This is a genomic window from Ferrovibrio sp. GW821-FHT12B10 (assembly GCF_058807515.1).
In genome coordinates this window covers 1,777,818-1,884,592 of sequence record NZ_JBXAQT010000001.1, presented here as the reverse complement: position 1 = coordinate 1,884,592, position 106,775 = coordinate 1,777,818, and the positions used below count along the sequence as shown (strand labels likewise).

The 106,775-nt window shown below is 64.7% G+C and carries 108 protein-coding genes and 2 tRNA genes; 35 read left to right on the top strand and 75 right to left on the bottom strand.

What is annotated here, in order from left to right; translation table 11 throughout:
• Positions 1-104: 104 nt before the first annotated feature.
• Both AC1RRT_RS09555 and AC1RRT_RS09550 read right to left on the bottom strand, forming a co-directional pair.
• Entirely contained in the window at positions 105-431 is a 327-nt protein-coding gene (locus tag AC1RRT_RS09555) for a c-type cytochrome (RefSeq protein WP_493013559.1), read from the bottom strand.
• Positions 428-1,345: an N-formylglutamate amidohydrolase gene (locus AC1RRT_RS09550; protein WP_493013558.1), complete on the bottom strand. Its 918-nt coding sequence runs from the start codon at positions 1,343-1,345 to the stop codon at positions 428-430. Before AC1RRT_RS09550 ends, AC1RRT_RS09555 begins: the two co-directional genes overlap by 4 nt.
• Before the next feature lie 179 nt (positions 1,346-1,524).
• Between AC1RRT_RS09550 and AC1RRT_RS09545 the strand changes: the two genes are divergently transcribed.
• A tRNA-Val gene (locus AC1RRT_RS09545) sits at positions 1,525-1,599 on the top strand.
• A 13-nt stretch (positions 1,600-1,612) separates the two neighbouring features.
• Here the strand turns inward: AC1RRT_RS09545 and AC1RRT_RS09540 are convergent.
• Positions 1,613-2,515: an alpha/beta hydrolase family protein gene (locus tag AC1RRT_RS09540; protein WP_493013557.1), complete on the bottom strand. Its 903-nt coding sequence runs from the start codon at positions 2,513-2,515 to the stop codon at positions 1,613-1,615.
• Positions 2,516-2,739: 224 nt separating this feature from the next.
• Here AC1RRT_RS09540 and AC1RRT_RS09535 point away from each other — a divergent pair, with 224 nt between their 5' ends.
• The 5 genes from AC1RRT_RS09535 to AC1RRT_RS09515 all read left to right on the top strand — a co-directional run bounded on the left by AC1RRT_RS09535 (position 2,740) and on the right by AC1RRT_RS09515 (position 13,437).
• Positions 2,740-2,961, top strand: coding sequence for a hypothetical protein (locus AC1RRT_RS09535; RefSeq protein WP_493013556.1), 222 nt, complete (start codon positions 2,740-2,742; stop codon positions 2,959-2,961).
• Positions 2,962-3,099: 138 nt separating this feature from the next.
• On the top strand, positions 3,100-5,391 hold the full coding sequence (locus AC1RRT_RS09530; RefSeq protein WP_493013555.1) for a methyl-accepting chemotaxis protein: 2,292 nt from the start codon (positions 3,100-3,102) through the stop codon (positions 5,389-5,391).
• 221 nt (positions 5,392-5,612) lie between these two features.
• Entirely contained in the window at positions 5,613-8,063 is a 2,451-nt protein-coding gene (locus AC1RRT_RS09525) for a methyl-accepting chemotaxis protein (RefSeq protein WP_493013554.1), read from the top strand.
• Positions 8,064-8,221: 158 nt separating this feature from the next.
• Positions 8,222-10,762: a methyl-accepting chemotaxis protein gene (locus tag AC1RRT_RS09520; protein ID WP_493013553.1), complete on the top strand. Its 2,541-nt coding sequence runs from the start codon at positions 8,222-8,224 to the stop codon at positions 10,760-10,762.
• A 278-nt stretch (positions 10,763-11,040) separates the two neighbouring features.
• The gene (locus AC1RRT_RS09515) at positions 11,041-13,437 is read left to right on the top strand and encodes a methyl-accepting chemotaxis protein (protein WP_493013552.1); all 2,397 of its coding nucleotides are present in this window, start codon (positions 11,041-11,043) and stop codon (positions 13,435-13,437) included.
• A gap of 48 nt (positions 13,438-13,485) precedes the next feature.
• On the opposite strand, the gene AC1RRT_RS09510 is transcribed toward AC1RRT_RS09515, so the two are convergent.
• Positions 13,486-14,130 (bottom strand): FMN-binding negative transcriptional regulator, encoded by a 645-nt coding sequence (locus AC1RRT_RS09510; RefSeq protein ID WP_493013551.1) that lies wholly within the window; start codon positions 14,128-14,130, stop codon positions 13,486-13,488.
• 245 nt (positions 14,131-14,375) lie between these two features.
• Between AC1RRT_RS09510 and AC1RRT_RS09505 the strand changes: the two genes are divergently transcribed.
• On the top strand, positions 14,376-14,819 hold the full coding sequence (locus tag AC1RRT_RS09505) for a hypothetical protein (protein ID WP_493013550.1): 444 nt from the start codon (positions 14,376-14,378) through the stop codon (positions 14,817-14,819).
• A 38-nt stretch (positions 14,820-14,857) separates the two neighbouring features.
• Here the strand turns inward: AC1RRT_RS09505 and AC1RRT_RS09500 are convergent, their stop codons facing one another.
• The 5 genes from AC1RRT_RS09500 to AC1RRT_RS09480 form a co-directional block, all read right to left on the bottom strand.
• Positions 14,858-16,081, bottom strand: a complete 1,224-nt coding sequence (locus AC1RRT_RS09500; RefSeq protein ID WP_493013549.1) for a methyl-accepting chemotaxis protein — start codon at positions 16,079-16,081, stop codon at positions 14,858-14,860.
• A gap of 17 nt (positions 16,082-16,098) precedes the next feature.
• Complete coding sequence (locus AC1RRT_RS09495) at positions 16,099-16,623, bottom strand: PAS domain-containing protein (RefSeq protein ID WP_493013548.1); 525 nt, start codon at positions 16,621-16,623, stop codon at positions 16,099-16,101.
• 120 nt (positions 16,624-16,743) lie between these two features.
• The gene (locus tag AC1RRT_RS09490) at positions 16,744-17,706 is read right to left on the bottom strand and encodes a hypothetical protein (protein ID WP_493013547.1); all 963 of its coding nucleotides are present in this window, start codon (positions 17,704-17,706) and stop codon (positions 16,744-16,746) included.
• Complete coding sequence (locus AC1RRT_RS09485; RefSeq protein WP_493013546.1) at positions 17,696-19,162, bottom strand: MBOAT family O-acyltransferase; 1,467 nt, start codon at positions 19,160-19,162, stop codon at positions 17,696-17,698. Before AC1RRT_RS09485 ends, AC1RRT_RS09490 begins: the two co-directional genes overlap by 11 nt.
• Positions 19,163-19,217: 55 nt before the next feature.
• Positions 19,218-19,292: transfer RNA gene (locus AC1RRT_RS09480), tRNA-Thr, on the bottom strand.
• A 176-nt stretch (positions 19,293-19,468) separates the two neighbouring features.
• On the opposite strand from AC1RRT_RS09480, the gene AC1RRT_RS09475 reads away from it, so the two are divergent.
• The gene (locus AC1RRT_RS09475) at positions 19,469-20,101 is read left to right on the top strand and encodes a glutathione S-transferase family protein (protein ID WP_493013545.1); all 633 of its coding nucleotides are present in this window, start codon (positions 19,469-19,471) and stop codon (positions 20,099-20,101) included.
• Between the two features lie 12 nt (positions 20,102-20,113).
• Here the strand turns inward: AC1RRT_RS09475 and AC1RRT_RS09470 are convergent, their stop codons facing one another.
• The 5 genes from AC1RRT_RS09470 to hemC form a co-directional block, all read right to left on the bottom strand.
• Complete coding sequence (locus AC1RRT_RS09470) at positions 20,114-22,021, bottom strand: methyl-accepting chemotaxis protein (protein WP_493013544.1); 1,908 nt, start codon at positions 22,019-22,021, stop codon at positions 20,114-20,116.
• 136 nt (positions 22,022-22,157) lie between these two features.
• Positions 22,158-23,504: a heme biosynthesis HemY N-terminal domain-containing protein gene (locus AC1RRT_RS09465; RefSeq protein WP_493013543.1), complete on the bottom strand. Its 1,347-nt coding sequence runs from the start codon at positions 23,502-23,504 to the stop codon at positions 22,158-22,160.
• A gap of 1 nt (position 23,505) precedes the next feature.
• Positions 23,506-24,585, bottom strand: a complete 1,080-nt coding sequence (locus AC1RRT_RS09460) for a COG4223 family protein (protein WP_493013542.1) — start codon at positions 24,583-24,585, stop codon at positions 23,506-23,508.
• A gap of 30 nt (positions 24,586-24,615) precedes the next feature.
• A complete protein-coding gene (locus tag AC1RRT_RS09455) occupies positions 24,616-25,314 on the bottom strand; it encodes a uroporphyrinogen-III synthase (protein WP_493013541.1) in 699 nt (232 codons plus the stop codon).
• Between the two features lie 13 nt (positions 25,315-25,327).
• Entirely contained in the window at positions 25,328-26,260 is a 933-nt protein-coding gene (hemC, locus tag AC1RRT_RS09450) for a hydroxymethylbilane synthase (RefSeq protein ID WP_493013540.1), read from the bottom strand.
• 71 nt (positions 26,261-26,331) lie between these two features.
• On the opposite strand from hemC, the gene tsaD reads away from it, so the two are divergent.
• From tsaD to AC1RRT_RS09425, 5 genes are read left to right on the top strand one after another with little or no spacing between them, the layout of a single operon-like run.
• Complete coding sequence (tsaD, locus tag AC1RRT_RS09445; RefSeq protein WP_493013539.1) at positions 26,332-27,402, top strand: tRNA (adenosine(37)-N6)-threonylcarbamoyltransferase complex transferase subunit TsaD; 1,071 nt, start codon at positions 26,332-26,334, stop codon at positions 27,400-27,402.
• Positions 27,399-28,385, top strand: coding sequence for an NAD(P)H-dependent glycerol-3-phosphate dehydrogenase (locus tag AC1RRT_RS09440; protein ID WP_493013538.1), 987 nt, complete (start codon positions 27,399-27,401; stop codon positions 28,383-28,385). The genes tsaD and AC1RRT_RS09440 overlap by 4 nt, the downstream gene beginning before the upstream one ends.
• A gap of 4 nt (positions 28,386-28,389) precedes the next feature.
• Positions 28,390-29,040 (top strand): hypothetical protein, encoded by a 651-nt coding sequence (locus AC1RRT_RS09435; RefSeq protein WP_493013537.1) that lies wholly within the window; start codon positions 28,390-28,392, stop codon positions 29,038-29,040.
• Between the two features lie 17 nt (positions 29,041-29,057).
• A complete protein-coding gene (locus AC1RRT_RS09430; protein ID WP_493013536.1) occupies positions 29,058-29,471 on the top strand; it encodes an EVE domain-containing protein in 414 nt (137 codons plus the stop codon).
• Positions 29,472-29,478: 7 nt separating this feature from the next.
• A complete protein-coding gene (locus AC1RRT_RS09425) occupies positions 29,479-29,850 on the top strand; it encodes a Rieske (2Fe-2S) protein (protein WP_493013535.1) in 372 nt (123 codons plus the stop codon).
• Positions 29,851-30,128: 278 nt separating this feature from the next.
• On the opposite strand, the gene hemP is transcribed toward AC1RRT_RS09425, so the two are convergent.
• A complete protein-coding gene (gene hemP, locus AC1RRT_RS09420) occupies positions 30,129-30,350 on the bottom strand; it encodes a hemin uptake protein HemP (RefSeq protein WP_493013534.1) in 222 nt (73 codons plus the stop codon).
• 227 nt (positions 30,351-30,577) lie between these two features.
• A complete protein-coding gene (locus AC1RRT_RS09415) occupies positions 30,578-30,793 on the bottom strand; it encodes a hypothetical protein (protein ID WP_493013533.1) in 216 nt (71 codons plus the stop codon).
• 291 nt (positions 30,794-31,084) lie between these two features.
• On the opposite strand from AC1RRT_RS09415, the gene AC1RRT_RS09410 reads away from it, so the two are divergent.
• Positions 31,085-32,485, top strand: coding sequence for an adenylate/guanylate cyclase domain-containing protein (locus AC1RRT_RS09410; protein ID WP_493013532.1), 1,401 nt, complete (start codon positions 31,085-31,087; stop codon positions 32,483-32,485).
• Here AC1RRT_RS09410 and AC1RRT_RS09405 read toward each other — a convergent pair.
• The 3 genes from AC1RRT_RS09405 to AC1RRT_RS09395 are packed head-to-tail and all read right to left on the bottom strand — an operon-like array spanning position 32,482 to position 34,379.
• Positions 32,482-33,183, bottom strand: coding sequence for a 2OG-Fe(II) oxygenase (locus AC1RRT_RS09405; protein ID WP_493013531.1), 702 nt, complete (start codon positions 33,181-33,183; stop codon positions 32,482-32,484). The two genes, AC1RRT_RS09410 and AC1RRT_RS09405, sit on opposite strands and share 4 nt — an antisense overlap.
• Positions 33,184-33,231: 48 nt before the next feature.
• The gene (locus AC1RRT_RS09400; RefSeq protein ID WP_493013530.1) at positions 33,232-33,621 is read right to left on the bottom strand and encodes a nuclear transport factor 2 family protein; all 390 of its coding nucleotides are present in this window, start codon (positions 33,619-33,621) and stop codon (positions 33,232-33,234) included.
• Complete coding sequence (locus tag AC1RRT_RS09395) at positions 33,618-34,379, bottom strand: creatininase family protein (RefSeq protein ID WP_493013529.1); 762 nt, start codon at positions 34,377-34,379, stop codon at positions 33,618-33,620. Before AC1RRT_RS09395 ends, AC1RRT_RS09400 begins: the two co-directional genes overlap by 4 nt.
• Positions 34,380-34,838: 459 nt before the next feature.
• On the opposite strand from AC1RRT_RS09395, the gene rpsD reads away from it, so the two are divergent.
• Both rpsD and AC1RRT_RS09385 read left to right on the top strand, forming a co-directional pair.
• On the top strand, positions 34,839-35,453 hold the full coding sequence (gene rpsD, locus AC1RRT_RS09390; protein ID WP_493013528.1) for a 30S ribosomal protein S4: 615 nt from the start codon (positions 34,839-34,841) through the stop codon (positions 35,451-35,453).
• Positions 35,454-35,568: 115 nt separating this feature from the next.
• Positions 35,569-36,459 carry a DUF2971 domain-containing protein gene (locus tag AC1RRT_RS09385; RefSeq protein WP_493013527.1) on the top strand — a complete coding sequence of 297 codons (891 nt, stop codon included), beginning with the start codon at positions 35,569-35,571 and terminating at the stop codon, positions 36,457-36,459.
• 16 nt (positions 36,460-36,475) lie between these two features.
• On the opposite strand, the gene AC1RRT_RS09380 is transcribed toward AC1RRT_RS09385, so the two are convergent.
• Positions 36,476-38,431 carry a methyl-accepting chemotaxis protein gene (locus tag AC1RRT_RS09380; protein ID WP_493013526.1) on the bottom strand — a complete coding sequence of 652 codons (1,956 nt, stop codon included), beginning with the start codon at positions 38,429-38,431 and terminating at the stop codon, positions 36,476-36,478.
• A 154-nt stretch (positions 38,432-38,585) separates the two neighbouring features.
• Entirely contained in the window at positions 38,586-38,960 is a 375-nt protein-coding gene (locus tag AC1RRT_RS09375; protein WP_493013525.1) for a winged helix-turn-helix transcriptional regulator, read from the bottom strand.
• A gap of 188 nt (positions 38,961-39,148) precedes the next feature.
• Between AC1RRT_RS09375 and AC1RRT_RS09370 the strand changes: the two genes are divergently transcribed.
• Entirely contained in the window at positions 39,149-39,739 is a 591-nt protein-coding gene (locus AC1RRT_RS09370) for an NAD(P)H-dependent oxidoreductase (protein WP_493013524.1), read from the top strand.
• An 85-nt stretch (positions 39,740-39,824) separates the two neighbouring features.
• Here AC1RRT_RS09370 and AC1RRT_RS09365 read toward each other — a convergent pair whose 3' ends face one another.
• From AC1RRT_RS09365 to purC, 9 genes are all read right to left on the bottom strand, one after another.
• The gene (locus AC1RRT_RS09365) at positions 39,825-40,736 is read right to left on the bottom strand and encodes a carbon-nitrogen hydrolase family protein (RefSeq protein WP_493013523.1); all 912 of its coding nucleotides are present in this window, start codon (positions 40,734-40,736) and stop codon (positions 39,825-39,827) included.
• 9 nt (positions 40,737-40,745) lie between these two features.
• A complete protein-coding gene (locus AC1RRT_RS09360; protein WP_493013522.1) occupies positions 40,746-41,363 on the bottom strand; it encodes a GNAT family N-acetyltransferase in 618 nt (205 codons plus the stop codon).
• A 13-nt stretch (positions 41,364-41,376) separates the two neighbouring features.
• Positions 41,377-41,787 carry a ketosteroid isomerase-related protein gene (locus AC1RRT_RS09355; RefSeq protein ID WP_493013521.1) on the bottom strand — a complete coding sequence of 137 codons (411 nt, stop codon included), beginning with the start codon at positions 41,785-41,787 and terminating at the stop codon, positions 41,377-41,379.
• 73 nt (positions 41,788-41,860) lie between these two features.
• Positions 41,861-42,202, bottom strand: a complete 342-nt coding sequence (grxD, locus tag AC1RRT_RS09350) for a Grx4 family monothiol glutaredoxin (protein WP_493013520.1) — start codon at positions 42,200-42,202, stop codon at positions 41,861-41,863.
• Positions 42,203-42,226: 24 nt separating this feature from the next.
• Positions 42,227-42,457: a BolA family protein gene (locus AC1RRT_RS09345; RefSeq protein WP_493013519.1), complete on the bottom strand. Its 231-nt coding sequence runs from the start codon at positions 42,455-42,457 to the stop codon at positions 42,227-42,229.
• A 39-nt stretch (positions 42,458-42,496) separates the two neighbouring features.
• Positions 42,497-44,653 (bottom strand): phosphoribosylformylglycinamidine synthase subunit PurL, encoded by a 2,157-nt coding sequence (gene purL / locus AC1RRT_RS09340; protein WP_493015162.1) that lies wholly within the window; start codon positions 44,651-44,653, stop codon positions 42,497-42,499.
• Positions 44,654-44,691: 38 nt separating this feature from the next.
• A complete protein-coding gene (purQ, locus tag AC1RRT_RS09335; RefSeq protein WP_493013518.1) occupies positions 44,692-45,387 on the bottom strand; it encodes a phosphoribosylformylglycinamidine synthase subunit PurQ in 696 nt (231 codons plus the stop codon).
• A 4-nt stretch (positions 45,388-45,391) separates the two neighbouring features.
• Complete coding sequence (gene purS / locus AC1RRT_RS09330; protein WP_493013517.1) at positions 45,392-45,646, bottom strand: phosphoribosylformylglycinamidine synthase subunit PurS; 255 nt, start codon at positions 45,644-45,646, stop codon at positions 45,392-45,394.
• 113 nt (positions 45,647-45,759) lie between these two features.
• Positions 45,760-46,524: a phosphoribosylaminoimidazolesuccinocarboxamide synthase gene (purC, locus tag AC1RRT_RS09325; protein ID WP_493013516.1), complete on the bottom strand. Its 765-nt coding sequence runs from the start codon at positions 46,522-46,524 to the stop codon at positions 45,760-45,762.
• Between the two features lie 235 nt (positions 46,525-46,759).
• Between purC and AC1RRT_RS09320 the strand changes: the two genes are divergently transcribed.
• The gene (locus tag AC1RRT_RS09320) at positions 46,760-47,077 is read left to right on the top strand and encodes a DUF1476 domain-containing protein (protein ID WP_493013515.1); all 318 of its coding nucleotides are present in this window, start codon (positions 46,760-46,762) and stop codon (positions 47,075-47,077) included.
• Positions 47,078-47,122: 45 nt separating this feature from the next.
• Here the strand turns inward: AC1RRT_RS09320 and AC1RRT_RS09315 are convergent, their stop codons facing one another.
• From AC1RRT_RS09315 to AC1RRT_RS09275, 9 genes are all read right to left on the bottom strand, one after another.
• On the bottom strand, positions 47,123-48,544 hold the full coding sequence (locus AC1RRT_RS09315; protein WP_493013514.1) for a multicopper oxidase family protein: 1,422 nt from the start codon (positions 48,542-48,544) through the stop codon (positions 47,123-47,125).
• Positions 48,545-48,596: 52 nt separating this feature from the next.
• Complete coding sequence (locus AC1RRT_RS09310; protein ID WP_493013513.1) at positions 48,597-49,475, bottom strand: DMT family transporter; 879 nt, start codon at positions 49,473-49,475, stop codon at positions 48,597-48,599.
• Complete coding sequence (locus tag AC1RRT_RS09305) at positions 49,472-50,449, bottom strand: bifunctional helix-turn-helix transcriptional regulator/GNAT family N-acetyltransferase (RefSeq protein ID WP_493013512.1); 978 nt, start codon at positions 50,447-50,449, stop codon at positions 49,472-49,474. Before AC1RRT_RS09305 ends, AC1RRT_RS09310 begins: the two co-directional genes overlap by 4 nt.
• A 54-nt stretch (positions 50,450-50,503) precedes the next feature.
• Positions 50,504-51,889 carry an alpha,alpha-trehalose-phosphate synthase (UDP-forming) gene (gene otsA, locus AC1RRT_RS09300; RefSeq protein ID WP_493013511.1) on the bottom strand — a complete coding sequence of 462 codons (1,386 nt, stop codon included), beginning with the start codon at positions 51,887-51,889 and terminating at the stop codon, positions 50,504-50,506.
• Complete coding sequence (locus AC1RRT_RS09295; protein ID WP_493013510.1) at positions 51,874-53,745, bottom strand: glycoside hydrolase family 15 protein; 1,872 nt, start codon at positions 53,743-53,745, stop codon at positions 51,874-51,876. The genes otsA and AC1RRT_RS09295 overlap by 16 nt, the downstream gene beginning before the upstream one ends.
• The gene (otsB, locus tag AC1RRT_RS09290; RefSeq protein WP_493013509.1) at positions 53,742-54,542 is read right to left on the bottom strand and encodes a trehalose-phosphatase; all 801 of its coding nucleotides are present in this window, start codon (positions 54,540-54,542) and stop codon (positions 53,742-53,744) included. The genes AC1RRT_RS09295 and otsB overlap by 4 nt, the downstream gene beginning before the upstream one ends.
• A 112-nt stretch (positions 54,543-54,654) precedes the next feature.
• On the bottom strand, positions 54,655-55,524 hold the full coding sequence (locus tag AC1RRT_RS09285) for an alpha/beta fold hydrolase (RefSeq protein ID WP_493013508.1): 870 nt from the start codon (positions 55,522-55,524) through the stop codon (positions 54,655-54,657).
• A gap of 8 nt (positions 55,525-55,532) precedes the next feature.
• The gene (locus tag AC1RRT_RS09280; RefSeq protein ID WP_493013507.1) at positions 55,533-56,273 is read right to left on the bottom strand and encodes a methyltransferase family protein; all 741 of its coding nucleotides are present in this window, start codon (positions 56,271-56,273) and stop codon (positions 55,533-55,535) included.
• 13 nt (positions 56,274-56,286) lie between these two features.
• Positions 56,287-57,246, bottom strand: coding sequence for an alpha/beta fold hydrolase (locus AC1RRT_RS09275; protein WP_493013506.1), 960 nt, complete (start codon positions 57,244-57,246; stop codon positions 56,287-56,289).
• A 171-nt stretch (positions 57,247-57,417) separates the two neighbouring features.
• On the opposite strand from AC1RRT_RS09275, the gene AC1RRT_RS09270 reads away from it, so the two are divergent.
• Entirely contained in the window at positions 57,418-57,903 is a 486-nt protein-coding gene (locus tag AC1RRT_RS09270) for a MarR family winged helix-turn-helix transcriptional regulator (RefSeq protein WP_493013505.1), read from the top strand.
• 33 nt (positions 57,904-57,936) lie between these two features.
• Here AC1RRT_RS09270 and AC1RRT_RS09265 read toward each other — a convergent pair whose 3' ends face one another.
• Entirely contained in the window at positions 57,937-59,283 is a 1,347-nt protein-coding gene (locus AC1RRT_RS09265; protein WP_493013504.1) for a tetratricopeptide repeat protein, read from the bottom strand.
• 220 nt (positions 59,284-59,503) lie between these two features.
• Here AC1RRT_RS09265 and AC1RRT_RS09260 point away from each other — a divergent pair, with 220 nt between their 5' ends.
• From AC1RRT_RS09260 to AC1RRT_RS09250, 3 genes are all read left to right on the top strand, one after another.
• Entirely contained in the window at positions 59,504-60,196 is a 693-nt protein-coding gene (locus AC1RRT_RS09260; RefSeq protein ID WP_493013503.1) for a TetR/AcrR family transcriptional regulator, read from the top strand.
• An 11-nt stretch (positions 60,197-60,207) separates the two neighbouring features.
• The gene (locus AC1RRT_RS09255; protein ID WP_493013502.1) at positions 60,208-61,926 is read left to right on the top strand and encodes an adenylate/guanylate cyclase domain-containing protein; all 1,719 of its coding nucleotides are present in this window, start codon (positions 60,208-60,210) and stop codon (positions 61,924-61,926) included.
• 64 nt (positions 61,927-61,990) lie between these two features.
• A complete protein-coding gene (locus tag AC1RRT_RS09250; protein WP_493013501.1) occupies positions 61,991-62,512 on the top strand; it encodes a DUF1003 domain-containing protein in 522 nt (173 codons plus the stop codon).
• On the opposite strand, the gene AC1RRT_RS09245 is transcribed toward AC1RRT_RS09250, so the two are convergent.
• The 14 genes from AC1RRT_RS09245 to AC1RRT_RS09180 form a co-directional block, all read right to left on the bottom strand.
• A complete protein-coding gene (locus tag AC1RRT_RS09245) occupies positions 62,509-64,476 on the bottom strand; it encodes a TonB-dependent receptor (protein ID WP_493013500.1) in 1,968 nt (655 codons plus the stop codon). The two genes, AC1RRT_RS09250 and AC1RRT_RS09245, sit on opposite strands and share 4 nt — an antisense overlap.
• A gap of 95 nt (positions 64,477-64,571) precedes the next feature.
• Positions 64,572-64,946: a histidine triad nucleotide-binding protein gene (locus tag AC1RRT_RS09240; RefSeq protein WP_493013499.1), complete on the bottom strand. Its 375-nt coding sequence runs from the start codon at positions 64,944-64,946 to the stop codon at positions 64,572-64,574.
• A 17-nt stretch (positions 64,947-64,963) separates the two neighbouring features.
• The gene (locus tag AC1RRT_RS09235; protein ID WP_493013498.1) at positions 64,964-65,293 is read right to left on the bottom strand and encodes a phosphoribosyl-ATP diphosphatase; all 330 of its coding nucleotides are present in this window, start codon (positions 65,291-65,293) and stop codon (positions 64,964-64,966) included.
• A gap of 20 nt (positions 65,294-65,313) precedes the next feature.
• Positions 65,314-66,078 carry an imidazole glycerol phosphate synthase subunit HisF gene (hisF, locus tag AC1RRT_RS09230; protein WP_493013497.1) on the bottom strand — a complete coding sequence of 255 codons (765 nt, stop codon included), beginning with the start codon at positions 66,076-66,078 and terminating at the stop codon, positions 65,314-65,316.
• 12 nt (positions 66,079-66,090) lie between these two features.
• Positions 66,091-66,441 (bottom strand): hypothetical protein, encoded by a 351-nt coding sequence (locus AC1RRT_RS09225; protein WP_493013496.1) that lies wholly within the window; start codon positions 66,439-66,441, stop codon positions 66,091-66,093.
• Between the two features lie 24 nt (positions 66,442-66,465).
• A complete protein-coding gene (gene hisA / locus AC1RRT_RS09220) occupies positions 66,466-67,203 on the bottom strand; it encodes a 1-(5-phosphoribosyl)-5-[(5-phosphoribosylamino)methylideneamino]imidazole-4-carboxamide isomerase (protein WP_493013495.1) in 738 nt (245 codons plus the stop codon).
• A 5-nt stretch (positions 67,204-67,208) separates the two neighbouring features.
• Positions 67,209-67,757 (bottom strand): GNAT family N-acetyltransferase, encoded by a 549-nt coding sequence (locus tag AC1RRT_RS09215; protein WP_493013494.1) that lies wholly within the window; start codon positions 67,755-67,757, stop codon positions 67,209-67,211.
• 25 nt (positions 67,758-67,782) lie between these two features.
• Positions 67,783-68,430: an imidazole glycerol phosphate synthase subunit HisH gene (gene hisH / locus AC1RRT_RS09210; RefSeq protein WP_493013493.1), complete on the bottom strand. Its 648-nt coding sequence runs from the start codon at positions 68,428-68,430 to the stop codon at positions 67,783-67,785.
• Positions 68,427-68,897, bottom strand: a complete 471-nt coding sequence (locus AC1RRT_RS09205; RefSeq protein ID WP_493013492.1) for a DUF2628 domain-containing protein — start codon at positions 68,895-68,897, stop codon at positions 68,427-68,429. Before AC1RRT_RS09205 ends, hisH begins: the two co-directional genes overlap by 4 nt.
• Positions 68,898-68,906: 9 nt before the next feature.
• Positions 68,907-69,497, bottom strand: coding sequence for an imidazoleglycerol-phosphate dehydratase HisB (gene hisB / locus AC1RRT_RS09200; protein ID WP_493013491.1), 591 nt, complete (start codon positions 69,495-69,497; stop codon positions 68,907-68,909).
• An 89-nt stretch (positions 69,498-69,586) separates the two neighbouring features.
• The gene (locus AC1RRT_RS09195) at positions 69,587-70,081 is read right to left on the bottom strand and encodes a hypothetical protein (RefSeq protein ID WP_493013490.1); all 495 of its coding nucleotides are present in this window, start codon (positions 70,079-70,081) and stop codon (positions 69,587-69,589) included.
• Between the two features lie 223 nt (positions 70,082-70,304).
• On the bottom strand, positions 70,305-71,264 hold the full coding sequence (locus tag AC1RRT_RS09190; RefSeq protein ID WP_493013489.1) for a VOC family protein: 960 nt from the start codon (positions 71,262-71,264) through the stop codon (positions 70,305-70,307).
• A 15-nt stretch (positions 71,265-71,279) separates the two neighbouring features.
• Positions 71,280-72,275, bottom strand: a complete 996-nt coding sequence (locus tag AC1RRT_RS09185; protein WP_493013488.1) for a zinc-dependent alcohol dehydrogenase family protein — start codon at positions 72,273-72,275, stop codon at positions 71,280-71,282.
• Between the two features lie 34 nt (positions 72,276-72,309).
• Positions 72,310-73,284, bottom strand: coding sequence for a Bug family tripartite tricarboxylate transporter substrate binding protein (locus AC1RRT_RS09180; protein WP_493013487.1), 975 nt, complete (start codon positions 73,282-73,284; stop codon positions 72,310-72,312).
• A 161-nt stretch (positions 73,285-73,445) separates the two neighbouring features.
• Here AC1RRT_RS09180 and AC1RRT_RS09175 point away from each other — a divergent pair, with 161 nt between their 5' ends.
• The 3 genes from AC1RRT_RS09175 (at position 73,446) to AC1RRT_RS09165 (ending at position 75,694) form a co-directional block, all read left to right on the top strand.
• Positions 73,446-74,162: an FCD domain-containing protein gene (locus tag AC1RRT_RS09175; RefSeq protein WP_493013486.1), complete on the top strand. Its 717-nt coding sequence runs from the start codon at positions 73,446-73,448 to the stop codon at positions 74,160-74,162.
• Positions 74,163-74,237: 75 nt separating this feature from the next.
• Positions 74,238-75,104 carry a fumarylacetoacetate hydrolase family protein gene (locus tag AC1RRT_RS09170; protein WP_493013485.1) on the top strand — a complete coding sequence of 289 codons (867 nt, stop codon included), beginning with the start codon at positions 74,238-74,240 and terminating at the stop codon, positions 75,102-75,104.
• A gap of 11 nt (positions 75,105-75,115) precedes the next feature.
• Positions 75,116-75,694 (top strand): amino acid synthesis family protein, encoded by a 579-nt coding sequence (locus tag AC1RRT_RS09165; protein ID WP_493013484.1) that lies wholly within the window; start codon positions 75,116-75,118, stop codon positions 75,692-75,694.
• A 10-nt stretch (positions 75,695-75,704) separates the two neighbouring features.
• Here the strand turns inward: AC1RRT_RS09165 and AC1RRT_RS09160 are convergent, their stop codons facing one another.
• The gene (locus AC1RRT_RS09160; protein ID WP_493013483.1) at positions 75,705-78,008 is read right to left on the bottom strand and encodes a methyl-accepting chemotaxis protein; all 2,304 of its coding nucleotides are present in this window, start codon (positions 78,006-78,008) and stop codon (positions 75,705-75,707) included.
• 442 nt (positions 78,009-78,450) lie between these two features.
• Between AC1RRT_RS09160 and AC1RRT_RS09155 the strand changes: the two genes are divergently transcribed.
• Positions 78,451-78,987, top strand: a complete 537-nt coding sequence (locus AC1RRT_RS09155; RefSeq protein ID WP_493013482.1) for a helix-turn-helix domain-containing protein — start codon at positions 78,451-78,453, stop codon at positions 78,985-78,987.
• A 189-nt stretch (positions 78,988-79,176) separates the two neighbouring features.
• Entirely contained in the window at positions 79,177-80,019 is an 843-nt protein-coding gene (locus AC1RRT_RS09150) for a hypothetical protein (RefSeq protein WP_493013481.1), read from the top strand.
• A gap of 3 nt (positions 80,020-80,022) precedes the next feature.
• On the opposite strand, the gene AC1RRT_RS09145 is transcribed toward AC1RRT_RS09150, so the two are convergent.
• The gene (locus AC1RRT_RS09145) at positions 80,023-80,898 is read right to left on the bottom strand and encodes a hypothetical protein (protein WP_493013480.1); all 876 of its coding nucleotides are present in this window, start codon (positions 80,896-80,898) and stop codon (positions 80,023-80,025) included.
• Between the two features lie 279 nt (positions 80,899-81,177).
• Between AC1RRT_RS09145 and hslV the strand changes: the two genes are divergently transcribed.
• Together hslV and hslU are read left to right on the top strand one after the other, a co-directional pair.
• Positions 81,178-81,732 (top strand): ATP-dependent protease subunit HslV, encoded by a 555-nt coding sequence (hslV, locus tag AC1RRT_RS09140; RefSeq protein WP_493013479.1) that lies wholly within the window; start codon positions 81,178-81,180, stop codon positions 81,730-81,732.
• Positions 81,729-83,045 carry an ATP-dependent protease ATPase subunit HslU gene (gene hslU, locus AC1RRT_RS09135; protein WP_493013478.1) on the top strand — a complete coding sequence of 439 codons (1,317 nt, stop codon included), beginning with the start codon at positions 81,729-81,731 and terminating at the stop codon, positions 83,043-83,045. The genes hslV and hslU overlap by 4 nt, the downstream gene beginning before the upstream one ends.
• Before the next feature lie 10 nt (positions 83,046-83,055).
• Here the strand turns inward: hslU and AC1RRT_RS09130 are convergent, their stop codons facing one another.
• From AC1RRT_RS09130 to AC1RRT_RS09120, 3 genes are read right to left on the bottom strand one after another with little or no spacing between them, the layout of a single operon-like run.
• Complete coding sequence (locus AC1RRT_RS09130; RefSeq protein WP_493013477.1) at positions 83,056-84,225, bottom strand: PepSY-associated TM helix domain-containing protein; 1,170 nt, start codon at positions 84,223-84,225, stop codon at positions 83,056-83,058.
• On the bottom strand, positions 84,216-84,926 hold the full coding sequence (locus tag AC1RRT_RS09125) for a hypothetical protein (RefSeq protein ID WP_493013476.1): 711 nt from the start codon (positions 84,924-84,926) through the stop codon (positions 84,216-84,218). The genes AC1RRT_RS09130 and AC1RRT_RS09125 overlap by 10 nt, the downstream gene beginning before the upstream one ends.
• 2 nt (positions 84,927-84,928) lie before the next feature.
• On the bottom strand, positions 84,929-87,034 hold the full coding sequence (locus AC1RRT_RS09120; RefSeq protein WP_493013475.1) for a TonB-dependent siderophore receptor: 2,106 nt from the start codon (positions 87,032-87,034) through the stop codon (positions 84,929-84,931).
• Positions 87,035-87,278: 244 nt separating this feature from the next.
• On the opposite strand from AC1RRT_RS09120, the gene AC1RRT_RS09115 reads away from it, so the two are divergent.
• The gene (locus tag AC1RRT_RS09115) at positions 87,279-88,067 is read left to right on the top strand and encodes an SDR family NAD(P)-dependent oxidoreductase (RefSeq protein ID WP_493013474.1); all 789 of its coding nucleotides are present in this window, start codon (positions 87,279-87,281) and stop codon (positions 88,065-88,067) included.
• A 6-nt stretch (positions 88,068-88,073) separates the two neighbouring features.
• Here AC1RRT_RS09115 and AC1RRT_RS09110 read toward each other — a convergent pair whose 3' ends face one another.
• From AC1RRT_RS09110 to AC1RRT_RS09100, 3 genes are all read right to left on the bottom strand, one after another.
• The gene (locus AC1RRT_RS09110; protein ID WP_493013473.1) at positions 88,074-88,919 is read right to left on the bottom strand and encodes an endonuclease/exonuclease/phosphatase family protein; all 846 of its coding nucleotides are present in this window, start codon (positions 88,917-88,919) and stop codon (positions 88,074-88,076) included.
• A 4-nt stretch (positions 88,920-88,923) separates the two neighbouring features.
• Complete coding sequence (locus tag AC1RRT_RS09105; protein ID WP_493013472.1) at positions 88,924-91,167, bottom strand: VTT domain-containing protein; 2,244 nt, start codon at positions 91,165-91,167, stop codon at positions 88,924-88,926.
• Positions 91,168-91,311: 144 nt separating this feature from the next.
• Entirely contained in the window at positions 91,312-91,662 is a 351-nt protein-coding gene (locus AC1RRT_RS09100) for a helix-turn-helix domain-containing protein (RefSeq protein WP_493013471.1), read from the bottom strand.
• A 151-nt stretch (positions 91,663-91,813) separates the two neighbouring features.
• On the opposite strand from AC1RRT_RS09100, the gene AC1RRT_RS09095 reads away from it, so the two are divergent.
• Positions 91,814-92,575, top strand: a complete 762-nt coding sequence (locus tag AC1RRT_RS09095; RefSeq protein ID WP_493013470.1) for a type 2 periplasmic-binding domain-containing protein — start codon at positions 91,814-91,816, stop codon at positions 92,573-92,575.
• Here AC1RRT_RS09095 and AC1RRT_RS09090 read toward each other — a convergent pair.
• Positions 92,572-93,660, bottom strand: coding sequence for a M14 family metallopeptidase (locus AC1RRT_RS09090; RefSeq protein ID WP_493013469.1), 1,089 nt, complete (start codon positions 93,658-93,660; stop codon positions 92,572-92,574). The genes AC1RRT_RS09095 and AC1RRT_RS09090 overlap by 4 nt on opposite strands.
• Positions 93,661-93,866: 206 nt before the next feature.
• Between AC1RRT_RS09090 and AC1RRT_RS09085 the strand changes: the two genes are divergently transcribed.
• Positions 93,867-94,505 carry a CmcI family methyltransferase gene (locus tag AC1RRT_RS09085; RefSeq protein WP_493013468.1) on the top strand — a complete coding sequence of 213 codons (639 nt, stop codon included), beginning with the start codon at positions 93,867-93,869 and terminating at the stop codon, positions 94,503-94,505.
• On the opposite strand, the gene AC1RRT_RS09080 is transcribed toward AC1RRT_RS09085, so the two are convergent.
• From AC1RRT_RS09080 to AC1RRT_RS09060, 5 genes are all read right to left on the bottom strand, one after another.
• Positions 94,487-95,104: a Smr/MutS family protein gene (locus tag AC1RRT_RS09080; RefSeq protein WP_493013467.1), complete on the bottom strand. Its 618-nt coding sequence runs from the start codon at positions 95,102-95,104 to the stop codon at positions 94,487-94,489. The two genes, AC1RRT_RS09085 and AC1RRT_RS09080, sit on opposite strands and share 19 nt — an antisense overlap.
• Positions 95,091-95,801 carry a LutC/YkgG family protein gene (locus AC1RRT_RS09075; protein ID WP_493013466.1) on the bottom strand — a complete coding sequence of 237 codons (711 nt, stop codon included), beginning with the start codon at positions 95,799-95,801 and terminating at the stop codon, positions 95,091-95,093. The genes AC1RRT_RS09080 and AC1RRT_RS09075 overlap by 14 nt, the downstream gene beginning before the upstream one ends.
• A gap of 1 nt (position 95,802) precedes the next feature.
• Complete coding sequence (locus tag AC1RRT_RS09070; RefSeq protein WP_493013465.1) at positions 95,803-97,251, bottom strand: LutB/LldF family L-lactate oxidation iron-sulfur protein; 1,449 nt, start codon at positions 97,249-97,251, stop codon at positions 95,803-95,805.
• Positions 97,252-97,261: 10 nt separating this feature from the next.
• A complete protein-coding gene (locus AC1RRT_RS09065) occupies positions 97,262-98,035 on the bottom strand; it encodes a (Fe-S)-binding protein (RefSeq protein ID WP_493013464.1) in 774 nt (257 codons plus the stop codon).
• A 63-nt stretch (positions 98,036-98,098) separates the two neighbouring features.
• A complete protein-coding gene (locus AC1RRT_RS09060; protein ID WP_493013463.1) occupies positions 98,099-98,650 on the bottom strand; it encodes a GNAT family N-acetyltransferase in 552 nt (183 codons plus the stop codon).
• A 159-nt stretch (positions 98,651-98,809) separates the two neighbouring features.
• Here AC1RRT_RS09060 and AC1RRT_RS09055 point away from each other — a divergent pair, with 159 nt between their 5' ends.
• Positions 98,810-99,316, top strand: coding sequence for a PAS domain-containing protein (locus AC1RRT_RS09055; RefSeq protein WP_493013462.1), 507 nt, complete (start codon positions 98,810-98,812; stop codon positions 99,314-99,316).
• Between the two features lies 1 nt (position 99,317).
• On the opposite strand, the gene mltA is transcribed toward AC1RRT_RS09055, so the two are convergent.
• A complete protein-coding gene (gene mltA, locus AC1RRT_RS09050; protein ID WP_493013461.1) occupies positions 99,318-100,523 on the bottom strand; it encodes a murein transglycosylase A in 1,206 nt (401 codons plus the stop codon).
• Positions 100,524-100,527: 4 nt separating this feature from the next.
• Positions 100,528-101,217: a Tim44/TimA family putative adaptor protein gene (locus AC1RRT_RS09045; RefSeq protein ID WP_493013460.1), complete on the bottom strand. Its 690-nt coding sequence runs from the start codon at positions 101,215-101,217 to the stop codon at positions 100,528-100,530.
• A gap of 262 nt (positions 101,218-101,479) precedes the next feature.
• Between AC1RRT_RS09045 and secB the strand changes: the two genes are divergently transcribed.
• Together secB and AC1RRT_RS09035 are read left to right on the top strand one after the other, a co-directional pair.
• Positions 101,480-101,956: a protein-export chaperone SecB gene (gene secB / locus AC1RRT_RS09040; RefSeq protein ID WP_493013459.1), complete on the top strand. Its 477-nt coding sequence runs from the start codon at positions 101,480-101,482 to the stop codon at positions 101,954-101,956.
• A gap of 128 nt (positions 101,957-102,084) precedes the next feature.
• Positions 102,085-102,624, top strand: a complete 540-nt coding sequence (locus AC1RRT_RS09035) for a PAS domain-containing protein (RefSeq protein WP_493013458.1) — start codon at positions 102,085-102,087, stop codon at positions 102,622-102,624.
• Here the strand turns inward: AC1RRT_RS09035 and AC1RRT_RS09030 are convergent.
• The 5 genes from AC1RRT_RS09030 to AC1RRT_RS09010 all read right to left on the bottom strand — a co-directional run bounded on the left by AC1RRT_RS09030 (position 102,621) and on the right by AC1RRT_RS09010 (position 106,773).
• Positions 102,621-104,732, bottom strand: coding sequence for a hybrid sensor histidine kinase/response regulator (locus tag AC1RRT_RS09030; RefSeq protein ID WP_493013457.1), 2,112 nt, complete (start codon positions 104,730-104,732; stop codon positions 102,621-102,623). The two genes, AC1RRT_RS09035 and AC1RRT_RS09030, sit on opposite strands and share 4 nt — an antisense overlap.
• 98 nt (positions 104,733-104,830) lie before the next feature.
• Positions 104,831-105,523, bottom strand: coding sequence for a DNA polymerase III subunit epsilon (dnaQ, locus tag AC1RRT_RS09025; RefSeq protein WP_493013456.1), 693 nt, complete (start codon positions 105,521-105,523; stop codon positions 104,831-104,833).
• A 13-nt stretch (positions 105,524-105,536) separates the two neighbouring features.
• On the bottom strand, positions 105,537-106,139 hold the full coding sequence (coaE, locus tag AC1RRT_RS09020) for a dephospho-CoA kinase (RefSeq protein WP_493013455.1): 603 nt from the start codon (positions 106,137-106,139) through the stop codon (positions 105,537-105,539).
• On the bottom strand, positions 106,136-106,507 hold the full coding sequence (locus AC1RRT_RS09015; RefSeq protein ID WP_493013454.1) for a type II toxin-antitoxin system VapC family toxin: 372 nt from the start codon (positions 106,505-106,507) through the stop codon (positions 106,136-106,138). The genes coaE and AC1RRT_RS09015 overlap by 4 nt, the downstream gene beginning before the upstream one ends.
• Positions 106,504-106,773, bottom strand: a complete 270-nt coding sequence (locus AC1RRT_RS09010; protein WP_493013453.1) for a type II toxin-antitoxin system Phd/YefM family antitoxin — start codon at positions 106,771-106,773, stop codon at positions 106,504-106,506. Before AC1RRT_RS09010 ends, AC1RRT_RS09015 begins: the two co-directional genes overlap by 4 nt.
• Positions 106,774-106,775: the final 2 nt, after the last annotated feature.

Here is a 106,775-nt window from a genome sequence, read left to right as displayed (position 1 = left end):
ACAGGCCTGCCGCTGTAAGCGGCGAAGACAGGCCTGCCGCTGTAAGCGGCGAAGACAGGCCTGCCGCTGTAAGCGGCGAAGACAGGCCTGCCGCTGTAAGCGGCTTACTCGCGCGCCAAGCGGCGCAGATAGGCGATCACATCCTCGGTCTGCTGGGTGCTCAGGCTGAGGCCCTGCATCGGCGGATGCGGCGCGGCGAGCCAAGTGCGCAGGCGGGTTTCATCCGCGCCTTTGCCGCGCAACATCTGCGCCAATGGCGGCGCCGCATCGCTACCGCGCGTCGCCGAGCCATGACAGGATGTGCACCAGCGATCCGCCAGCGTCGCACCGAGCGCGGCATCGCCGGTGCCGTCGGCGGCACAGGCTGAACCGGCGATCAACAGCGACAGCGCAACGGCAAGACCATGGCGGCGTGCTGTCATGCTGGTCATTTGTTCAGGAAGTCCGGCGTCGCCGAGGCAATGAGAAGTTCGGTCAGGCCGGTCATCGCCTTCTGCACGCGATCGAAGCCGACCGATTTCACGATCTGGGTTTCATCCATGTAGAGATCGCGGTTGATCTCGAGCTGCAGCGTGTGGATGCCTTTTTCGCGGCGTGCGTAATGCTGGGTGATATAGCCGCCGGCATAGGGCTTGTTGCGCGCGACGCTGAAACCGCGCGATTTCAGATAGTCTTCCACGCGATCGACCAGCCTTGTGGGGCAGGACACGCCGTGGAAATCGCCCAGCACCATGTCGGCGCGGCGCATGCCGGCATCGGGCATGTTGTTGCCGCCGACCGACGGCATCGAATGGCAGTCGAGCAGCAGGGCGACGCCATGATGCTTGCGCGCCTCGGTCAACAGCGCATCGAGCGCATCGTGATACGGACGCCAGCAGGTCTCGACCCGGCGCTCGGCCTCGGTGAAGGGAATCTTGCTCTTGTAGATTTCCATGCCGCCGGCAACGACGCGCGCAATCGTACCGAGCCCGGCGCCGATCTTGCTGCTGTCGGTGACGCAATGCGCCGGCAGCGGCGCATCGAACATGCCGGGGTCGAGTTCATAGGCGGCGCGGTTCGGATCGCAGTAGGCGCGCGGGAACAGCGCTTCCAGGAGCGGCGCGCCCAGCGTGGGGCCAGCCTTGTAGAGTTCGTGGATGAAGGCGTCTTCGGAGCGGCGCAGGGTGAGCGCGTCGAGCTGGCTGAAGGCCTTGAAGCTGGCGGGGTAGATATCGCCTGAATGGGGCGAGGACAGCACCAGTGCGGAACGGCCGGCAGCCGGCAGCGTGACCCGGATCGGCGGGTCATTGGGGAATTCCGGATCGGGCTGGAACCGGCGGGTTTTGAGCGTGGCGCTGCTTGTCATGGAAACCTGGAAAGCTGGCCGGACGGGGGCGGAACCCCGGCGGCCTGGAACTGGGGCAACTGGTAAGAGAATATGGGGCATCCGGGCGGGGCTTGCCAACCGGCGTCGCAGCCATTAAAAGCCAGCCGTCCGGTCGACCCCCGGACATCCGGCCCCTCCCGGGGCGGATTTGTGCGAATGGGCGGTTAGCTCAGCGGTAGAGCACTACCTTGACATGGTAGGGGTCACAAGTTCGATCCTTGTACCGCCCACCACGCACTCCCCCACTTACTGTTTAGACAGTCCGGCCAGGAACGGTGCCACCACCGGTCCCCATGTCTTCGCGCCATCGCGCCCGAAGAAGAGGCCATGGCCATCCTTGCCCCAGGGGCCGAGCAGGTGGAACTCGGCCTTGCCGCCGGCCGCCGTGAAAGCGGCATGCATACCGCGCGACATCTCGGGCGCGAAGAAGGTGTCGTTCTCGGTGTAGATCCACAGCATCGGCAGGCGCGCGCCGGCGCCGAATTTTCCCGCCGCCTCGATCAGCGCCGGCGGCGAGCAGTTGGTGTTGGGCTTGTCTTCGGCCCAGCCGCCGCGGCCGCCGGCAAAATTGATCAGTCCGACCACACCGGCGGGATTGCGACTGGCATAGGCGATGGTGCCCCAGCCACCGGCGGACTGACCGACAATCAGCGTGCGGCCTTGCAGCACATAGGGCTGCGCGCTCATGTAGCGCACGGCCGCATCGATATCGTCAGCGGTCGCAAGGCCGCCACGCGCGAAATTCGGACGCGTGCAGCTGCCGTAGTTTTCCGCCCAGTCACCACCGCTCTCGCCATAGCCGCGCCGCTGCGGGAAGGCGACGACATAGCCCTGCTGCAGGAACCAGCGCGCCGCCTCACCATCGCAGGCACTCGGTTTCATCGTCGGACGTTGCGCTGCATTGGAGGGCGAGCCGTGATTGATCACCGCAAGCGGCGCCGGCGCATCGCCGGTTGGACGACAGCTGCGCAGCAACAACACAGCTTCGCGTTTTGCACCGTCGACATAGGACCAGATCCAGTGGAGCTGCATGCGCGCTGGACCTTCAGGCGCGGCTTGCGGACCGATGGTGAGGCTCTGGGCCGGCAGGTCTGGACTGACAGCCAGCAGCAGCGCCGCCAGGATGATCCGGGATGCAACAGGCCGCATGCATTCCATCCTTGTATCCCCCCGATCCCCGCGCGATCAGCGATAGTAAATCTAGCAGACATCGACCGTGGCGCGTATTGCCTGACCGCGTATTCGCTGAAAAAGCCAGAAAACCCTGCTTTTTCATTTAGATAAAATTAAGCATACTGCTCCGAGATTAGGGGCAGGCAACAGGCCGGTTCCAAGAGAACCGGTCGGGCCCATTGGTGGGGAAGGTGCGGATCATGACGGTGGAAATTGCAACCGTTCCAGTCGGCAGCGTGTTCATCGAGCACTCGCGGTTTCTACCCGAACCGGCACGGACACGCTGGCGCGTCGAGCGCATCGTCGCCCTGCCCAATCTTCCCGAGCATGCCGCCATCCGGAAACTGGAATCCGGCGGCGAGGAACGCCTGATCACCCTGCAGGCCCTGATGCAAAGCGGCAAATACACCCGCGAGAACTGACCGCTCCACCGGGCCGACTGGGCCCGGGAATACCCGGCATTATCAAGAATTTAGATTCTCGCCCGCCGGAACAAGAATAGCATACAGACCAATTCTCAGAGCACGGGTCTGCCCACGGCAGATCTACGGGGGGTCTGCATGTTCCGTCACTCGCTCAATCGCCTGCTGCTGGCGATCATCCTGCTGCTCAGCGTGGTTGGCCTCGCGGTCACCCTGGTGCAGATGCGCACGGCCTACATTGCCGTCGCCGAGAAGGGCAAGATTCTCGCACTGGCCCGCGCCGACCGCCTGCTGTTCGACGGCGTTGCCAATTTCCGCGTGCAGCGCGGCCAGGCCCAGGCCGACATCCTGTCGCTGGATAACGGCCGCGCCGCGATGGAAGCCATCAAGGTGGATTACGACAAGCGCTACGCCAATGTGCAGCTCGCCTTCAAAGGCCTCGACCTTCCCGACCAGGCCAAGCTGAAGGCTGCCATCGAAGAGCAATGGGGCAACGTCGGCGGCAAATTTCCCGGCCTGATCGCCGAGGGCGACAAGCCCAAGGCCAACCGCCAGATCGCCAATACCAATGACTGGTACAACTCCACCACCGGGCTGATCAACGCCGTGAACGCCACCTCCGCCGTGGTGAGCAACGAGGTTCGCATTCTCGATCCGATGATCGCCGAGCTGGTGCAGGTGCGCCGCTTCGCCTGGCAGATCCGCGACCGCTACGGCATCCAGTGCTCAATCCAGCGCCAGAACATCAACACCAACAAGCCGCTGGACGACAGCCAGCGCGCCACGCTGACACGCAACCGCGGCATCACCATCGCCGGCTGGGAAGGCCTGGAGGAACTGGTCACGCGCAATGGCGTCTCCCCCACGGTGCTGAAGGCCGTGCGCGACGCCAAGGCGGCGCATGACAAGGCGCAGGCCGGCATCGATGCCGTGATCCCGAAGCTGGACGGCAGCGGCAATCCGGCGATGAGCCCGGCCGAGTGGAATGCGCTCTGCCAGGGCCCGTTCGACCTGATCGTCGGCCTGGCCTATGTCGCGCTGGATGAAGTGATTGCCTATGCCGACCGCGAGCAGGATGCGGCCGAATACCGCCTGATGATCGCCGGTGGCGCCGTTGCCGTGGCGCTGTTGCTGGCACTGATCGGCATCGTGGTGCTGCGCCGCCGCTTTGCCGGACCCGTGCATCGTCTGCTGGTCGCCGTGGACAGCCTGCGCCAGCGCGATTACACCACGCCGGTGCCGGCGGCGGAGAATCCCGACGAACTGGGCCGCATCACCGCCGCACTGGAAGGCCTGCGCGAAAGCGCCGGCCAGGCCCAACGCATGGAGGCTGAAGAGCGCGACCGCACCGCCGCACAGCAGCGTGCCCAGGAAGACGAGATCGCACGCAACAATGCCATCAGTCGCGAAATAGCCGCCTTCTGCACGGCGATTGCGGCGGGCAAAATCGACAGCCGCATCGACGAGCAGGGCAAGAGCGGTGTCTTCCTCGACCTGTCGAAGCAGATGAACGGCCTGGCCGGCACGCTGGACGGCGTGGTGGGCGAATTCACCGCGGTGATGAGCGGCATGGCGGACGGCGATGTGACCCGTCAGGTCAGCGGCGCCTATGATGGTGCTTTCGGCCGTCTGAAAGACGCCGCCAACAGCATGGCGCAGCGCCTGCGCGAGATCGCCGCCCAGTTGGGCGAGAGCACCAATGCGGTGCACAGCGCTTCGTCCGAACTGATGGCCGGCAACCAGGACCTGGCGCAGCGCACGGAAAGCCAGGCGGCCTCGATCGAAGAGACGGCGGCCTCGATGCACGAGATCACGGTGACCGTGAAGCAGAATGCCGACAACGCCCAGGCGGCAAGCCAGCTCGCCGTGATGGCGCGCGACACCGCCTCCAAGGGCGGCGGCGTGGTGGCCGAGGCGGTGACCGCCGTGACGCAGATCGAAAGCAGCGCGCAGAAAATCGCCGACATCGTCTCGCTGATCGACGAGATCGCCTTCCAGACCAACCTGCTGGCCCTGAATGCCTCGGTGGAAGCCGCGCGCGCTGGCGAAGCTGGCAAGGGCTTCGCCGTCGTGGCGCAGGAAGTGCGCGCGCTGGCGCAACGCTCGGCCAACGCCAGCAAGGACATCAAAACTCTGATCAGCGAATCAAATGCACAGGTGAAGACCGGCGCGGCGCTGGTGAACCAGGCCGGCGGCTCGCTGACCGATATCGTCAATGCGGTAAAGAAGGTGACCGACATCGTGGCCGAGATCGCCGCCGCCTCGCGTGAGCAGGCCACCGGCCTCGACCAGATCAATACCGCGGTCAGCCAGATGGATGAGATGACCCAGCGCAACGCGGCCCTAGTGGAGGAAAATACCGCCGTGACGCAGTCGATGGCGAACCAGGCCTCCCGCCTGGCCGAGCTGGTGCGCTTCTTCCGCACCTGACTCTAATACTTCTGTGCTATGGCCGCGTGCGCGCGGCTGTCCGCGACTCGGCGTGGGGAAATCCTCCGCGTGCGGACCAGCACGATAGGGTGATGGATTCACCCTATCGCTTTGAAAAAAATCCATATCAACGAATTTGATTTGCTGTTTTGATAATCAATGCTCGTCCAGCGGGCATGCATGGCTATGCAAAACACAAGCTCGTTGCCCTGGGGGGAAACATGCTAATCGGCCGCCTGCCGCTCGTCACCAAGATCACACTGATCGTTGCGACACTTATCGTCCTGACCGCCGTATCGCTTGGCGGCGCCGCACTCTGGCGTATCCGCATCGAGATCGCGCAGCAGGTGATCCAGCAACAGAACAACAGCCTGCGTACGCTTGCCGTGCTGGTACGCAAGAGTTTTCCCGATACCAAATTCGAGATCGATGCCAATGGCACGGTCGGCCGTGTCACCATGGCCGCGATCCCCGACTTCACCAGCCATGAAATGATCGACGAGGTCGGCAAGGTGACCGGCGAGACCGCCACGCTGTTTCGCTGGCAGGAAGCCGAGCAGGACTTCTTCCGCAAGACCACCAACATCATCCGCGACGACGGCCAGCGCGCCGTTGGCACGCCGCTGGGCAAGGGCAGCGCGGCCTATGGCCCGGTCACGCAGGGTCGCACCTATCTGGGCGAGGCCGTGATCTTGGGCAAGCCCTACTACACCATCTATCACCCGGTCCATGACCCGGCGGGCAAGGTCATCGGCATTCTGTATGCCGGTGTTCTGAAGCTGCATATCGAGGCCTTTGCCGACCGCATCGCGACGAACATGCTGGTAGTCGGTATCATCGCCGTGCTGATCGGCGGCATCATTGCCGTGATCATGACGCGGCTGCTGCTGCGGCCGCTGCCCAAAATCGCCGGCTGGACCGAGCAACTGGCCAACAGCAACCTGCGCGTCGATATCGGCTATCGCGACCGCGGCGATGAGGTAGGCGTCCTGGCGCGCGCCGTGGAGGCTCTGAAGCAGACATCCATCGGCGCCGCCCGCGCCAGCAGCGGCCTGGATAATGTCAGCGCCAATGTGATGGTAGCCGATGAGGACAATGTCATCATCTATTGCAACAAAGCCGTTCGGACGACCCTGAAGGCAGCAGAGGCGGACCTGCAGCGCGATCTGCCGCATTTCAACGCCGATGACCTGATCGGCAAGAAGATCGATGTCTTCCACAAGGACCCTGCCCATCAGACCGCCTTGCTGGCCAAGCTGAAGGATACCTATCGCGCGCGCATCGTGATTGGTGGCCGCACCTTCGACCTGATCGCCAATCCCGCCCTCAATCCGCGCGGCGAACGTGTCGGCACCGTGGTGGAATGGGCCGACCGCACCGAGGAGATTCGGCTCGGAAACGACGTGGTCGCCCTGATCGAAGGCGCCACTGAAAAGGGCTTCTCCGAACGCGTTGATGTGGCCGACAAGACCGGCTTCATCAAGGCGCTGGGCGAGGCCATCAACACGATGTCCGACAAGTGCCAGGCAATGACCGGCGAGATCGCCACCACGATCAGCGCCATGGCGCAGGGTGACCTGACGCAGAATCTGACCAGGGACTATCCGGGCATCTTCGGACAGCTCAAGATCGGCGCCAACGCGCTGGTGGAACGCCTGCGCGATTTCGCCAGCCGGCTGAACGATACCGCGCGCACGGTGCGCGATGCCTCGGGCGAGATCTCGTCCGGCAGCCAGGATCTGGCGAGCCGCACGGAATCGCAGGCCGCCTCGATCGAAGAGACGGCCGCTTCGATGCACGAGATCACCACCACCGTGCGCCAGAATGCCGATAACGCGCAGGCGGCCAATCAGCTCGCCACGGCAGCCCGCGACACCGCTGAAAAGGGCGGCAGCGTGGTGGCCGATGCCGTCACCGCCGTGACGCAGATCGAAGCCAGCGCGCAGAAGATCAGCGACATTGTTGGCCTGATCGATGAAATCGCCTTCCAGACCAACCTGCTGGCGCTGAATGCCTCGGTGGAAGCCGCCCGCGCCGGCGAGGCCGGCAAGGGCTTTGCCGTGGTGGCCCAGGAAGTGCGGGCGCTGGCCCAGCGCTCGGCCAATGCCAGCAAGGACATCAAGGCATTGATTGCGGAATCGAATGCGCAGGTGAAGACCGGCGCGGCCCTGGTGAACCAGACCGGATCGTCGCTCACCGACATCGTCGGCGCGATCAAGAAGGTGTCGGACATTGTGGCCGAGATCGCCGCCGCGAGCCGTGAACAGGCCACCGGGCTTGAACAGGTCAACACCGCCGTCGGTTCGATGGATGAGATGACCCAGCGCAACGGCGCGCTGGTGGAGGAAACCTCGGCCTCGGCGCAGGCGCTCGCCAACCAGGGCCGCGAGCTCGCCGAACTGGTCGGCTTCTTCAAGCTCGGCGGCATGGCTGCGCCGCCGGCCGTGAAACCAGCACCCGCCGCGCCTGCGCATCCTGTAGCTGTACAGGCGCCGTCGACAAAACCGGCGGCAGCAAAACCTGCAGCCGCATCGCCGCCGAAACCTGCCCCGGCTGCCCCTGCAAAGCCCACAGCCGCCGCACCGAAGCCTGCGCCGGCTGCACCAAAGCCGGCTCCCGCGCCGGCGCCCGCACCAAAGGCGGCGGCCGACGACGACTGGCAGGAATTCTGATCCGTCATCATTCCGTCTGACGCAACGCCCAGTTTCAACGCCCTGTCTGCATACAACAGACAGGGCGTTTTTTATGGGCGCGTTATGGCGGACTTAATGGCTGTGAAAGACTTTCGTCGTATACAGAGTACGACATGCATTCCCCGGGATAAAAAATCATGCGTATTAAAAGCAGCTTCTTGCTATTTGTCGTTGCCATCGCCGTGGTGGTACTCGGTCTGGCCGGCGCCCTGATCCGCGATGCCTATGAGGACCGCGACAGTGCCGTGGTCGCCCGCAGCCTGGCCGCCGTGCAGGGCGAGATCATGCGCCTGAACGAGATCATCGGCATTGAACGCGGCGTCGACAATGGCGCGCTGCTCGACAACAAGACCTACGATCCCAAGAGCGACGGCATCGCCAAGCCGCGTGCCAATACCGATGCCGCCTTCGACCGCGTGCTGGTGCTGGCGCGACAGAGCCGTCATCCGGCCGTCGATGTCGGCCAGATCGAAAAGACACGCAGCAGCGTGACCGACTGGCGCCGCCGCGTCGACGAAGCATTGCCCCGGCCGCTGGCCGACCGGCCGCGCGATGTGCTGCAGGGCTATTCGCCGGCCCTGGTCGCGCTGATCACCGGCATGACGCCGTTGTTGAACGCGATTGATGCCGGCATTGCGCGCGCTGACAGCGATGTCGCCGCGCCGATGACCATTGCGCGTCTGGCCGCCGACATGCGCGCCGATGCCGGCGCACGCGGCACTGTGATGGTGAATGTGATCGTCTCTGGCAAGCCGATCACGCCCGAGACCGAGGCGCGCTATGCCGATTATACCGGCCGCATGAATGCGCTCTGGGCCCGCATCGGCATGACGCTGGGTATGATTGATGCCTCGCAGGATTTAAAGGCCGTGGTGGCCAAGACCGAGACCGGCTACTTCACCCCAGGCAGCGGCCTGCCCGCACTTTATGCCGAAATCCGCGCCGGCAGCGACAAGGGCGGCCAATGGCCCTTCACCGCGCCGGAATTCCGCACCCGCCATAACCCGGCGCTTTATGTGGCCGGCGAATTGCGCGACGCCGCCATCACCGAAGCCCTGCGCGTCGCCGACAAGCTGATCGCCGAGCGCAGCCAGACCCTGTGGATGGTGAGCGCCATCACCGTCGTCGTCGTGCTGCTGCTGCTGGCCGGTGCTGTCTTCTTCCTGCGTCGCGTGATCAGCCCGCTGGGCGGCATGACGGTGACGATGACGCGGATCGCGGAGGGCCAGTCCGCCGAGATCGGCCATGGCGAGCGCCAGGACGAGGTCGGCGACATGGCGCGCGCGCTGGGCATCTTCCAACGCAACGCCGAAGAAAAAACCCGCATGGAGGCCGAGGAGCGCAGTCGCGCCGAAGCCGAACGCAACCGCATGGCCGAGCAACGCTCGACCGAGGAAGCCGTCAGCCGCGAGATCGCGCAGTTCTGCGCCGCCGTCGGCAATGGCGACTTCTCGCGTCGCATCGATCTGGCCAACAAGGATGGCGTCTTCCGCGAACTGTCGCAGCAGATGAACGGCCTGGCCGACACCATGCAGAGCGTGCTCGACGATCTGGGCCGGGTGCTGAAAGGCCTGTCGCAGGGCGATCTCACCACCAATACTGCCGGCAGCTACCAGGGCGCCTTCGGCACGCTCGCCGATGCCGCCCGCGAGACGGTGACGCGCCTGCGCGATGTTGCCAGCCGTCTGGCCGAAAGCGCCAGTGCCGTGCGCGATGCCTCGGGCGAAATCTCCACCGGCAGCCAGGATCTGGCGAGCCGCACGGAATCGCAGGCCGCCTCGATCGAAGAGACGGCCGCTTCGATGCACGAGATTACCACCACCGTGCGCCAGAATGCCGATAACGCGCAGGCGGCCAATCAGCTCGCCACGGCCGCCCGCGACACCGCTGAAAAGGGCGGCAGCGTGGTGGCCGATGCCGTCACCGCCGTGACGCAGATCGAGGCGAGCGCGCAGAAGATCAGCGACATTGTTGGCCTGATCGACGAGATCGCCTTCCAGACCAACCTGCTGGCACTCAATGCCTCGGTGGAAGCCGCCCGTGCCGGCGAGGCCGGCAAGGGCTTTGCCGTGGTGGCGCAGGAAGTCCGCGCACTGGCCCAGCGCTCGGCCAATGCCAGCAAGGACATCAAGGCGCTGATCAGCGAGTCCAACGCCCAGGTGAAGACCGGCGCGGCCCTGGTGAACCAGACCGGATCGTCGCTGGCGGAAATCGTCAGCGCGGTGAAGAAGGTGACAGACATCGTGGCCGAGATTGCGGCGGCCTCGCGCGAGCAGGCCACCGGCCTCGACCAGATCAATACCGCGGTCGGCAGCATGGATGAAACCACCCAGCGCAATGGCGCGTTGGTGGAGGAAACCTCGGCCTCGGCGCAGGCGCTCGCCAACCAGGGCCGCGAGATCGCCGAACTGGTCGGCTTCTTCAAACTTGGCAATATGGCGGCGGCCAAGGCCGCGCCACCTGCCATGGTAGCGAAACCAGCCGTGACTGCAGAGACCAAGGCGCCAGCCAGCAAGCCGCCCGTCATCAAAGCGCCTGTCGTCAAACTGTCCGTCGACAAGCCGCAGGCCACAGCGAAGCCGGCACCGAAGCCCGCCCCCGCCGCCGCGCCGGCAGCACCGAAGCCCGCGCCAAAGCCGGCCGCGCCGGTCGTTGACGACGACTGGCAGGAATTCTGACATGACGCATGCGACGGGTGCCGGCCGGAAAGAATTCGGAAGATTCCGGCAAGCCCTGTCGCATCGTATAACCTCTTGGAGTTATCCGCCGCACGCTGCCGCATCGATGTGATGCGATGAAACCCCTGGCTGTGCCCGAAACATAGGCGCGGTCCATACCCCGCGCGGCTTTAACCATGTTTTGAGGAAGCTGCGACACTCTGGCTGTAATGGAGGGTTGCATGCGCAATTATCCAGGCGCAGTCTGTAGTCTGGGGTAAGTTAGGGGGAGCGCAAGAATGCGTTTCGGCATCCGTCAGAAGTTGTTCCTGGCCGTCGGTATCATCGCCGCCATGGCCGTGGTTTCCAGTCTCATCTCATTCGCCTTCTTCGGTCAGGTCCGCGGCGCGCTGGGCCTCGTCACCGAGCGCAGCCTGCCGGCGGTGAGCGCCGCACTGACCCTGTCGGCGCAGAGCGCCGATCTCGCCGCCTCCGCGCCGGCGTTGGCCTATGCGAGCAACGACGCCGAACGCAGCACCGCCGGTTCGGTGGTGAAGGGCAAGCTGGCCAGGATCACCCAGACGCTGGCCCAGGTGAAGGCCACCGACGCACCGGCCGAACTGCGTCAGGAAGCTGAAGACGCCTTCACCCGCCTGTCGGATGCGATGGAGCGCATCGACTCTTCGGTGAAGGAGCGCCTTGCGCTCAACGCCAAGCGTCAGGCCCTGACCAAGACGATGACCGACAATCATGCCAACTTCCTGTTCATCGCCCAGCCGGCGGTCGACCAGGCGGTGATGGACATGACCATGGAATTCGAACTGGTCTCGCGCGCCACCGGCAAAGGCGCGGCGGAAATGATCCAGAGCATTCTCGACAAACAGGTCGCTGGCGCGCGCGCCATGCAGGACCTGGTCGCCAAGACCAACCTGAGCGTCGGCATGCTGGCCGTCGCGGCACAGGCCGAAAGCCCGGAAGCCGTCGAACTGATCCAGGTCGACAACATCAATACCAAGGCCGAGATGCTGCGGACCCTCGACACGGTCGAGTCGACTTTCCCGAACAAGGAAATCTCGGACATGGTCAACAGCATCGCCAGGGTCAGCGAAGGCGAGAACGGCCTGTTCAGCGTCCGTCGCTCCGAACTGGCCGCCGCCAGCCAGGCGTTGTCGGCGCTCAGCGAAGGCCGCTCGGCCACGCTGGCGCTGTCGGATGCGGTCGACCAGCTGGTTTCGGCCGCACGCAGCGACGCCACCAAGTCAGCCTCGGCTTCGATGACCGCCATCAACTTCGCCCAGATCACCATGGCGATCATCGCCGTGATCTGCCTGGTCTCCGCCGTGGTGATCGGCTGGCTCTATATCGGCCGCCGCGTGATCGACCCGATCGTCGCCACCACCGGCACCATGGACCGCTTGGCCAAGCGCGACTGGGCCGCCGACGTGGTGGGCACCGAACGCAGCGACGAGATCGGCGACATGGCGCGCGCCGTGCAGGTGTTCAAGGACCAGGGCCAGGAAGCGCAGCGGCTGCAGACGCAGATCGAGTCCGACCGCGAGCGCTTCGAAACCGAACGCCAGGCGCAGGAAGCGCTGCTGAAGAGCGCGGTGGGTGACATCGTCAATGCGGCCAATGCCGGCCGCCTGAGCGAACGCATCGACACCAGCCGCATCGCCGGCGTGATGCAGGAACTGGGCGGTGGCGTGAACCAGCTGCTTGGCACCGTCGAGCGGGCGTTGGGCGACCTTGGCACCATGCTGCATAAGCTGGCCGAGGGCGACCTCACCCATCGCATCCGCAGCAACTACCAGGGCCTGTTCGCCCAGCTGACCGGCGACGCCAACAAGGTGAGCGAGCAGCTCGCCAGCACCATGACGCAGCTCAACACCGCGGCCGCGGCCGTGCGCGACGCTTCGGCCGAGATCTCGACGGGGAGCCAGGATCTGGCGAGCCGCACGGAATCCCAGGCGGCGGCGCTGGAGCAGACGGCGGCCTCCATGCACCAGGTGACGGCGACGGTGAAGCAGAATGCCGACAACGCCCAGGCCGCCAACCAGCTCGCTGGATCGGCGCGCAACACGGCGGAAGCCGGCGGCAGCATCGTGGCGAAAGCCGTGTCGGCCATGGGCGAGATCGAAGGCAGCGCGCAGAAGATCAGCGACATCGTGGGCCTGATCGACGAGATCGCCTTCCAGACCAACCTGCTGGCTTTGAATGCTTCGGTGGAAGCGGCCCGTGCCGGCGAAGCCGGCAAGGGCTTTGCCGTGGTGGCGCAGGAAGTCCGCGCGCTCGCACAGCGCTCGGCCAATGCGTCGAAGGAGATCAAGACGCTGATCGCGGCCTCGAACAGCCAGGTCAAGTCGGGCGCAGCGCTGGTCAATCAGGCCGGCAGCTCGCTCACCGAAATCGTCAACTCGGTGAAGAAGGTGTCGGACATCGTGGCCGAGATCGCGGCCGCCAGCACCGAACAGGCGCGTGGCCTGGAGGAAGTGAACGGTGCCGTGGTCAACATGGACGAGATGACCCAGCGCAACGGCGCGCTGGTCGAGGAGACCAATGCCTCGGCCCAGGCGATGGCCAATCAGGCGCGTCAGCTGGCCGAACTGGTCGGTCATTTCCGCGTCGACGGCAACGCGGCAACGGCAGCCAACGATGAGGACGAGCAAGGCCACGAGATGAAGGACGCCGCCGACTGACGGCTGGTCTCAGGATCTGGAAAAGCCCGGTAGCGATACCGGGCTTTTTTATGTGCCGCGCGTTTTCTCGGCGCTCCGCTTTATTTCAGCAATGGGCGCCATGGCATCGGCCAGCGCCAGATTGCCTTCGCCGCCCAGACGCCGCAGGTTGGCGATGACGCCGTCGATGTCGGCGAGCGGGCGGTTCTGGCTTAGCTTGAACTTGCCTTCCAGTTTGGTCACCGGAATCTCGATGCCGACGATGCCGCGCGCCATGCCCTCGAAGAAGCTCGGCGGCTCATCGTCGAGCTGCCAGCCATCCGGGCCTTCGTAGACCTTCGACAGCCGGTCGACGATGCCGCGCAGCACCGCCGGATCGCGCGACACGGTCGCCGTACCATAGGCATGCACCGCCTGGTAGTTCCAGGTCGGCACGGCGGGTTTCTTGGCATACCAGTTCGGCGACACATAGCCATGCACGCCCTGGAAGATGCACAGCACCTCCTGCCCGTCGAGCAGCGCAGCCTGCGGATTGGCGGCGGCGAGATGACAGACCAGCGTGCCGTGGTCGCCACGCCCGCGGTCGAGCAGGAAGGGCACATGGCTGCCGATGACGCCTCCGGATGTGGACAGCAGCAGGCCGAAGGCATTGGCCTCGATCAGGTCGAACAGAGGCGCAGAATCGCGCTGGGCGAAATGGGCGGGCACATACATGGGGCTGGTCCGGCGTTGCGAAGCTCGGCGCATCAGACTGTCCGGCGCGCCGGATCGCAACAGCAGAATTGCCGCGAAATTGTCTCCCTGCGCCGTCACCCGCGCGGGTGAGACAGCGATGGCCGCTATTCGCACAAAGACGCTAATGGAGGGCATAACTGCCCGGTATTTCACATATTTTTACCGATCCGGGTATCTGGGCATGCTACAAGCGAACAGCGTCGATCCTTCGGACCTGTGCCATCGTGACTGTGTTAGCCGAGACCGATCTCCCTCAGGACCTGCAGCCGTTGCTGGCGCTCTGGCGCCAGCGCGCCGACACACGCCGTTTTCCCGCCTGGAACTCCTTCTCCGCCGACGACCTCGCGCCTTGGATCAGCCGCATCCATGTGATCGAGAATCTGAGCGATGGCGATTTCTTTTTCCACCGCTTCTCGGCGATCAGCGCCGCGCGGCTGGGCTTCGATATGACCGGGCGGCGGTTGTCGGAAATCATCCTGACGCCACGGGCCATCGCCAGCACATCGAGCTATCGTCGCTGCCTGAGTCTGGCGCGCCCCGTGAACGATTTCGTGCCGGCGGATTTCTACGACGGCGCCCAGCACACGGCCTATGACCGGTTGCTGCTGCCCTTCGGCAGCGCCGAGAAACCCAACCTGCTGCTGGCCGCCTTGTCCTTCAGGATATAATGGCCTTCAGACTGTAGCATACGCCTGCAAAGACGCACTTACATCGTGCGGATATGCGTCAGGAAGCCCTGCACCTGGCGATTGAGCATGCCGGCCTGCTCATGCAGGCCTTCTACCGTGGCGCCGACCTGCCCCGCCGCATCGCCAGCCGTACCGGCCGCATCGCCGATCTGGCCGACATGACCCGACACGCTTTCGATGCCGGATGCCGCTTCCTGGATATTGTCATTGATATCCGCGGTAGCGCTGGCCTGCTCCTTGATCGATTCCGCCATCACGCCGACACGATCATTCAGCGTATCGGCTTGGGCGCGGATCACTTCGATGGCGGCAATGGTATTATCGGAGGCACGCTGGATCGCCGCGATCTGGCCGGCGATGCTGCGCGCGGCTTCATCGGTCTTCTGCGCCAGATTGCGCACTTCCTGCGCCACGACGGCGAAGCCCTTACCGGCCTCGCCGGCACGCGCTGCCTCAACACTCGCATTGAGGGCAAGCAAGTTGGTCTGGAAGGCGACCGACTTGATGAACTCCACCACCTCGTCAATCTTGCGATTGGCTACCGCGAGATCCTGTACGGCATTGCCGGCGCGCGTGACTTCCTGCGCCACCGCCTGGCTGGCGCCGCGCGACTCCTGAACCTGCCGGTCGATCTCGGCCAGCGAAGCGTTGAGCTGCTCGGCCGCCGAGGCCACCGCCTGCGCATTGGCGCTGGACTGTTCGGCCGACTGCGCGACTGAAGCCGCCTTCTCCTGCACGGCGTGCACTTCCGCCGTCATGGTTCCGGCATTGTCATGCAGCGTCGCGGCAGACTTCTCCACCGCCTTCACCACGGACATCACATCATGTTCGAACTGGTCGGCCAGCCGCCCACGCTCTTCCCGCGCGCGCGCCTCGTTCGCCGCCCGTTCGGCCGCGATCTGCTGTTCCAGCGCGACAGCAGTTTTAGCCTTGTCGTGCATCGCTTCGCGCGCCGTGTTGATGATCTGGGCGCCGCGCCGGAAGTCGCCGGGCATGCCGCGTAACAGAAAGGGACGATAAAACTTGCCTTCGGCAGCATGGGTCAGAGACGCCCCCGACTCACGGATGAAGGCATCGGTGCGATCGAGCAGGCGATTCAGTGCCTGCAGGACCGGCGTCAGTTCACGGTGACCTTCAGTTTCGACCACGCGCGCCGACAGATCGCCGGCAGCCGCGCGGTTGCAGACACTGGCCAGAATCTCAAGAGCGGCGCGCTGGCGTCCACCGGAAAAAAACGACATAGGAGAAGCCTCCGGGTTCAGGCAGCAAGCGAGAAAACAAATTCATCATACCCTTGGCCGCTGTCGGCCAGGGTTTTCTGCAGCAGGGCATAGCCGGCCGCCTGGCCCTGCTTGCGATCGGCATGGCGCGCCTCCTCCGCCAGCAACGCGGCATAGATCGGCGCAATCCGCTGCACGGCGGCAGGATCGGGCCGTCGGCGATTGGAGTGATAGCCATCAATGACACCCTGCGCATTGTAGCTCGGCGTGACATGGGCGAAGACCCAATAGAAGTCACCATTCTTCGCCAGGTTCTTCACATAGGCGAAAATCTCGCGGCCATCGGCAATGGTCTCCCAGAGCAGCTGAAACACGCAGCGTGGCATGTCCGGATGACGCAGGATGCTGTGCGGCTGACCAACCAATTCGTGTTCGCTATACAGTCCGACGCGGCAAAAAACCTCGTTGGCATAAGTGATGCGACCCTTGAGGTCGGTCTTGGACACAATGATCTCGTCTTCGCCGAAGGTGCGTTCGGTCTTGGTCGGGGAGGGACGCTGCATGATGCGACTTTCGCTAACTTCGAGGCGACACAATATCCGCTCTATGCCTGCGCCGGGCAACAGCATGCTCTTGCATGCGACGATCTGTCGGAACCCCAGCGAGTCGAAACCGTATACAGATCAGTGATGCGCCTTGAGGTGGGCATCCAGCTGACGCTGAACATCCTCCAACGCGAGCCGGGTGCCGATCTGACTGAGATGGCCGTCCGTATAGGCTTCCGGGTTGCGCCGGATATGGTCGTAAGTTGGGATATTCATGTCCCAGACCACGTCGCCGGGCCGGAAGGCCGTCTCGATGGTGGCGCGGAACTGCGACCAGACCGGCTGGTAGAGGTCGTCGAAGGATTTGCGGTCGGTCGGGAAATAAAAGGCGAAGACCTGCATGCCGGCGTCATGCGCAACAGCGACCAGTGCGCGCAGGTCGGCCAGCGCGCCGGGATCAATCGGGATCGGGCGCACATCCGGCGATGGCGATGCCGGAGCATTCAGCCGCTCGGTATTGAACATCGTGACCTGACGCGTCTTGTAGAGATCGAAGTTGTGCCAGCCCGCTTCGCTTTCCGCGAAAATCGGCTCGACCTTGCCGCGCAGCAACCGCCAGGTGGCGCGCCGCGAGGGCGCAGCCAGCAGCGCCGCCTCCCAGGGCGAGGACCAGCGCAGCGTCTCGTCCTTGAAGCCGCTGTTGGCGACGATATAGGGATTGAGGCAGATCACCATGTAGCGCAAATGGCCCTGCTGGGCGCGCGCCGCCGGCGTGAAGATCTGGCGCAGCTCGGTGATGTTGGCGCCGTTGACCGACAGGTTGTAAAGCCGGCTGCCGGTGATCTGCCGCGTGTCCATATTGGCGGAGAAGGACGGCCCGATTAGCACGCCGTCGAAATTCATCGGGACATAGCGCTGCGCCAGCAGGTATTTGCTCAGGCGTTCGTTGGTCAGGATGCGGCGCGGGCCGGTATCGCGCCACAGGCCGAAAGGATCGAGCGCCAGGCTGAAGGGAATATGTGCATTGACCCCGGCAAAGGTCACCGCCGCCAGCAGTGCCAGCGCGGCAGCAAAGCGGCGGGGCGAAACCCTAGAAGTCAAAATAGAGAAATTCAGACGGCGCATTGTTCAGCAGGGTGGCAAGAGACAGGCCGAGCAGGACGGCAAGAGCAAGCAGATCGACCAGGCGGCGGTCGAAGCGTAGCATAACGGCCGGCGGCACCAGCGTGATGCCGCGCACCGGGATGCCGAACAGCTGATTGGTGTTGGGCGCGATGACACAGAGCAGGATGCCGGCGAGCAGCAGCAGGTAGCGACGCACCGGCAGGCCGGTGGCGACCGCATCTGCCGGGCCGAGGCCGATCATCGCGGCATAGAATTTCAACGCCGTATCGATGCTGCCGGCGCGGAAGCAGACCCAGCAGCCGACCACGAAGAGCATGGTCACCAGCCAGGCCGTCACGGTTATGAGCGGCCGGCCCGCACGGCTGCGCCAGGCGGCCGGGGCGACGCTGCGCCAGAGATGGTTGATCGCCAGGCCGATGCCATGCAGGCCGCCCCAGAGCAGGAAGGTCCAGTTGGCGCCATGCCACAGGCCGCCCAGCACCATGGTGATCAGCAGGTTGGCGTAGCGGCGCCAGGCCCCGTGCCGGCTGCCGCCCAGCGGGATGTAGAGATAGTCGCGCAGGAACAGCGACAGCGTGATGTGCCAGCGGCGCCAGAACTCGATCAGGCTGGTCGACTTGTAGGGTGAATGGAAATTGGCAGGGAAGCGGATGCCGAACATCATCGCCAGGCCGACGGCCATGTCGCTGTAGCCCGAGAAATCGAAATAGAGCTGCAGCGTGTAAGCGATGGCGCCGGTCCAGGCGGTGGCCGGCGACAGGCCGGCCATGCCATCGGCGGCGGCGAAGATCGGCGAGGCGATGGCGCCGAAGCGGTCGGCCAGCACAATCTTCTTGAACAGGCCCACAATGAAGATAGCGCCGCCGAGCGTGAGATTATCAGCCGTGATGCGGAAGCGCGCGCGGTCGGCGAGCTGTGGCCCGATATCGTGATAATGCACGATCGGGCCGGCGATCAGATGCGGGAAGAAGACCACGAACAGCGCATAGCGCAGCGGATCGCGGTCGCGCACCTGACCGCGCCAGGCATCGACCAGGAAGGCGATCTGCGTGAAGGTAAAGAAGGAGATTGCCAGCGGCAGATCGCGGCCCAGCGTCTTGCAGCTGGCGGCATCGCCCAGCAGCGCGCTGCAGAAGAAACCAGCATATTTGAAATAGCCGAGCAGCAGCAGGTTGGCGGCGATGCCGGCCGCCAGGATCAGGCCGCGCCCTCCCATGCGCTGCTGCAGCAGCCAGCCACAGACGAAATTCAGCAAGATCGAGCCGAGCAGCAGCGGCAGGTCGTCGATCTTCCAGTAGCCGTAGAAGACCAGCGAGGCCGCCACCAGCCAGACCGCGGCCGAGATCATGCCGATATGGCGCGACAACAGGTGGTAGCCCAGCAGCGTCAGCGGCAGGAAACCGTACAGGAATGGAATGGAACTGAAGAGCAAACCCGCGCCCCGTGGCTGAATGCAGCCCGCGCGCCATATCGGGCAGAAGCGAGAATGGTGCCGGCGGAGGGAATTGAACCCCCGACCTCGACTTTACGAAAGTCTTGCTCTACCCCTGAGCTACGCCGGCACACGGGCCGCCCCCGAGAAACCCTTGGCGGGTTGACCCCGATGGACAGCGCGCGGAAAATACGGCCCGACCGGCCGGTTGGCAAGCCGCCAATGGCCTCAAAACGACTACGGACTGCCAGATATTTGTCCAGAATATCCGGCACTTGACGCGATTTCCGGGGGGATTGCCGCATCATGGCCGCCGCTTACACGCTTTACGGCAGTTTCCTGTCCTCGCCGACCTACAAGGTCGGCCTGATGCTCAGCCTCTGCGGCCTGCCCTTCGACTACCGCCATGTCGACCTGGCCAAGGGTCAGCACAAGGCCCCCGACTTCCTCGCCATCAACCGTTACGGCCAGGTGCCGGCGATCGTGCATGACGGCTTCAATATGTGCCAGGCCAACACCATCCTGGAATACATCGCCGAGAAGACCGGCAAGTTTCACGGCCAGACGGCGGAACAGCGCCAGCGCATCCGTGAATGGCTGGTCTGGGAAACCGACCGACTGGAGCCGGGTATCAACCGCACGCGCTTTTTCGAGCGCTTCGCCAAGGCTGATCCGGCGGTGATGGACTACACGCGCCAGGGCGCCGACAGGGGCCTCGCGGTGCTGAACGACCTTTTGCAGGACACGCGTTTCCTGGTCGGCGAACAGCCGACCATCGCCGATATCGGCGTCTACTGCATCGTCGCCTATATGGAAGAAGGCAAGTTCGACATCACCACTTGGCCGCATGTGAAAGCCTGGGCCGACCGCATCACAGCGATGCCTGGCTTCAAGCCGCCCTACGAACTGCTGCCGCGCGCCGACCAGGATGCCGGGTAACGCGGCGGCGGATTACTCCGCCGCCTGCAGATAGCGCTGCTGCTCCGACGGCGTGTTGTTCTGCACATCGCCGCGCAGCGAGTCCACCACGCGCTCCAGTTCCTGCGCCTGTTCCTGCAGCCGGTGCGCACCGGCACGGCTCTCTTCCACCATGGCGGCGTTGCGCTGGGTCATCTCGTCGATATTGGTGACGGCGGCATTGATCTGTTCCAGCGCCGAGGACTGCTGACGGCTGGCGGCGGCAATCTCGCCGATGATATCGCCCACACCCGAGATACCGCCGACGATCTTTTCCAGAGCACCGGCGGCCTGAGCCACCAGATCGGCGCCGTGACGCACCTCGCCGTTCGATTTCTGGATCAGTGCCTTGATCTCCTTCGACGCATTGGCCGAACGTTGGGCCAATGCGCGTACTTCCTGCGCCACGACAGCGAAGCCCTTGCCGGCTTCACCGGCGCGCGCCGCTTCCACCGAAGCATTCAGCGCCAGCAGGTTGGTCTGGAAGGCGATCTCGTCGATCATCGCCATGATCGTGCCGATCTGCTCGGCCGAGCCCTGCATCGCCGTCATCGCATCGGTCACCTGCGCCATGATGCGGCCGCCCTCGTTGGCGGCCTCGGTGGCATCATGGGCGCGCCTGCTGGCGCTGCCGGCATTCTCGGCATTCTGCTTCACCGTCGCCGTCACCTCATGCATGGTAGCAGCGGTTTCCTCCACTGTGGCGGCTTGGTGTTCCGTGCGCTGCGCCAGGTCCTGGCTCGCTTCGATGATTTCACCGGATGCGGATGTCACCGTGTCGGAGACCGACATGATCGCGCGGATCGCCAGTGCCTGCGTGGTGATGTCGGTGGCGAACTTCACCACCTTGTAGGGCCGGCCATTGAGGTCGAGAATCGGATTGTAGCTGGCCTGAATCCACACCTCGCGGCCGCCGCGACCGAGCCGCTTGTACTGGCCGGCATCGTAATCGCCGCGCCGCAGCTTGGCCCAGAAGTCGCGATAGGCCGGCGCCGCGGCATCGGCGGGATCTAGGAACATGCGGTGATGCTGGCCCTGTACCTCGGCCAGCGTGTAGCCCATGGCGGTGAGGAAATTCGGATTGGCGGTGAGAATCTTGCCGTCGAGATCGAACTCGATCACCGCCATCGCCTTGTCGATGGCCGCGATCTGGCCCGAGGCATTGGCCTCCTGCATCTTCTGCTGCGTGATGTCGGTGGCGAATTTCACCACCTTGAACGGGCGGCCGTTCATGTCGCGGATCGGATTGTAGCTGGCCTGGATCCAGATTTCGCGCCCGCCCTTGGCGATGCGCTTGTACTGGCCGGCGTCGTATTCGCCGCGCCCGAGCTTGGCCCAGAAGTCGCGATAGGCGGGATTTGCGGCATCGGCCGGGTCGACGAAGATGCTGTGATGCTTGCCCTGCACATCGGCCAGCGTGTAGCCCATCGCGGCGAGGAAGTTGCTGTTGGCCGTGAGAATCGTACCGTCGAGATTGAACTCGATCACCGCCATCGCCTTATCGATGGCCGCGATCTGACCCTGGTAATTGGCGTCTTCCAGCTTCTGCCGCGTGATGTCGGTGGCGAACTTCACCACTTTCGACACCTTGCCGAAGCTGTTGATGATCGGATTGTAGCTGGCCTGGATCCAGATCTCGCGCCCACCCTTGCCAAGACGCCTGTATTGGGCGGCGTCGTATTCGCCGCGCCCGAGCTTGGCCCAGAAGTCGCGATAGGCCGGCGATGCGGCTTCGGCCGGATCGACGAAGATGCGATGATGCTTGCCTTTCACTTCGGCCAGCGTATAGCCCATCGCGTTGAGGAAATTCTCGTTCGCATCGAGGATGATGCCGGTGACGTCGAACTCGATCACTGCCATCGATTTGTGGATGGCGATTTCAGTGCCGCTACGTCCGAACATGCCGCTGGCTCCATGCGTTAGATCAGAGATCAGGAACACTCGGCCATGCTGCATACATACAGCTTCAAGCCGAATGGGATGCACCACAACTTATGCGGCACTCTCCCATGAATCGACAGCAATGATGTTAAGATAATTATGTGGATGTAAAGTTTGTAAGGACGAGCGGCCGTGCCGGCGCAGCCAGCGGCGCGACACTGCCAAGCTCTGTTGGATCGAGCGTGTCGAAGCTGCCGCAAGCACTGCATAACGGTGTCCACACTGCTGCGCCCGCACCGCAATGGCCACACTGCCACAAGGCCGCCGCGCCAGCCTGCTGCCGCCAGTGATCGGCCGCTGCCGCATCACCATCGCCATGTTCCGACAGCTGCGCGAGGAGACGCGCCGCCCAGGCTCCACCCATAATGGCGCCGCCAGCGGGGCCCGCCTTGACCAGAAACCCGCGGGCCGCCGCGAAATCCCGGTTCTGCAACGCCGTCGCGGCGAGCAGCAACTGACTGGCGGTTTCGCGCCGGCGCTCAGCGACGAAATCCTCCGCCGCCTGCATGCGCTCGGCCGGCGCCGTCTCCTGCTGCAGGGCCAGCCAGCTTTCAGCAAAGGCCTCGGCCGGCCGACGCGCAAAGGCGCGGCGCAGATGGAAGCTGGCGGCTTCACGCGCGGCGTGATGATCCGCCGCCTGCGCCATCAGTACCGGCGGGGCCGGATGCTCGGGCAGCGCCTTGGCCGCGCGTTCGGCCCAGTGCCGCGCCATGCGCGCATCCTCGCGCGACAGCGCCGCGCGCGCTTCCGCCATGTCGAGGCGCGCCGCCAAGGCGACCTGCGCCTCCTTGGTGACGGCTTTTTTCTTGCGCGCCTGATCGAGGCGCCGGCGTGCGGCATCCCAGTCGCCGGTCTCCACCAGCAGACGCAGTTCGGCCTCGGCGGCGAAGGGCGAGGACGGGCGCAGGCGCGAGGCGCGCTGCGCCTGCTCGAGCGCTTCGGCGGGATCGTGGCGGCGACGCGCATCGGCAAGCAGGCCGCGCGTACCGAGGAACGCCGTGCCTGGATCCTGGCTGAGCAGGCGATACGCCTTCAGCGCCAATGCATCGTCGCCCTTGAGCTGCGCCGCATGGGCGATCAGCAGGCGCGTCAGCGCGGGATCGTCGAGCTGCTTCTCGGCCTTGGCGGCCAGCGCCATGGCGCGGTCTGCTTCTCCGGCCGCCACCGCCACCATGCCGGCGGCGAAATTGGCGTAGCCTTTTGCCTGCTTTTTCAGGCGGCGGCGCTGCGGCAACGCCGCGGCCCAGGCCAGCGCCCAGGTGATCAGGAAACCGAGCAGCAGGATGAGGCCGAGCAGCAGCACCAGCAACGGCGCGGGCGCCTCGATGACATGATCAAACCAGGCAATGCGGATACGGCCGGGCTGGTCGGCGATCCAGGCGGCGAAACCCGCCGCCGCCATCAGCACGCCAAGAACAAGACCGCCACGCACCAAACGCAGCATGTCAGCGCACCGACAGGTGACCGCGCAGGGCCGCGCCGTAAGCGTCCAGCGCCGCATCCAGCTTCAGCCGCGCCTCGGCCTGCGCGCGCCAGTCTTTCAGGCCGGCGACCGGCGTCATGCCTTCCAGCGCTGTGACCGCCGCCGCCAGATCGTCCTGGCCAAGCGCGGCCTGCGCGATATCGAGGCGGCCTTCCACCGTGGCGCTGTCGAGCGTGCCGACGCGGCGGATGCTGATCAGGCCGGTGATCTTGTCGAGGCTGCGCTGCCACCAGCTTTTCTCGGATGCGCCAGCCGCGTCCTGGCCTTGCGGCGCAGCGCGCTGCTGTTCAGCAACGGCCGTGAAGCGTGTGATCAGCGCGGCCGCCGAGGGCGCGGGCTGTTCGGCGAAAGGCTGCAATGCCGCAAAGGCGGTTTTCAGGTTGCCGCCCTGGGCCTCGGCATACTGGCCGAGCTGGGTGGCCTCGTTGACGAATTTCTCGCCGCGGCCGGCCTTCTCGCGCAGCTCGCTCCAGACAATCGCCTGCAGCACCGGCTCACGTACCAGCTCGCGCAAAGCGGCGCTGCGTGCCTCCGTCAGTTCCGCGACACGCGCCTGCAAGTCGCCAACCTGGCTTTGCAAAGCCGTGCGCTGCGCCGCCGTGGTCTCGCTGCTCTGGCGCAGGGCTGCGATTTGCTGCTCCAGCTCGTTGAGCCGGCGCGGATCGGTGGCATTGGCGGCCGGCAGTTGCTGCAGGCGCTCGATACTGGCGGTGAGCGCGGCCAGCCGCTGCTCCAGCGCCTCGACGCGCGAATCCGCAGCGGGTGAAGATGCAGCCGCCATGGTGGGGGGCGGCGATGCGACCGGCGTCGATGCCGGCCGTGACGGCGCCGGAGTCGAAGAGGTCGGCGTGATGCCGCGACCGGCGAGCAGATCGTCGAGACGGCCGGTGACCGCGAGCTGGTAGCCGACAGCGACCGCAACGCTGAGCACGATGGCGCCGAGCGTGTAGAGGATGAGCGTGGTGCGCCGGCCGCGGCCGGCCTTCTCCAGCGGCTCGACATCAGCGTCGATGATCTTTTCCTGTCCGGGCTTGTCGTTCATTTAAAAATCCCGTCCTAGAGCAGGGCCAGCCTATAACAGAGCCAAGAGGTCATCTTCCGACGGCGTGGCCGCCACCGCAATGTGGCCCCAGCCCATATCCTGCACTTCCGCCGCCACATTGGCGCTGAGGCAGAAGGCCGCACTGCGGGCCGCACCGGCCGAAACACCGGCCGCCGCAGCCAAGGTAACAAATGTCGCCGCCGTGCGGGGAGAGAAAAACAGCACGCCGTTATACTCACCGGCGCCGAACCGCGCCGTCACATCCGCCGGCAGTGCGATCGCCGTCTCGGCATCGTACAGCACGCTGCGCCGCACGTCATAGCCATCCCGCTGCAGCATGGCCTGCAGATCGCCGGCCCGCGCCGAACCCGCCGCATGCAGTAACGCTCCAGACGCGGCCGCGTGCCGGTCGCGCACCAGCGCCGCCAGCAGCTCGACATTGCCGCCAGCCGCCTCCACCTGCGCAAAGCCGGCGGCCCGGGCGGCCAGCGCACTGGCCGGGCCGACGGCATAGACGTTGAAATCGCGGCGCGGCGTGGCCTCGCAGAACGCCCGCAGCCCGTTGGCCGAGGTGAACAGCAGCGCCGTCACGCCATCCAGCGGCAAGTCCACATCATGCTTTTTCCGGATCGCCAGCAGCGGCGCGACATCCACGCTGTGGCCGCGCGCGACCAACTGTTGTCGCAGCGCCTGCGAGTCCGCCTCGGGCCGGGTGAGCAGCAGCCGCACGGCTTATATCTGCTCAGACATCGAAGAACCCAGGCCCCATGCGGCCCTTGAGCTGCTCGCCCAGTGCTTCGCCCAGCGCCACGCCGTCGCGCGCATTGCCACGCTGCTCCAGCTCGATCAGCTCGCTGCCATCGGGCCGCGCGATCGCACCGCGCAGGCGCAGGCCCACACCATCGAGTTCGGCCAAGGCTGCGATCGGCGTGCGGCAGGAGCCGTCGAGCACCGCCAGCAGCGCACGTTCGGCTTCCACCCGCATGCGGGTCGGCGCGTCATCGAGCGGCGTCAGGAATTCCATCACGCGCGTGTCATTCTCGCGGCATTCGATGCCGATGGCGCCCTGCGCTACGGCAGGCAGCATCTCGTCGGTCTGCAGCACACGCATGCCGGCGGGCGCGATCTTCAGACGGTTAAGGCCGGCCATGGCGAGGAAGGTGGCGGCGACCAGGCCTTCCTCCAGGCGGCGGATGCGCGTCTGCACATTGCCGCGGAAGTTGACGACATTCAGATCGGGCCGGCGCGCCAGCACAAAAGCCTTGCGGCGCAGCGACGAGGTGCCGACGGTGGCGCCCTGCGGCAGATCGGCCAGACCGATCGGCGCGATACTGAGCAGCACGTCGCGCACATCTTCCCGTGGCAGATAGACGGCCATCATCAGGCCGGCGGGAAGCTGCGTCGGCATGTCCTTCATCGAATGCACGGCCAGGTCGATCTCGCCGGCCAGCAGCGCTTCCTCGATCTCCTTGGTGAACAGGCCCTTGCCGCCGGCTTCGGACAGGGGCCGGTCCTGGATCTGGTCGCCGGTGGTCTTGATGATGCGGATGGCGATCTCGGCCTCGCGCAGGCCCGGATGGGCCTTGAGCAGTCGCTCGCGGGTTTCCTGCGCCTGGGCCAGCGCCAGCGGCGAGCCGCGCGTGCCGATGGTGAGGACGGGGATGCCGGGGTTCACTTGCCGCTCTGGTGCCATAATGCTAAGGCCTACTCACTTGTGGATACACACCTCGGGACGGACCACCGGCGATGCTTGTCCTTGGCATCGAAACCAGCTGCGATGAGACCGCCTGCGCGATTGTGCGGGACACGGATGACCGCGTCTCGCGCATCGTCAGTCATAGCCTGTTCTCGCAGACGAGGGAACACGCGCCCTATGGCGGCGTGGTGCCGGAAATCGCCTCCCGCGCCCATATCGAACACCTGGACGGGCTGGTGGCCGAGAGCCTGAAAAACGCCGGGGTCACACTGGCCGACCTGGACGCCATTGCCGCCACCGCCGGGCCCGGCCTGATCGGCGGCGTCATGGTCGGCCTGATGACGGCCAAGACGCTGGCCTATGCCGCCGGCAAACCTCTCATTGCCGTGAACCATCTGGAGGGCCATGCGCTCTCGGTGCGGCTCAGCGACGACGTGCCCTTCCCTTACCTGCTCTTGCTGGTCTCGGGCGGCCATTGCCAGTTCCTGATGGTCGAGGGCGTCGGGCAGTATAAGCGCCTGGGCACCACCATCGACGACGCCGCCGGCGAGGCGTTTGACAAGACCGCCAAGCTGCTGGGCCTGGGCTATCCCGGCGGCCCGGCGATCGAGCGGCTGGCGAAGAGCGGCGATGCGACGCGCTTTTCGCTGCCCAAGCCGCTCAAGGGCAAGCCCGGCTGCGATTTCAGCTTCTCCGGCCTGAAGACCGCCGTGCGGCTCGCCCTGGAAAGCTGCGGCGACATGCCCTCTGATAAAGACAAAGCCGATCTGGCGGCGAGCTTCCAGCAGACCGTGATGGATGTGATCCTCGACCGCAGCAGCAACGCGATTCACATGTTCGATGCGGCGCATGGTGAGGCCGGGAAACATTTCGTCGTGGCCGGCGGCGTCGCCGCCAACACGGCGCTGCGCGAGAGCCTGATCGGACTGAGCACACAGCGCGGCATGACCTTCACGGCACCGCCGATGAATCTCTGCACCGACAATGGCGCGATGATCGCCTGGGCCGGGCTGGAACGGTTTCGCTTAGGGTTGATCGATGACCTTGAAGCGCCGGCGCGCGCGCGCTGGCCACTCGATGCCATGGCGGCCGCGAAGCCCTATGCAGGTGTGAAAGCATGATGAAGATCGGGGTCATCGGCGGCGGCGCCTGGGGCACGGCGCTGGCCGCACTCTCGGCCGAACAAGGCGACACGCTGCTCTGGGCGCGCAATGCCGATGTGGTGACGATGATCAATCGCGACCATGCCAATGCCGCCTATCTTCCGGATGTCGTTCTGCCGGCCGCATTGAGAGCCACCGGCAATCTGAGCGACCTGCACGATTGCGGCGCGCTGGTGCTGGCCGTACCGGCGCAAAGTTTACGCGATTTCGCCGCGCAGATCGGCAAGCAGCTTCCCGGCCATGCGCCGCTGGTGGTCGCCTCCAAGGGCGTGGAAATGGCGAGCGGGCTGCTCCCATCAGAAGTCATTGCGTCTGTATTGCCAAACCGGCCCATCGCCATCCTGACCGGGCCGAATTTCGCGTCCGAGGTCGCGCGCGGCCTGCCAGCGGCCGCCACGCTGGCCTGCGCGGATGCGGCGCTGGGCGAACGGCTGATGCAGCGGCTGGGCCGGCCGACCTTCCGGCCATATCTGTCCGACGACGTGATCGGCGCGCAGATCGGCGGCGCGGTGAAGAACGTGCTGGCGATCGCCTGCGGCATCGTGATCGGCAAGAGGCTGGGCGACAATGCGCGCGCCGCGCTGATCACGCGCGGCCTGGCCGAGATGACACGGCTTGGCCTGGCCATGGGCGCCAAGCGCGAGACGCTGATGGGCCTGTCCGGCCTGGGCGATCTGGTGCTGACCTGCTCCGGCCCGCAGTCGCGCAATCTGTCGCTGGGCATCGCGCTGGGTGAAGGCAAAGCGCTGGCCGATATCATGGCCGGCCGCCGCACCGTGGCGGAAGGCGTGCATACCGCGCGCGCCCTGCAGGTGCTGGCGAAAGCGAAAGCCGTCGAACTGCCGATCTGCGCCGCGGTCGATGCCGTGCTGCATCAGGGCGCGGGGATCGAGGAAATGCTGTTCGCCCTGCTGGCCAGGCCGTTCAAGGCGGAAGCATAACGTGATGCGCTTCCTGCTTCTTGCATGCGTCCTTGTAACCTTACAGGCCTGCGCGAGTGCCTCACCATTCGGCATTGATGCCAAACCGCCTTATGATTCAGCTAGGGATGAGGCACGATTCATAACAGCGCATCCAGGACACGCTGTCAGAGATGGCGAACGCCTGAAGCTCTATTTTCACAATGGGTATATTTTCGATTTTGAAGATGTCGACCCCGATAGTGATGCTTGTCTGTCCGGTTCGTGCGAATCTGCGCGTGTCATAGGTTACTGGCCTGCAAAAGATGCCTTCCTCCTCGATTTATCTTTCTTCGAAGGGACGGGAGCTCTCATTGTGAGCAACGATGGAAACATAACCACACTCGGGGATCGCCCTGTCTTTTCCAGTAATGATGACCACTTTTTTACATATAACGATGGCCTTAGCGCTGTGATGTCAGCGATTGAGGTGTGGAACTATTCCGGGCCTCATCCTGTGCGAGTCTACGAAGATCCAGGAAATGGAGTTTGCGATATCGTCTGGGAGACCGACTTAAAGCTCCGAATAAGGACTGGATACTTGGATGTGGACACAGGATGTTTGCAGAAGGGTATGCGGACCATTGTGATGAATACCGATGGGATTTGGTATTCAGGCGCTTCAATAGGCCGTTAGCTTATAAGGAAAAAGCAATGAACTACTGGCTGATGAAATCCGAACCTTCCGCCTGGTCCTGGGACAGCCAGGTGAAGAAGAAGGTCGAGAGCTGGAACGGCGTGCGCAACTACCAGGCCGCCAACAACATGAAGGCCATGAAGCTGGGCGACCGCGCCTTCTTCTATCACTCAGTCGATGAGAAGCAGATCGTCGGCATCGTCGAGGTCTGCAAACTCTATCACCCCGATCCGACCGACGAGACCGGCAAGTTTGGCATGGTCAGCGTCAAGGCGCTGCTTCCGTTAAAGACCCCGGTCTCGCTCGCTCAAATCAAGGCCGAGCCGAAGCTGAAGGAGCTGGCGCTGCTGCGGCAGTCGCGGCTGTCGGTCTCGCCTGTCGATGCAGCATCGTGGAAGCTGATCTGTAAAATGGGCGGCGTGAGCGCGTAGCCGCATCATGACCGACCGCCCCAATCCGCCGCGCCCCAATCAGCCCGGACCCGGCACGCAGCTGATGCGGTTCGACGCGCTGGACGAGACCGATGCGAAAGGCTTCAGCTTCGGCGAGGGCAAGGAGCGCTTCCAGTGCTTTGTCGTGCGCTGGCAGGGCGGCGTGTTCGGCTATATCAACGAATGCCCGCATGTGCGCACGCCGCTGGACTGGCAGCCTGACAAATTCTTCAACATGAAGAAGACCGCACTGCAATGCGGCACCCATGGCGCGCTGTTCACCATCCATGACGGACTTTGCTATATCGGCCCGTGCAAGAACAAGGCGATCGAGAACTTTCCGGTCAAGCTGGTGGACGGCTGGGTCGTCGTCGCCTGATCTTTCAGTCCTGAAAAGATTTGCGGCCGGGATGCGCGAGGGACGCATCGCCGGCCGCGTGGCGACCGCAGGCAGGGTGGGAGGAGCTGCGGCAGCCGTCTTCTGAATGCTGTCGCGCCTATGCGGCGCGGTCTTCTCTGGGCGCCTATCCGGCGCGGGAAATCCGCCGGATATCCTGGCAGGCATCGCAGACGCTGAGCAGCGCGCTGCCCAGCAATGACAATCTCAACACCGAAGATCTGACCTGCATGAGGTTCGTCTCCTTCTGGCGGGGCAATCTACTTGGTCAGGATCAGCTTGCCGGCGGCGGTCATGCGCAGACGGTATTCCTCGCCGTTATGAACGATTTCCACTTCCCGGCCGCCGCGGAAAATGCAGCGGCTGTCGTAGCGCGCGTTGCCGCCCCGCCCCTGATTGCTGGCGCGCAGCTCGGTGACCGTTGCGCTCTTGGACTGCTGGGTCCGTGGACACTTGCTCTCGCTGCTCTGGTTTTCCTGCATGGGATCCACATCCTTCCGGCGCGGATATCCACCGCCGCGCCCGATGCCTGTCATAGTATCGAAGGACGTTTGAGAATGCAAGTGAGAATAAGTCGCATATTTTGACAAGCTGCTGATTTTGCTGACCCCGATCAGTCCAGCCCGTCAATGAAACCCTGCCCAGACGGAAAAAGCCCGCAGCCGGGCGGGCCGCGGGCTTTCTCAGCCTGACAGAATCAGGGGCGTCTTTACGCCGGCAGGGCCTCGCCGGCCGACTTGTCTGCGGCGCGCTGGCGCAGGCGCGCGGCCAGGCGGCGGATCTCCGCTTCCTGCACGCCATCGCGGCGCATCAGCAGCTGGGTCATCGGATCGGCCAGCATCTCGTTGAGACCGGGCTCGTTGGTGTTCCAGCAGACCTGGCTGCTGCGGATCAGGTGGATCGCAGTCGTGCGCGTGTCTTGCATGGGCCCCTCCTCGGTTTTGAAAAACGAATGCCGGTTACGACGTGAACTATGGCAGTGACATTAGCCGGACAAGCATGCCAGTGGTGTGACGAGAATGCGGTTTTTGTGTGATGTGGTGTTTGTGTGCGCACGATTACAAACGCAGGCAGAACGCGGCTCTTTGCACTGCAGCATTCGTGTCCGTCCTGCTCTAACCTGCGTGAATGTTCTGGCCGTCACAGACTGAAGACTATGCAGTGGCTGAGTGTTCGCTCCGCATGGCATGCTCCTGTATCCGCGCCGGAGGTGACTGTGGCCGAGACTGAAAACCCCGACTCTTCCGCACCGCGGTACGGTGTCTTCGCCACTCTGCTCCGAGGCCGACACCCCCCGCGCACCGCGCAGGGCCAGCGAATCAGCCGCGCCCTCGCCGACGAGGAGCAGCGCGGCCTGGTCTTCGCCTTCCGCGCCCGCATCGTCGCCGTCGCCGCGGTGATGATCTGGCTGGTGCTGGCGATCGAATCGCAGCGCCAGGTCTATTACCTCAGCGTCACGGCGGTGTTTTTCCTGCTTGGCCTGGTGCCGCATCTGCTGCGCCGCCACCGCCTGGCCGTGCCGATCCGCCTGGGCTTCATTGCACTTGATGCCGCGCTGATCACGGCCATCGTGATCCTGCCGCCACCCGGCGGCCTGGATTTCGGATTCCCGATCCAGATGCGCGTGCGCGGCCCGGAATTCCTCTACCTCGTGCTGCTGATCGTCGGCGCGGCGCTGTCCTATTCGCCGCTGCAGGTGATCTGGACCGGCTTCTGCGCCATCGCGGCCTGGTCGACCGGCGTGCTGCTGGTGATGATGCGGGCCGACACGCTGGTCTATACGCCAGATTCCGTGGTGGAGCCGCAGGCGCTGCTGCGGGTGATCATGGATCCGTATTACGTTGGCCTGTTCATGCTGGTCAATCAGGTGGTGCTGACCGCCATTGCCACCGCGCTGCTGGCCGCCGCCGTCTATCGCTCGCGCGCCCTGCTGCTGCGCCAAAGCCGGGCCGAAATCGCGCGCGCCGACCTGTCGCGCTACGTCTCGCCCGATGTCGCCGATGCGATCATCTCCAGCGAGGCTGCCTTCGGCACGCCGACCAACCGCCGCGTCGCCGTGCTGTTCGCCGATATCGTCGGCTTCACCGGCATGTCGGAGCAGCTGGCGCCCGACCGCGTGGTGCGACTCCTGCGCAGCTTCCATGAACGCGGCAGCAGCGTGGTGTTCCGCCATGACGGCTCACTCGACAAGTATCTGGGCGACGGTTTTCTCGCCACCTTCGGCGGCATTCGCGAGCGGCCCGACGCGGCGGCCTGCGCCATCCGCTGCGCCGTGGCGCTGCAGGCCGAGGTCGACCGCTGGAACGCCAAGCGCCAGCGGCGCGGCGCCGCCACGGTGAAGCTGTCGGTCGGCGTGCATTACGGCCCGGTGGTGATCGGCAATATCGGCAGCGCGCAGCGGCTGGAATTCACCGTGGTGGGCGACGTGGTCAACATCGCCAGCCGGCTGGAGACGCTGACCCGCGAGCTCGACTGCCGCATCGCGGTTTCCGACGACGCGCTGACCGAGGCAGCATTACATGACCAGGCGCTGCCGCGTTTCGACTCTGCCGGCGACCGCCGCCTGGACGGGCGCGCGCAGCCGGTCTCCGTGCAGGTCTGGCCGCCGAAGTCCTAAGTTGCGTCGTGGAAGATAATGCCGAGCGTATAGCGCGATCCGCTGCGGATGCGACTGACGCCATGGCGCAAGGTCACGCGGTATGAGCCGCGCGTGCCATCGACAGGCCTGTGGTTGACGGCGAAGATCACCGCCTCGCCGGCCTGCAGCGGCACCACCTCGGCGCGGCTCTGGCTGCGCGGCTTCTGCTCGACCAGCACGAACTCGCCGCCTTCAAAGCCATCGTTGAGCAGGATGGTGAGCTGCAGCGGGAAGACCAGCTCGCCATAGAGATCCTGATGCAGGCGGTTGTAATCGCCCGGCCCGTATTTCAGCAGCAGCGGCGTCGGGCGCTGCTGGCCGGCGGCGTGACAGAGCCTGATGTAATCGGCATGCGCGGCGGGAAAGCGCGTGGCCAGGCCCATGCTCTCCTGCCAGCGGTTGGCCAGCGGGGCGAGATGCGGATAGAGCTGCTGCCGCAGGGTGGCGATCGCTTTGGGCAACGGATAGCGGAAATACTGGTACTCGCCCTGGCCGAAACCATGCCGCGCCATCACCACGCGGCTGCGGAACAGCGCCTCTTTTTCATAGGAGGCGATCAGCGCCGCACAGGTCTCGGGCGACAGCAGCGGCCCGGTGGTGGCATAGCCATCGGTGTCCAGGGATTGCAGCAGGGCCGGCCAGTCGAGCGTGGCGATGCGCTTTTCAAGATCACTCATGCCGCACCCTAGCAATCACACGCGGGCGACGCTTCCCGCTTCTTGCGATCAGGTGAGCGCGGCGGCAAAGCCGGCCGTATCGGTATAGACGCGATATTCAGCAATGCGGCCGCCTTCAAAGCGGAAGGCATTGGTCATGTTGGCGGTGATGTCGCGGCCGGTGCGCTTGACGCGCCATTGGCCACGGCCCAGCACCACCACCCAGTCGTTTTCCGAGATCACCGCCTCCTGCGTCACGGCGATGATCTCGAGCGCATCGCGCACCGTGTCGAGGAAACGCTTGTAGGCCTCGAAGCCTTCATGCACGCCGATCCAGGGCAGCAGGCCCGGCGGCCCGAAATAGCGCACGGTGATGCCGGGGCTGAGCAGACCTTCCAGCGTCGCGAAATCGCCGGCGCGCAGAGCGGCGTAATAGCTGTCGAGGACGGCACGGCTCATGCAGCAACAAAAGCCCTGTAGCTTTCGGCCAGCTCGGGCACGATGGCATCCACAATGGTCTTGCCATGCTCTTTGGTCGCCAGCGCCGGATTGGAGCCGATGCGGCCATCGGGGAAACGGCTGCGGTAATCCTCGGCATCGGTGAAGCCGCCCTGCGGCGCGACGCGCGGCGACATCTCGGCGGTCTTCACGGCGTCCGGGTAGGCGTGGAAGGTGACCGAGACTTCGCTCGGCGTGGCATGGCTGCCCTCTTCACCAGGGAAAAGACTGTTCGACAACCGCCGCGCGCTCGGCGCCTCCCACCAGTTCTTGATCGTGCAACGCAGGGACGGCGTGTTGGTGACGCCCGTCTTGGCAGAGGGATGCGCCATGCTGCTGCCGGCATAGATCTCGGAAAATGCTGCCGTCACGGTGGCGACATTGCCGCCATGGCCGTTGAGAAAGAAGAAGCGGTTGAAGCCATGGCGACTGAGCGAGGCCACCGTGTCGCTGATCACCGCGATCAGCGTGGAGGGCTTCAGCGTCATCGAGCCGGGAAAGCCCAGATGATGCTGCGCCATGCCGACATTGATGGTGGGGGCGACCAGGGCATCGGCGGCCTTGCCGACCTCACGGGCGAAGACCTCGGCGCAGATCGCATCGGTGCCGATCAGGCCGTTGGGGCCATGCTGCTCGGTCGAGCCGATCGGGATGATGATCCCGGTCGAGCGCTTCAGATAGGTCTCGACCTCGGCCCAGGTACTCAGGTGCAACTGCATGCTTCCGCCCCTTTGGTGTTAAGTCCTTGAATAAGAAGGGCAGGGCGACCGGATGTCCAGCCGCCGGCCAGCACTGATCCTGCCCGTTACAGCCCACTGGCGCCCGTTACGGTCCATTGGCGCCCGCTGGGGCCGGTTACGGTCCGCTGGGGCCCATTGGCGCCCGTTGGCGACCGCTGGAGCCCAGATTTATAAAATATGTAATCTGTTCAATAAGATAGAGCGGCGCAACGACACTTCAAGCCCCCGCTTCGGCTGGCTGGGCGGTGAGCGGCTTCCAGCCTGGCCAAACCGGCAAAAAGCCGAGGATATTCAGGCGGCTGACTCCGCTTGACGGAGGGGCCCTTATCCCTATGATGCGCCCGCCCTCTCCGGTTCCTCACCGGAGAGATCGGCATTCCCTGCATGAAACGGGTCGTCGTGGCTGCCGTCCGTCCATGCGCCGAATAGGACTACCAAATGAGCAAGCGTCAAGAATCCAAGTACAAGATCAACCGCCGCCTCAATGAGAATCTCTGGGGTCGTGCGAAGAGCCCGCTGAACAAGCGCGAATATCCGCCGGGCCAGCATGGTCAGAAGCGCAAGAAGCCGACCGACTACGGCATCCAGTTGATGGCCAAGCAGCGTCTGAAGGGCTACTACGGCAACATCACCGAGAAGCAGTTCCGTCGCGCCTTCGCTGAAGCCGACCGTCGTCGTGGCGATACCTCGGAAAACCTCATCGGTCTGCTGGAGCGTCGTCTCGACGCCGTGGTCTATCGCATGAAGGTCGTGGCGACCCCGTTCGCCGCCCGTCAGTTCATCAACCACGGCCATATCGCCGTGAACGGCAAGCGCGTCACCATCGCCAGCTATCAGGTTCGCGTCGGCGACGTGATCGAAGTGCGTGGCGCCGCCAAGCAGTACACCTTCGTGCTGGAAGCTCTGAAGTCGAGCGAGCGCGAAATTCCTGACTACATCGAGATGGACGAAGGCAAGCTGAAGGCGACGTTCAAGCGCGTCCCGCTGCTGGCCGATGTGCCGTATCCGGTGAAGATGGACCCGGCCGTGGTCGTCGAGTTCTACTCGCGCTAATCGTTCGGGGCACCTGCCCAATACAGAAAGGCCGCTCTCACGAGCGGCCTTTTTTGTTGCCTGAGGTATATGTAAAAATGGAAGGGAGGCATAAACCCGATAAAGAAAAGTTCAGATGGCGTCCGATAATCTTCCAGCCGCAATCTATCATTATTGCAGCACGCTCTCTTTCAAATCGATCATTGAGTCGAAATCGATCTGGCTAACGGATTTCTCACAGACCAATGATTCTGCCGAAGGCAAGGAGATCAGCGTTGTCATCGCTGACATCCTGGGAGAGCTCGGGCTTGATAAGCCAAAGATCGACGCCTGGAAAAAGATATTTGATTCTTCCCTCGGCTCCGTCAGGGCTTTCGGATTCTGCGCGTCCGAGGAAAACGACCTGCTGAGCCAGTGGCGGGGCTATGCCGATGATGGAGCCGGCTTCGCGATAGGATTCAAAAGAGATCATCTCAAATCCGTCATCGAGGCTTTCGCGGCAAAAGGCCAGAGACCTGCCCTCATTCTAGACAGGGTTAAATACAGTCGGGCGGAGCAGAAGAAATATCTGCTCGACAACGTCAAGTTCCTGATGAGGTGCATCACGGATGGAGCCCTGATGCATGGCACACCCAGTCTCCTGATTTTTGATGATCCGGAGGGCGCAGAAGAAAAAAGAAAAGCGGCCTGGATGCGTATGCACGCCATACATGGTCAGTTTGCGATACTGAAGCGTTTCCAGATAAAACACCCCTCATTCCGCGAAGAACAAGAATGGCGGCTCTTCGCCCTGGAGCTGGAAACCAGCGAAGTTGCAGATGACGACCTTAGGAACCATCTTGGCTTCATGGCGAAACGCGACACGCTGGTGCCATACTTCAAAATAGATCTCGACCTTGCATCTGCTTTGGACGAAATCGTGGTCGGACCAAAAAACAGAACTCCAGACAGCGTTCTAAGCGCATTACTGCACATCAACAGACTGAGCCACATTAAAATCCGCCGCTCCGCTTCATCCTATCTGTAATCGGAGCCCGTTCGGACTAATCCGCCGCCACCAGTTTCAGTTGCCGCATCGATGGCGTCGCTACATCGCCGCCGCCATCGACGCGGAAGAAACCGATCACCTTGGTCAGCGCGCCGGCCTGGTCGGCCAGGCTGCGCGCGGCCGCCGCGGTTTCCTCGACCAGCGCGGCATTGCGCTGGGTCATCGCATCCATCTGCGCCACCGCGCCATTGATCTGCTCCAGCCCGCCGGCCTGTTCGCGGCTGGCACCGGCGATCTCGTCGGTCAATGCCGCGACACGGCGAATGCCGCCAAATACGTCTTCCAGCACGCCGCCGGCCTCGTGCGCGCAGGCCGCGCCATCCTTCACCTGCGCGTTCGACGTCGCGATCAGGCTTTTGATGTCCTTTGAGGCATTGGCCGAGCGCTGGGCCAGCGCACGCACTTCCTGCGCCACCACCGCAAAGCCCTTGCCGGCCTCGCCGGCGCGCGCGGCCTCCACCGACGCATTCAAGGCGAGAAGATTGGTCTGGAAGGCGATCTCGTCGATCAGGCCGACGATGTCGCCGATGCGTGCCGCGCTGTCTTCGATGCGCTGCATGGCGCTGAGCGTGTTGGCGACAATGGTGCCGCCGCGTTCAGCCGTGCCGCTGGCCTGGGCCGCATCACGGCTGGCGGCTTGCGCGCCGTCGGCGGTCTTGCGCACGATCTCCGCCATCTCCTGCATCGAGGCGGCGGTCTGCTCCAGGCTGGCGGCCTGCGATTCCGTGCGCTGCGCCAGATCCTGGCTGCCCCCGGCGATCTCGCCCGAAGCGACATGCAGCTGGCGCGCGATGCCGTCGAGCTGGCGGATGATGCCGGTGAGCGTTTCCGCCATGCTGTTGGCATCGGTCCTGATCTGGCCGAAGACCCCGTCGTAATCGCCGGTCATGCGCCGGCTGAGATCGCCACGCGCCAGCGCGTTCAGCATGCCGCCGGCCTCCTGCAGCACGGTCTCGACCGCCATGGACAGGCTGTTGATGCCTTCGGCGATGGTGCGGAACACGCCTTCCTTGTTGTCCAGCGCCAGACGGCCCGAGACATTGCCACGCGAGACGGCCGCGACCAGATCGGCGATTTCGCCGGCGGCCTGACGTTCGCGCTGGCGCTGGCGCTCGTCGGCCATGCGGATCTCGGCCTCGCGCTGCTGCTGCTCGGTGGTCAGGCGCTTCTTCTCGATGGCATTGCTGCGGAAGACCTCGACGCTGCGCGCCATGTCGCCGATCTCGTCGCGGAAGGTCAGCCCGGGGATCGCCAGATCGGTGCGGTCCTCGGCCAGGATATGCATGGCCTGGCCGAGGCGGCGGATCGGACGCGCCAAGGTGACGATGGAGATGAAGAAGCCAAGCCCCAGGCAGACCACGATGATGGCGGCCGACAGCCCGATCAGCAGCGGCAGGCGCTGGCGCACAAAGGCGGCGAGCTCGGCAGCGATGGCGTCGCGCTGCATCCGGTCGTCATCGGCGGCCTGCTCGAGCGCATTGCTCAGCCGCGTGCGCACCGAACGGTTGGCATCGTTGTCGCCGAAGGCCTGCGCCGCCGGCTGGCTGTCCTGCTGCGCCAGCCGCACGAGTTCGCGGCGGAAGCCGACGAACTGCATGATCTGCTGCTCCATCGTGGCAAAGGCGGCGGCCTGTTCGGGCTGCTGCAGCGCGCGATAATCGGGGATGGCGGCCTCGAGCCCGGCCAGCACTTTCAGCAGCGCCTTGGAAAACCGCTCCAGCGCCGCGGCATCGCGCGCGATGTAAATGCCGCGCGATTCCATCACCGCCTCGATCACCCCCTCATGCAGACGGGCGGCATAGAGCGCGCGTTCGTTGGCGCGCTGCAGCTCGGCGACCCGGCGGTCGTAGGTCTGCACGGCGCTGACGCCGAGCCAGCTGACGGCGGTGAGGCCGACCGAAAAAACGGCCAGAACGAGGATGATGCGGGTGAGAATACCGACGCGGTGCATGCGATAGGACCTCTCCGAACAGGCCGCCGGTTAGCGGCAGGGTTGTAGAGGCCTTACATGCAAGACGCATGTTGCTCCATGACTAAAGCATTAGAGCACGAACAAATATCAGTTATTACAACCTACTGTTTTACTGGAGCGAAGGATGTCCGCGTCACTCCGCCGCCTGGCGGGCCGGCGTGGCATCCTCGTCGCGCCAGCGCAGCGCGATGTCTTTCAGGGCATCGAGCATCGGATTGAGTTCGGCGCCGCGCGCCGCCAGGCTGTAGGTCACCTGCGGCGGGATGGTCGCCTGATAGTCGCGATGCACCAGCCGCGCCTCTTCCAGCATGCGCAGGCGCTCGGTCAGCACCTTGGCCGAGATGCCGCCGACCTCGCGCTTCAGCTCGCCGAAGCGGCGCGGACCCTGCGTGCGCAGGATGTAGAGGATGTAGGTGGTCCACGGGCCCATCAGCAGCCGCAGCACGGCGTCGATCGGGCATTCATGGGCGTCGGTCTTCTTGGCGGGGGATTTGGCGAGCTGGGACATGGGCGAAGACATGGAGCGACCTGGGGCTTGGGGGCGGGTAGATAGCGCAAACTTGAACAGGAAAAGTGTGGTTACTTTTAAGTACCTACTTTACTCAGGAAATCAAGGGGGCATATTCATGGTCACCTGAAGTAACTTATGATCTTCAGGTGACCATGAAATTCTTATTCCTGACAAGGACTTAATCTATGACCCAGGTTGCGATTGTCTACCACAGCGGCTACGGCCACACCCAGAAGCAGGCCGAAGCGGTCGCCGCCGGCGCCGCCAGCGTGGGGGGCGTGAAGGCCCTGCTGATCCCCGTCGCCGAGGCCGAAGCCCGCATCGAGGAGATCAATGCGGCCGATGCCATCATCTTCGGCGCTCCGACCTACATGGGCAGCGTCTCGGCGCCCTTCAAAGCCTTCATGGATTACACCGGCGGCATCTGGCACGGCCGCGGCTGGAAGGACAAGATCGGCGCGGCCTTCACCAATTCCGCGTCGCAGTCCGGCGACAAGCTCAACACGTTGCAGCAGCTCAGCATCTTCGCGGCCCAGCATGCGATGATCTGGGTCGGCCTCGATCTGCTGCCCGGCAACAACAATTCCAAGGGCAGCGTCAACGACCTCAATCGCCTGGGCAGCTTCCTCGGCGCGATGGCGCAGTCGAACAATGACCAGGGTCCGGAAGAGGGCCCGATCCAGAGCGATCTGGATACCGCCAAGCATCTGGGCAAGCGCGTCGCCACCGTGGCCAAGCAGTATGCCGGTGCCAAGCGCGAGCTGGTGAGCGCGTAAGTTCAAACTGAAAACGGGATGCCGGGGCAAACCCGGCATGACGATCTGAAAACGGTGTCATCCCCGCGAAAGCGGGGATCCCATTTCATGTCAGATCCACCACCGCCACATCCAGCGACGGCAAACTCTGCGTCGGCCAGTCGCGGCGCGTGAAGACCTGCGCTTCGTCACGCGCGGCGCGCAGCAGATCGAAATCCAGCGCCGCAAAGACCCAGCCGGGTTCGCTGAGATGGCCCTGCGCCACCACACCGTCATCGGGCAGGCCGCGATCGGGCGCGGCATAGACACCGCCCCAGCCGACATTCACATCGACGGCCGGCGACCATTCCGCCATGCCCACCGTGGGCGCCAGCGCGACATAGACCTGGTTCTCCAGCGCCCGCGCCTTGGCGCCGGTCAGCACGCGATGCGCGCCGGCCAGCGTATCCGTGCAGGTGGGGCTGAGAATGAGGTCGGCGCCCGCCGCCGCCTGCGCCTGCGCGATGAGCGGGAATTCGATGTCGTAGCAGACATTGACGCCGAAGCGTAAAGCCGCGCCGTTGATCACTGCGTCAAAGACCTTCAGCGCGGCCCCGCCGTCGATGATCCAGGCCTCGCGCTCGAAGCGCGTCATCTGGCGCTTGTCCTGGAACTCCACGCGGCCATCGGGCGCCAGCACATAGGCGCGGTTCCTGAACACCGGTTTTGATTCTTTTGGGCCGACGCGCACCGGGAAGCTCGGCGCGACGATATGCACGTCATGGGTCTTTGCCAGCGCCACCCATGTGGCGACAAAGGCCTCGTGATAATCCTGCAGTGCCGCGATCTGCCCGGTGAGATCCTGCTGCAGCGCGGCGGAGAGCAGCGAAGTCAGCTCCATCGCGCCATATTCGGGGAACAGCAGGATGCGCGCGTCCGCCTGCACGGCGCGGTCGACCCAGCCGGCGGCATGGGCCTGCCAGGCGGCGAAGCTTTCAAAATGCCCGATGGGATATTGCGCGCAGGCCAGCGTGATCATGAAACCGTTCTACAGCCGCTTCATCCAGTAGACCATCGGTTTGGCGGTCGGTTCCGCCGCGCCGATATCGAGCCAGGTGAAGCTGGAGACCAGATCGGCGCGCCGCTCGTAGCCGCGCTTGCGCCAGAAGCCGTCCAGCGGCTGGTAATCCTGCGGCTTCAGCGGATGATCGTCCGGCCGCTGCACCGCGCAGAAACAGCAGACCGCACGGCCGAAGGCGCGGGCGGCCGCCTCGCGTTGGCGGAAGAACTCCACGCCGATGCCATGGCCGCGATAGGCGGGCAGCAGCACGGATTCGCCGAAATAGAAAATCTCCGCCAACGGCATGCCGGCCTGCACGAATGGCGCGCGCACGTAATCGGCTTCCTCGTTCAGCGCCAGCGCCGTGGCGGCGCCGACAATAGTGTCGCCATCGACGGCGGCAATGATGGTGCCGGTCTCGGCCTCGGCGTAACGCTGCAGGTAGGCACGCTCATAGGCCATGTCGCCCTTGTAGAGATAGGGCCAGGCGCGGAAGACCTCGATGCGCAGGCGGGCAAGGTCATCGAGGCGGTCGCGCAGCTCGTCGCCGGCGAAGCGGTGGACGCCCAGACTGGCGTAACAGACCGGCGACGCCGCCTCTGTCATCCCGTCACATCCATCATGCGCCGACCTGCTTGATCCAGTCGGTCATGTTGTAGGTGTTGGAGATGCGGGCGATGCGGTCGCCCTGGATCTCGAAAAAGGCGCCGGCGGGCAGGGAGTAGCGCTGGCCCTCGGCCTGCGGCAGGCCGTCGTCGGTTTCCAGATAGACGCCGAGCACGGTGAACTCGGCCGCGGCGCGGCTGCCGTCCTGGTTGGTCATGACGAAAAGGTCGACGATCTTTTCCTCGTAGCAGCGATTCATGCGCGCCAGGAACGCGCGGAACGCGGCCTTGCCGGTCTCGCGGCTGCCCTGGTTGATGTCATGCACGACATCGTCACTGAGCAGGCTGAGGAAACCATCGACATCACGGGCATTGAAAGCCTCGTAGTAGCGCTGGATCAGCTGTTCGGCGGCAGGATTGGTCATGGCGGGTCCGGATACGAAAAAGGCGCGGCCAGTGTAGCTGGCCGCGCCCGGATTTTCTACGTCGCGTTGACGATCAGGCCGCCTGGACGGCGATGCCCTTCTCGGTCAGGTACTGCTGCAGCTCGCCGCTCTGGTACATCTCGCGCACGATGTCGCAGCCGCCGACGAACTCACCCTTCACATAGAGCTGGGGGAAGGTCGGCCACTCGGAATATTCCTTCAGGTGGGTGCGGATGGCCGGATCGGCCAGGATGTCGACGCCCTTGAACTTCAGGCCAAGGCGCGACAGCACCTGCACGACGGTTGCCGAGAAGCCGCATTGCGGGAACACCGGGGTGCCCTTCATGAACAGCACGACATCGTTGCTGCCCACTTCCTCGCGGATACGCTCGAATGTCTGTTCCTTCTCGCTCATGGCGATCGTCCCTCTGGTCGTGAATTACGGAGTTTGCGTGGTGAGCGCCAGCGCATGCAGCTGGCCGCCCATGCGACCCTTCAGCGCCGCATAGACCATCTGGTGCTGCTGCACCCGGGTCTTGCCGGCGAAGGCGGTCGACACCACGGTGGCGGCATAATGGTCGCCGTCGCCGCGCAGGTCCTGGATTTCGACCTGCGCATCCGGCAGGGCGTCCTTGATCATCTTTTCGATCTCGACGGCATCCATCGCCATAATCGTCGTTCCTTCTGGCCGTCCTACTGAACCGATATCCTACTTCTTACCGGCCATATAGCCCGGCAGCCAGCCCTCATGGGCCGACTTCAGCGCCGCGACCGATATGGTGCCCTGGCCGGTAAAGGTCAACGCATCCCCGCCGGTCAGGCCGAGCTGGGCCACCGGTGCGCCGGCGGCCTCGGCAGCGGCCAGCACGGCCCCGGCCTTGGCCGCAGGGCAGGTGATGACATAGCGGGCCTGGTCCTCGCCGAAGCCAATCTCGAAGGCGTCGCCGGATGGCAGCTTGACCTCGGCGCCGATGCCCGAGGCCATGGCCATTTCAGCCAGCGCGATGGCGAGGCCGCCGTCCGAGCAGTCATGCACGGCCGAAACCATGCCCTTGTCGATCAGCATGCGCACGGCATCGCCGTTGGTACGCTCGACCTTGAGGTCGACCGGCGGCGGCGGACCGTCTTCCTGGCCGCAGATGTCGCGCAGGTACACCGACTGGCCGAGATGGCCATTGGTCTTGCCGATGAGCAGAATGGCTTCGCCCGGCAGCTTGAAGGCGAGCGTCGCCATCTTGGCCACGTCGTCGAGTACGCCCACGCCACCGATGGCCGGTGTCGGCAGGATGCCCTTGCCGTTGGTCTCGTTGTAGAGCGACACGTTGCCCGAGACGACCGGATAGTCGAGCGCCAGGCAGGCTTCGCGGATGCCTTCGACGGCACCGACGAACTGGCCCATGATCTCGGGCCGCTCGGGGTTGCCGAAGTTCATGTTGTCGGTGATCGCCAGCGGACGGCCGCCGACGGCGGTGATGTTGCGCCAGGTCTCGGCCACCGCCTGCTTGCCGCCCTCGACCGGATCGGCGAACACATAACGCGGCGTGCAGTCGGTGGTCATGGCCAGCGCCTTGGTGGCATGGCCCTCGACGCGCACGACGGCGGCATCGCCACCCGGAATCTGCGCGGTGTCGCCGCGCACCAGGTGATCATACTGTTCCCAGATCCAGCGGCGTGAGGCCATGTCGGGCATGGCGACCAGACGGCCGAGCGCTTCCACGAAGGGCAGCGGATGATTGACGCGGCCGAGCGGCTTCTGCGGCGGGGTCTTGACCCAGGGACGGTCATATTCGGGCGAAGCCTGCGCCAGAGGATCGATCGGCAGGTCGCCGACCTGCTCGCCGTTGAAGCGCAGCACCATGCGGCCGGTATCGGTGAGATGGCCGATGACGGCGAAATCGAGTTCCCACTTCTTGAAGATCGCCTCGGCCTGCGGCTCGGAGCCGGGCTTGAGGATGATCAGCATGCGCTCCTGGCTTTCGGACAGCATGAACTCGAAGGGCGTCATGCCGCTTTCGCGCGCCGGCACCTTGTCGAGGTCGATCACGATGCCCATGCCGCCCTTGGACGCCATCTCAAACGATGACGAGGTCAGGCCCGCCGCGCCCATGTCCTGGATGGCGACGATGGTGTCAGTGTTCATCAGTTCGAGGCAGGCCTCGATCAGCAGCTTTTCGGTGAAGGGATCGCCAACCTGCACGGTGGGGCGCTTTTCTTCCGAGTCATCGGTGAATTCGGCCGAGGCCATGGTCGCGCCATGGATGCCGTCGCGGCCGGTCTTGGAGCCGACATAGACGACCGGATTGCCGAGGCCAGCAGCGGCCGAATAGAAAATCTTGTCAGCCTTGGCCAGACCCACGGTCATCGCGTTGACCAGGATGTTGCCGTTGTAGCTCGGGTGGAAATTCACTTCGCCGGCCACGGTCGGCACGCCGACGCAGTTGCCATAGCCACCGATGCCATGCACCACGCCCGATACCAGATGACGGGTCTTGGGATGATCGGGCGAGCCGAAGCGCAGCGCGTTCAGATTGGCGACCGGACGCGCGCCCATGGTGAAGACGTCGCGCAGGATGCCGCCGACGCCGGTGGCCGCGCCCTGGTAGGGCTCGATGAAGGACGGGTGGTTGTGGCTTTCCATCTTGAAGATGACGGCATCGCCATCGCCGATGTCGATGACGCCGGCATTCTCGCCGGGGCCGCAGATCACCCACGGCGCCTTGGTCGGTAGCGTCTTGAGCCACTTCTTCGACGACTTGTAGGAGCAGTGCTCCGACCACATCACCGAGAAGATGCCGAGTTCGACCTGGTTGGGCACGCGGCCCATGATCTCCAGCACCAGATCGTATTCGGCCTTGCTCAGGCCCATCAGGTCAGCCGGATACTGCACGGCCTTTTTGACTTCGCTCACTTCAGCGACTCCGCAATCGATTCAAACAGGCCAAGGCCGTCGGTGCCGCCACAGACCGGGTCGGTGGCGTTTTCCGGATGCGGCATCAGGCCGAGCACGGTCTTTTTGGCATTGTAGATGCCGGCGATATTGGCGACCGAACCGTTGAGGTTGGTCTCCGGCGCCACGTTGCCCAGGCTGTCGGCATAGCGGAAGGCGATACGATCCTCGTCTTCAAGCTTCTTCACGCTGTCGGCATCCAGCGTGTAGTTGCCGTCATGATGGGCGACGGCGACACGGATGGTCTGGCCCTGGCGATACTTCTTGGTGAATTCGCTGGCGGTGGTTTCGACGCGCAGGTCGACCTGGCGGCAGATGAACTGCAGGCCGGCATTGGTCATCAGCGCGCCCGGGAGAAGGCCTGCTTCACAAGCAATTTGAAAACCGTTGCACACGGCCAGCACGCGGGTGCCGGCATCGGCGCGCTTCTTCACCTCGCGCATGATCGGCGAATTCGCCGCCATGGCGCCGCAGCGCAGATAGTCACCGTAGGAGAAACCGCCCGGCAGCACGATCAGGTCGATGTCTTTCGGCAGCTCGGAGTCGCCGTGCCAGACGTCGATCGGCGGCTTGCCGTTGTTGACCTTGGTGAGCGCCATGCGCATGTCGCGCTCACGGTTCGATCCGGGGAAGGTGATCAGCGCGGCTTTCATGGGTTCAACCCACCAGTTCGACGGCGAAATTCTCGATCACGGTATTGGCCAGCAGTTTCTGCGCCATCTCTTTGACGGCGGCCTCGATCTCGGCCTTCGGCTTCGACGCCAGCGCGCCAGTGAGTTCGAGTTCGATCAGCTTGCCCTGCCGCACTTCGCCGACGTCATTGAAACCGAGCGAATGCAGCGCCTGTCCGATGGCCTTGCCCTGGGGATCAAGGACGCCGTTCTTCAGGCTGACGTGAACGCGGGCTTTCATCTGGTCGTATATCCTTTATCTCGAAGCCGGCCTTGGCAGGCCGGTGGCTCAAAAAGCTGCGGCGGCCCTTGCTCTGGCCGCCGCTTTATTTCACGGCGCTTGTTGGCTGCGCCTCACTGCATCGTATCGGGACCCTTGATGTCACGCGGGCCGCCTTCGGGCAGAATGCCCAGGCGCCGCGCGACTTCTTGATAGGCTTCCGCGACATTGCCGAGATCGCGGCGGAAGCGGTCCTTGTCCATCTTTTCGTTGGTCTTCAGGTCCCAGAGGCGGGCGCTGTCCGGGCTGATCTCGTCGGCCAGGATGATGCGCATCTCGTCATTCTGCCACCAGCGGCCGAATTCGAGCTTGAAGTCGACCAGGCGGATGCCGATACCGAGGAACAGGCCCGACAGGAAATCGTTGATGCGCAGCGCCAGATGCATCAGCTCGTCCACTTCCTGGGGCGTGGCCCAGCCGAAGCAGGTGATGTGCTCTTCCGAGACCAGCGGATCGCCCAGCTCGTCGTTCTTGTAATAGAATTCGACGATGGAACGCGGCAGCATGGTGCCCTCGGCGACGCCCAGCCGGGTGGCCAGCGAGCCAGCAGCGACATTGCGCACGACGACCTCGAGCGGAATGATCTCGACTTCCTTGATCAGCTGCTCGCGCATGTTGAGGCGGCGGACGAAATGGGTCGGGATACCGACCTCGCCCAGACGCGTCATCAGATACTCGGAAATGCGGTTGTTCAGGACACCCTTGCCGGTGATGGTGCCCTTCTTCTTGTTATTGAACGCGGTCGCGTCGTCTTTGAAATACTGTACCAGAGTGCCCGGCTCGGGACCCTCGAAGAGGACCTTCGCCTTGCCCTCGTAAACCTGTCTGCGGCGCGTCATGGCACACCTGTCCGGCTATAGGGAAAGCTCGGCCCCTAGATACCGCAAGGGGGCCTGCGCCGCAATCCGCCGGGGCGGGTTTTCCGACGGGAAAATGACAGCGGGAATGACCGGGAAAGCGCGGATTTCCGAATTTAAAACTCTAGGTGAATCCCCGGATGCCGCCGGCCCTTGCGGCCATGGCCCCGGCTCCACAATATAACGGTGTCGCTTACCGTCCGTGCACGAGGATTCCATGACCACTTTCGACGACCGCAAAGATGCCTTCGAGAAAAAGCATGCCCATGACGAGGAGCTGGCTTTCAAGGCGGTCGCCCGGCGCAACAAGCTGCTGGGCCAGTGGGTCGCGGGTCAGCTGGGCTTAAGCGGCGCCGATGCCGATGCCTATGCGAAGACCGTGGTGGAGGCCGATTTCGAGGAAGCCGGCGACGCCGACGTGATCCGCAAGGTGCAGGCCGACCTGAAGGCCAAGGGCGTTGAGATGTCGGACCATCGCCTGATGATCAAGCTGGCCGAGCTCCTGATCGAGGCGCAGAAGCAGGTTTCAGCCTAAGCTTCTGATTTTCCTTATTATTTTACACTGCCTAATTGACGCTGCCTAATTGACGCTGACGGTCGCCATCATCCCGGCGACCTGATGCTCCAGGATATGGCAGTGGAGCATCCAGTGGCCTTTGTTGTCGGCCACCAGGGCAAGCTGCGCCTTTTCCTGCGGCTGCAGCAGCACGGTGTCGCGCCAGGCCCGGTCGGGCGGGGTCAGCACCCGGAAGACATGGCCGTGCAGATGCACCGGATGCGGCCAGGCGGTGTCGTTGTGAACCTCAAAAATATAGCTTTTTCCATAACTTAGGCTGAAAAGCGGGTTATGGCCGAGATGGTCGGAATGATCCGCCATGGCCTGGCCGTTCAGGCTCCAGGCGATCCGGTGTTTCTGGAAGGCGTCGCGCATGTCCATCGCCTTGCCGCCATCGACCTGCATGCTGGACGGCACGCCCATGCCGCCACCCAGCACCAGCGGCAGGCGTTCGGCAGTTTTCAGATCGGGCTCGCGCACCGGATTGGCCTTGAGCGCCTCCAGCGGCGGGGCCGCCAGATCCCCGGGTCGACGCGGCTGCGGGCGGGCATTGTCATAGGCCAGATCGGTGAGCCGGTGTTCGCGACCCTGCAGGTCGCGGTCGAACACCGGATAGCGCGTGTCGGCATTGCCGCTCATGTCGAGGATCAGATCGGCACGCATGCCGGGTCCGAGGATAACACGATCCTGCGGCCCGAGCCGGCGCGGCGTGTCGAGCGGATGACCGTCGAGCGCGATCAGCCAGGGGGCATGGTCGGCGAAGCGCAGATCGAAGATGCGCGCATTCGCGGTGTTGACCAGGCGCAGGCGGATGCGTTCGCCGCTCGTCACCGCGAAGGGCTGCGCCAGCCGGCCGTTCATCAGCGCGACATTACCCAGACGCCCGGCATGGGTGAGGTCCATCGGATGGCGGAAATCCTCCGTGATCTGCGCCTCCGGCGTCAGGCGCAGATCGCCCAGCACCCAGGCGATGTCGCGATCCACCGCCGGCGGGGCGGGCTCGTCGACAATGAGCAGGCCATACAGGCCGCGACCGACCTGTTCCGGATTGCCGGCATGCGGGTGATACCAGAAGGTGCCGGCATCCTGGCAGACGAAGTCATAGGTGAAACTGCCGCCGGGCTTCACCGGCTTCTGCGTCAGGCCCGGCACGCCATCCATCGCATTGGGCAGGCGGATACCATGCCAGTGCACGGTGGTGTCCTGCGGCAGCCTGTTGTCGAGCCGCACGCGCAGGCGATCCATCTGCGCCACGCGCAGCACCGGTCCGGGGAGTTCGCCGTTATAGGCCCAGATCGCGGTTTCCGGTTTGCCCGGCAGCACCGGCGCCTTCGCCAGCGCCGGCGTGAGACGGAAGTCTTTGGTAGCAGCGCGGCCCGCACGCGGCAGTGTGATCGCCGTGAGCGTGGCGGAAGCGGCCGAGAGGAAGGTGCGGCGCGTGATCATGCGGTGATGGTAGCGCGGGAAAACCACCCGCGCACCTTACTACATGGCAGGGTCAGGCTTTCGGTGGCCGCAACGCCAGCCAGAGACCGAGCAGCAGCACGGCCAGGCCGGCCAGTAGCGGCGGGGTGAGCGGTTCGGCCAGGAAAGCCGCGCCCAGGAAGGCCGCGGTGATCGGGCTCAAACCCAGGAATACCGTCACCTGGGTCGGCGGCGCATGACGCAGCGCCCAGAGCCAGCCGTAATAGCCGATGCCGCTGCTCAGCCCGATGAAGATCACCGCGGCCCAGCCGCCGGCGCTGTAGCCGCTCCACTGGGTGAAGGCGCCTTCGTAAGCCGCGAGCAGGACCAGGAAGGCCACGCTGGCCAGCATGGAATAGGCGCCGACGCTGAGCGTGGGATAGCGCTGCAGATAGGGCTTGAACAGCACGCTGCAGAGCGCGCCGCAGAAGGCCGCCAGCAGCACGGCGGCCTCACCGATCCAGTGTTCGGCGCTGGAGGCATCGAAGACCTTTTCGCCCAGCGTGATGCCGACGCCCAGCATGGTGAGCAGCACGCCGATGGTCTTGAGCGCCGCCATCCGTTCGCGCCCCAGCGCGGCGGCGATGATCATGGTGAGCAGCGGGAAGCTGGCGAACAGCAGGGCGGCACGCGCCGCCGTGATATGCGACAGGCCGTAATTGATCAGCACGATCAGGATGCCGAACTGCAGGATGCCAAAGACGGCGATCGGCAGCAGGTCGCGACGGGCAAACCGCATCGGCATGCGCAGATGAACCATCACCGGCAGCAGGCAGAGCGCGCCGATGGCATAGCGGAACATGGCGAGCGTCGCCGGCCCGCTTTCGCCCACGACATAGCGCGTGGCCACCAGCGCCAGCCCGACCTGCACGCCGACACCGGCAGCGACTGCAATCGGCTGCCAGCTCTTCACAGCTTGAGGTCCCAGGTCTCGCCGATGAGAGTCTTGCCAAAGCTGCGATGCTTTTCGCTGGCCACCCTGGTGAAGCCGGCCTTCACATAGACCGCGCGCGCCGCCGTCAATACGCTGTTGGTCCATAGCGTCATCTTGCGGTAGCCACGCGCCCGGGCAAAGGCGATGCATTCGGCGATCAACTGATGACCCAGCCCGCGGCCGCGCGCTTTCGGATCGATGAGCACCAGCCGCAGCTTGGCCACGGTGGCGGATTTGCGCACCACGAAGGCCGAGCCGACCGGTTCGCCATCCATCTCGGCGATGAAGCAGGCCTCGGCCTGGGGATCGAAATTTTTCAGGAACTGCGCGGCGATCTCAGCCACCAGCGCCTCGAAACTGATGTCCCAGCCATATTCTTCCGCATAGAGGCGGCCATGGGCGGCGATCACCCAGCCCATGTCGCCGGGCCGGTGTGGCCGCAGGGTGATCGCCGGCTTTTCAGTCGCGCCACCACCGAGCAGTTGCTCGATGCGGTTCATCGCCGCGATCAGGCTGCTGCGCCCGGCACCATCCAGCGCCTGCAGCAGCGGTCGCAGGATCCTGCGCGAGGCCTCTTCCTGCGGCGCGAAGCTTTTCGCGCCCAAGGCTGTCAGGGTCAGCAGGCTCTGGCGCGCATCTTCCGGCGCGGGCCTGCGTGTCACCAGCCCCTTCTTCTCGAAGCCGCGCAGCAGGCGGCTGAGATAGCCGGCATCAAGGCCCAGATCCCGTACCAGATCGCTGGCGGTGACGCGGTCGCGATGGGCCAGCTCGTAAAGGACGCGGGTTTCAGCCAGCGAAAACGGCGCGTAGAGCCTGCCATCCTCCAGCACGCCGATCTTGTGGGTGTAGAAGCGGTTGAAGCGGCGGATGGCTTCGACCTGGCCTGCGACCTCGGCGGCGATCTCGGATTTTTTCGGATGCGCCGCTTTCGGCGCGGATCTGGAGACAGGCATCGGACCCGGCTCCCCGCCCGGGCCCGGCCAGTCTGCCGGCGATAGTTGACTAAGTCAACTATCGAGCTGGCGCTCCGCCATCAAGGCGCCGAGATAGCTTTCGCGCCAATGCGTGATGGTGTTGGCGCGCAGCACGCCGATCATCGATTCCCAGCGCTGGCGCCGTTCGTCCAGCGGCATGGTCAGCGCCCGGTGCAGGGCATCGGCGATATGCTCGGTGTCGTAGGGGTTCACCACCAGAGCGCCCTTCAGCTCGCGCGCCGCGCCGGCGAAACGCGACAGCACCAGCACGCCGGGATCGGCGGGGTCCTGCGAGGCGACATACTCCTTGGCCACCAGGTTCATGCCATCGCGCAGCGGCGTGATCAGCCCGACCTTGGCATGGCGATAGAAGCCGGCCAGCGAGTTGCGCGAGAACGAGCGGTTCAGGTACCGCACCGGCACCCAGTCGAATTCGGCGAACTTGCCGTTGATACGGCCGGTGAGGCCGTCGAGCTCATTGCGCAGCTTGCGATACTGCGCCACCTCGCCGCGCGAGATCGGCGCGATCTGCATGAAGGTGACCTTGCCACGATGCTCGGCGCGGCTGGCCAGCAGGTGATGAAAGGCCTCGAAGCGCTGCGGGATGCCCTTGGAGTAATCCAGGCGGTCGACGCCGACCACCAGGCTGCGGCCGACCAGGCTGTCGGTCAGGCGCCGGGTCTCCTCGCTGTCGGCCTCTTTCGCGGCCAGCGATTCAAAGTCCTGGGTATCGATGCCGATGGGGAAGGCGCCGACGCGCAGCTCGCGGCCATAGGCGGCCACGCGGCCGTCATCGCCGACCGTGCCGCCGGCCTCGTGCAGGATGTATTCGGTGAGCGCCCGCATGTCGGTCTTGGTCTGGAAACCGACCAGGTCATAGGCGCAGAGGTCGCGCACCAGCCGTTCATGGCCGGGCAACGCCGCCAGCACCTCGGGCGCCGGGAAGGGGATATGCAGGAAGAAGCCGATGCGGTTGGTGACGCCGCGACGGCGCAGCTCGGCGGCCAGCGGGATGAAGTGGTAGTCGTGAATCCAGATCACGTCGTCAGGTTTCAGCAGCGGCACCAACTGCTCGGCGAAGCGCGCATTCACCGCCAGATAGGTGTCCCAGGACGAGCGGTGAAAGTCGATCAGGCCGAGGCGGTAATGGCACAGCGGCCACAGCGTCGCGTTGGCGAATTCGAGATAGAAGCCCTTATGCTCGTCCGGCGAAAGATCGAGCGTGGCGTAGTTGACCCGGCCCTGACTGGCGCGATGCGGCGTTTCCGGCGGCTGGTCGACGACCTCGCCGCTCCAGCCGAACCACAGGCCGCCATGCTGGTTGAGGGATTCTTTCAGGGCGACGGCCAGACCACCGGCCCGGCTCAGGCGTTCGCGCGGCATCGCCACGCGGTTGGACACGATTACGAGCCGCGCCAAAACGCCTCCTCCCAGCTTTTGGAAAGTCGCATTGCGCAGACGATCAATCCAACCATCGAGTAGGTCTGCGGGAAATTGCCCCATAGCTCACCTGTCTTCGTATCAAGGTCTTCGGACAGAAGACCAAGGTGGTTGCGGGAGGCCAGCAGGCCCTCGAAAATCTCGCGCGCCTCGTCGCGGCGACCAATGGCCGCCAGCGCATCGACATACCAGAAGGTACAGATCGAAAAAGCGTTGTGCGGCAGGCCGAAATCATCGGCCGCGACGTAGCGCATCAAATGGCTGCCACGCTTGAGATGCTTGCCGACCGCCTCGACCGTGCCAAGAAAGCGCGGATCGTCGGCGGCGACGAAGCCGATCTCCTGCAGCAACAGGAGCGAGGCATCCAGATCCTGGCCATTGAAACTCTCGACGAAGCTGTTGAGTTCCGGATTCCAGGCCTGCTCCAGGATCGCCTTGCGGATGCGGTCGGCATGGTCGCGCCAGTAGGCGACCTTCTGCTCCAGCCCCAGCGTGCCGGCGATCCGCGCCAGCCGCCGGCAGGCGGCCCAGCACATGGCGGCGGAATGGGTGTGGACGCGGGCGCGTCCGCGGAATTCCCACAATCCCGCATCGGGCGTGAGCGCCAATCGAGCGGCCTGCTCGCCCAGGCCCTCGAGCTGCTCGAACAGCGCCACATCGCCCTGGCGCGGCAGGCGGCGGTCGAAGAACATCTGCGCCACCGCCAGCACGATGGAACCGTAGGTGTCGTTCTGGCGCTGCGCGAAGGCCGCATTTCCCAGCCGCACCGGACCCATGCCGCGATAGCCGTGGAAGCCGGGCATCACGCGCTCTTCCAGCGAGGCGGCGGGGTTGAGTGCATAGACCGGCTGCAGCTCGGCGCCGGGGTTGAGCGCCACGGTGGTGGTGATGTAGCGCAGGAAGTCTTCCATCGTCTTGGTGGCGCCCAGGCGATTGAGCGCCTGCACGACGAAATAGGAATCGCGCAGCCAGCAATAGCGGTAATCCCAGTTGCGCGGCGTGTCGGCAGCTTCGGGGATCGAGGTGGTGAGCGCCGCGAGAATGGCACCGGTCTCTTCATAAGCACAGAGCTTCAACGTGATGGCGGCGCGGATCACCGCCTCCTGCCATTCAAACGGCACCGAGAGATAGCGCACCCATTCGACCCAGTATTCCACCGTGCGCTCCTGGAACTCGCGCGCCATATGGGTAAGCGAGGCAGTGAAGCTTTCATCGGCGCCGAGCAGCAGCGTCACCGGATTGGTCAGCACGAATTCGCTTTCCGCATCGATGAAGGCGATCGGCGCATCGGTGGTGAGGCGCAGGGCCGCGCCCGGCGCGGTGAAGCGGATATGGTTGGAGCCGAGCGTGCGGCTGGGCTGGGTCACGCCGTAATCGAACAGCGGCCGGCAGCGGATGCGGATCACCGGCGTGCCGCTGACCGGCTCGATGCGGCGGAACAGCATGGCCGGCCGATAGGTGCGGTCATACTGCTTGAAGCGCGGGCAGAAGTCGGTGATGCGGATCGACGCGCCGTTCGCGTCGGTCAGCGTGGTGACCAGCACGGCGGTGTTCTCGATGTATCTTTGATCGCTGGCGGCGAGGTTGCGCAGGGTGACGCTGAAAATGCCGTCGCCGTCCAGTTTGGGCTGCAGCAGGTCGCAGAAGACCGGATCGGCATCCAGCCGTGGCGCGCAATGCCAGACGATGCGCCCGATCGGATCGATCAGCGCCGCGATCACCGAATTGCCGATCACACCGAGATCGAGGCCGCGCTGCTTGGGGTCGTAGCGCTTGGCGGTGCTGATGGTGCTGCTGTCGACAGTGCTGCCGGACGTGCTGCTCCCTGAGGTCATGCCGAGCGCCTTGTCGCCTGCGATTTCACATAGTCCGCCAGCCAGCCACGTACGGCGGCCGGCGCGATGAAGCCGGGGCGGTCGGCGCGGCGCAGGGCCAGCGGCCCGACGGCGAAGGCCATGCCGCCATGGTTCTCCACGGCACGGAAGCCGTCTTCGTCGGTGCGGTCGTCGCCGATGAAGACCGGCAGGCGGTTGGCGAAGGCCGGCTGCTGCAGGAAGCGTTCGACCGCCGAACCTTTCGACTGTGTCGCATCCTTGATCTCCCAGACATACTTGCCCGGCATCAGCATCAGGCCGTCGAGACCGGCCATGGCGCGCGCCAGCTGCGATCCGATGGCCGGGCCGATCTCGGGTGCATGGCGGTAATGCACGGCGAGCGCATGGCTCTTGCGTTCGACCACCACGCCGGGATGCAGCGCGCCCAGGCGGGCGGCGGCCTCATGCAGGCCCTCGGGCAGCGGCATCTCGACCACGGGCTGCGCATTGGCACTCGCCGTCGGCCGCCATTCGCTGCCATGCTGGCCGCTGGCGGCGAGCCGCAGCGGATCGAACAGCCTGTCGATATTGTCGATGGTACGGCCCGAGACCAGCGCCAGCGCGCCGTTCAACAACTGCGCCGCGGTCTGCAGGTCGGCCCGCAGCGCATCGGACACCGCGACATTCTCGGGCGAGTCGGCGATATCCAGCAGGGTGCCGTCGATATCGAGGAACAGCGCCCAGTTCGATTGCGGCGGGGGCGGTGCAGGCAATGGCACAGCCTCCTGCGCCTCTGCAGGCATGATCTGGTCGGTCATCGCTCCGGCTCCCCCGCCCACGCTGTGTCTGCGCCGGGCGAGCAGAAATGAAATCTCTCGGTTTTCCGAGAATACTTACGGAGTGGAACGACTCATGGGGGGTGGGGTTCCCTTAAACGGCCCTCTGCCGGGGTGCCAGCGCGCTTTGCGGATTGGCGCAAAGCACTGCTGTCTCAAGGAAACCCAGCAGGGCGGCATTGACCGGCGCGGGCTGTGTGAGCGGCGCCATGTGACCCAGCCCCGGCATTTCCAGATAGCGCGGCGCGGGCAGACGCTGGCGCAGCTCGGCCACGACGCCGCGCGCCGCCAGGGTCGTCTCGCCGCTGCAGAGCAGCAGCACCGGCATGGTCAGTGCCTGATAGTCGTGCGGATCGGGATCGGCGCGGAACATCATGCGCCATTCCGCCGCGATCTTTTCCATGCAACCGATAATGTATTGTTGCTGCGGTACGGGCATCGCCCGCAACGCACCCTTGCCGACCCAGTAATCCAGGAAGGCATGGGCCGCGCCTTCGGAATCGCCCTGCTCGACCAGCTCGACATGGCGCTTGCCCACCTGGGCAATCTCACGCCAGGCATCCTGGCGCTTGCTGTCACGCAGGACAGCGAAGGTGACCGGCTCATAGAGTGCCAGTGAGGCGATCCGGTCGGGCCGGGCGCGCGCCAGTTCCAGCGCTATGGCGCCGCCATAGGAATGGCCGATGACATGCACCGGACCGTCGAGCGTATTGAGCAGGCTGGACAGTAGTGCCACCTCATCGGCCGTCGTCGGCATTTTGGCCGTCATGGGTGTATCGCCATAGCCGATCATGTCGGGTGCCAGCACACGCCAGCGCGTCCCCATCTCGCCGATCAGCTGTTTCCACTGGCGATGCGAGGCGCCGCCGGAATGCAGCAGCAGAACCTGCGGCGCGCCCGGGTCGACGGAAGGGGCATTGTCGAAATAGGACAGACGGCCAAGGGCCGTATCGAGTATCGGCATGACGAACCTCAGATTTTGGATTTGAAACCGGGAATGAGCGCCGGCACGCGCGCGCGGTAGTCGCGATAGCGCTGGCCGAACATCGCGACGAGATCGCGCTCTTCATAGGCGATGCCGACCAGGATGTAGGCGGTCATGCCGGCGGCGAACAGCAGATGCCCGAACGACATCTGTGGCGTCGCCCAGAAAGCGAGCATCAGTCCGAAATACAGCGGATGCCGCACATACCGGTAGAGATAGGGCGTGCGGAAATCATCGGCCGGCGCAGCCTGACCGGTTCGTGGGCCGCGCCAGTGCCGGATCGCCTGGCTGAGGCCGAGGAGTTCGTAATGATCGATCATATAGGTGCTGGCCACGGCGATGAGCCAGCCCAGACCGAACACCGCCCAGAGTGGGCCGGCGACGAGCGGATTCTCCAGCTGCCACACCATGGCCGGCAGCGGCTGCCAGCAGACCACCAGCAACGCCAGCACCAGGCAGGTAGCCAGCACATAGACGCTGCGCTGCAAATGTGCCGGCACCACGGCGAGGCGGCGCTTGAAGGACGAGCGCGCCATGATGCTGTGTTGCAGTCCGAACAGCGCAATGAGGCCGAGATCGACCACGACGGCGGGGCCGAACGGCAGCGTCGGCCATGGCATCCTGTCGATGCCGTGCGGCAGCCAGAGATTGGTCAGGAACAGCGCCAGCACCACGGAGATGGCGTTGAAGCACAGATAGGCAAAACCGGCGAACAGCAATCCGGTCATGATTTCGGTCTCCTTATGAGGCGCCGGCAGCGAATGACTGCAGGAAAACGAGATAGTCAGCGGCCACCGTTTGTGTCGCCTCGATCATCGGCAGATGACCAATACCGGGCAGCAGCAGCAGCGAGGCGCAGGGCAGGCGATGCAGCAGACGTTGCGCACCGGACGGATGCCAGATGCGATCGCGATCACCCCAGACGATGCGGGTTGGAATCCGAAGGCCGTCAAGCGCATGTTCCAGCGATACCGTCTCAGTCGCTGCCGCTTCGAAGATGCGACGATGGAATGGCGCCTTCGCCAAGGCACGGCGGGCCATGGCATGCTTCACCGGCGCCGGGATGGCAGGCGGGTCGGCCATCAACCAGTGCAGATAGGCGTCGTAATCCTCAAGCCTGCGGATGAACAGCGGATTGTCCCCGCCGGCCTGCAGATGTCGCAGTAGCTCGCTCAGCTCCGCCGAGAGCACGCCGCTCGGACCCGGCAGCCACAGGCTCAACACCTGGTCGGGATGGGCGGCTGCATAGAGTGCTGCGACGCGGGCGCCGAGCGAGTTGCCACCAAGATGAAAGCGGTCGAGCTTCAGCGCCGTGACGATGGCGCCCAGCGCCGCGACCTGATCCGGCAGGCCGTCGCCATATCCCTGCAGCGGCTCGCTATCGCCGAAGCCGGGCAGATCGATGGCGATGACGCGATGATGCGGCGTCAGATGGCGGGCGATGCGATTCCAGTTGTCCCTGTCTCCACTGCTGCCATGCACCAGCAGGATCGGCGGACCGGCTTTGGTCATGCCGCTGTCGAGATATGCAATGCGGCTGCCCGCCACCATGACGGCCTTTTCGCTCAGACCCGCGCGCCAGCGCTCGATCCCGGCCACCACGGACAGCAACGGCAGACGCGGCAACAGCAGCCAGACCAGCACGACCGCGGCGGACAGAAGGATCAGACAAGACAGCACAAGGGACATGGATCGACGCATGGATATCTCGGAGCGCCAGTCATATATCAATAACATTGATATTATCAATACTATTGATATGTTATAAGCTAAGGCCGATATCACAGTCGCGTGTATGAGCCCTAGCCCTTTGAAATCCCTCGTGTATGCTCCCCGGACGCAATTCCTCCCCTGTATCCGGGACCTCCCGCCATGCCGGCAGCCAAGAAAAGCACCATCACGCGCAAAGACATGCTCGAAGGCCTGCGCGGCGGCATCGACGAGACCATCACGCTGTTCTACCTGGGCTATCGCGCCGGCACGGATGCGCCGAACAAGCTGCTCGACAAGCTGGGCTTCGGCCGCCCGCATCACCGCGTGCTGTTCCTGGTGGCGCGGCAGCCGGGCATCACCATCACCAACCTGATCGATCTGCTCGCGGTTTCGCGTCAGGCCCTGCACCGGCCGATGCGCGAGCTGGTCGCGCAGGGCTACATGAGCCAGAAGCCGGCGCCGGCCAATCGGCGCCTGGCCGTGCTGACGCTGACGCCCAAGGGCACGGCGCTGGAAGCCAAGCTGTCCGGCGCGCAATACGAGACCTTCGCCAAAGCCTTCGCGGCCGCCGGTCCGGATGCTGAGAAACACTGGAAAGCCGTGATGCGCGCACTCGCCGCCCAGGTTCGCCCAGGTAGCGTCTAACCCGGTCCTGCCCGACATCCCCTTTGCCGCGCGTTACGCCGCGAGGCGCGCCGTCGCCGTGGTCATGTAGCGCAGGGCCAGCGGGCTGCTCGGCCGCGCATGCAGGCGTTCGGCGCTGAGCGCGCGCAGCAGGGCATGATCGCCGGCGCGGCTGGCCGCCTCAAGCAGGGTGAGATCCAGCAGGTCGCGTTGCGCATGGCTGCCGCCGAAACGCGCCGCGATGTTGCGCACCGGGCGCAGGCGGTCGATGCAGTCGCGATAGCGGCCCTCATGGAAAGCAACCAGCGCTTCGCCCACCGGCAGACCGATTTGCGCCGTCATCGCCCCATTGCCGGCGATGGCGTGACTGCCGCTGTTACCACCGGCCGCCACGCGCTGCAGCGTGCCGATCTGTTGTTCGATCAGATCGCTGCGGCCGGCCCCGATGAAGCTGAGCAGACCATGCATGTCGTTGAAGGCGTAGAGTCCATCCATGCTGAGCGGCGCCCAGGCCTCGGCCAACTCGGCCCAGCGCGCAGCGCCGATATCGACGCCACGCAGATGCAGGCGCCACAACATGGCCGAGGCGTCGATCATGTCGAGAATGACCGGCGAGCGGCTGCCGCGGATCATCGTGTCGTAGAGGTCCAGAACCTCCGCATGCTCGTCGCGTTCCAGATGCATCAGAGTCATGTGCCATCCGTTGTGAATGGCGATCATGTTGTCGATGGCCCAGAGCGGCTGACGCTCGCGCGCCCAGCGGATGCCGTCATCGACGCGTGCCTGCATCTCCATCACATGGGCGACGGCATGATGGGCCCAGCCATCGCGCGGCTCCAGCATGCAGGCCTGGCGACCGATATCTTCGGCGCGGCCATATTCGCCGCATTCCTCAAGGCCGAAGGCAAGCATGCCGAGCACGGCGTGATAGCCGGGCACCGTTTCGCTCCAGGCCGGCATGACACGCAGCACGCGGTCGCGCAGGTTGCGCGCATCGCCGCGGTAGTAATCGAGCAGATGGCCCATCTGCAGCGCGACGATATCGCGCGGATGTTCGAGCAGGATGGCATCAAACAGGTCGGAGGCGGTGGCAAAGCGTCCCTCGGCCCAGGCATCGGCAGCGGCGATATGCCCGGCCTCACGCGTCGTGGTCGCAGACTGGCGCGCCGCGGCGAGGCTCTCGCGCGCCGGCGCCAGGCCGGCGGCCTCCATGCCGGAGAGAAACAGATGGGCGCGCAGGATATGGGCCATGGCGCAGCCCGGCGCCGCGGCGATGGCCGCTTCAACGGTTTCCAGTGGATTACCCCGGTAACCGTTGAACTGGCTGACCGCCTGGTCATAAAGCGCCAGTACCGCCGGATTCGCACCGCTAACCACCTGACCCTGTTGATCTTTCAGCATTTCCACTCCGACCCTAGCTTGATTTTTTGAAACAGACTGGTCGGTATAATTATCAGGGGCTAATCCCGTCAAGGTATGCATGATGAGTCTAGAGCAACTCTAAATCGACCCTCTTTTTGTTGATTTTATTGGATTATTCTGGTTACCGCGCAGAAACCTCACAGACAAGTGAACCGACTGTATGGTCTGATAGGTAGATCATAGGTCCAGGGAGACCCTCATGCCTCGTGACGGCGCCGCCACCCGGATGGCGATACTCGATTCAGCCCAGGCCCTGGTCCTGGAGCATGGCTTCTCGGCCACCTCGATCGATGCGGTGATCGCGCGCACCGGCATCACCAAGGGCGCCTTCTTCTACCACTTCAAGAGCAAGGCCGATCTGGGCGAGGCGCTGGTGCGCCGCTATGCCGAACTCGACGCCGCGCATCTGGAGACCATCGGCGTCCGGGCGAAAAAGCTGAGCAACGATCCGCTGCAGCAGCTGCTGATCTGCATCGCGCTGTTCGAGGAAGAAGCCACGGTGATCAACAGCTCGCCCTATCCGGGCTGCATCTACGCCTCCTATTGCTATGAGACCCAGCTGTTTGACGAGCGCACCATGGCGATCGTGCGCGAGGCCTTTGCCATGTGGCGCAGGCGCATCGGCAACCGGCTGCGCGCCATCGCCGAGCTCTATCCGCCGCGCGTGCCCGTCGATATCGACAGCCTGGCCGACATGCTGCTGGGCATCGCCGAGGGCGCCTTCATCCTCGGCCGGATCAACCGCGACACCGAAGCCACCACGGCGCAGTTCCGGCATTACCGCAATTACATCGAACTGCTGTTCGCTCCCAACCTGGCCGCGCTGAAATCCGGTGGGCATCCCGCCGCCGGAAAGACAGAGCCGCTGGACGTTGGCGTTCCAGCCGCCTAGGCTTGCCAGTCATGGCAGGGGGAATCGCAGGCCGCGCGCGCGTCGAGGAGATCTACAACCGGACCAAGCTGGCGACCGGCCTGATCCTCTTCACTTTCCTCGGCATGCACCTGATCAACCACATGCTCGGCATCGTGTCGCTGCAGGCGATGGATGCTGGCGCGGTGCTGTTCAAGTTCATCTGGCGCAGCTGGCCCGGCACCATCCTGCTCTATACCGCCGCCCTGCTGCATCCGATCCTGGCGATCTACAACTGGCTGCGGCGCGGCCATTACCGCGGCATTCCCTGGCAGGGCTGGGTGCAGATCGCGCTCGGCGTAGCCGTGCCGCCGCTGGTGATCGACCACATCATCGGCACGCGCGCGCTGAGTGCGATGTTCGATATCCGCGACTCTTATGCCTATGTGCTGATCGTGCAGTTCGTGCAGGAGCCGCTGATCGGCCTGCGCCAGAATATCCTGATCCTGATCGCCTGGGGCCATGGCTGTATTGGCGTCTATTACTGGCTGCGCATGAAACCCTTCTTCGAGAAGGTGTCGCCGCTGCTCTACGCCGTCGCGCTGGTGCTGCCGATGCTGGCTACCATGGGCTATCTCTCAGGCGGCCGCGCTGTGCTGCTGGCCATGCAGGAGCCGCAATGGCTGGAGCAGTTCCGCGCGAGCCTCAACTGGCCCGGCCAGGTCGCCAACGACTTCGGCCTGCGCGCCGTCGAATTCGCCTATACGACGATGATCGCCCTGCTGGGCGCAGGCCTGATCGGCCGCGTGCTGGTCGCGCTGATGCTGCGCCGGCGCGGCCGTATCACCATCAGCTATCCCGACGGCCGCCGGTTCCGCGGCCTGGCCGGCAGCCTTACCGTGCTGGAAAGCAGCCGCGCGATCGGCTATCCGCATGCCTCGGTCTGCGGCGGACAGGGCCGCTGCTCGACCTGCCGCGTGCGTCTGAGCGGCCCCGGCACCGAAAGCCTGCCGGCGCCCGAGGCGCATGAACTGAAGGTGCTGCAGCGCATCCAGGCCGCGCCTGGCGTGCGGCTCGCCTGCCAGATCCGTCCCACCGGCGACCTCAGCGTGATGCCCTTGCTGCCGGCTGGCGTACAGGCGCGCGTCGTCTACGGCGCCGCCAGCCATGCCCATGGCGCCGAGCGCCGCATCGCCATCCTGTTCGCCGATCTGCGCGGCTTCACCAAGCTGTCGGAGAGCAAGCTGCCCTACGATGTCGTCTTCGTGCTGAACCAGTATTTCAAGGCGATGGGCGAGGCGGTGGAGAAATCCGGCGGCAAGCTCGACAAATTCATCGGCGACGGCGTTATGGCGCTGTTCGGCATCGACGAAGACCCCGAGGAAGGCTGCCGCCGCGCGCTCGACTGCGCCAAGCGCATGGCCGCAGCGCTGGTACAGCTCAACGACGCGCTGAAGATGGATCTCGACCAGATGCTGAAGATTGGCATCGGCATCCATTGCGGCCCCGCCATCGTCGGCGAGATGGGCCATGGCAGCGCCATGCATCTCACCGCGGTGGGCGACGCGGTCAACACGGCCAGCCGGCTGGAAAGCGCCACGAAAGACTTCGGCGCGCAGCTGGTAATCTCGGCGGAAGTGGCCGAGCGCGCCGGCAAGGCCGCCATGGACGGCCTCGACTGGCAGCATGAAACAGTGTCGCTGCGCGGAAAATCCGAACCGCTGATGGTGCTGGTGGCGAAAAAGCTGGTGGTGGCAGAGCCGGCTGTTTGACGTCGATCAACCAGGACGGCAGCGATCTGCGCTACTGGATTGTCCTGCCCGCATGGAGCCCGTCATGACCACGACCCATCACGCCCTGACCGAACAGGAAACCAAGCTGTTGCGCGATCTGCGCCAGCATAGCGCGCGCCGTCGCCATGCCCGGATCCCGCAGCCGGTTCCGGTGCCGGCCGCCGTCTTGCTGCCGCCAACCCTGGGCGCCCGGATCGCAGACCGCGTCGCCAATGCCGTCGGCTCCTGGCGCTTCATCCTGATCCAGACCAGCCTGCTGGTGGCCTGGCTGATCGGCAATGTCCTGGCGGGCGGCGGCGCCTGGGATCCCTATCCCTTCATCCTGCTCAACCTGCTGCTCTCCTTCCAGGCCGCCTATACCGCGCCGGTGATCATGATGAGCCAGAACCGGCTGTCGGAAATCGACCGCCGCCATGCCGAGGAGGATTATCAGGTCAACGTGAAGGCCGAGCTGGAGATCGAGCTGCTGCACCAGAAGATCGACCTGCTGCGCGAACAGGAAATCCTGGCGCTGACCAAGGCGGTCACCGCACTGACGGCGCGGCTGGATGCCGGGCGCATCTAGAACGTCGCCGCCAGGCCCAGCCGGACTTCGCGGCCACGGATCGGGGCGACATCCTTCAGCAGCGATGTGTGATTGCGGCCTTCCTCGTCGGTGAGGTTGCGGCCCTGCAACTGCACGGCAAGATTCCTGTTTTCAGAGAACGGCCGCCAGGTCAGCGCGGTGTTGATCACGGCATAGCCGTCGGTGCGGCTTTCATTGGCGCCGACATGATCCTGGTCCATGCGGCCGGCCAGTTCGAGCCGCCAGCCCAGCGCGGCGCTGTCGGCATTGAAGCCCAGGCGATAGCCGACCGGCGGGAGGCGCGGTAGCGAGCTTCCCGTGTTGCGCGCCTCGCCGCGCACATAATCGGCGCTGCCATCCAGACCGAGCGTATAGCCCTGTCCGCGGAAGAAGGTCCAGGCCGCCTCGATTTCGCCGCCGCGGAAATCGGCATCGGTCTGGCTGTATTGCAGCTCGTTCAGGTCGTCCTGCTGGTTTCCGGTGAAGGCACCGAAGATGTAATCCTGAAAGCGCGTGGCAAAGACATGCACCGCGCCGGTGACGTCGCCGGCGGTCTTGCGCAAACTGAGCTCGCCATGCCAGGCGGTTTCCTTGTCGAGCCCGGCGCTGCCGATCTCGAAACTCTGCGTCGCCACATGGGCGCCGTTGGAGAACAGTTCCTCGGCCGAGGGCGCGCGTTCGGTTCTGGAGAGAGACAGCCCGGCCACATAGCTGTCATTGAGTTTATACGTCGTGCTGCCCGAGAGGCCGAGCGGCGTGAAATCCTTCTTCTGGCCCCGCGTGGTGGCGTCGACCGTGACGCGCTCGGCGCGGCCGCCGAATGAGAAACCCCAGCGGCCGGCCTCGAATGTCTCCAGCAGGAACAGCGCATGGCTGTCGGTCACCGTCGGGCTGATGAAGGCTTCCGCGCCGGTCGCGGTCAGGTCGCGACGGCCGCCCTGCAGGCCGATGACGCCGCTGTTGCCGTCGACCAGCGGCTTATGCGTGGCCTCCAGCCGGCCCTCCCAGCTTTCGGAATCGAACCGTGTGGCGGGCTGACCGCTCGGCTCGATCTCGTCATGCAGGTAATCGGCATAGCCGAATTTCAGCTTCAGCTCGTCGAGGCCGCGCAGCGGTTCATACAGGCCGATTTTCGTATCGAGCCGGCGCTGTGTCATGTCGATATGCACCGGATCGCTGCCCGGCACGCCGTAATAGCTGCTGAACTGCGAGACGCTGGCGCCCGCATAGCCGGTGTCGCTTAAGTAAGACGCGCCGACCGCGCCATTCTGGTTATGCATCGCCGTGTTGTTGACGCGGCCCTTGATGCCGGCTTCACGCGCAGCCGTGCTGGCATAACCATTGATGCGATAGTCATCGGCGGTGAGCGCGCCGGCCTCGCCATGCACCACGAAGCGATCGGTCACCGCCTGATCGACGGATGCGAAGCCGCTTTTCTCCTTCGCGCCGCTGCCATAGTCGAAGCGCGCACTGCCCGCCACGCCATCCTTCGGCACAGAGTCTGGGATGCGGCCGTCGATCACATTGACCACGCCGCCGATGGCCGAGCTGCCATAGAGCAGCGTCGCCGGGCCGCGCAGCACCTCGATCTTCTGCGCGCCGCCGAGCGGCGCGACCACCGCATGATCGGGGCTGACGGTGGAGGCATCGAAGGTGTCGACGCCGTTATCCAGCACGCGCACGCGCGGGCCGCCCTGGCCGCGGATGACCGGCCGGCCGGCGCCAGGGCCGAACTGCGTCGAACTCACACCCGGCGTGCCGTCCAGCGTTTCGCCGAGCGTGGTCGCGCGCCGGCGGTCGAGCGCGGCACCCTCCAGGACAGTGGTCGCCTCGGCCAGATCGTCCTGGCTCTGCTGCAGCGGCGCGGTGACGACGATGGGCGACAACTGGGTCTGCTGGGCAAAGGCGGCGGCAGGCAGCAGCACGACCAGGCTGACGCCGGCAAGCAGGACAGAACGCGACATGGAAACCCCCGAGAATCGTTACTCTATAACGTTATTATATAACATTCAGAGATAACAAGCCTCAGGATTTCCCGGTATTCCGATAAAATGGAACGTTAGTCGCCGTCCTTCTTCAGCATGCGGCCGAGCACGCGGCCGCCGAAGATATGGACATGCAGATGCGGCACTTCCTGGTTGGCGTTGGCGCCGCAGTTGCTGAGCAGGCGGTAGCCATCGGCATCCACGCCGGTCAGGCGCGCGGTATCACCGATCGCCTTCACGTAGTCGGCGATCTCCTCGACCGGGGCCTTGGCCGAGAAATCATCGAAATCAACATAGGCGCCCTTGGGGATCACCAGCACATGCACCGGCGAGAGAGGGTTAATGTCGTGGAAAGCAAGACTATGCGCGGTCTCGTGCACCTTCTTGCAGGGAATCTCGCCGCGCAGGATGCGAGCGAAGATGTTGGTGCTGTCGTAGGTCTTGGCCATATGCGTCGTGTCCCTGCTTACGTGAGCTGGCGCGCCTTCTTTTCCTCGATGCCCGACATGCCTTCGCGGCGCGTCAGCTCGGCGCGCACGTCGTCGATGGTGACGCCGCAATCGGCCCAGAGCACCAGCAGATGGAAGACCAGGTCAGCGCTTTCCGACACCACCTCGTCGCGCGTCTCGGCCACGGCGGCAATCGCCAGTTCGACAGCTTCCTCACCCATCTTCTGGGCGATCTTGGCGCGGCCCTTGGCGAAGAGCTTGGCGGTATGCGACACCGCCGGATCGCCACCCTTGCGGCTGGCGATCACGTCATACAGTCGTTCCAGCGTATCGCGGTTTTCACCCATCGCGTCGCGCTCCCCTTGATTTATGACAACCGGACAGGAATGCCGGCGGCAGCCATATGCTGCTTTGCTTCGCCGATGCTATGCCGGCCGAAGTGGAAAATCGAGGCCGCAAGCACGGCCGAGGCATGGCCTTTGGTTACACCTTCGACCAGGTGGTCCAGATTGCCGACGCCGCCAGACGCCACGACCGGGATCGTGATGCTGTCAGCCACCTTGCGGGTGAGGTCAAGATCGAAGCCCTTCTCGGACCCGTCCCGGTCCATCGAGGTGAGCAGGATCTCGCCGGCGCCATAGCTGGCCATGCGCTGGGCCCATGCGATGGCATCCAACCCGGTGCCGTTGCGGCCGCCATGGGTGAAGACTTCCCATTTCCCAGGCGAGACCTGCTTGGCATCGATCGCCACCACCACACACTGGCTGCCGAACTTCTCGGCCGCCTCGCGCACGAATTCGGGGCGGTTGACGGCGGCGGTGTTGATCGAGGTCTTGTCGGCGCCGGCCAGCAGCAGCTTGCGCACGTCTTCCACCACGCGCACGCCGCCACCGACGGTGAGCGGCATGAAGCAGCGCTCGGCCGTGCGCGCCACCACGTCGAACAGCGTGTCGCGCGCATCCGACGATGCCGTGATGTCAAGGAAGGTCAGTTCGTCGGCGCCAGCCGCGTCATAGACGGCGGCCTGTTCGACCGGATCGCCGGCATCGCGCAGGTTGACGAAGTTGACGCCCTTGACGACGCGGCCGTCCTTCACGTCGAGGCAGGGGATGATGCGGACCTTGAGCGACATGACGGATATCTCCTACAGCAGCAGCGTCGCCAGGCGGCGCGCCAGCGGATGGCTGTCCTGCAGATCCGCCAGTTCGGCATTGATCACATCCAGCAGGCCGAAAGCCTCGATCGCGCCGTCCATCCAGGGCCGCGAGAAATTCAGCGACAGGATGACGATGCGGCCCTCGCGTTCCTCGTAAGTGCCGCGCAGTTCGAGCGGATGGTCTTCGCCGGCCAGCAGCAGCGTGGCGGATATGGCGTGCGTGCGGCGGTCGATCGCCACGCGGTCGACCTTGGCCCAGTCGAGGGCTGCCCGCTTGTCCAGCACCAGCCGCGCCACCTGCGTCGCCATCCAGCCTACCGCCTTATCGAGGATCGCCATGGGACATGGCCAAGCCGCTTTGCATCAGACCGCTTCCTTGAGCGCAGCGGCAGGATCGATGCGGCCATCATAGAGCGCGCGGCCGAGAATGGCGCCGTCGATGCCGGCGCCGTTGGCGGCTTCTTTCTTCAGCGCGATGATATCCTCGATGCCGGCCAGGCCGCCGGACGCGATCACCGGGATCGACACGGCCCGCGCCATGGCAGCAGTGGCCGTGATATTGACGCCCTTGAGCAACCCGTCGCGATCGATATCGGTGTAGACGATGGCGGCGACGCCGGCATCCACGAATTTTTTCGCCAGGTCGATGGCGTCGAGGTCGCTCGCCTCGGCCCAGCCTTCGACGGCGACGCGGCCCGAGCGCGCATCGATGCCGACCACGACGCGGCCCGGCCAGCGCCTGGCCGCCGCCTTGACCAGATCAGGATTGCGCACAGCAATGGTGCCGAGGATGACACGGCTGATGCCGGCGTCCAACCAGCCTTCGATGGTGGCTTCGTCGCGGATGCCGCCGCCGAGCTGGATCGGCAGGGCAATCGCCTTGCGGATCGCGGTGACGGCGGCGACATTGGCCGGCTTGCCGGCGAAGGCGCCATCGAGATCGACGAGATGCAAATATTTGAATCCTGCATCTTCCCAGGCTTTCGCCTGCGCAGCGGGATCGCTGTTGAAGACAGTGACGCGATCCATGTCGCCCTGCTGCAGGCGCACGCATTCGCCGTTCTTCAGGTCGATGGCGGGATAGAGGTTGAGCGCGCTCATGATCGTCACAGGCCCAGAAGGTTCTTGCTGTAGAAATAACCCTCGACGAAACGGCCATCGACAAAGGCGTATTGCGGCTTCACGCCCCAGCGGCGATAGCCCGCGCCCTCGGCGAGCTGGATCGCCGCCGCCTGCGTGGCGCGCATATCGAGATCGATCTGGCGATAGCCGGCATCGCGCGCGGTTTCCTCGGCCAGCGCCATCAGGCCGCGCGCCAGGCCATGGCCGCGCGCCCAGGGCGCGATGAAGAAGGTCGTCACCTGAACACTGTGGCCCTGCGCTTCGTTGTTGGGCGAGGGCCGCAGGATCTGGTTGGAGCCGACGATGGCGCCGTCGAGCCGGGCCACGAACAGATCGCGCTGCGGCATCAGCAGCACGCCGCGCCAGTAGCTTTCCAGCACGCGGCGCGGCGGCACTTTCAACCAGCCAAAGCCGTTGCCGTCGATGATCGCCTTTTCGGCGGCATCGGACAGTTCGTCGATCTCGTCGTCGGTCAGGCTGATGACCTTCTCGACCAGCGCGTTCGGCGTGATGCTTTTCAGTCCGGCGCTCATGCTGCGATATCTCTGGTCATAACTGTCACGGGCGCCAGCGCAGGAAATTCGCCAGCAGGCGCAGGCCAGTGGCCTGACTCTTCTCGGGATGGAACTGCGTCCCCACCATGTTGTCGCGCCCCAGCGCCGCCAGCACCGAACCGCCGTAGTCGGCATCGGCTAGCATCACATCACCTGGCTTTGACGGCACCATGTGGTAGCTGTGCACGAAATAGGCATGCACGCCGCTGTCGAGGCCGGCGAGCACCGGATGGGATTTCAGCAGCCGGAGCTGGTTCCAGCCCATATGCGGCACCTTCAGAGAAGCGTCGGCAGGCTTCAGCAGTTCCACCGCGCCATCGATCCAGCCCAGCCCCTTGTGTTCGCCATGTTCGCGGCCGACGCTGGCCATCAGCTGCATGCCGACGCAGATCCCGAGGAAGGGTTTGGCGCGCGTGATCACCTGATCGTTCAGTGCATCGATCATGCCATCGAGCGCCGAGAGGCCGCGGTAGCAGTCGGCAAAGGCGCCGACGCCGGGCAGCACGATGGCATCGGCCGCCGTCACATCGCCGGTTTTCGCCGTCACCTTCAGGTCAATAGCAATCGTATTCTCGTCGGCAGCGCGTTGGATCGCCTTGGCGGCGGAGCGCAGGTTGCCCGATCCGTAATCGATCAGCGCGACTTTCATCATGACAGCAACCGGGGAAAGGCATCGGGGCCGCCGCGCATCGGATAGGTCACGGTGACGCCAGCTGGGATTGAGGCCGGCGTCGCCTTGCGTTGCGCAGGCGGCAAACCATCGCGGTAGTAGCGGATTTCGGCCTCTTCGGCGTCGTCGGCGCGCAGCACGCCAGCGAGGCGCCAGCCATGACGGCCGAGCGTCCAGCGCCGGTAGTCATGCGCCATCGCGCCGATCAGCAGGCTGAGCGCGATGCCGATGGCGGTGGCCGCCGGATCGGCGACGTCGAGCAGTTCGAGCGCGATGCCGAACACCGTGCTGAACAGCATATAGGCGATCAGCCCAAGCCAGAGGCGATGGCGCAGCAGCCAGAGCGGCGGCACAACGGCAGCCCACCAGCTGAAACCGGTCTTCACGGCCAGCAGGTCTGCGTCGCCGCCGGCTTTGCCGGGACGCTCATGCAGGGTGAAAAATCGCATGAGAGCCCCTTACAGCTTGCCCTTGGTCGACGGCACCGCATGGGGGCTGCGCGGATCGACCGTGACGGCCGTACGCAGCGCGCGGGCGAGGCCCTTGTAGCAGGACTCGACGATATGATGGTTGTTCTCGCCGTACAGATTCTCGACATGCAGGGTGATGCCGGCATTCTGCGCAAAGGCCTGGAACCATTCCTTGAACAGTTCGGTGTCCATGTCGCCCAGCTTGGGCTTGGTGAAATTCACCTTCCAGATCAGATACGGACGGTTCGACACATCCATGGCGACGCGGGTCAGCGTCTCGTCCATCGGGATCAGCGCATCGGCATAACGGGTGATGCCCTTGCGATCGCCCAAGGCCTTGGCGACGGCTTCACCGATGGCGATGCCGGTATCTTCGGTCAGGTGGTGGTAATCGATATGGATGTCGCCCTTCGCCTGGACCTCGAGATCCATCAGGCTGTGGCGCGACAGCTGCTCCAGCATGTGATCGAGGAAGCCGACACCGGTCGACACCTTGTAGGTGCCGCTGCCATCAAGATCGAGGCTGACCGAGATCTCGGTTTCGTTGGTTTTCCGGGCAACGCTGGCCGTACGGGCCATGGGACGCTCTCCTTACCACTGTCCCGCCGGGAGGGGTTGGGCGGGATCGGGCGCGGTATAGCAGGAACCGACAGGAGCCGCTACCGGGTTTAAGCGGGCGAAGCCCCCTCTGAAGCGTTTGGCCCGGCAGGGATTTCGGCCGGCCGGCGCATCCGCCCGGACGGCTCGTCGGGGGCGGCATGGCGGGCTGCCATGGTGGCCGCCGCCGTGCGGTATTGCGTCAGTTTGGCGGTAAACGCGCTCATCTCGGCCAGCGGCGCACCGAGGATGCGGCGCTCGATGCTTTCCAGATCGGTCAGCAGCGGCCAGATCAGCCCGAGCTTGATCACCGGCGACAGGCCGCTCAGGCAGGCCTGCGGCAACCCCTCGATCATGGCCAGAAAGGCGCGGATCACGCGGTCGCCGCGGGTTTCGAGCGGCATGCCGCGCGGGGTGCGCATTTCGCCATGCAGGGTGACCAACGCCTGGCGCAGATTGCCGAGCGTGGCGAGCCATTGCCCGGTGCGGGCGGGATTGTCGATCAGATCAGCCGGCAGGGGGGTCGCCTGCAACAGAACCAGCGCCTTGCCGAGCCGTTCGCGCATACGCGGTCAGGCCTCAGCCAGAAAAACAGTGGCGGGACAACCGCCTCTTTGAATAAGGGTGAAATCAGTCTGGGAGCGGATCATTCGGCCATTCGCAGTTTCGCTGCCAGACTAGCCAGCGATTTCGTCCATGGCGAGCAGAAATGCTCCGGGGCATCGCCTATTACGGATAGGCTTCGCATAAAGTCGTAGGCGAAGGCCCCGGAGCCCGATTCCCGGCCGGTCAGCGGCTGGCAGCATCCCGGAAGGCTTGTGGCGCCTGGCTGCCCCATTGCGAGCGCAACCCCTTGCTCTTGGGGTGACGCCGGTATTCGTGCTGGTTGTTCAGCATATCGGTATCGGTCCAGTGCTCGTGCACCCGGCCCCAGGGGTCGCGCCAGTAGTCGAAGATCTGGCTGCCCAGCGTATGCCGGCCCAGGCCCCAGAGATGCAGGTCGGCGTATTTCTGCATCAGCGCCTCATGCCCGACGGCGAGGTCGTCGAAATCCTGGACCTCGAAGGAGACATGGTTGAGGCCGGCATTCTGGTGGCGGCCGAACATCATCACATGATGGTCGACATACGCGTCACCGGCATCCACGCGGTTGAAGCTGGCCAGCATCATGTCCTGGTCATCCTCGGCATGCACCTCGTCGGAGGCGACGATGCCGAGGTGATGCTGCGCCCAGGCCACCGACTTCTCGACCTCGGGCGTGCTGATCACCGCATGGCCGATGCGCTTGACCTGCGAGGGACGGTTGTCGACGCGCAGCAGGGTGCCGGCGCGCTGTTGCTTGTCGTGGCCGAAGTTGAACGCGTTGGCCTGCACCGGCAAAGCCGGCGCATCGGCGACGCCCCAGACCACTTCCAGCGGCATGCCGTTATGCTCGGCCAGCCGCACGCGCTTGCCGCCGCCGGGCTCGTCCAGCGATTCCACGGCCGATGCGCCGACACCCTCGCGCGACAACTTGTGCAGGTCGTCGAGCGAACGGGCCCAGAAAGCGATGCCGAGCACGGCCGGATCGCCTTTCTCGGTGATATGGATGTGATGGACCGGATCGGTGCCGCGCATATAGAGCGCCGTGGCGGTGCGCTCGGCGCGGACCAGACCGAAGGTGCGCAGGTATTCCTCCTGCTGATCCAGATCGGGCGAACGCAGCCTGATCCAGGCGATGTCTTTTATGCGGATGATCGGGTCGGCCATGACGGTCCTCAAGACTTACGGTACCAGCAGAATTTTACCAAGCGAATCGCCGCGCTCGATCATGCGATGGGCCTCGGCGGCCTCGGTGAGTTTCAGGCGCTGGCCGATCGCAGGCCGGATCGCGCCAGCCGCCAGCAGGTCGATCACCTCGGTCATGATCTGGCGGCGCAGCGGCAGATCGTTATCCAGCGTATGCATCGAGAAGCAGCGCAGGGTCAGGCTTTTCGACAGCAGCGCGCGCATCTCGCCGAAGATGTCGGTGCCGGGCAGGCCGGCGATGGCGTTGAAGGAGATCAGCGTGCCCCAGGGCGCCAGCATCTTCAGGCAATCGACAAGCCCGGGTCCGCCGACATGGTCCAGCACCAGATCAACGCCGCGGCCCTCGGTGAGCGCCAGCACGCGCGGCAGCACGGCTTCGGTCTTGTAATCGATGACATGATCGGCGCCCTGCGCGCGCGCGAAGGCGGCCTTCTGCGCCGAGCTGACGCTGCCGATCACCGCCAGGCCCGCATGTTTGGCCAGTTGCACAGCGGCGCTGCCGACACCGCCGGCCGCGCCGGCGATATAGACGCTGCGCGGCTGGATGGCGCCGCTCAGCACCGGGCGCAACATGGCCCAGGCAACCTGGTAGTTGGGCAGGCAAGCGGCGGATTCCAGATCGACATGATCGGGTAGCGCAAACGGCGCGGTCGCCGGCACGGCCAGGGCTTCGGTGTAGCAGCCGCCGCGCTGCGACAGTTCGCGCGCGGTCAGCAGCACTTTCTGTCCGACCTTCAACGCCGTGACGCCCTTGCCCAACACCGCAATGCGTCCACTCAGGTCACTGCCCGGACTGGTGGGCAACGGCGGCATCCATTTGTAGGTGCCGGTGCGGATCAGCACATCGGGCCAGCCGACGCCGATGGCGGCGGCCTGCACGACGACTTCGCCGGCAGCGGGCGCGGGCGACGGGCCGTCGAGGATCTGCAGGACCTCGGGCCCGCCGGTCTGATGAAGGACAACGCTTTTCAATCGATCATTCCTGCCAAAATTAGTCCTGCCCGAATTATTCCTGCTGCGGGATGTTGGCCTTCTTGATCACATCGGTCCAGCGCGCGGCTTCCGACGCCACCATGGTCTTCATCGCCGCCGGCGTGCTGCCCTGCACGTCGCCGCCGACCACTTCCTCCAGACGCGCCTTCACCTCGGGGCGGGACAGCGCCTGCTGCACGGCGGCATTGAGCTGGGCGATGATCGGCGCGGGTGTTCCTTTAGGCGCAAAGAGCCCGGCCCAGGTGCGCACGTCGAAACCGGGCAGCGCGCTTTCGGCAATCGTCGGCACAGTCGGCATGCCGGAAAAACGCTTGGGCGAGCTGACGGCCAGCGCCTTCAGCTTGCCGGCGGCCAGCTGCGGCTGCACCGTGACGGTGGTGGCGATGATGACCGGCAGTTCGCCGCTGAGCAGGCCGGTGAAGGCGGCGGCCTCGCCGCGATAGGGCACATGGTTCCACTGGATGCCCGCGACCGAGGCCAGCAGCTCGCCGGTCAGGTGATGGGTCGAGCCGATGCCGGCCGAGCCGTAATCGAGTTTGCCCGGATTGGCCTTCGCATAGGCGAGCAGCTCGCTCATCGTGTTGGCCGGGAAGTCGGGCTTCGCGGCAACGGCGAAGGCGTAGAAGACCACGGTCGAAATCATGTCGAAGCTGTCGACCGGATGGAACGGCAGGCTTTTATACAGGCCGGCCGAAACCGCATGGCCGCCGGTCGGCAGGCCGATGGTGTAGCCGTCGGGCGCGGCATTGGCGACGACGCGCGAGGCATTGTTGCCGCCGGCCCCCGGACGCTGCTCGACAATCACCGGCTGCTTCAGGATTTCCGACAGCGGCTGCGCGACGATGCGCGAGATCGCATCCGCCGTGCCGCCGGCGGCAAAGCCGTGGATCAGGGTGATCGGGCGGGTCGGGTAATCGGCAGCCAGACCCTGGCTGGCCAGAAGGGCGGCGGTCAGTAAGACGGCGAGGCCGCCTGCGATTGTCTTCATCGGTGCTTCTCCCAGGTTTTTTCAGCTGACGGCCCGAAAACAGCGAGATTTCCGGCTTCGACGCTCATGTATTATTTGCATTAAGACTCCTTTTATGCATAATGTCTACAAGAATGCACAAAACCTGAGGATGTGCCGGGATACCCGCACAGGCCGCGCCCATGACCACCGCCCCTGCAAACCGCACCGATGCCGCCGAGCCCACCCTGGCCGAGAAGGCCTATCTGCTGCTGCGCCAGGCCATCGTGCGCGGCGAGCTGCTGCCCGGCGACAAACTGAAGATCGACGTGCTGCAGCGGGAATACGAATTGTCCAGCAGCCCGCTGCGCGAGGCGCTGAACCGCCTGACCGCGGAAGGCCTGGTGGTGGCGGAGCTCAATCGCGGTTTCCGCGTGGCGCCGGTCTCGCTGGAAGATCTGCAGGACATCGCAGCCTTGCGCGTGGTGCTGGAGCGCGAAGCCGTCGAAGCCTCGATCGCCGAGGGCGGCGACGACTGGGAGGCGCGCATCGTCGCCGCCTTCTACCGGCTGGAGCGCGAGGAAAAGCGCCTGTTCGACGAGACGCTGCCGCTGAACGAGGAATGGAGCCAGCGCCATCGCGACTTCCACATGGCGCTGCTGTCAGGTGGCAAGTCGCAGCGCCTGATCAACATGTGCACCAGCCTGTTCGACCAGGCCGAACGCTATCGCCGTCTCTCCGCCATCTATCGCACGGCCAAGCGCAACAAGAGCGACGAACATCGCAAACTGATGGACGCCGTGCTGTCGCGCGACCCGGCGCGCGCGGCGCAGCATCTGCGCGAGCATGTGATGAAGACCGCCGCCAATGTCGCCAACGCCATGCAGGCGCTGCAGCCCGGCGAAACCGTGACCTCGTAACACAGATCATCCGTCATTGCCGCGCGGCCCCGCACTGACGGGATGGCCGCGCCCATCACCAGGGAGATACCGCGTATGAAACTGGCATCCTTCACCCATCAGGGCCGCGAATCCTGGGGCGCCGTCCAGGGCGACACGATCGTCGACCTGGGCAAGCATTTCGGCGCCGCCTGCCCCACGCTGGCCGATTTCCTCGGCAGCAAGGACTACGACAAACGCGACAGCATCGTGCAGGGGCTGAAGGCCGAGCTGGCGCTGAAGGATGTGACGCTGCTGCCGGTGATTCCGCGCCCCGAGAAAATCGTCTGCCTGGTGCGCAACTACATGGATCATCACCAGGAGGTACTGGCCGCCGGCATGCATCGCGAGCTGTCGGAGTTTCCGCCGATCTTCCTGCGCATCTGGCGTTCACAGGTGGCGCATGGCCAGCCGATCATCCGTCCCAAAGTGTCGGAGCAGCTCGACTGGGAAGGCGAGATGGCGCTGATCATCGGCAAGGGCGGCCGCCATATCGCCGAGGCCGATGCCTTCAAGCATATCGCCGGCTATGCCTGCTACAACGATGCCAGCATCCGCGAATGGCAGTTCCACGCCAAGCAGATCGCCGCCGGCAAGAATTTCCAGGGCACTGGCGCCTTCGGCCCCTGGATGGTGACGGCCGATGAGGTTCCGGAACCCGAGAACCTGAAACTGGAACTGCGCCTGAACGGCAAGACCGAGCAGTCGTCAAACACCAGCAACCTGATCTTCAAGATTCCGCGTATCATCAATTACTGCTCCACCATCTTCGACCTGGTGCCCGGCGACGTCATCGTCACCGGCACGCCGGCTGGCGTGGGCTGGAGCCGCAAGCCGCCGCATTTCATGAAGCATGGCGACACGGTGGAAGTGGAGATCGAGAAACTCGGCATCCTGCGCAATCCCGTCGTCAACGAAGCCTGAGAGGCGCGGTTATGTGGAAGGTCCGCAAGTTCGTCACCAATGTTGAGGAAGTGCTCCACGACCGTGGACCGGACCTTCCGAAACCGCTGCGCATCGGCACGGCCGCTGTCGTGGTGCAGAATCCCTATGCCGGAAGATATGTCGAAGACCTCATGCCTGGCATGGAAGCGCTGAACGCGCTCGGGCGCGAGGTCGCCCAGCGTCTGCTCAAGGCGCTGGAGGCCCAGCCGGCGGAGATCGAGGCTTATGGCAAGGGCGCCATCGTCGGCGCCGATGGCGAACTGGAGCATGGTGCCATGTGGCATCCCTCGGGCGGCTGGGGCATGCGCGCCATCCTCGGCGACACCAAGGCCATCGTGCCGGCCGGCAAGATGGTCGGTCCGGTCGGCGTGCGCCTGATGATGCCGCTCGGCCATGTCAATGCGGCCTATGTGCGCTCGCATTTCCACACCGTCGGCGTCAGCATTGACGACGCACCGCGCGGCGATGAAATCGTCTATGCGCTCGGCATGGCCACCGGCGGCCGCCCTCATGCACGTCTGGGCGGCCTGACTGCTGCCGAGATCAAGGGCGTCGACGGCCTCCGCTAGGATGCAGCCGTCAGGCGACCCGGAACCGCTGCAGCAACTGGGTCAGCTCAGCGGCCTGGGTTGCCATTGCCTGGGCCGAGGCATTGGTCTCCTCGACCAGCGCGCCGTTGCGCTGGGTCATCTCGTCCATGTTGACCACGGCGCCGTTCACCTCCTCCAGGCCGCGCGCCTGTTCGGTGCTGGCGGCCGCGATCTCGGCCACGATGTCCGACACCTTCTTGATGGCGCCGACGATCTCGGTCAGCGCACCGCCGGCCTGATTGACCAGCGCCGCACCCGACTTGACCTGGCTGTTCGAGGTCGAGATCAGCGCCTTGATGTCCTTGGACGCATCGGCCGAGCGCTGTGCGAGCGAACGGACTTCCTGCGCCACCACGGCAAAGCCCTTGCCCGCTTCGCCCGCCCGCGCCGCCTCGACGCTGGCGTTGAGGGCAAGAAGATTGGTCTGGAAAGCGATCTCGTCGATCAGGCCCACGATGTCGCTGATCTTCTGTGCGCTGCCTTCGATCTCGCCCATGGCCGACACGGCTTTCGCCACGATGCTGCCGCCGGCTTCCGCCGTGTTGCGCGCCGATCCAGCGAGCTGGTTGGCGGCCTGGGCGTTGTCGGCATTTTGCTTCACCGTCGCCGTCACCTCGTGCATGGAGGCCGCCGTCTGCTCCAGCGCCGCCGCCTGGGATTCCGTGCGGCTCGCCAGATCCTGGCTCCCCGTCGAGATCTCGGCCGAAGCGTCCCGCACGGTGCTCGCGCTTTGCGCGATCTGGCGCATGGTGTCGGCCAGCGTTTCACCAGCCATGTTGACATCGCCCTGCAGCTTGGCGAAGACGCCGTTGTAATCACCATCCATCCGGCGCGTGAGATCGCCGGCCGCCAGACCGGCCAGCACGCCGCCCACGGCATTGACGGCGCCGCCGATCGCATCAAGCAGCTGGTTGATGCCGCTGCCCAGCCGCACGGCCACGCCGTTCAGCGGCGCGGTATCGATGCGGCGCGCCAGATCGCCGGCGGCCGCCGCAGTGACGATCTCGCCCACGGCGCGATCGAGCAGCGCTTCCTGCTCGGCGCGCACCTGTTCAGCCGAACGGCGCTCGACCTCGACTTCGCCACGCAGGCGCTCATTCTCGGCGCCGTTCGCCTTGAACACCGCAACGGCCGAGGCCATGCGGCCGATTTCGTCGCCGCGCTGCAATCCCGGCACATCAGTGCCATAGTCGCCCTCGGCAAGCCGGCCCATGGCATCGGTCAGTGCGGTGATCGGATTGGCGATGTTGCGGCCGATCAGCCAGGCGAAGACAATGCCGGTGGCCAGCGCCGCCAGAGACATCACCAGCACGGTGATGAAGGTGGCCTCAAAAGCGGCCGAAGCCGAACTGCGTTCGCTGACCAGGTTCTCGTCCTGGCCGGCGCGGATCTGGTCGATGCGCTCGACGATCTGCGCGATGTCCTGCTCCATCTCCTGATAGACCAGACGGTTCATGGTGCCGGCTGCGGTCGCGGCATTGAGAATGCCGGTTTCATACTGCTTGGCGAAATTCTCCGCATCCGCGACCAGCTTCTTGGTGTCGTCGCTGTCGAGTTCGGGCTTCAGGTCCTCCACCATGTCGACGAAGGTGCCGACCTTGCCGCGCGCCTCGTTGGCCAGCGCCATGTCGCCGGTGCTGACGAAACCAGTGGCGGCGACGCGGATTTCGGAAAAGGCATCGAGCACCAGGCCGGCTTCGGTGGCCAGCACGAAATTCTTCTCCCGGATCGCCAGCTTGACCAGTTGATTCAGCGTGTCGCGCGTGCGCGGGCCGTAGACATCAAGCTGGCGCACGATTTCCTTCAGCCGGTTGCGTGCCTCGATCGCCTGCGCCAGCTTGCCGAAAGCGGCCTTGAGCACAGGCGTGATTTCGGTCAGCGCCGCCTGGCGCTGCGGGTGACTCACGCTGGACACCAGACCGTCGAGCGTTTCAGTCATGCGCGGTTCGAGCCGGCGCACCGCCAGCAGGCCGCGCGGATCGTCGCGTTCGACATACAGCAGCAGACTGCGGCGCAGATCGACCAGATCGCGTTCGAACTGCGACAGGCGCTGGTTGTTGGTGGAGATGCGGTCGTAGTTGCTGAAGGCCACGCCGCCGCACTGCACGCCATAGATGGCGGCGATGGCGACAATGGTCAGCAGCGCCAGCGCCGCGGCAAAGCCGATGGCGATGCGCAGCTTGATGCCCAGCCGGCCAAACCAGGCAACCAGCGGCGGCACGCGGCGGACGGGCCTGTCGTCCTGCGGCAGCTCGTCAGCCGGCAGCGCATCGGAAAGGTCGGAAACAGCCATAGGATTCTCCATGGACGGCAAAGCGGTCCGGCAAGGACGACGGTGATGACGAGATCAGGATGGTGGGGTCAGGCTGGCAGGCGGGCGATGCGGGGACGGCGGACCGAAAGGAAAAAGCACATCGAAAGCATCGCGAACTCCTGCAGCACCGGAACGATATGCGCGGTCATGCGTATAATGACCACGCGGCTCTTGCCGATCCGGTGCTCCCCCCAAGGAACGTTTTTCAGGCCTCGTACGAAGCCTCAGACGGGCTCTGGTCCCATTCTGCGCAACCATGTTATCAAAATTTTACGGCGCTGCGAGATCAGTCCGCGTGTTGCACCCATACCCCGACGTCATGGTTGCTTCTTGCTTAAGCCATTCTCGCAGCAGGCGGATTTGGATTTAGAGTATCAAGTATAAGTCGCGGAAATCGCGGTGCTTTGCTCCGAACTGCAAAATGCAACCGGGTAGCAGGCGCGAGCAAGTGGTGGTAAAAACGCTACATCTTATTCAGAGCGGAGACTCACTAGTGATGGAGAAGTCGATGCGTAAACCGAACCCGTACGACGCACATGTCGGGGCTCGGCTGCGGGCCTGCCGAACCCTTGCGGGCTTCAGCCAAGAACGGCTGGGTACCTCTGTGGGCCTCAGCTTCCAGCAGATCCAGAAATACGAAAAGGGCCTGAACCGCATCGGCGCCAGTCGCCTGCAGCAGTTCGCCCAGATCCTGAACGTGCCGCCGTCCTACTTCTTTGAGGACATGCCCGGCATCGAGCAGCAGCCCACCGCCCGGCCCGAGCATGCCGTGGTATCGGAGATCGAGCAGGATAAAAGCCCGGTTTCCCGGCGTCAGGCGCTCGAACTGGTGCGCAACTTCGGCAAGATCACCGATCCGATGGTGCGGGACCGCATCTTCCAGCTGATCAAGGCGGCTGCGACCTCCTACAGCGGCAAGGATGAAGGCGAAGAGCCGACCCCCGCCGTCGAGGCCTGATCGCCCCCGCGATCTAAAAAACACCATCCAAGGAACCGGGCCCCACGTGGCCCGGTTTTTTTGTGCCCGCAACTCTCCGGCACACACCCCACTAAATCCAGCCATTACCATATATATGCGAACATACAGAGAACTTTAACTATATAGGGGTATAATCCGAAGAGTCCCACCAACTCAACGGAGGTCACGATGACCATACATTCCCGCCCCATGATCCCCAGCCGCCTCGCCACCACCCTGGCGATGCCATCCAGCCCGGTTCGTCTTCCCGACCAGATCACCCTGCAGCATGGCCCGCTCGCCGAGCTTGGCCGCTTCTTCCTCGCCGCCGACAAGGCGGCGCGCGACCGCGGCGTCTATCTCAGCCTCAGCACCGATTTCGAACTGCTGCGCGAGGTCAACCGCATGAACCTCAAGCACTGGCATGGACTGGCGCCAAGCTTCGATGCCGGCTTCGGCGGCATCAATGCCGACTGCGGCTACTGGCTGATCGGCCGCAGCGCCGAAGGCGAGATCGTCAGCACGCAGGCGGCGCATTTCTACGACATGGGTGATGAAACGCTGCAGAGCTACCTGACCAGCCTGCGCCTGTTCTATCCCGATCCCGAGCGGCAGAAGAATGTGGACGAGTCTTGCAGCGTCTCCTCGCCGAGCGCGGCGAGCATCGGCGGCCGCGTGGTGTTTTCAGGCTCGACCTGGATTCATCCCGACTATCGCGGACGCGCACTGCCGAAGATTCTGCCGCGCCTGTCGCGCGCGCTGGCACTGACCAACTGGAACACCGACTACACCATCAGCCTGGTGACCCAGGCGTTGGTCGAGAAGGGTGTGGCGAAGGCTTACGGCTATACCCGCGTCGAGCCGGGTGTACAGTGGCTGGGCTCGACGGTCAGTCCGCGCTACATGGGCTGCCTGGTGTGGATGCCGCGCAGCGAACTGCTCGAGGATATCGCCCGCTTTGAATCGGATATCGCAGGCGACGCGCGAACCGGCAGTCAGGTCACGCTGGATCAACGCGCACTGGCGTCGTAACCGTCAGCGTTCCGTATTGGACTCTACGGTGTCCAGCGGAATGGAAATATTCTGATTGATCATCGACGTGCCGGTCAGAATGATCTCGCCGCCCGGACGCTTCCAGCGCAGAATCAGGCGCTGGTAGCGACGGCGGCGCGGATCGTGGCCGGGCTCCTCGATGATCGCATCGATATCGTCGATCTGCGGTTCGCCGCTGTGCCGGCAGGCCAGATAGGCCTCCGCCACCCACTTGCCGTAAGCCTTGTCAGGCTGGTCGGCAATGCTGCGGCCGACCGTGTCGCGGAACGAGAAATTGTCATAGACGGAAATGCCGGCGCCGCCATGGGTGACGGTGAGATCGTTGCCCTGGCTGCTTTCCAGCAGCACGGTGCGGTTGACCAGGCCGCTGCTCTGCAGGAACCGCTGCACCGGTTCCGAATAGACGCCGTCGACAAAGCGCCAGAGTTCGAACAGGCCGCTGAGATTCTTGTGGCCGTAGGCCAGCCAGTCGCGTGGGCGGTGGGCGCGACGGATGAACTGGTCCCGCATGCGCGGCTCGCGCAGCGCCGCCAGTTCGTCCATGCGCGCCAGCAGCGGCTCGGCCTGCGCATAGACTTCCTCGAGCCAGCCGCTGGCATAGAAGGCGATGCCGACCGGCTTCTTGGCGACGGCCTTGGCAAGATAGGGCTTGAGGGTGGCGAGTGCTGCCGTGCTGACCATGCCGGCGCGGAACTGCAGGAAGGTCGCTTCTTCTTCGATGAAGAGGGAGACGAAGCCGAGATTGCGCGTGGCATAGCCGGCGAAATCGAAGTCGGGATCACGATAGCCGTATTCTTCCGTCAGCGTGGCTGACGGCCAACGATACCATTGACCCTTCGGATCGATGAGGTAGTTCATTCTGCACCCCAACCAGCACTGCCTGCGCCGATATGCGTGGATTTTATGCGAGGGTCGGATAAGAGTCGAGTGGACCTTCCATCAGGGCCACCCTGTCGGAAAAGTTGCATAGACCGACGGTTGTAGATGCCGTGAGCACTTGCGATAGCGGCCAGGTGGGCTAGCGTCGCATGCACATTTGAGGTAGCCGCAGTGTGACGGCCGTCAGTTTGCCGGCATCTTGCACCCATGCCGACGCTTTCCTACATGAAGCACAGTTCAAGGTTGAGGTTTCCCATCATGAGCAGTGAAGACCGCGTGCCGACCTGGCACGGCACCACCATTCTCGCTGTCCGTAAGGGCAACCAGGTTGTCCTCGCCGGCGATGGCCAGGTCAGCCTGGGCCAGACCGTGATCAAGTCGAATGCGCGCAAGGTGCGCCGCATCGGCGACGGCTCAATCCTCGCCGGTTTCGCCGGCGCCACCGCCGACGCTTTCACCCTGTTCGAGCGTCTGGAAAACAAACTGGAGCGCCATTCGGGTCAGCTGGCGCGCGCCTGCGTCGAGCTGGCAAAGGACTGGCGCACCGACCGCTATCTGCGTCGGCTCGAGGCGATGATGGCGGTGGCCGACCGCTCGGTCTCGCTGGTGCTGACCGGCACCGGCGATGTGCTGGAACCCGAAGACGGCCTGATCGGCATCGGCTCGGGTGGCAACTACGCGCTCGCCGCCGCGCGCGCGCTGATCGACCGCGACGACATGGACGCCGAGGCGATCGCCCGCAAGAGCCTGGGTATCGCCGCCGATATCTGTGTCTACACCAATCGCAACGTCATTGTAGAAAAGCTGTCATGACCTCCTTCTCGCCTCGCGAAATCGTTTCCGAACTCGACCGCTACATCGTCGGTCAGAAAGACGCCAAGAAGGCCGTCGCCGTTGCGCTGCGCAACCGCTGGCGCCGCCAGCAGCTGCCGGATGCCTTGCGCGATGAGGTGCTGCCCAAGAACATCCTGATGATCGGGCCGACCGGTGTGGGCAAGACCGAGATTTCGCGCCGGCTGGCCAAGCTGGCCAACGCGCCCTTCCTGAAGGTGGAGGCGACCAAATTCACCGAAGTGGGCTATGTCGGCCGCGATGTCGAGCAGATCGTGCGCGACCTGCTGGAAGGCGCGCTCACCATGATCCGCGAGGCCAAGCGCAAGGACGTCACCGCGCGCGCCGAACTGGCCGCCGAGGAACGCCTGCTCAATGCGCTGGTCGGCGACAAGGCCAGCGTCGAGACCCGGCAGAAATTCCGCAAGCTGCTGCGCGAGGGCGAGATCGACCAGCGCGAGGTCGAGATCGAACTCAAGGACGGTGGCGCCGGCGGCATGCCGCTGTTCGAGATCCCCGGCATGCCGGGCGCCCAGATGGGCGTGGCCAATCTGCAGGACATGCTGGGCAAGGCCTTCGGCGGCATGCGCGGCAAGCCGCGCAAGACCAGCGTGGGCGAAGCGATGAAGGCGCTGACCCAGGAAGAAAGCGACAAGCTGGTCGACCAGGACGGCCTGGTGAAGGACGCGATCACCGCAGTGGAGCAGAACGGCATCGTCTTCATCGACGAGATCGACAAGATCTGCGCCCGCAGCGAATATCGCGGTGGCGGCGATGTGTCGCGTGAAGGCGTGCAGCGCGACCTGCTGCCGCTGATCGAGGGCACAACCGTCAACACCAAGCATGGCGCGGTGAAGACGGACCACATCCTGTTCATCGCCTCAGGCGCCTTCTCGGTGGCCAAGCCGAGCGACCTGCTGCCCGAGCTGCAGGGCCGCCTGCCGATCCGCGTCGAGCTGAAAGGCCTGACGCGCGAGGATTTCAAGCGCATCCTGACCGAGCCGGAAGCCAGCCTGCTGAAGCAGTATACCGCGCTGCTGGGCACCGAGCAGGTGACGCTCAGCTTCACCGAGGATGCGGTCGAGGCGCTGGCACAAATCGCCTTCGACGTGAATGAAGGCGTGGAGAATATCGGCGCGCGCCGGCTGCACACCATCCTTGAGCGCGTGCTGGAGGAAGTGAGCTATGCCGCCACCGACCATGCCGGCCAGACAGTGACGGTGGATGCCGCCTATGTGCAGCAGCGCATCGGCGACCTCGCCAAGGACAGCGACCTCAGCAAGTACATCCTGTAAGGCCCCGCCCCTATAAGGCAGCGCGCTTTAAAGCGCGCTGCCGGGCGGTGGCGCGGTCACGCCGCAGCCGTGACCAGTACATCCAGGCCCCACTGAACACCAGTGTGGTCAGGCCGGCGCCGAAGACGAACCAGACCAGGCGCGACCACAGGCCGGCGAAATCGCCGAAATGCAGCGGATTGGCGGTTTCGTTCCAGCGCCGCCAGAAACCGGCTTGGGCAATACGCTCCACCGCCAGCACCGTGCCGCTTTTCGGATCGAGATAAACCTTGTTGGCGCGGTCGCGCACCAGAATGTCGCCGGCCTGGCCGTCCAGCCGCAGTGCATCGCCGTTGCGGCGCGGAAAATACACGCCGCTCACCTGCAGCTCGGGATAGGCGGCGCGTGCGCTGGCGATCAGCTCGTCCAGTGGCAGCGATGGCGCCGAAGAGACCGCAGCTTTCGGCGCGACCGGCTCCAGCCGCGCGCCGGTGTCGAGCAGCAGCCGCTCGGCGAAATACCACATCGCGGTCAGAGAGATCGCAGCGAGGAACCAGACCGACCAGCCCGCCACCAGGCGATGCAGGTCGTTGAGCAGGATATGGCTGCCCTGGCCCAGCCGCAGGCGGAACAACCCGCGCCAGAACCGCGGATAGATCACCAGGCCGCTCAGCAGCATCAGCAGCAGCACCAGGCCAAAGGGTGTGGCGAGATAGACGCCGATATTGAGGCCGCCGATGGTGGGCAGAAAGAACTGGCGATGAATCTGCCGCAGCGTCGCCTGCACCGTGTCGCGCGGACCTTCGCCGGTGATGGTCGCCCGATAGGGATCGACATAGAGCAGACGTGGCTGGCCTGGCCCCGTCGAACTTGGCGCCGTGACCACCCGCAGCTCGGCGGCGAAGCGGCTGCCCTGAGGCGCCATCATGCGCTGGATCGTCCAGTCGGGATGCTGGGCGCGCACCGCAGCTTCGATGCGACCCCAGCTTGCCGGCGCGGCCTGCTCGGCCGCTTGCTCTATCGGCGGCGTGACGCGCAGGGCGGGATCGAGCACCCAGTCGATGTAATGCCCGACGCTGGTCAGCGTGCCGAACAGGCAGAGGAAACCCAGCACCAGGCAGAGATAGAAGCCGAGCCAGCCGTGCAGCCAGCGCATGGCGCGCGGGCCGGACCAAGATCGCAGGAGAATCGTCAGGGACATGCTTTCTTGCCGGCCTGCAGATCGGCCATAGTCCAGGCCACGGCAGCGTCGAACAGCTTCAGGCCGTCGGCGTTCAGCTTGGTGAAGGTGTCGTTGTCGAGCAGGAAGAAGCTGCGACGCGCCGGTGCAAGAAAATCGTAATCCATGGTGGCGCCGCGCTCATAGGCGAAGATTGCCGCCCTCTCCGGCTGGCCCGGCAAGGTGGCGATGATGCTGGCGCCCAGGCCAGGCTTGCCCCAACCCATCGCTGCATTGCCAATATAAACATTGAGTGGACCGGCCGACAGGCCAGCAGCCAGCGGATGCGGCGCATTGACCATCCAGAGTTCATGCTCGCGCTCGACCGTGCCGAAATCGGTGCCATTACGCCGACCGACCATGCGCAGGTCATCGAGCTCGTCATCCTCCCAAGTCAACAGCGGGACAGTGATGGCCCGATAGGCATCCATCAGGTCGCGCGAGCGCACGCTGGCCGAGATCGCCACCAGATCATGCCGGCAGGCTTCCGTCGCCGGCAAATATTGGTCGTGATAGGTGACAGTGTAACCCTTCTGCTCCAGATAAGCCTTCACCGCATCATCTGTCTTGCGGCTATCGCTGTCGGCCTTGTGCACCATCAGGATGCGGCCTTTGTCGGCGGCGATAGCGTCGCAGCCGGCGAGCAGCAGCAAGGCGAGGGCAAGCGTGATCCGCGCCCGCATGGTCAGAACTTCGCCGTGATGCCGGCCACCACGGTAAGCGGCTGGCCGGGCAGGTTTTCCAGGTTGTTGACGGTCTGCTCGATATATTCCTGGTCGGTCAGGTTGCGGCCACTGAGCGAAACGCGCACACGATCGTTCAGGTCGTAGAAGACTGTGGCGTCGAGCCGGGCATAGCCATCGACACCATAGCTGTTGGCGTTGTCGCCCGAACGCTGGCCGACATAGGTGACGCCGGCGCCAAAGCCCAGGCCGCGCAGATCGCCGGTGCGAAACTGATAGGTACTCCAGAAGCCGCCACTGAAATCCGGCGTGCCGCCGAGACGGTTGCCGACCGGGATGGTGCGGTCGCTGGTCACTTCGGCATTCAGCAGTCCGATGCCGGCGATCAGGTTCCAGCCTGGCGCCAGTTCGCCGCTGATGTCGAATTCGACGCCGCGCGAGCGCTGTTCGCCGGTTAGCACCGAGAAGCCGTTGACGCCCGACGCCGTCGCCACATTTTCCTTGGTGATCTGGAACACCGCCATGCCGACCGACAGCTTGTTCGGCACCAGATCGTATTTCGCGCCGACTTCATACTGCACGCCGGTTTCCGGCTCGGGCGGAACATCGCCGAGAATGCGGCTGGTCTGCGGGCTGAAGCTGGTGGAATAGCTGCCATAGAGCGACAGCGGCGGCACCGGCTTGTAGACCAGGCCGGCGCGCGGCGAGGTGTTGCGGCGGTCGATGAAGGTCGGGCGATTACTGGTGATCGAGGTCTGGTCCAGCATGTCGTGGCGCATGCCAAGCAGCGCTTCCCACTGTTCGTTGAATCTGACCTGATCCTGCACATACAGGCTGTTCATGAGGATGCGGGTGAGCGGGCGATTGGCCGAGGCAAAGGTGGTCGGGAAGGCGCCATGGCTCGGGTTGAACAGGTTGACGCCGGTCAGGTTGAAATTGGTCTGCGTGATGTCACGGTCGGCGTTGACGTATTCATAGCCGGTCAGCACCGTATGGCCGATGCTGCCGGTGTCGAATTTCATCACGGCTTCGCTCTGCGAGTCGAACGCCGTCATTTCCTCGAGCTGCCGCAGCGCCTGACGGTTCAGGGTGTTGCCGGTGATGCTCTGGGCATTCGCCACCAGGCGATAGGTGTCGCCCCAGGTGTAGTTGAAGAGCTGGCGCACCGTCAGCCAGTCCCTCACGTCATGCTCGGCCCGGAAGGTGGCGTTATCGACGGTGGCAACATAGCGCGACCAGTCTTCGGCATAGTAGTTGTCGATCGGCAGGGTGACGCGGTTGCCGATCGCCGGAATGCCGCGGTCGAACTGGCTGTTCTGCTGGGTATGCTCGTAGTTCAGCGCGAAGCGCGTATCCTCGCGCGGCGTCCAGTGCAGCACTGGCGCGAGATATTCGCGCGTATCGTCGTTGTCATAACGGAAGCTGCCTTCGGTCTGGTAGGCGACCGTCATACGCGCGGTCAAGGTACCCTTGGCATCCAGCGGCCCGGTGACCGTGGCTTCGCCGCGATAGAAGTCGTAACTGCCGCCCTGCAGGGTGGCGCTGCCGCCGAAGGTATCCGACGGTTTGCGGGTGACGATGTTGATGGTGCCGCCCGGTTCACCGCGACCATACAGCACCGAGGCAGGGCCCTTGAGCACCTCGACGCGCTCGGCCGAGGACAGGTCACGCGAAACCAGCGGGAAATTCAGCGCCGGACTCTGCATCACGCCATCGATCGCCATCGTCTGCGTCTGGAATCCGCGCAGGAAGAAGTTCTGGCCACGACCGCCATTGGTGCCGGCGGGCTGCACATTCGGCGCGACGAACAGCACATCGGCCAGCCGCGAAATCTGGCGATCCTCGATCACCTCGCGCGGCACGACGTTGACGGCCTGCGGCACATCCTTGATCGGGGTATCGGTCTTGGTCGCCGTCCCGGTGCGCGTGGCGCGATAGCCTTCAACCGGCCCGTCGGCGCGTTCCGGCACCGTCGCGCCCTCGACCTGGATCGAGGGCAACTGTACCGAACCGGCCTGTGTGGGTTCGGCCTGGCCGGTCGTCTGGGCGGCAGACTGGCCCGCCCAGAGTGCGGCGGACAAAAGCAGGAGCGAGCGGGAAAGGGTCATGGCGAGACTCCGCAGAGATCGGGTCTGGCTGCCCACCTTCCCCCTTGGTCGGCGCGGTCCGGCTATCACCCATCTAGAATGGCCGTCGGTAACACCGGTATGCAGAGGAAGTCAATGATAATCAGTCGCAATTTGAGGATAAATCGTTGAGTTTATGACGTTTTTATGGGCAACCGCGCACCGATCCTTGCGCGTCGGCCCGCCCCGGCGTTTGCTTGTACCCAAAGATCAGGAGGGAACGAGAATGAGCGATCTGAATGGCCGCGTGGCCCTGGTGACCGGCGGCTCAAGCGGCATTGGCGCCGCCACCGTGCTGCAGCTGGCAGCACGTGGCTGCAGCCTGGCCATCAACTTCTCCCGCAATCGTGTCGCCGCCGAGCGCATCGCCAAGGATGCGGAGACAGCCGGCGGCAAGGCGCTGCTGGTGCAGGGCAATGTGGCCGAGGATGCCGATTGCCGCCGCGTCGTCGATGAAACCGTGCAGCATTTCGGCCGGCTCGACTATCTGGTCAACAATGCCGGCACCACAAAGTTCGTGGCGCATCGCGATCTCGCCGGCCTGTCGGCGCAGGACTTCCAGGACATCTTCGCCGTCAATACCATCGGCCCGTTCCAGATGGTGCGTGCGGCTGAAGCGCATCTGCGCAGCAGCCGTGGATCCGTGGTCAACGTCTCGTCCATTGCCGGCGTCTACGGCACCGGATCGTCGCTCGCCTATGTCGCATCAAAAGCGGCGCTGAACGGCCTGACGCTCAGCCTGGCGCGCGTGCTGGGACCGGAAGTGCGGATCAATGCGGTCTGCCCCGGCTTCGTCGAGGGTGAATGGCTGCAGCAGGGCATGGGCGAGGCCGCCTACAAGGCGGCACAGGCGAACTGGCAGAGTTTCGCGCCGCTCGGCACCACCAACAAGCCTGACGACATCGCCGCCAGCATCCTGTTCTTCCTGACGGCCGCGCCCAATGTCACCGGCGAAACGCTGCTGATCGACAGCGGCATGCGGCTTGCCCAGCCGCGCATGCCGCACAAGTCATAATCAGCGTCAGCGCATGAAGGGCGGCGGCGCGATATCCGCCACCGCCGTGGCCGCCGGCAGCAACATGGCTTCTTCGGCCAGCGTCTCCGGCAGGCTGAAGGGCTGCGGACCGGGTGCGGCCTGCTCAAGCCGGATATCGGCGATCACCGGCAAATGGTCGGAGACGCGCCGGCCCAACGGATCGACCCAGCAGCTCACCAGCGCCTGGCGCGGGCGGCAATAGATCCGGTCGAGCATGAGCAGCGGATAGCGCGCGGGGAAACTGCGCAGCTTGGTGCGGCCGGGCAGGATGGTGGCGAGCGCCCGGCGCACGCCGCCATAGACGAACCAGTCGTTGAAATCGCCCAGCATGATCGTGGTGCCGCGCGCCGAGCCGGCGATGGCGGACAGGATCGCCGCCTGCTTGCGGCGCTCGCGGATGCTCAAGCCCAGATGCACCGAGGACAGATGCAGCGGCCCGGTCGGCGTGAGGATGGTCGTCTCGATGGCGCGGCGCGGCTCGCGTCTGGAAACCGAGAGATCATGCACGGCGGTTTCGGTCATTGGCCAGCGGCTGATCAGTACATGACCGTAATACCCATCCGGCGCCACGATGGTCTTGGCCTCGGCGGCATGGCTGCCCAACGCCTGCGCCAGATACTGGAATGGCGAGGTCTCGCCGCGGCCGCGCGAGTCCAGTTCCTGCAGGGCGACGATGTCAGGCTGGTGCCGGCGCACCAGCGCCACGATGCGCGGCAGATCGTAGCGTCCGTCCGGGCCGATACCCGCATGAACATTCCAGGTCAGGACCCGCACGACAGGCAATGCGGGCGGCCGTTCATGCGGATGGCCGGGCAGGCGGTCGACGATCAAAGGCTCACGACTCCCCGAACTTGTCCCGCAGCCGCGCGACGATCAGCTGCAGGCCATAGGACAGGCCCGCCCAGACCAAGAGGAACCCGGCGATCAGCGCCAGATCGATCAGCGAGGGATGCGTCATCATGTCGAGCAGGCGACCGCCCAGCACCGACATGATGATAATGCCGGGCGCCAGGCCGAGCAGTGTGCCGATGGCGTAGTCGGTGAGACGGATTCTGGTCGCGCCGGCCACCAGATTGACCAGCATGAAGGGCGCCGTCGGCATCACCCGCATGGTGGTGACCGCCAGGATGCCGTTGCTTTTCACCTTGCGCGCGACCCGGTTGATGCGCGGACCCATCACGCGGCGCAGGATATCCGCGCCGAGCCAGCGCCCGGCGCCATAGGTGGCCATGGCGCTGCTCATCGAGCCGGTCAGCGCGACGCTCAGGCCCTCCCAGGTCCCGAATGTAATGGCGGTGGCGGCGATCAACAGCGTGACCGGGAAAGCGATGAATCCCGCCAGCACATAGATGGCGACCACGATGGGGAAGGACAGCGGGCTGGCGGCGATGGCGCGGAAGGCGGCCGCGAGCTTCGACGGCGACGCCCATTCCGACAGCGGCGTGTAGCGCCAGGCCAGCACCAGCGCCACCACGGCCAGGATGGTGCAGCCAATCAGCAGCATGGCCGAGACGCGGCGCTGGCTCGGCGGTTCGTTACTGGGATCTGGCAGGTAGAAATCGGCGCTCAAGGGCCGGATCGGATCGGCCACCGCCTCGATCTGCGCGGTGAGGTCAAGGCCTTTCAGGGCGCCATCCACAATCGGGCAGAGCAGATGCTCGGAGTCCCGTTCGGCCAGCGCGTCCAGCGTGGCGAACAACGAGTTCGTCTCCTGCATCAGGGCGGCGACGTCGGCGGGCGAAGCACCGCAATGTTCGGCAATCAGGCGATCACGCGCCGCCGCGATCGCGGCGCGGTCGGCCGGATCGGCGGCCACGATCACCAGGTCGCATTCGGTGTCAACGGCGATCGAGCGGTTGCACAGGTTGGCCGAACCGATGCGCAGATGGCGGTCGTCGACGATCATTACCTTGGAATGCACCATGACCTCGGCGCGGCGGTCGTCGGGATCGCCGCCCTCCATGCGCAGGCAGGGATAGACGAACCGCACGCGGTCTTTCAGACCGGCCTGCTCGACCAGTCGCATGAAGCGGATGCGGCCGGCCAGCATGCCCTGTTGCTCGAGCCAGGTGTGATGCGTCTTCGGCGCCACGATCACGGCTTCCAGTGCCGGCTGTTCCCGCAGGCGCTCGACCAGCTTCCCGGCCAGTGCGGTGCAGGTGAGGAACTGGTTCTCGATATACAGATGGCGCTCGGCCGAGGCGATCATGTCATGGAACAGCGCCTCCACCTCGCGCACCTCCGGCTCGGGGCCGTAATGCGGCTCGGTGCGGGCGATGCCGACGGCGACCGAACGGAAGTCCGGCGCGCGGTCCGTGGGCCAGGGATCGCTGCCGGCCGGGGCCGGCGGCAGCAGTTCATGGGTGACACGGTGCCAGCGGTTGCGCACCAGCTGGCCGAGCGCGGCGGCGGCTGGGCCGTCGACCAGCATCTGCACGTCATGGAAAGGCGTGTAGGGTTTGCCGGCCGGATCGACACGCAGCGGATTGTCGAGCAGGTGCTCGCTGGTATCCCAGCGGCGGATGGTGATGTCGAGGCCGCCGGAGAAAGCCACGGCGTCGTCGATCACCACGATCTTCTGGTGATGCGAGGCGCCAATCGGCAGTACGTCGTCCAGGCAGAGCTCGATCTGGCGCGGCGTGTTCCACTGCAGCGCCAGCGCCGGCATGAGTTCGCGTTCCAGCGAATAGACGGCGGAGTAATAGTCCCAGAGCAGCAGCTTGATATGAAGCTGCGGCCGACGGCGCACCAGTTCGGTGAGAAATGCGCCGAAGGCAACGGGCAGGTCGTCGCCGGTCTCGCCATCAGGCCCGACCAGCGGCGTGCGGCTGTCGATATCCCAGCCGGTGATAATGACGGAATGGCGCGCATTGCGGAGCGCCTGGCGCAGCACGCCGAAATACTCGGCCGCATCGACCAGCATACAGGCGCGCGCGGCGCGTTCGGCGCGCCAGACATTGCGGCCCGGTTCCAGCAGATCGCCCGCATAAACGGGCGCCGGGCTGCCGGGACGTACATCCCTGGCCCCATACCCGGCAATCACTTCAAGATGGTCACGTAATATCCGGGCGGCCTGCACTGCAGCCTCCTGAGCGAGCGGTTATCAAATGAACGCCGCAGGGGAGATTTGGTGCCCGCCGGTGTGCGGCCTGGTTCGGACGATTTTGGGGCAGGATTTCGCGCTTTGTCGCGCCAATCTCACAGGCGGAGCGGTCGCCCCGCGTCAGCCGCGCAGCAACTTGAGCATCTGCTCCAAGCGCGCGTCATCCAGATTGCCGATGCGGCGGCCAAGTTCATTGGCGAGCAGCGTTGCCTTGGGCGTGAGGCCGGCGGTGTCGATGGTGATGCGTGGATGCGACAGCTTGGCCAGTTCGGCCAGGTCTTCGGCATCGTCCCAGATGATGTTGAGATAGCCGCAGATGCGTTGCAACAACAGCCAGGACGGGCGACCGCGATGGCCGTGCTCCAGCGCCGAGAGGTAGGCCGAGGACACGCCGATATCGGCCGCCATCTGCTTCAGCGCGATGCCGCGCGCCTGGCGCAGGGCGCGGATGCGGGCGCCGAAGGGGGTCATGGCCAAGCCTTCAGGGGACAGACCGTCATGGGGGTGCGGGGGATAGGCTCGCATTGCCGGAACATGGCGGGCATCCTAATATTCCCCCGTGCGGTTACGCCAGATATTCATCCTTCGGGTTCTCATCCTGCTGACGACAGGCCTGTTCGCCATGCCGCTGCAGGCCCAGACCATCATCGTCACCGGTTTCCGCCCGACGGCGCCCTATGTGCTGCAGAATCCCGATGGCAGCCTGACCGGACTGGAATACGACCTGGTGATGGCGGCGGCGCAGGCCGGCGGCTTGGCGCTGAAAGCCGAGCTGGCGCCGTTTGGCCGGCTGCCCGAGGATTTCCGGCGCGGCGGCCTTGGCGCGATCGCACCGGCCAGCGCCGCCATGGGCCTGCCCGGCTGCCTGAGCGACACGGTGCTGATCTATCACAACATAGCCTTCTCGCTGGCGCAGCGCGGCCTGAGCATCACGCAGGTCCCCGACCTCGCCTATTACGATGTCATCGCCTTCCAGAATGCGCAGGTGCTGCTCGGCTCCGAGATGACCGCCGTGCAGCAGGGCAATGCGAAATACCGCGAGGTGGCCAACCAGATGCTGCAGGTGCGGGCGCTGTTTTCCGGCCGCACCGATGTGGTGATCATGGAGCGGCGCATCTTCCGCCATCTGATGCGCAGCAGCGAGGTCGGCATCGACACCAGCATGCCAGTCGCCGAGCACAACCTCTTCGCGCCGGTGCCCTATGCGGTGGCCTTCCACATCCCTGAACAATGCGCCGCCTTCAATCGCGGCCTGGCGGCACTGAAGCGCAGCGGCAGCTACGACGCCATCGTCAACCGTTGGGACGGCCCGCTGCAGGCGCGCAGCGGCGGGTTGCCGGGATATCTACCTGGCCGCGTACGCCCGACGGGTCAGCCGGGTTAGGCAGCCGCCAGGCCCGCCAGTGCCTGCTTCTGGATTTCGACGGCGCGCGGATAGCACAGGCCGCGCCATTCGTCATTATCGGGATAGAAAGCGGCGCGGATCTGCGCCTTGATCTGCTTGCCCTGGGCCGAGAAGACATCGCCGCGCAGATGCAGCCAGTTGTCGGCCACCACCGATAGCCGCACCTCTTCCGAACTCAGCGTGCCGACCTCGATGGCGCTGGCCACCACGACGGCCTGGCTGGCGAACCGCGCGATGCCCATGCGCAGGTTGCCCTCGATCACCGGCGAGTCCGACTGGCCCATCGCCGGCGAGGTGACGGCATCGCCGAACCACAGCCGCGCCAGTTTCAGCGATTCAGACTCCGGCGCATGGCGGCAGATCATTTCCGAATAGCCGAACGGGCCAAGCCCGGTGTGATAGTCGAGCACGCAGATGCGCTGCGCCTTGCTCAGATAGGCCGCCACGATGCCCTTGATGGTCTTGTGCGACCAGCAGGCCTGCACGCCGCCGTAGAAGATGCCATCGGCATGGCTGTGCTGGCCGCCAACAATGGCGGCGGTCGCCGCCTTCGCGCCGACACGGGCATAGTATTCTGCAATCTTTTTCTGGATATCCGCGGCAACGGCATCGCTCCACTGCGCCGGCACCAACCAGGCATGCACCTCGGCATAGGCCGGGTTGGCCGGCGGCTTGGTCTTGTCGAAATCGATGAAGTTCCGGTTGATGTCCATGTTGTCTTCATTGACGCGACGACCCCAGGAGAAGCCGTAGGGGTTGCTGCCATGGATGCTGAGCATCGCCGTATTGGGCGGCAACTTGGCGACATGGCCTTCGCTCAACCAGCCGACCTGGCAACCAGAACCATAATAGCCTTCGATGCCATGCGTGCCCGACACCGTGACCAGCACGGCCTTGGCATCGCGCGGGCCGACCCAGGCGATGTCGGTGAACAGGTCTTCGCCGGCAATGCCCTTCAACGGATGGGCGAAGCTTTCGATCTCGGCTTTCGCGGCCTTGGCGGCCGCGAGGAATTTCTGGCGGGCGGTGGCGTAATCGGGCGAGAAATGCTGATGGATGCTCATTGCTGCGATCTTCTGGGGCTGGTCGTGAAAGGGATCGGCAATTCTCCGCCGCGCCCCTGCCGATGACAAGCATGATGCCGGTGATTTAACTAGGCGGTTATGTCACTGGTCCCATTGGTCCTCGTACTGGGATGGCAGAAAGGATTTGGTTACCCGCGCCAGCGTAGAACAATTCCCAAAGATCAGCCGGGCGACAGGAGATTACCGTGAAGGACCCGACAGCAATCGCCTACCTGAAATGGTTCCATGACGCCAATGTCTGGAAGCAGATGCACTACAAAGGCATCCGCACGCTGAAGCTGCCCAGCGACATGTGGAACTACCAGGAGATCATCCACGAGCGCAACATCCGCTATGTGGTGGAAACCGGGACGCGCCATGGCGGCTCGGCCCTGTTCTTTGCCGATCATGTCGCGCAGCGCGATGGCCTGGTGATCAGCTTCGACAAGGAGCCGACCCTGATCGAGGTGCATGACCATCCGCGCATCCGCTATGTCAGCGGCAACTCCGCCTCTGCCGAAGCCATCGCGGCACTGCAGACCCATCTGCCGGCCGACCGCAAGCCGGGCGAAACCTTTTTCATTTTCGATTCAGACCATGCGGCGCTGCATGTCTTCAGCGAGCTGGAGCATTTCCATCGCATGTTCCTGCCCGGCGACACGGTGATCGTCGAGGATACCGCCGTGAACGGCCATCCGGTGCGGCCCGACCATGGCCCCGGGCCGATGGAGGCGATCGAGGATTTCCTGAAATACTATCCGGGCATCCTGGAGCACGACCCCGAACGCGAGCTGAAATTCGGCGCAACGCTGGCGCCCAGGGGCTATTACCGCGTGCGCGGCTGATCCTCGCGCTGCCGGCGCAGCAGCACGTAGAAAGCGCCGGCGCCGCCCATTTCCTGCCGCGCCGGCGTGATGCCCAGGATCTGCTCGCGCCAGGGCCCGCGCTTCAGGTAGTCAGGCAACCAGCTCCGCAGCACGCCACGGCCCTGCTGCAAAGTCTCACCCTCACCGCGCGGCGTTCCCTTGCCGGTGATCACCAGCAGACAGCGCTTGTTCTGCGCGATGCTGTCGCGGATCAGCTTGCTCATGGCGCGTTCGGCATTGGCCAGCGTCAGACCATGCAGGTCGAGCCTGCCTTCGATGGGCAGCTCGCCGCGCTGGAAGCGCTGCTTCAGCCGCTTGTCCATCTGCGGGGCCGGTTTCCCGGAATGCTTGCCCAATGGAGCATGGGCGGGCAGGGGCGTCTTCTGTTTGGTCTCGGCCTTGGCATAGGCGGCCGCGCCCACGCCTTCGGGCCGGTAGATTTTCGGCATCGGCGCCAGTGGCGCGGGCACGACATTCACCGCCTTTTTCAGCGGGCGCGCCGATTGCGCCACCTGCTGCCAGGCGTCGTGATCCGGAACCAGGGGCGCCGGCTTTATGGAAGCCTTACGGGGTGCCATCCGCGATCAGTACGATATGAAGCCGCCGCGGTCCATGGGCGCCGAGCACCGGCACGCCTTCGATATCGGCGGTGCGCGACGGCCCGGTGACGAAATTCACCGTGCGCGGCCAGTTGTCCGCCCAGTCTTTATCGGAAGATTGGCCGAGCTTGTCGCGCAGGCGCTCGAACACCTCTTCCAGTGTGCCGGTGATCTGGCTTTCCTTCAGCACCACCACATGATGATCCGGCACGAAATGCAGCGTGGTCGGGGTGGTCGATGACGAATGCAGCATCAGGGTGCCAGTCTCGGCAATGGCGGCAAAGGCCGGCGTTACGCTGACCAGGTCCTGGCTGCGGCCGCCGCCGTAATCCACCTGCAGCATCGGCCGCTCGCCCCAGGGCAGATTCTGCAGCAGCGGGTCGGGCGAAACACGCAGGGTTGTCGGCAGGTTATGCTGCGCCAGGTAATCGGCGATCTTGCCCGGCACGTCCTTCTCGGACGCCACGCTGTCGACCGTGACGGTCAGCGCCTGCACTTTCGCGGTGAACAGCGCCACCTGCTCGGCATGCGGAATCTGCGCGCGCTTGGGCATCAGGTTGCGCGGATGACTCTTGATGCGGTCGAGCACGGCGGCGCGGCGGCCGGGATCGTTCACCGTATCCTTCAGGCCGGCACGCAGGGTAGAGAAGATGCGGTCGCGGGAGCTGCTGCTCATGTCAGGCGCTCCGCTTCTGCTTTTTATACTGCGCCATGAAGGTCTCGGACGATTGCGGCGCCGGCAGGTCGCGCCCGTCGGTCCAGCCCGTGGCCAGTGGCATCGACGCGAAGCGCCCCCCCTTGCGCTGGCCCAGCATGTTCAGCGCGGCAATCGCGATCCGCGTGCCAAGGCGGTAGAGCCAGGGCGTACGGGCGGCAAAGGCCCAGAGCTCGACGCCCCAGCGCTGCAGCGGCGGCGTGATCTGCTTTTCATGCGCCTGTTCGCGCCAGTAGCGCATGATGTCAGGCAGCGGAATGCGCATCGGGCAGACTTCCTCGCATTTGCCGCAAAAGGTGGAGGCGTTGGGCAGATGCCGCGCTGTCTCCAGGCCGATCATATGCGGGTCGAGGGCCGCACCAATGGGACCAGGATAGACCCAGCCATAGGCATGGCCACCAACCGAATGGTAGACCGGACAGTTGTTCATGCAGGCGCCGCAGCGGATGCAGCGCATCAGCGGCTCAAGCTCGGTGCCCAGCATTTCGCTGCGGCCGTTATCGACCAGCACGACATGGAATTCTTCCGGCCCGTCGATGTCTTCGGGCCGTTTCGGGCCACAAGAGAGTGTCGTGTAGCAGCTCATCTCCTGCCCCGTCGCCGAGCGCGCGAGAATACGGAGAATGGTGGAGAGGTCTTCCAGAGTGGGGATGACCTTCTCGATGCTGCTGACCGCGATATGCATCTTGGGCAGCGACTGCGTGAGGTCGCCGTTGCCCTCGTTGGTGACGATCACGGTGGCACCGGTTTCGGCGATCAGGAAATTCGCGCCGGTGATGCCGACATCGGCCTTGAAGTAGGTGTCGCGCAGCACACTGCGCGCTTCTGTCACAAGGACCTGAGGCTCCGTCGACCGCGTGCCGGCCTTTTTTCCGTTCAGCTCGTAATCGGGATGATGATCCTCGAACAGTTCGGCGATCTGCTCGCGCGTCTTGTGCAGGGCCGGGCCGATGATGTGGCTGGGCGGCTCATGCGCAAGCTGGATGATGTATTCGCCCAGATCGGTCTCCACCGGCGTGATGCCGTGTTCGACCAGAAAATCGTTCAGGCCGATTTCCTCGGTCACCATCGACTTGCCCTTGGTGACCAGCTTGGCGTCGCGCGAGCGGCAGAGCGCCAGGATGGTCTCGCGCGCCTCGCGCGGCGTGCGGCACCAGTGCAGCTTGCCGCCGCGCGCCGTCAGTTGTTGCTCAAAGCGCTCGAGATAGAGATCAATATGGCGCAAAACGTGGTTGCGGATCTTCACGCCTTCGTCGCGCAGGGCCTCGAATTCCGGCAACTCGCGCGCGGTTTCGACGCGGCGGCTCGCCATCGGCCCGCTGATGATGCCCATGGCCTTGCGCAGGTTGGGGTCGCGCAGGGCCTTGGCGGCATTGTTTTCAAAATTCTGCGAGGTGATTTCCATGCTCATGGGGCAGGCCTCACTTGCTCTCGCCAATGGCAGGCGTGTCGGTCATGCCAGCCAGCACCTCGGCCACATGGCGCACCTGCATGCTGCTGCCCTCGCGCTTCAGCTTGCCCGCCATGTTGAGCAGGCAGCCCATGTCGCCGGCCAGCAGCATATCGGCGCCGGTCGCCTTGATGTCAGTGGTCTTGCGTTCGACGATGTCGGTCGAGACCTCGCCATATTTTACACAGAAGGTGCCGCCGAAGCCGCAGCAGGTTTCCGGCGTCTGCATTTCCACCAGCTCGACGCCGTCGACGCTGTTCAGAAGGCTGCGCGGCTGCGCCTTCACGCCAAGCTCGCGCAGACCCGAACAGGAATCGTGATAGGTGACCTTGGCATTCAGCGTCGCTGCGACCGGATCGGTCTTCAGCACATCGACCAGAAAACTGGTGAGCTCGAACATGCGCGCTGAAAGATCCTCGGCGCGGCGCTGCCAGTCAGGCTCAGCGGCGAACAGTGCCGGATAGTGGTCCTTGATCATGCCACTGCAGGAGCCGCTGGGCGCAACGACATAATCGTAATCTTCGAACGCCTCGATCACCTGGCGCGCGATTGCCACCGTGTCCTTGCGGTCGCCCGAGTTATAAGCCGGCTGGCCGCAGCAGACCTGGGCTTCGGGCACATCCACCACGCAGCCGGCATCCTCCAGCAGCTTGATGGTGGCGAAACCGACGCTGGGCCGGAACAGGTCGACCAGGCAGGTCACAAAGAGGGCGACGCGGGGCTTGGTATCAATGGTGGAGGACATATGGGCTGGTCTCCGGGGTAAGCGACTGCAATCATTACCGGCTGCAGCAGTGGGGCAAAAGCCTTAATCCGGCTTGACCTGCGCATTGGGGAGGATGCTGTCGCCGGGGCCGAGTGGACGCTGCATGAACACGCTGTCGACCCAGCGGCCATGCTTGAAGCCGATCGAGGGCAGAGTGCCGACGACGCGGAAGCCCAGCGCCGCATGCAATCCAATCGAACCCAGATTCTGCGTGTCGCCGATCACCGCCACCATCTGGCGATAGCCCAGTGCGCTGCACCGCGCGATCAGGTTTTCCAGCAGCGCGCGGCCGATGCCTTTGCGCGGCGCGTCGGGCGACACATAGATCGAGTCCTCTGCCGAGAAGCGATAGGCGATGCGCGGCCGGTAGTTGCTGGCATAGGCATAACCGACCACGCGGCCGTCCAGCTCCGCCACCAGATAGGGAAAATCCTTGGCCAGGATGTCGGCGCGGCGGCGTGCCATCTCGGTCACGTCAGGCGGCACTTCCTCGAAACTGCCGAAACCATGCAGCACGTGGTGAGCATAGATTCCGGCGATGGCCGAAAGGTCGCGGTCTTCGGAAGGACGGATGATCAGGGGCTGGGCGGACATGCGAAGCCTGCAAAAGGTCAACACGGCTGTCCGAGTATGACACAACGGCCCCGGGCCGCGACAGCGTGACGGGCCGGTAGGAGCAGAATTCCTTGGCCCCGCCAGAGGGTTACCGGATTTATGCTTGTTCAGCCCCGGACCGCGCACCACAGTCACGGCATGACGGACGAGGCAGCCCCCGCGCAGGCCAATGCGGCTTTTGACCTCCGCGCCACCGGCGCGGCGGATCGCAGCATGCCGCAATCGCCGGTGCTGCAGAAGCTGCTGGCCTATTGGCGCTCGAAATGCCGCGACGACCGGCTGCCGGGCCGCGTCGATATCGATCCGCTCGATCTGCGCGACCTGCTGCCTTTCATCTATCTGATCGATGTGCTGCCGGAGAACCGTTTCCGCATCCGTCTGCTGGGCGAGGAGCATGTCGCCGTTTATGGCCACGGCCTGGTCGGCCGCACCATCGACGAGGTGTTCAAACCCGAGGCAGCGGCGGAATTCAATCGCCTGTATTCAGCGGTGGTGCGGCGGCGCGAGCCGGTGCTCAATCGCGGCCAGGTGACCTGGCTGCCGCACCGCGCCTGGATTCACTATGAAGGCCTGCATGCACCGCTGGCCTCTGACGGCGTCACCATCGACACCATCTTCGGCGCCGGCGATTTCGCCGGATCATGACTTAAGATGTGGCGGCGATTTTAGCCGCCACGGATTTCGGCAGCAGCAGCCAGAAACGGCCCGGATGCTTCATGCGGCCGGCTACGCTTTCGGCCCGCGCGCCCGCGCCCCAGAACACATCGCCGCGCACCGCGCCGCGGATCGCGCCGCCGGTATCCTGCGCCACCATCAGGCGCTGCAGCGGCACGTCTCCGCTGCCAGTCTCTACCGGCTGTTTCGCATCGAGCCACAACGGCAGGCCCAGCGCATGATGGCTGCGGTCGACGGCCAGGCTGCGGCCCGGCACCAGCGCCACGCCCTGGGCGCCCGGCGGGCCGTCGAGATCATCCTTGGGCGGCGGCAATTCGCGGAAGAACACGTAGGAGGGATTCTGCCGCAGCAGTTCGGGCGCGGCCTGCGGATTGGCGCGCAGCCAGCCGCGGATCGCCTGCATCGAGACATCCTCGCGCGGCAGCGTGCCGCGATCGATCATCACCCGGCCGATGGCCACATAGGGATGGCCGTTCTGCGCGGCGAAGCCGACGCGGGTTTTGGCGCCGGTATCGAGCTGCACCAGGCCTGAGCCCTGCACCTGCAGGAAGAAGGCGTCAGAGGCATCGTCGAGCCAGACCATTTCCAGATTCTTGTTGGCCAGCGCGCCGGCATCGATGGCGCCGCGATCCTCGTAGGGGCGCAGGCGGCCGTCACGCACACGGCCGGCAATGCGCTGGCCCTTCAGGCTGTCGCGGAATTCGCCCAGATCGACCTGCACCAGATCGGGCGGCTGGCGATAAAGGGGTACAGTATAGATACCTTGCTGGGTGCGGCTGCCGCGCACCAACGGTTCATAATAGCCGGTGAACAGCCCTTCGGGCTTGCCGTCGCCGATCACCAGCACCGGCTGCAGCTCGGCTTCGATCAGGCGGCGCAGGCCCGGATCGTCGCCCTGCGGCAGGGCGGCAAGGGCGGCGCAGAATGGCTGCCAGTCATTGCCGGTGCCGTAACGGTCGTAATTGTCGAGCGCGCGCGTACCGCGCGGCACCATGCGGGCGCAGCTGCGGCTGAGCGCCGGCAAGGCGTCGGAAATGCGGTCGGCGCCGTAGCCGGGCAGATCGTTGAAGCTGGCGGCCTGGAAGGTGAGCGCCGGCGGCTTCTGCGGTTCGGGCGGCGCTTTCGGCCCGCAGGCGGCAAGCGCGGCGACAGCCAGAAGCGCGAGGAAACGCAACACGGGTTTACTGAGCGACAGTTTCAGAGGGGGCGGAGGTCGCGATCAGTGTCCAGTTCGGATCACGCGACCGCATGTCGCGGGCGAAGGTCCAGATATCGGTGACCTCCTCCACGGCATTGCCATGGCCGCCGATGGTGTGGCCCTGCGCATCCTTGGTGACGCTGATCAGTTCGGACTGGAACTTCACTGTCACTTCGGCGATGCGGTTGTTCACCTGGGTATCGACGATCTCGGTGCCGCGCAGGCCCACGAAGGTGGCCTGCATGGTTTCGCCGCGGCTGGCGCGATCGTCGATGGCGGCGGCAAAATCGTTGAACACCTCGCGCGACAGCAGCGGCCGCAGGGCCTCCTTGTCGCCGGCGGCAAAGGCCGTCACCACCATCTCGTAGGCGGCCTTGGCGCCATTGAGGAAATCGGGCGCATCAAAATTGGGATCGACCGAGCGGATGGCGGCAAGCTTGCGATCGGTTTCGGGATCGACGGGCGGCGCCGGGGCATCGCGACGCGGCAGGGTGATCACCTTGTCGTCAACGCCTTCGGCCCTGTTCTCGGCCTCGCTTTCGCCGGTAACGGGCGGCCGGCGTTTCTGCTCATGACCGGTGCGCTGGCCCAGCACCGCGCGCAGGCGCAACGCAATGAAGCCGGCAATCGCGCCGAGCAGAAGAATGTCGAGAAACTGGAAGCCGTCGCCCATTATCGTTGCCTGTTTTTCCCCGCCACGTCTTTATCGTGGGCGAATCTACCCCTGTCGCCGCCATCGGTCCAGCATGGGGGCCGCCCGGGCGGCCCCGCTTATGGTTGGGAAATAAGGACAAATCGTGGCATTGCAAGAGGCCTCGACGCATGGCCGGCGCGCCCCGGCAGCGGGTTGCCGCCTTGTTCGGCCAAGGCAAACCATGCTAGGGACAGCCGGCCCAGCGACATCCTATCCGCAGAGACGAAAGAGACGACCGGTCATGACCGACACTGCCAATCCGCCGCCCGGTTTCAATCCCGACAACGCGCCCCGGTTTTCGCTGAGCGCGCAGTACACCAAGGATCTCTCTTTCGAGCATCCGATGGCACCGCGCACCTTCAGCATGCAGAGCGCGCCGCAGATTTCGGTCAATGTCGGCACCCAGGCGGAGCGCGTCAACGACACCCTGTTCGAGGTGACGCTGCGCATCCTGTGCGAGGCCAAGCATGGCGAGGAGGTCGCCTTCGTCGTCGACCTGCATTACGCCGGCCTGTTCGCCCTGGTGAATATCCCGGCCGAGCATATGGAGCCGCTGCTGCTGGTCGAAGCGCCGCGCCTGATCTTCCCCTTCGCGCGCCGCATCGTGGCCGACACCACCCGCGACGGCGGCATGCCGCCGCTGATGCTGGATCCGATCGACTTCATGCAGCAGTACCAGCGCGGCAAGGAAGCCCAGGCCCAGCAGGGCACGGCCTGACAGCCCACCTCGCCCTTCCGGGCGAGGTCGCATGCGATTGTCCACACTTCGCCCTTGCCGTTGCGACGGAGCAACGGCAAGCTGAATGTGATGAACCGCTGTTCAGGCATGCAGAGAGGTGACGGCCGGTGACCGCGTCGATTGACGATGTCATCCGCGAGTCAAAGCATCCGCGCCTGTTCGGCACGGCCTTCCTCGATCAGTGCTCACCCCCGATCCGCCGCATCTGGGAATACTGGGACAGCCGCCGCCGGGGCCGGCTGATGCCGGCGCGGCAGGATATCGATCCGCTCGACATTCCCGCCGATCTGCTGCCAGCCATCGTGCTCACCGAAGTGCTGACCGAAGAACCATGGCTGCGCTACCGGCTGGTCGGCACGGCGCAGGTGGCGTTGCGTGGCCGCGACCCCACCGGCTTGCCGGTTCAGGGCAATTACATGGGCGCCCATCTGGGCCTGCCCGCCGACAATGTGATCCTGAACTATCGCATCGTCATTGAGAAGAAGACGACCGTCTATGTCTACAATCCGATTGTGGGTGCGCGTCCCGATGGCGGCTCGATGCGCCAATTCCCGGTGCATGCCAGCAGCACGGTGCTGATGCCGCTATCGAATGACGGCGAGCGCGTCGACATGGTGCTGAGCTTCAGCGACCTGGACGCATATTAGGCCTGTGGCGGCAGGCCGAGAACAGTGAGCAGCTTGTCGAGCTCGATCGGCTTGGCAACCACGGCATTGAAGCCCGCCATCTCGTAACGCGCGAGGGCTTCCGGCACCACATCGGCGGTCAGCGCCACGATATATGCGTTGCGCTTGCCCGGCAGTGCACGCAGACGATGCTGGGTCTCGACGCCATCCATGCCGGGCATATGGATATCCAGCAGGATCGCATCGAAGGATTGGCTGCGCGCCAGCTCGATGGCTTCGGCGCCGCTGCCGACCGTCACCAGCGTCTCGCAGAATCGCTTGAGCAGAGTTTCGATGATACGGCGGTTGACGTGATTGTCGTCGACGCAGAGCACCCGCGGCGGCCGACCGGCGGTATTCAGCACCGGAATCTGGCTGCCGTTCTGCACATCCTCTTCATCGGGCATCTCGACTGGCAGCAACACCCAGAAGGTCGAACCAACACCCTTCTCGCTTTCGCAGCCGATATCCCCGCCCAATACTGACGAAAGCCGGCGGCAGATCGCCAGGCCCAGGCCGGTACCGCCATACTGGCGGGCGGTGGAGGCGTCTTCCTGGGCAAAACGTTCGAAGATCGTGTCCAGCGCCGCGGCTGAAATACCCGTGCCGGTATCCTGGACTTCGAAACGAATGCCCGGGCGGCCATCAGGCAGCGCCGCCCTGCGGGCACGCAACACGATGCTGCCTTGCGCTGTGAACTTGACGGCGTTGCCAACAAGATTGACCAGAATCTGGCGCAGGCGCATGGCATCGGTCTGGATGCTGGGCGCAACGTCGGGGGCGATCTCGGTTCGGAAGCTCAGCTTCTTCTGCGCACAGGCCGGCGAGAACAGCGCCGACATCGATTCCATCAGCGCAAACAGACGCACGGTGCCGGGGGAAACCTTCAGGCGGCCGGCCTCCAACCGCGAGAAATCCAGGATATCGTTGATGATACCCAGCAGGCCTTCGGCGGATTCCCGGATGATGGCGACATATTCGCGCGCGGTGGAATCCAGCGGCAGGCTTTCCAGCGCCTGCGCCATGCCCAACACGCCGTTCATCGGCGTGCGGATTTCGTGGCTCATGGTGGCGAGGAACTCGCTTTTCGCCGTGGCCAACCGCTCTGCGCGGCCGGTCTGCTCCTGCAGTTCGTGATTGACCCGCGCCAAGTCCCCGGCGCGGCGATCGCGCTCGGCCAGCATGCGCGCCAACATGGCGATGGCGGCGGCGCCAAGCAGCAGGATCATCGCCGAAACCAAGCTGACGATCGTCGCCTGCGAGCGCCAGCCGGCGATGGCGACGTCCTGCCAGCGCGAGCTGGAAATCACCAGGCGATTGTCGAGCAGACGGCGCACGGCAGCGATGCGCGGCGCACCGGAAAAGGGATTCTCGAAAACGCCGCTGATCGCCGGTGCCTCGCTTTTGGCCATCGCCTGGTAGGCCGTGCTGCGGATCAGCGAGTTGCCCATCTCCGTTTCCAGCCAGGGCGAGCGGGCGATCAGTTTAAAATCCGCATTCAGCAGCGTGACGTAATCGCCGGCTTCCACGGCGCTCTGGAAGGCCCTGGAATAGGCTCGCGGGTCGATGACGGCAACGACAACGCCGGTCAGGCGGCCCTGGGCGTCATACATGCCGATGCTGCAGGGGAGCTGCCAATCGTCGTCGAGGGAATTCTTGCTCGGCGGTCCGATGTGAAAAGTTTCTCGACCGCCATCCAGGTAATAGGCGACCGCCTCGCGGCGCGCGACATTGACCGATGAAACGGGAAAACTGCGGGAGCTGTGCAGCGGTGTGCCGTCCGCCCCGACGAGGGTGATGGCGCGGACGTAGGCGAGCTGGCGCTCCAGCCTCTTCAGGTGGTCGTGCATGCGCTGCGGATCGTGGCCGTCGATCTGCAAGAGCAGTTGCGCTTTTTCCAGGGCAAAGCGGATGCTCTGCATCGAGTTCTCGATTTCCTGGGCACGCAGTTCGGCCTGACGCTCCATATCCTGGATTTCATCGCGGATGGCGGCGTTGCGCAGTGTCACATGCACATAGAAATTCAGGCCTGCCAGCAGCAGGGTCATGGCGCCAAACAGGATGGCGCTGTAGGTGAGCATGCGGCGCATGGTGGTCCGGGAAGTCTGGCGTTTCGACCGGAACAGCCTAAGGGTGCGGAACTCTGAGAACTGAATGCGTTTACAATAAGGTTATCAGAAAATAATCCCTATGCGTCCTTGAGCCACAAAGGGTTTTTCAGCTTGCCCACAAAGGCGGCATGCGCGGCAAGCTCGGCCTCGCTGGGCGTATGCGGACGGGCCGGACGGGCCGGGCCGCGCGGCACCGGCGTGGTGACCAGCGCCTGGCCACCGGTTTCGATGCCGGCCAGCCCCAGACCCTGCTGCCGGCCGCCGATCAGTTCGAGATAGACCTCCGCCAGCAACTCGGAATCGAGCAGCGCGCCATGCTTGGTGCGCGCCGAGAGATCGATGTTGAAGCGGCGGCAGAGTGCATCCAGGTTGACCTGGGCGCCGGGGAATTTCGCCCGCGCCAGCCGCACCGTGTCGATGGCGCGTTCCATGGCGATATGCGGCATGTCGGGCAGGCGCGCCAGCTCGGCGTTCAGGAATCCGATATCGAAGGTGGCGTTGTGGATCACCAGCGGGTCCTCGCCGATGAAATCGCAGAATTCGCGGGCCACGGCGGCGAACAGCGGCTTGTCCTTCAGGAACTCGTCCGACAGGCCGTGCACCTTGAAGGCATCCTCGGGCATCGAGCGTTCCGGATTGAGGTAGACATGGAAATGGCTGCCGGTCGGAATGTGGTTGATCAGCTCGATGCAGCCGATTTCCACGATGCGGTCGCCTTCATTGGCCTTGAAGCCGGTGGTTTCAGTATCGAGTACGATTTCGCGGGTCATGGTGTATCCGTGTTCAGGGCTGCTGGGCGCGGTTGCGCAGCAATACGACGAGGTCGCGCACCTGCGCCTCTGTATCCGCCAAGCTTGTACCCGTATCGATGACGTGATGGGCGAGCCGGCGCTTTTCCGCATCCGGCACCTGGCGGCCAAGGATGGCGGCGAATTTTTCCGCACTCATGCCCGGCCGGGCCATCACGCGCTCGCGCTGCATCTCGGCCGGCGCGCTCACCACCACGATGGCGTCGACATGCTTATGGCCGCTGCCTTCGAACAGCAGCGGGATGTCGAGCAGCACGAACGGCTCGCCGCGCGCCCGGGCGTCGTCCAGGAACTGCTGACGCAGCTGCCCCACCAGCGGATGCACGATGCTTTCGAGCTGCTTGATCTTCCCGGCATCGTTCAGCACCAGCCGCGACAGCACGGTGCGGTCAACCGCGTCATTCACCACCGCTTCGGGGAAGACGGCACGGATCGGCGCGACAGCGGCACCGCCATGATCGTAGAGCGCATGAACGGCGGCATCGGCATCGAACAGCGGCACGCCCTGGGCGGTGAACATCTTGCCCACGGTGGACTTGCCCATGCCGATGGAACCGGTGAGCGCGACGATCATCATGCCGGCATCACCGTGACGTCGTAGTCGGCCAGCTGGCGATCGCCGGTGACCAGAATCAGATTTTCCACCTGGGCCTGCGAGACCAGCATGCGGTCGAAAGGATCGCGATGCAGCAGAGGCAGGTTCCGGTAGGCCGCGATATGCGCCCGGTCCAGGGGCAGGCCGACCATGCCGAGCTGGGCCATCTGCTCATCCAGATCCTCGGGCGTCCTCAGCTTGCCTAGACCGACCTTGATGGCAACCTCCCATAGCGATACGTCACTGACGAAAAGGTCGTTCTCGGGATCGGCCAACAAGTCGATCATTTCCGGGCGCAGGCTGCTTTCGATCGCCCGGATCAGCACGTTGGTGTCGAGCAGGAGCCTCACAGCTCACCGTCCGGGAAAATCTTGCTGCTCAGGAAGTCCTGTTCGATCTCGGCATCGGCCTGATCATAGTCGGGGGCGAACCAGACCTTGCCCTTCCAGGCCCCGAACTGGCGCCGCTTCGCCTTAGGCGCGGCGGCCTCGGCCATCACCAGGCGCACTTCCGGCTTGCCGGCGCGGGCGATCACGACATCCTCGCCGCGCTTCACCGCCTCGATCAGCTTGGACAGGCTGGTCTTGGCTTGGTGAATATTCACCTGAATTACCATTG

Bases quoted from the DNA above. Each gene is read 5' to 3' on its own strand.
- AC1RRT_RS09555 (WP_493013559.1), bottom strand. From the start codon at position 431: ATGACCAGCATGACAGCACGCCGCCATGGTCTTGCCGTTGCGCTGTCG.
- AC1RRT_RS09550 (WP_493013558.1), bottom strand. From the start codon at position 1,345: ATGACAAGCAGCGCCACGCTCAAAACCCGCCGGTTCCAGCCCGATCCG.
- AC1RRT_RS09540 (WP_493013557.1), bottom strand. From the start codon at position 2,515: ATGCGGCCTGTTGCATCCCGGATCATCCTGGCGGCGCTGCTGCTGGCT.
- AC1RRT_RS09535 (WP_493013556.1), top strand. From the start codon at position 2,740: ATGACGGTGGAAATTGCAACCGTTCCAGTCGGCAGCGTGTTCATCGAG.
- AC1RRT_RS09530 (WP_493013555.1), top strand. From the start codon at position 3,100: ATGTTCCGTCACTCGCTCAATCGCCTGCTGCTGGCGATCATCCTGCTG.
- AC1RRT_RS09525 (WP_493013554.1), top strand. From the start codon at position 5,613: ATGCTAATCGGCCGCCTGCCGCTCGTCACCAAGATCACACTGATCGTT.
- AC1RRT_RS09520 (WP_493013553.1), top strand. From the start codon at position 8,222: ATGCGTATTAAAAGCAGCTTCTTGCTATTTGTCGTTGCCATCGCCGTG.
- AC1RRT_RS09515 (WP_493013552.1), top strand. From the start codon at position 11,041: ATGCGTTTCGGCATCCGTCAGAAGTTGTTCCTGGCCGTCGGTATCATC.
- AC1RRT_RS09510 (WP_493013551.1), bottom strand. From the start codon at position 14,130: ATGTATGTGCCCGCCCATTTCGCCCAGCGCGATTCTGCGCCTCTGTTC.
- AC1RRT_RS09500 (WP_493013549.1), bottom strand. From the start codon at position 16,081: ATGTCGTTTTTTTCCGGTGGACGCCAGCGCGCCGCTCTTGAGATTCTG.
- AC1RRT_RS09495 (WP_493013548.1), bottom strand. From the start codon at position 16,623: ATGCAGCGTCCCTCCCCGACCAAGACCGAACGCACCTTCGGCGAAGAC.
- AC1RRT_RS09475 (WP_493013545.1), top strand. From the start codon at position 19,469: ATGGCCGCCGCTTACACGCTTTACGGCAGTTTCCTGTCCTCGCCGACC.
- AC1RRT_RS09470 (WP_493013544.1), bottom strand. From the start codon at position 22,021: ATGTTCGGACGTAGCGGCACTGAAATCGCCATCCACAAATCGATGGCA.
- AC1RRT_RS09465 (WP_493013543.1), bottom strand. From the start codon at position 23,504: ATGCTGCGTTTGGTGCGTGGCGGTCTTGTTCTTGGCGTGCTGATGGCG.
- AC1RRT_RS09460 (WP_493013542.1), bottom strand. From the start codon at position 24,585: ATGAACGACAAGCCCGGACAGGAAAAGATCATCGACGCTGATGTCGAG.
- tsaD (WP_493013539.1), top strand. From the start codon at position 26,332: ATGCTTGTCCTTGGCATCGAAACCAGCTGCGATGAGACCGCCTGCGCG.
- AC1RRT_RS09440 (WP_493013538.1), top strand. From the start codon at position 27,399: ATGATGAAGATCGGGGTCATCGGCGGCGGCGCCTGGGGCACGGCGCTG.
- AC1RRT_RS09435 (WP_493013537.1), top strand. From the start codon at position 28,390: ATGCGCTTCCTGCTTCTTGCATGCGTCCTTGTAACCTTACAGGCCTGC.
- AC1RRT_RS09430 (WP_493013536.1), top strand. From the start codon at position 29,058: ATGAACTACTGGCTGATGAAATCCGAACCTTCCGCCTGGTCCTGGGAC.
- AC1RRT_RS09425 (WP_493013535.1), top strand. From the start codon at position 29,479: ATGACCGACCGCCCCAATCCGCCGCGCCCCAATCAGCCCGGACCCGGC.
- hemP (WP_493013534.1), bottom strand. From the start codon at position 30,350: ATGCAGGAAAACCAGAGCAGCGAGAGCAAGTGTCCACGGACCCAGCAG.
- AC1RRT_RS09415 (WP_493013533.1), bottom strand. From the start codon at position 30,793: ATGCAAGACACGCGCACGACTGCGATCCACCTGATCCGCAGCAGCCAG.
- AC1RRT_RS09405 (WP_493013531.1), bottom strand. From the start codon at position 33,183: ATGAGTGATCTTGAAAAGCGCATCGCCACGCTCGACTGGCCGGCCCTG.
- AC1RRT_RS09400 (WP_493013530.1), bottom strand. From the start codon at position 33,621: ATGAGCCGTGCCGTCCTCGACAGCTATTACGCCGCTCTGCGCGCCGGC.
- AC1RRT_RS09395 (WP_493013529.1), bottom strand. From the start codon at position 34,379: ATGCAGTTGCACCTGAGTACCTGGGCCGAGGTCGAGACCTATCTGAAG.
- rpsD (WP_493013528.1), top strand. From the start codon at position 34,839: ATGAGCAAGCGTCAAGAATCCAAGTACAAGATCAACCGCCGCCTCAAT.
- AC1RRT_RS09385 (WP_493013527.1), top strand. From the start codon at position 35,569: ATGGCGTCCGATAATCTTCCAGCCGCAATCTATCATTATTGCAGCACG.
- AC1RRT_RS09380 (WP_493013526.1), bottom strand. From the start codon at position 38,431: ATGCACCGCGTCGGTATTCTCACCCGCATCATCCTCGTTCTGGCCGTT.
- AC1RRT_RS09375 (WP_493013525.1), bottom strand. From the start codon at position 38,960: ATGTCCCAGCTCGCCAAATCCCCCGCCAAGAAGACCGACGCCCATGAA.
- AC1RRT_RS09370 (WP_493013524.1), top strand. From the start codon at position 39,149: ATGACCCAGGTTGCGATTGTCTACCACAGCGGCTACGGCCACACCCAG.
- AC1RRT_RS09365 (WP_493013523.1), bottom strand. From the start codon at position 40,736: ATGATCACGCTGGCCTGCGCGCAATATCCCATCGGGCATTTTGAAAGC.
- AC1RRT_RS09360 (WP_493013522.1), bottom strand. From the start codon at position 41,363: ATGACAGAGGCGGCGTCGCCGGTCTGTTACGCCAGTCTGGGCGTCCAC.
- AC1RRT_RS09355 (WP_493013521.1), bottom strand. From the start codon at position 41,787: ATGACCAATCCTGCCGCCGAACAGCTGATCCAGCGCTACTACGAGGCT.
- grxD (WP_493013520.1), bottom strand. From the start codon at position 42,202: ATGAGCGAGAAGGAACAGACATTCGAGCGTATCCGCGAGGAAGTGGGC.
- AC1RRT_RS09345 (WP_493013519.1), bottom strand. From the start codon at position 42,457: ATGGCGATGGATGCCGTCGAGATCGAAAAGATGATCAAGGACGCCCTG.
- purL (WP_493015162.1), bottom strand. From the start codon at position 44,653: ATGGGCCTGAGCAAGGCCGAATACGATCTGGTGCTGGAGATCATGGGC.
- purQ (WP_493013518.1), bottom strand. From the start codon at position 45,387: ATGAAAGCCGCGCTGATCACCTTCCCCGGATCGAACCGTGAGCGCGAC.
- purS (WP_493013517.1), bottom strand. From the start codon at position 45,646: ATGAAAGCCCGCGTTCACGTCAGCCTGAAGAACGGCGTCCTTGATCCC.
- purC (WP_493013516.1), bottom strand. From the start codon at position 46,524: ATGACGCGCCGCAGACAGGTTTACGAGGGCAAGGCGAAGGTCCTCTTC.
- AC1RRT_RS09320 (WP_493013515.1), top strand. From the start codon at position 46,760: ATGACCACTTTCGACGACCGCAAAGATGCCTTCGAGAAAAAGCATGCC.
- AC1RRT_RS09315 (WP_493013514.1), bottom strand. From the start codon at position 48,544: ATGATCACGCGCCGCACCTTCCTCTCGGCCGCTTCCGCCACGCTCACG.
- AC1RRT_RS09305 (WP_493013512.1), bottom strand. From the start codon at position 50,449: ATGCCTGTCTCCAGATCCGCGCCGAAAGCGGCGCATCCGAAAAAATCC.
- AC1RRT_RS09295 (WP_493013510.1), bottom strand. From the start codon at position 53,745: ATGACCTCAGGGAGCAGCACGTCCGGCAGCACTGTCGACAGCAGCACC.
- otsB (WP_493013509.1), bottom strand. From the start codon at position 54,542: ATGACCGACCAGATCATGCCTGCAGAGGCGCAGGAGGCTGTGCCATTG.
- AC1RRT_RS09285 (WP_493013508.1), bottom strand. From the start codon at position 55,524: ATGCCGATACTCGATACGGCCCTTGGCCGTCTGTCCTATTTCGACAAT.
- AC1RRT_RS09280 (WP_493013507.1), bottom strand. From the start codon at position 56,273: ATGACCGGATTGCTGTTCGCCGGTTTTGCCTATCTGTGCTTCAACGCC.
- AC1RRT_RS09275 (WP_493013506.1), bottom strand. From the start codon at position 57,246: ATGCGTCGATCCATGTCCCTTGTGCTGTCTTGTCTGATCCTTCTGTCC.
- AC1RRT_RS09270 (WP_493013505.1), top strand. From the start codon at position 57,418: ATGCCGGCAGCCAAGAAAAGCACCATCACGCGCAAAGACATGCTCGAA.
- AC1RRT_RS09265 (WP_493013504.1), bottom strand. From the start codon at position 59,283: ATGCTGAAAGATCAACAGGGTCAGGTGGTTAGCGGTGCGAATCCGGCG.
- AC1RRT_RS09260 (WP_493013503.1), top strand. From the start codon at position 59,504: ATGCCTCGTGACGGCGCCGCCACCCGGATGGCGATACTCGATTCAGCC.
- AC1RRT_RS09255 (WP_493013502.1), top strand. From the start codon at position 60,208: ATGGCAGGGGGAATCGCAGGCCGCGCGCGCGTCGAGGAGATCTACAAC.
- AC1RRT_RS09250 (WP_493013501.1), top strand. From the start codon at position 61,991: ATGACCACGACCCATCACGCCCTGACCGAACAGGAAACCAAGCTGTTG.
- AC1RRT_RS09245 (WP_493013500.1), bottom strand. From the start codon at position 64,476: ATGTCGCGTTCTGTCCTGCTTGCCGGCGTCAGCCTGGTCGTGCTGCTG.
- AC1RRT_RS09240 (WP_493013499.1), bottom strand. From the start codon at position 64,946: ATGGCCAAGACCTACGACAGCACCAACATCTTCGCTCGCATCCTGCGC.
- AC1RRT_RS09235 (WP_493013498.1), bottom strand. From the start codon at position 65,293: ATGGGTGAAAACCGCGATACGCTGGAACGACTGTATGACGTGATCGCC.
- hisF (WP_493013497.1), bottom strand. From the start codon at position 66,078: ATGTCGCTCAAGGTCCGCATCATCCCCTGCCTCGACGTGAAGGACGGC.
- AC1RRT_RS09225 (WP_493013496.1), bottom strand. From the start codon at position 66,441: ATGGCGATCCTCGATAAGGCGGTAGGCTGGATGGCGACGCAGGTGGCG.
- hisA (WP_493013495.1), bottom strand. From the start codon at position 67,203: ATGAGCGCGCTCAACCTCTATCCCGCCATCGACCTGAAGAACGGCGAA.
- AC1RRT_RS09215 (WP_493013494.1), bottom strand. From the start codon at position 67,757: ATGAGCGCCGGACTGAAAAGCATCACGCCGAACGCGCTGGTCGAGAAG.
- hisH (WP_493013493.1), bottom strand. From the start codon at position 68,430: ATGATGAAAGTCGCGCTGATCGATTACGGATCGGGCAACCTGCGCTCC.
- AC1RRT_RS09205 (WP_493013492.1), bottom strand. From the start codon at position 68,897: ATGCGATTTTTCACCCTGCATGAGCGTCCCGGCAAAGCCGGCGGCGAC.
- hisB (WP_493013491.1), bottom strand. From the start codon at position 69,497: ATGGCCCGTACGGCCAGCGTTGCCCGGAAAACCAACGAAACCGAGATC.
- AC1RRT_RS09195 (WP_493013490.1), bottom strand. From the start codon at position 70,081: ATGCGCGAACGGCTCGGCAAGGCGCTGGTTCTGTTGCAGGCGACCCCC.
- AC1RRT_RS09190 (WP_493013489.1), bottom strand. From the start codon at position 71,264: ATGGCCGACCCGATCATCCGCATAAAAGACATCGCCTGGATCAGGCTG.
- AC1RRT_RS09180 (WP_493013487.1), bottom strand. From the start codon at position 73,284: ATGAAGACAATCGCAGGCGGCCTCGCCGTCTTACTGACCGCCGCCCTT.
- AC1RRT_RS09175 (WP_493013486.1), top strand. From the start codon at position 73,446: ATGACCACCGCCCCTGCAAACCGCACCGATGCCGCCGAGCCCACCCTG.
- AC1RRT_RS09170 (WP_493013485.1), top strand. From the start codon at position 74,238: ATGAAACTGGCATCCTTCACCCATCAGGGCCGCGAATCCTGGGGCGCC.
- AC1RRT_RS09165 (WP_493013484.1), top strand. From the start codon at position 75,116: ATGTGGAAGGTCCGCAAGTTCGTCACCAATGTTGAGGAAGTGCTCCAC.
- AC1RRT_RS09160 (WP_493013483.1), bottom strand. From the start codon at position 78,008: ATGGCTGTTTCCGACCTTTCCGATGCGCTGCCGGCTGACGAGCTGCCG.
- AC1RRT_RS09155 (WP_493013482.1), top strand. From the start codon at position 78,451: ATGCAACCGGGTAGCAGGCGCGAGCAAGTGGTGGTAAAAACGCTACAT.
- AC1RRT_RS09150 (WP_493013481.1), top strand. From the start codon at position 79,177: ATGACCATACATTCCCGCCCCATGATCCCCAGCCGCCTCGCCACCACC.
- AC1RRT_RS09145 (WP_493013480.1), bottom strand. From the start codon at position 80,898: ATGAACTACCTCATCGATCCGAAGGGTCAATGGTATCGTTGGCCGTCA.
- hslV (WP_493013479.1), top strand. From the start codon at position 81,178: ATGAGCAGTGAAGACCGCGTGCCGACCTGGCACGGCACCACCATTCTC.
- hslU (WP_493013478.1), top strand. From the start codon at position 81,729: ATGACCTCCTTCTCGCCTCGCGAAATCGTTTCCGAACTCGACCGCTAC.
- AC1RRT_RS09130 (WP_493013477.1), bottom strand. From the start codon at position 84,225: ATGTCCCTGACGATTCTCCTGCGATCTTGGTCCGGCCCGCGCGCCATG.
- AC1RRT_RS09125 (WP_493013476.1), bottom strand. From the start codon at position 84,926: ATGCGGGCGCGGATCACGCTTGCCCTCGCCTTGCTGCTGCTCGCCGGC.
- AC1RRT_RS09120 (WP_493013475.1), bottom strand. From the start codon at position 87,034: ATGACCCTTTCCCGCTCGCTCCTGCTTTTGTCCGCCGCACTCTGGGCG.
- AC1RRT_RS09115 (WP_493013474.1), top strand. From the start codon at position 87,279: ATGAGCGATCTGAATGGCCGCGTGGCCCTGGTGACCGGCGGCTCAAGC.
- AC1RRT_RS09100 (WP_493013471.1), bottom strand. From the start codon at position 91,662: ATGACCCCCTTCGGCGCCCGCATCCGCGCCCTGCGCCAGGCGCGCGGC.
- AC1RRT_RS09095 (WP_493013470.1), top strand. From the start codon at position 91,814: ATGCCGCTGCAGGCCCAGACCATCATCGTCACCGGTTTCCGCCCGACG.
- AC1RRT_RS09090 (WP_493013469.1), bottom strand. From the start codon at position 93,660: ATGAGCATCCATCAGCATTTCTCGCCCGATTACGCCACCGCCCGCCAG.
- AC1RRT_RS09080 (WP_493013467.1), bottom strand. From the start codon at position 95,104: ATGGCACCCCGTAAGGCTTCCATAAAGCCGGCGCCCCTGGTTCCGGAT.
- AC1RRT_RS09075 (WP_493013466.1), bottom strand. From the start codon at position 95,801: ATGAGCAGCAGCTCCCGCGACCGCATCTTCTCTACCCTGCGTGCCGGC.
- AC1RRT_RS09070 (WP_493013465.1), bottom strand. From the start codon at position 97,251: ATGAGCATGGAAATCACCTCGCAGAATTTTGAAAACAATGCCGCCAAG.
- AC1RRT_RS09065 (WP_493013464.1), bottom strand. From the start codon at position 98,035: ATGTCCTCCACCATTGATACCAAGCCCCGCGTCGCCCTCTTTGTGACC.
- AC1RRT_RS09060 (WP_493013463.1), bottom strand. From the start codon at position 98,650: ATGTCCGCCCAGCCCCTGATCATCCGTCCTTCCGAAGACCGCGACCTT.
- AC1RRT_RS09055 (WP_493013462.1), top strand. From the start codon at position 98,810: ATGACGGACGAGGCAGCCCCCGCGCAGGCCAATGCGGCTTTTGACCTC.
- AC1RRT_RS09045 (WP_493013460.1), bottom strand. From the start codon at position 101,217: ATGGGCGACGGCTTCCAGTTTCTCGACATTCTTCTGCTCGGCGCGATT.
- secB (WP_493013459.1), top strand. From the start codon at position 101,480: ATGACCGACACTGCCAATCCGCCGCCCGGTTTCAATCCCGACAACGCG.
- AC1RRT_RS09030 (WP_493013457.1), bottom strand. From the start codon at position 104,732: ATGCGCCGCATGCTCACCTACAGCGCCATCCTGTTTGGCGCCATGACC.
- dnaQ (WP_493013456.1), bottom strand. From the start codon at position 105,523: ATGACCCGCGAAATCGTACTCGATACTGAAACCACCGGCTTCAAGGCC.
- coaE (WP_493013455.1), bottom strand. From the start codon at position 106,139: ATGATGATCGTCGCGCTCACCGGTTCCATCGGCATGGGCAAGTCCACC.
- AC1RRT_RS09010 (WP_493013453.1), bottom strand. From the start codon at position 106,773: ATGGTAATTCAGGTGAATATTCACCAAGCCAAGACCAGCCTGTCCAAG.